Origin of the sequence: Streptomyces yangpuensis (genome assembly GCF_024666385.1) — a bacterium.
Taxonomy (GTDB): Bacteria; Actinomycetota; Actinomycetes; order Streptomycetales; family Streptomycetaceae; genus Streptomyces; species Streptomyces yangpuensis.
The window spans coordinates 2,213,212-2,325,289 of record NZ_CP102514.1 but is presented as its reverse complement, the minus strand read 5'-3'; the positions used below and the strand labels follow the sequence as shown (position 1 = coordinate 2,325,289).

Annotated in this window: 104 protein-coding genes, 1 other RNA gene, 1 pseudogene and 1 riboswitch (1 of these 107 cut by a window edge); of the genes and pseudogenes, 52 read left to right on the top strand and 54 right to left on the bottom strand. The window is 73.1% G+C overall.

The annotated features are described in order from the left end of the window. Positions 1-38 precede the first annotated feature (38 nt). The 6 genes from NRK68_RS10680 to NRK68_RS10655 form a co-directional block, all read right to left on the bottom strand. Entirely contained in the window at positions 39-971 is a 933-nt protein-coding gene (locus NRK68_RS10680; protein WP_257855668.1) for an ECF transporter S component, read from the bottom strand. Continuing rightward, positions 968-2,737 carry an ABC transporter ATP-binding protein gene (locus NRK68_RS10675; RefSeq protein WP_257855667.1) on the bottom strand — a complete coding sequence of 590 codons (1,770 nt, stop codon included), beginning with the start codon at positions 2,735-2,737 and terminating at the stop codon, positions 968-970. The genes NRK68_RS10680 and NRK68_RS10675 overlap by 4 nt, the downstream gene beginning before the upstream one ends. Continuing rightward, positions 2,734-4,020: an energy-coupling factor transporter transmembrane component T gene (locus NRK68_RS10670; RefSeq protein WP_257855666.1), complete on the bottom strand. Its 1,287-nt coding sequence runs from the start codon at positions 4,018-4,020 to the stop codon at positions 2,734-2,736. Before NRK68_RS10670 ends, NRK68_RS10675 begins: the two co-directional genes overlap by 4 nt. Beyond that, the gene (locus NRK68_RS10665) at positions 4,017-4,673 is read right to left on the bottom strand and encodes an SCO2322 family protein (RefSeq protein ID WP_183065190.1); all 657 of its coding nucleotides are present in this window, start codon (positions 4,671-4,673) and stop codon (positions 4,017-4,019) included. The genes NRK68_RS10670 and NRK68_RS10665 overlap by 4 nt, the downstream gene beginning before the upstream one ends. Further along, positions 4,673-5,947, bottom strand: a complete 1,275-nt coding sequence (locus NRK68_RS10660) for an SCO2321 family membrane protein (RefSeq protein WP_257855665.1) — start codon at positions 5,945-5,947, stop codon at positions 4,673-4,675. The genes NRK68_RS10665 and NRK68_RS10660 overlap by 1 nt, the downstream gene beginning before the upstream one ends. A gap of 134 nt (positions 5,948-6,081) precedes the next feature. Continuing rightward, positions 6,082-6,149, bottom strand: a riboswitch (cobalamin riboswitch). A 184-nt stretch (positions 6,150-6,333) separates the two neighbouring features. Beyond that, positions 6,334-7,383, bottom strand: a complete 1,050-nt coding sequence (locus NRK68_RS10655; protein ID WP_257855664.1) for a Strvi_7410 family MBL fold metallo-hydrolase — start codon at positions 7,381-7,383, stop codon at positions 6,334-6,336. 189 nt (positions 7,384-7,572) lie between these two features. On the opposite strand from NRK68_RS10655, the gene NRK68_RS10650 reads away from it, so the two are divergent. Then, positions 7,573-9,036, top strand: a complete 1,464-nt coding sequence (locus NRK68_RS10650) for an aldehyde dehydrogenase (RefSeq protein WP_257855663.1) — start codon at positions 7,573-7,575, stop codon at positions 9,034-9,036. Next, a complete protein-coding gene (locus NRK68_RS10645) occupies positions 9,036-9,269 on the top strand; it encodes a ferredoxin (RefSeq protein WP_183065186.1) in 234 nt (77 codons plus the stop codon). Before NRK68_RS10650 ends, NRK68_RS10645 begins: the two co-directional genes overlap by 1 nt. A gap of 51 nt (positions 9,270-9,320) precedes the next feature. Here the strand turns inward: NRK68_RS10645 and NRK68_RS10640 are convergent, their stop codons facing one another. Further along, complete coding sequence (locus tag NRK68_RS10640; RefSeq protein WP_183065185.1) at positions 9,321-9,692, bottom strand: VOC family protein; 372 nt, start codon at positions 9,690-9,692, stop codon at positions 9,321-9,323. Positions 9,693-9,791: 99 nt separating this feature from the next. Then, positions 9,792-10,415 carry a TetR family transcriptional regulator gene (locus NRK68_RS10635; protein ID WP_030852348.1) on the bottom strand — a complete coding sequence of 208 codons (624 nt, stop codon included), beginning with the start codon at positions 10,413-10,415 and terminating at the stop codon, positions 9,792-9,794. Between the two features lie 216 nt (positions 10,416-10,631). On the opposite strand from NRK68_RS10635, the gene NRK68_RS10630 reads away from it, so the two are divergent. The 3 genes from NRK68_RS10630 to NRK68_RS10620 all read left to right on the top strand — a co-directional run bounded on the left by NRK68_RS10630 (position 10,632) and on the right by NRK68_RS10620 (position 13,829). Beyond that, positions 10,632-11,951: a glycosyltransferase family 4 protein gene (locus NRK68_RS10630; protein WP_183065184.1), complete on the top strand. Its 1,320-nt coding sequence runs from the start codon at positions 10,632-10,634 to the stop codon at positions 11,949-11,951. 64 nt (positions 11,952-12,015) lie between these two features. Continuing rightward, positions 12,016-12,750, top strand: coding sequence for a class I SAM-dependent methyltransferase (locus NRK68_RS10625; protein ID WP_030852354.1), 735 nt, complete (start codon positions 12,016-12,018; stop codon positions 12,748-12,750). Continuing rightward, a complete protein-coding gene (locus tag NRK68_RS10620; RefSeq protein ID WP_183065183.1) occupies positions 12,747-13,829 on the top strand; it encodes a prenyltransferase/squalene oxidase repeat-containing protein in 1,083 nt (360 codons plus the stop codon). Before NRK68_RS10625 ends, NRK68_RS10620 begins: the two co-directional genes overlap by 4 nt. A 123-nt stretch (positions 13,830-13,952) precedes the next feature. On the opposite strand, the gene NRK68_RS10615 is transcribed toward NRK68_RS10620, so the two are convergent. Continuing rightward, positions 13,953-14,255 (bottom strand): hypothetical protein, encoded by a 303-nt coding sequence (locus NRK68_RS10615; RefSeq protein WP_183065182.1) that lies wholly within the window; start codon positions 14,253-14,255, stop codon positions 13,953-13,955. A 118-nt stretch (positions 14,256-14,373) separates the two neighbouring features. Between NRK68_RS10615 and NRK68_RS10610 the strand changes: the two genes are divergently transcribed. Together NRK68_RS10610 and NRK68_RS10605 are read left to right on the top strand one after the other, a co-directional pair. Beyond that, on the top strand, positions 14,374-15,012 hold the full coding sequence (locus tag NRK68_RS10610) for a hypothetical protein (protein WP_257855662.1): 639 nt from the start codon (positions 14,374-14,376) through the stop codon (positions 15,010-15,012). A 42-nt stretch (positions 15,013-15,054) separates the two neighbouring features. Next, positions 15,055-15,438, top strand: a complete 384-nt coding sequence (locus tag NRK68_RS10605) for a hypothetical protein (RefSeq protein ID WP_183065181.1) — start codon at positions 15,055-15,057, stop codon at positions 15,436-15,438. 38 nt (positions 15,439-15,476) lie between these two features. On the opposite strand, the gene NRK68_RS10600 is transcribed toward NRK68_RS10605, so the two are convergent. The 5 genes from NRK68_RS10600 to NRK68_RS10580 all read right to left on the bottom strand — a co-directional run bounded on the left by NRK68_RS10600 (position 15,477) and on the right by NRK68_RS10580 (position 22,102). Next, positions 15,477-16,487, bottom strand: a complete 1,011-nt coding sequence (locus NRK68_RS10600) for an LLM class F420-dependent oxidoreductase (RefSeq protein WP_257855661.1) — start codon at positions 16,485-16,487, stop codon at positions 15,477-15,479. Between the two features lie 110 nt (positions 16,488-16,597). Next, complete coding sequence (locus NRK68_RS10595) at positions 16,598-19,186, bottom strand: N-acetylmuramoyl-L-alanine amidase (RefSeq protein ID WP_257855660.1); 2,589 nt, start codon at positions 19,184-19,186, stop codon at positions 16,598-16,600. 170 nt (positions 19,187-19,356) lie between these two features. Continuing rightward, entirely contained in the window at positions 19,357-20,184 is an 828-nt protein-coding gene (locus NRK68_RS10590) for a hypothetical protein (RefSeq protein ID WP_183065178.1), read from the bottom strand. Positions 20,185-20,339: 155 nt separating this feature from the next. Then, positions 20,340-21,335 carry an N-acetylmuramoyl-L-alanine amidase gene (locus NRK68_RS10585; RefSeq protein WP_183065177.1) on the bottom strand — a complete coding sequence of 332 codons (996 nt, stop codon included), beginning with the start codon at positions 21,333-21,335 and terminating at the stop codon, positions 20,340-20,342. Positions 21,336-21,460: 125 nt separating this feature from the next. Further along, positions 21,461-22,102 (bottom strand): class I SAM-dependent methyltransferase, encoded by a 642-nt coding sequence (locus NRK68_RS10580; RefSeq protein WP_046775074.1) that lies wholly within the window; start codon positions 22,100-22,102, stop codon positions 21,461-21,463. Between the two features lie 171 nt (positions 22,103-22,273). Here NRK68_RS10580 and NRK68_RS10575 point away from each other — a divergent pair, with 171 nt between their 5' ends. The 6 genes from NRK68_RS10575 to NRK68_RS10550 all read left to right on the top strand — a co-directional run bounded on the left by NRK68_RS10575 (position 22,274) and on the right by NRK68_RS10550 (position 29,707). Then, on the top strand, positions 22,274-23,350 hold the full coding sequence (locus NRK68_RS10575; protein ID WP_257855659.1) for a hypothetical protein: 1,077 nt from the start codon (positions 22,274-22,276) through the stop codon (positions 23,348-23,350). An 82-nt stretch (positions 23,351-23,432) separates the two neighbouring features. Beyond that, complete coding sequence (locus tag NRK68_RS10570; protein WP_183065175.1) at positions 23,433-24,281, top strand: helix-turn-helix domain-containing protein; 849 nt, start codon at positions 23,433-23,435, stop codon at positions 24,279-24,281. Next, positions 24,241-24,579 (top strand): DUF397 domain-containing protein, encoded by a 339-nt coding sequence (locus NRK68_RS10565; RefSeq protein WP_183065174.1) that lies wholly within the window; start codon positions 24,241-24,243, stop codon positions 24,577-24,579. Before NRK68_RS10570 ends, NRK68_RS10565 begins: the two co-directional genes overlap by 41 nt. 34 nt (positions 24,580-24,613) lie before the next feature. After that, complete coding sequence (locus tag NRK68_RS10560; protein ID WP_257855658.1) at positions 24,614-26,272, top strand: serine/threonine-protein kinase; 1,659 nt, start codon at positions 24,614-24,616, stop codon at positions 26,270-26,272. Between the two features lie 96 nt (positions 26,273-26,368). Beyond that, positions 26,369-28,501, top strand: coding sequence for an acyl-CoA dehydrogenase family protein (locus NRK68_RS10555; RefSeq protein WP_257855657.1), 2,133 nt, complete (start codon positions 26,369-26,371; stop codon positions 28,499-28,501). A gap of 15 nt (positions 28,502-28,516) precedes the next feature. After that, positions 28,517-29,707, top strand: coding sequence for a lipid-transfer protein (locus NRK68_RS10550; protein WP_183065171.1), 1,191 nt, complete (start codon positions 28,517-28,519; stop codon positions 29,705-29,707). A gap of 50 nt (positions 29,708-29,757) precedes the next feature. Here the strand turns inward: NRK68_RS10550 and NRK68_RS10545 are convergent, their stop codons facing one another. From NRK68_RS10545 to NRK68_RS10530, 4 genes are all read right to left on the bottom strand, one after another. Continuing rightward, complete coding sequence (locus tag NRK68_RS10545) at positions 29,758-30,186, bottom strand: hypothetical protein (RefSeq protein ID WP_183065170.1); 429 nt, start codon at positions 30,184-30,186, stop codon at positions 29,758-29,760. Positions 30,187-30,309: 123 nt separating this feature from the next. After that, positions 30,310-30,603 carry a hypothetical protein gene (locus NRK68_RS10540; RefSeq protein ID WP_183065169.1) on the bottom strand — a complete coding sequence of 98 codons (294 nt, stop codon included), beginning with the start codon at positions 30,601-30,603 and terminating at the stop codon, positions 30,310-30,312. Continuing rightward, positions 30,590-31,132, bottom strand: coding sequence for an RNA polymerase sigma factor (locus tag NRK68_RS10535; RefSeq protein ID WP_257855656.1), 543 nt, complete (start codon positions 31,130-31,132; stop codon positions 30,590-30,592). Before NRK68_RS10535 ends, NRK68_RS10540 begins: the two co-directional genes overlap by 14 nt. 159 nt (positions 31,133-31,291) lie before the next feature. Next, positions 31,292-31,645, bottom strand: coding sequence for a response regulator (locus tag NRK68_RS10530; RefSeq protein WP_257857815.1), 354 nt, complete (start codon positions 31,643-31,645; stop codon positions 31,292-31,294). Positions 31,646-31,862: 217 nt separating this feature from the next. Between NRK68_RS10530 and chsH3 the strand changes: the two genes are divergently transcribed. The 3 genes from chsH3 to NRK68_RS10515 all read left to right on the top strand — a co-directional run bounded on the left by chsH3 (position 31,863) and on the right by NRK68_RS10515 (position 34,833). Continuing rightward, positions 31,863-32,717: an enoyl-CoA hydratase ChsH3 gene (gene chsH3, locus NRK68_RS10525; RefSeq protein ID WP_183065167.1), complete on the top strand. Its 855-nt coding sequence runs from the start codon at positions 31,863-31,865 to the stop codon at positions 32,715-32,717. Positions 32,718-32,738: 21 nt separating this feature from the next. After that, entirely contained in the window at positions 32,739-33,815 is a 1,077-nt protein-coding gene (locus tag NRK68_RS10520) for an alcohol dehydrogenase catalytic domain-containing protein (protein WP_257855655.1), read from the top strand. A 76-nt stretch (positions 33,816-33,891) separates the two neighbouring features. Further along, positions 33,892-34,833: a 3-oxoacyl-ACP reductase gene (locus NRK68_RS10515; RefSeq protein ID WP_183065165.1), complete on the top strand. Its 942-nt coding sequence runs from the start codon at positions 33,892-33,894 to the stop codon at positions 34,831-34,833. 55 nt (positions 34,834-34,888) lie between these two features. Here NRK68_RS10515 and NRK68_RS10510 read toward each other — a convergent pair whose 3' ends face one another. Beyond that, positions 34,889-35,980 carry a hypothetical protein gene (locus NRK68_RS10510; RefSeq protein ID WP_257855654.1) on the bottom strand — a complete coding sequence of 364 codons (1,092 nt, stop codon included), beginning with the start codon at positions 35,978-35,980 and terminating at the stop codon, positions 34,889-34,891. A 224-nt stretch (positions 35,981-36,204) separates the two neighbouring features. Between NRK68_RS10510 and NRK68_RS10505 the strand changes: the two genes are divergently transcribed. Genes NRK68_RS10505 through NRK68_RS10495 form a run of 3 tightly spaced genes read left to right on the top strand, consistent with a single transcriptional unit; the run spans position 36,205 to position 39,136 of the window. Then, positions 36,205-37,062, top strand: coding sequence for a Nif3-like dinuclear metal center hexameric protein (locus tag NRK68_RS10505; RefSeq protein ID WP_030964334.1), 858 nt, complete (start codon positions 36,205-36,207; stop codon positions 37,060-37,062). Continuing rightward, a complete protein-coding gene (locus tag NRK68_RS10500; RefSeq protein ID WP_183065593.1) occupies positions 37,059-37,802 on the top strand; it encodes a zinc ribbon domain-containing protein in 744 nt (247 codons plus the stop codon). Before NRK68_RS10505 ends, NRK68_RS10500 begins: the two co-directional genes overlap by 4 nt. Further along, entirely contained in the window at positions 37,802-39,136 is a 1,335-nt protein-coding gene (locus tag NRK68_RS10495; protein ID WP_257855653.1) for a bifunctional RNase H/acid phosphatase, read from the top strand. Before NRK68_RS10500 ends, NRK68_RS10495 begins: the two co-directional genes overlap by 1 nt. Positions 39,137-39,739: 603 nt before the next feature. Here the strand turns inward: NRK68_RS10495 and rnpB are convergent. Further along, positions 39,740-40,141, bottom strand: an RNA gene (gene rnpB, locus NRK68_RS10490) — RNase P RNA component class A. Positions 40,142-40,219: 78 nt separating this feature from the next. Between rnpB and NRK68_RS10485 the strand changes: the two genes are divergently transcribed. From NRK68_RS10485 to yaaA, 3 genes are all read left to right on the top strand, one after another. Next, on the top strand, positions 40,220-40,954 hold the full coding sequence (locus NRK68_RS10485) for a MerR family transcriptional regulator (RefSeq protein WP_257855652.1): 735 nt from the start codon (positions 40,220-40,222) through the stop codon (positions 40,952-40,954). Next, on the top strand, positions 40,951-41,781 hold the full coding sequence (locus tag NRK68_RS10480; RefSeq protein ID WP_183065161.1) for a hypothetical protein: 831 nt from the start codon (positions 40,951-40,953) through the stop codon (positions 41,779-41,781). Before NRK68_RS10485 ends, NRK68_RS10480 begins: the two co-directional genes overlap by 4 nt. Positions 41,782-41,872: 91 nt before the next feature. Further along, positions 41,873-42,676 (top strand): peroxide stress protein YaaA, encoded by an 804-nt coding sequence (gene yaaA / locus NRK68_RS10475; protein ID WP_183065160.1) that lies wholly within the window; start codon positions 41,873-41,875, stop codon positions 42,674-42,676. A gap of 78 nt (positions 42,677-42,754) precedes the next feature. On the opposite strand, the gene NRK68_RS10470 is transcribed toward yaaA, so the two are convergent. Continuing rightward, the gene (locus NRK68_RS10470; RefSeq protein WP_257855651.1) at positions 42,755-43,504 is read right to left on the bottom strand and encodes a bifunctional DNA primase/polymerase; all 750 of its coding nucleotides are present in this window, start codon (positions 43,502-43,504) and stop codon (positions 42,755-42,757) included. 170 nt (positions 43,505-43,674) lie between these two features. Further along, a complete protein-coding gene (locus tag NRK68_RS10465; RefSeq protein WP_183065158.1) occupies positions 43,675-44,286 on the bottom strand; it encodes a TetR/AcrR family transcriptional regulator in 612 nt (203 codons plus the stop codon). A 141-nt stretch (positions 44,287-44,427) separates the two neighbouring features. Between NRK68_RS10465 and ddaH the strand changes: the two are divergent. Then, positions 44,428-45,246: pseudogene (ddaH, locus tag NRK68_RS10460) on the top strand (dimethylargininase); the annotation flags it as partial. Positions 45,247-45,256: 10 nt separating this feature from the next. Here the strand turns inward: ddaH and NRK68_RS10455 are convergent. Both NRK68_RS10455 and NRK68_RS10450 read right to left on the bottom strand, forming a co-directional pair. Beyond that, positions 45,257-46,288 (bottom strand): small ribosomal subunit Rsm22 family protein, encoded by a 1,032-nt coding sequence (locus NRK68_RS10455; RefSeq protein WP_257855650.1) that lies wholly within the window; start codon positions 46,286-46,288, stop codon positions 45,257-45,259. A gap of 30 nt (positions 46,289-46,318) precedes the next feature. Beyond that, positions 46,319-47,638 carry a Bcr/CflA family multidrug efflux MFS transporter gene (locus NRK68_RS10450; protein ID WP_257855649.1) on the bottom strand — a complete coding sequence of 440 codons (1,320 nt, stop codon included), beginning with the start codon at positions 47,636-47,638 and terminating at the stop codon, positions 46,319-46,321. Between the two features lie 109 nt (positions 47,639-47,747). Between NRK68_RS10450 and NRK68_RS10445 the strand changes: the two genes are divergently transcribed. From NRK68_RS10445 to NRK68_RS10435, 3 genes are read left to right on the top strand one after another with little or no spacing between them, the layout of a single operon-like run. Beyond that, positions 47,748-48,509: an SDR family oxidoreductase gene (locus NRK68_RS10445; RefSeq protein ID WP_257855648.1), complete on the top strand. Its 762-nt coding sequence runs from the start codon at positions 47,748-47,750 to the stop codon at positions 48,507-48,509. Between the two features lie 54 nt (positions 48,510-48,563). Continuing rightward, positions 48,564-49,427, top strand: a complete 864-nt coding sequence (locus tag NRK68_RS10440) for a PhzF family phenazine biosynthesis protein (protein WP_257855647.1) — start codon at positions 48,564-48,566, stop codon at positions 49,425-49,427. Continuing rightward, complete coding sequence (locus NRK68_RS10435; protein ID WP_257855646.1) at positions 49,424-49,999, top strand: GNAT family N-acetyltransferase; 576 nt, start codon at positions 49,424-49,426, stop codon at positions 49,997-49,999. Before NRK68_RS10440 ends, NRK68_RS10435 begins: the two co-directional genes overlap by 4 nt. Before the next feature lie 4 nt (positions 50,000-50,003). Here the strand turns inward: NRK68_RS10435 and efeU are convergent, their stop codons facing one another. The 6 genes from efeU to NRK68_RS10405 all read right to left on the bottom strand — a co-directional run bounded on the left by efeU (position 50,004) and on the right by NRK68_RS10405 (position 57,015). Then, on the bottom strand, positions 50,004-50,864 hold the full coding sequence (efeU, locus tag NRK68_RS10430) for an iron uptake transporter permease EfeU (protein ID WP_183065152.1): 861 nt from the start codon (positions 50,862-50,864) through the stop codon (positions 50,004-50,006). 26 nt (positions 50,865-50,890) lie between these two features. After that, positions 50,891-52,186: an iron uptake transporter deferrochelatase/peroxidase subunit gene (gene efeB / locus NRK68_RS10425; RefSeq protein ID WP_183065151.1), complete on the bottom strand. Its 1,296-nt coding sequence runs from the start codon at positions 52,184-52,186 to the stop codon at positions 50,891-50,893. 16 nt (positions 52,187-52,202) lie between these two features. Beyond that, on the bottom strand, positions 52,203-53,354 hold the full coding sequence (gene efeO / locus NRK68_RS10420; protein ID WP_183065150.1) for an iron uptake system protein EfeO: 1,152 nt from the start codon (positions 53,352-53,354) through the stop codon (positions 52,203-52,205). 187 nt (positions 53,355-53,541) lie between these two features. Next, positions 53,542-54,477 carry a heme ABC transporter ATP-binding protein gene (locus tag NRK68_RS10415; protein WP_183065590.1) on the bottom strand — a complete coding sequence of 312 codons (936 nt, stop codon included), beginning with the start codon at positions 54,475-54,477 and terminating at the stop codon, positions 53,542-53,544. A gap of 164 nt (positions 54,478-54,641) precedes the next feature. Then, positions 54,642-55,997 (bottom strand): FecCD family ABC transporter permease, encoded by a 1,356-nt coding sequence (locus NRK68_RS10410; protein ID WP_257855645.1) that lies wholly within the window; start codon positions 55,995-55,997, stop codon positions 54,642-54,644. A gap of 1 nt (position 55,998) precedes the next feature. Continuing rightward, entirely contained in the window at positions 55,999-57,015 is a 1,017-nt protein-coding gene (locus tag NRK68_RS10405) for a heme/hemin ABC transporter substrate-binding protein (protein ID WP_257855644.1), read from the bottom strand. 115 nt (positions 57,016-57,130) lie between these two features. Between NRK68_RS10405 and NRK68_RS10400 the strand changes: the two genes are divergently transcribed. The 4 genes from NRK68_RS10400 (at position 57,131) to NRK68_RS10385 (ending at position 61,148) form a co-directional block, all read left to right on the top strand. Next, a complete protein-coding gene (locus NRK68_RS10400; protein ID WP_183065148.1) occupies positions 57,131-58,579 on the top strand; it encodes an HtaA domain-containing protein in 1,449 nt (482 codons plus the stop codon). 52 nt (positions 58,580-58,631) lie between these two features. After that, complete coding sequence (locus NRK68_RS10395) at positions 58,632-60,068, top strand: HtaA domain-containing protein (protein ID WP_183065147.1); 1,437 nt, start codon at positions 58,632-58,634, stop codon at positions 60,066-60,068. 19 nt (positions 60,069-60,087) lie between these two features. After that, positions 60,088-60,756, top strand: a complete 669-nt coding sequence (locus NRK68_RS10390; RefSeq protein ID WP_107081180.1) for a PhzF family phenazine biosynthesis protein — start codon at positions 60,088-60,090, stop codon at positions 60,754-60,756. A 74-nt stretch (positions 60,757-60,830) separates the two neighbouring features. Further along, positions 60,831-61,148, top strand: coding sequence for a hypothetical protein (locus tag NRK68_RS10385; RefSeq protein WP_183065146.1), 318 nt, complete (start codon positions 60,831-60,833; stop codon positions 61,146-61,148). Positions 61,149-61,209: 61 nt separating this feature from the next. Here the strand turns inward: NRK68_RS10385 and NRK68_RS10380 are convergent, their stop codons facing one another. Next, the gene (locus NRK68_RS10380; RefSeq protein ID WP_183065145.1) at positions 61,210-61,857 is read right to left on the bottom strand and encodes a biliverdin-producing heme oxygenase; all 648 of its coding nucleotides are present in this window, start codon (positions 61,855-61,857) and stop codon (positions 61,210-61,212) included. Between the two features lie 129 nt (positions 61,858-61,986). Further along, the gene (map, locus tag NRK68_RS10375; protein WP_183065144.1) at positions 61,987-62,844 is read right to left on the bottom strand and encodes a type I methionyl aminopeptidase; all 858 of its coding nucleotides are present in this window, start codon (positions 62,842-62,844) and stop codon (positions 61,987-61,989) included. A gap of 93 nt (positions 62,845-62,937) precedes the next feature. Here map and NRK68_RS10370 point away from each other — a divergent pair, with 93 nt between their 5' ends. Next, a complete protein-coding gene (locus NRK68_RS10370; RefSeq protein ID WP_183065143.1) occupies positions 62,938-63,174 on the top strand; it encodes a hypothetical protein in 237 nt (78 codons plus the stop codon). A gap of 54 nt (positions 63,175-63,228) precedes the next feature. Here the strand turns inward: NRK68_RS10370 and NRK68_RS10365 are convergent, their stop codons facing one another. Continuing rightward, positions 63,229-63,834, bottom strand: a complete 606-nt coding sequence (locus NRK68_RS10365) for a hypothetical protein (protein ID WP_183065142.1) — start codon at positions 63,832-63,834, stop codon at positions 63,229-63,231. A gap of 84 nt (positions 63,835-63,918) precedes the next feature. On the opposite strand from NRK68_RS10365, the gene npdG reads away from it, so the two are divergent. Continuing rightward, complete coding sequence (npdG, locus tag NRK68_RS10360) at positions 63,919-64,623, top strand: NADPH-dependent F420 reductase (RefSeq protein ID WP_183065141.1); 705 nt, start codon at positions 63,919-63,921, stop codon at positions 64,621-64,623. Positions 64,624-64,723: 100 nt separating this feature from the next. Next, the gene (locus tag NRK68_RS10355; RefSeq protein WP_030849047.1) at positions 64,724-64,912 is read left to right on the top strand and encodes a hypothetical protein; all 189 of its coding nucleotides are present in this window, start codon (positions 64,724-64,726) and stop codon (positions 64,910-64,912) included. A gap of 4 nt (positions 64,913-64,916) precedes the next feature. On the opposite strand, the gene NRK68_RS10350 is transcribed toward NRK68_RS10355, so the two are convergent. From NRK68_RS10350 to NRK68_RS10340, 3 genes are all read right to left on the bottom strand, one after another. Further along, positions 64,917-65,210 (bottom strand): S41 family peptidase, encoded by a 294-nt coding sequence (locus tag NRK68_RS10350; protein ID WP_257855643.1) that lies wholly within the window; start codon positions 65,208-65,210, stop codon positions 64,917-64,919. Next, complete coding sequence (locus tag NRK68_RS10345) at positions 65,198-65,545, bottom strand: S41 family peptidase (RefSeq protein ID WP_257855642.1); 348 nt, start codon at positions 65,543-65,545, stop codon at positions 65,198-65,200. The genes NRK68_RS10350 and NRK68_RS10345 overlap by 13 nt, the downstream gene beginning before the upstream one ends. 80 nt (positions 65,546-65,625) lie before the next feature. Beyond that, positions 65,626-66,426, bottom strand: coding sequence for a site-2 protease family protein (locus NRK68_RS10340; protein ID WP_183065140.1), 801 nt, complete (start codon positions 66,424-66,426; stop codon positions 65,626-65,628). 73 nt (positions 66,427-66,499) lie between these two features. On the opposite strand from NRK68_RS10340, the gene NRK68_RS10335 reads away from it, so the two are divergent. Continuing rightward, positions 66,500-70,585, top strand: a complete 4,086-nt coding sequence (locus NRK68_RS10335) for an AfsR/SARP family transcriptional regulator (protein ID WP_257855641.1) — start codon at positions 66,500-66,502, stop codon at positions 70,583-70,585. Between the two features lie 57 nt (positions 70,586-70,642). On the opposite strand, the gene NRK68_RS10330 is transcribed toward NRK68_RS10335, so the two are convergent. The 3 genes from NRK68_RS10330 to panB form a co-directional block, all read right to left on the bottom strand. Continuing rightward, a complete protein-coding gene (locus tag NRK68_RS10330) occupies positions 70,643-71,494 on the bottom strand; it encodes an ABC transporter permease (protein WP_183065138.1) in 852 nt (283 codons plus the stop codon). After that, entirely contained in the window at positions 71,491-72,513 is a 1,023-nt protein-coding gene (locus tag NRK68_RS10325; RefSeq protein WP_183065137.1) for an ATP-binding cassette domain-containing protein, read from the bottom strand. Before NRK68_RS10325 ends, NRK68_RS10330 begins: the two co-directional genes overlap by 4 nt. A gap of 102 nt (positions 72,514-72,615) precedes the next feature. Next, complete coding sequence (panB, locus tag NRK68_RS10320; RefSeq protein ID WP_030964292.1) at positions 72,616-73,485, bottom strand: 3-methyl-2-oxobutanoate hydroxymethyltransferase; 870 nt, start codon at positions 73,483-73,485, stop codon at positions 72,616-72,618. Positions 73,486-73,773: 288 nt separating this feature from the next. Here panB and NRK68_RS10315 point away from each other — a divergent pair, with 288 nt between their 5' ends. Then, the gene (locus NRK68_RS10315) at positions 73,774-74,802 is read left to right on the top strand and encodes an endonuclease/exonuclease/phosphatase family protein (protein WP_183065136.1); all 1,029 of its coding nucleotides are present in this window, start codon (positions 73,774-73,776) and stop codon (positions 74,800-74,802) included. 83 nt (positions 74,803-74,885) lie between these two features. Here NRK68_RS10315 and NRK68_RS10310 read toward each other — a convergent pair whose 3' ends face one another. Together NRK68_RS10310 and NRK68_RS10305 are read right to left on the bottom strand one after the other, a co-directional pair. Then, a complete protein-coding gene (locus NRK68_RS10310) occupies positions 74,886-76,640 on the bottom strand; it encodes an NAD+ synthase (RefSeq protein ID WP_183065135.1) in 1,755 nt (584 codons plus the stop codon). A 593-nt stretch (positions 76,641-77,233) separates the two neighbouring features. Beyond that, a complete protein-coding gene (locus tag NRK68_RS10305) occupies positions 77,234-78,274 on the bottom strand; it encodes a DUF4190 domain-containing protein (protein ID WP_257855640.1) in 1,041 nt (346 codons plus the stop codon). A 684-nt stretch (positions 78,275-78,958) separates the two neighbouring features. Here NRK68_RS10305 and NRK68_RS10300 point away from each other — a divergent pair. Beyond that, positions 78,959-79,660, top strand: coding sequence for a DUF998 domain-containing protein (locus tag NRK68_RS10300; RefSeq protein WP_257855639.1), 702 nt, complete (start codon positions 78,959-78,961; stop codon positions 79,658-79,660). After that, the gene (locus NRK68_RS10295; RefSeq protein WP_257855638.1) at positions 79,657-80,655 is read left to right on the top strand and encodes an alpha/beta fold hydrolase; all 999 of its coding nucleotides are present in this window, start codon (positions 79,657-79,659) and stop codon (positions 80,653-80,655) included. The genes NRK68_RS10300 and NRK68_RS10295 overlap by 4 nt, the downstream gene beginning before the upstream one ends. 24 nt (positions 80,656-80,679) lie before the next feature. Here the strand turns inward: NRK68_RS10295 and NRK68_RS10290 are convergent, their stop codons facing one another. From NRK68_RS10290 to NRK68_RS10275, 4 genes are all read right to left on the bottom strand, one after another. Further along, on the bottom strand, positions 80,680-81,099 hold the full coding sequence (locus NRK68_RS10290) for a CBS domain-containing protein (protein WP_257855637.1): 420 nt from the start codon (positions 81,097-81,099) through the stop codon (positions 80,680-80,682). 165 nt (positions 81,100-81,264) lie between these two features. Further along, a complete protein-coding gene (locus NRK68_RS10285; protein ID WP_183065131.1) occupies positions 81,265-81,978 on the bottom strand; it encodes a DUF305 domain-containing protein in 714 nt (237 codons plus the stop codon). After that, a complete protein-coding gene (locus NRK68_RS10280) occupies positions 81,975-82,676 on the bottom strand; it encodes a thioredoxin-like domain-containing protein (protein WP_373023506.1) in 702 nt (233 codons plus the stop codon). The genes NRK68_RS10285 and NRK68_RS10280 overlap by 4 nt, the downstream gene beginning before the upstream one ends. Positions 82,677-82,732: 56 nt before the next feature. Further along, positions 82,733-83,167 (bottom strand): hypothetical protein, encoded by a 435-nt coding sequence (locus NRK68_RS10275; protein WP_257855636.1) that lies wholly within the window; start codon positions 83,165-83,167, stop codon positions 82,733-82,735. A gap of 172 nt (positions 83,168-83,339) precedes the next feature. Here NRK68_RS10275 and glnA2 point away from each other — a divergent pair, with 172 nt between their 5' ends. The 5 genes from glnA2 to NRK68_RS10250 all read left to right on the top strand — a co-directional run bounded on the left by glnA2 (position 83,340) and on the right by NRK68_RS10250 (position 88,108). Next, on the top strand, positions 83,340-84,701 hold the full coding sequence (gene glnA2, locus NRK68_RS10270) for a gamma-glutamylpolyamine synthetase GlnA2 (protein ID WP_030774225.1): 1,362 nt from the start codon (positions 83,340-83,342) through the stop codon (positions 84,699-84,701). 409 nt (positions 84,702-85,110) lie between these two features. Then, positions 85,111-85,893 carry a hypothetical protein gene (locus tag NRK68_RS10265; protein WP_257855635.1) on the top strand — a complete coding sequence of 261 codons (783 nt, stop codon included), beginning with the start codon at positions 85,111-85,113 and terminating at the stop codon, positions 85,891-85,893. A gap of 103 nt (positions 85,894-85,996) precedes the next feature. After that, positions 85,997-86,803 (top strand): arylamine N-acetyltransferase family protein, encoded by an 807-nt coding sequence (locus NRK68_RS10260; RefSeq protein ID WP_257855634.1) that lies wholly within the window; start codon positions 85,997-85,999, stop codon positions 86,801-86,803. Between the two features lie 139 nt (positions 86,804-86,942). After that, a complete protein-coding gene (locus tag NRK68_RS10255) occupies positions 86,943-87,197 on the top strand; it encodes a hypothetical protein (protein WP_046775118.1) in 255 nt (84 codons plus the stop codon). 182 nt (positions 87,198-87,379) lie between these two features. Next, a complete protein-coding gene (locus tag NRK68_RS10250; RefSeq protein ID WP_308296116.1) occupies positions 87,380-88,108 on the top strand; it encodes a histone deacetylase in 729 nt (242 codons plus the stop codon). A 29-nt stretch (positions 88,109-88,137) separates the two neighbouring features. On the opposite strand, the gene NRK68_RS10245 is transcribed toward NRK68_RS10250, so the two are convergent. Together NRK68_RS10245 and NRK68_RS10240 are read right to left on the bottom strand one after the other, a co-directional pair. Beyond that, positions 88,138-90,198, bottom strand: a complete 2,061-nt coding sequence (locus tag NRK68_RS10245; protein ID WP_257855633.1) for a PIG-L family deacetylase — start codon at positions 90,196-90,198, stop codon at positions 88,138-88,140. A gap of 232 nt (positions 90,199-90,430) precedes the next feature. Further along, positions 90,431-93,514 carry a PIG-L family deacetylase gene (locus NRK68_RS10240; RefSeq protein ID WP_257855632.1) on the bottom strand — a complete coding sequence of 1,028 codons (3,084 nt, stop codon included), beginning with the start codon at positions 93,512-93,514 and terminating at the stop codon, positions 90,431-90,433. 194 nt (positions 93,515-93,708) lie between these two features. On the opposite strand from NRK68_RS10240, the gene NRK68_RS10235 reads away from it, so the two are divergent. From NRK68_RS10235 to NRK68_RS10215, 5 genes are all read left to right on the top strand, one after another. Further along, on the top strand, positions 93,709-96,699 hold the full coding sequence (locus tag NRK68_RS10235; protein ID WP_257855631.1) for a bifunctional [glutamine synthetase] adenylyltransferase/[glutamine synthetase]-adenylyl-L-tyrosine phosphorylase: 2,991 nt from the start codon (positions 93,709-93,711) through the stop codon (positions 96,697-96,699). Positions 96,700-96,799: 100 nt separating this feature from the next. Next, complete coding sequence (locus NRK68_RS10230; protein WP_220818591.1) at positions 96,800-97,279, top strand: hypothetical protein; 480 nt, start codon at positions 96,800-96,802, stop codon at positions 97,277-97,279. A gap of 9 nt (positions 97,280-97,288) precedes the next feature. Continuing rightward, positions 97,289-98,629 carry a hypothetical protein gene (locus NRK68_RS10225; protein ID WP_183065124.1) on the top strand — a complete coding sequence of 447 codons (1,341 nt, stop codon included), beginning with the start codon at positions 97,289-97,291 and terminating at the stop codon, positions 98,627-98,629. A 92-nt stretch (positions 98,630-98,721) separates the two neighbouring features. Beyond that, positions 98,722-99,141, top strand: a complete 420-nt coding sequence (locus NRK68_RS10220; RefSeq protein ID WP_308296115.1) for a hypothetical protein — start codon at positions 98,722-98,724, stop codon at positions 99,139-99,141. Positions 99,142-99,143: 2 nt separating this feature from the next. Next, positions 99,144-99,659 (top strand): hypothetical protein, encoded by a 516-nt coding sequence (locus NRK68_RS10215; protein WP_183065122.1) that lies wholly within the window; start codon positions 99,144-99,146, stop codon positions 99,657-99,659. Between the two features lie 64 nt (positions 99,660-99,723). On the opposite strand, the gene NRK68_RS10210 is transcribed toward NRK68_RS10215, so the two are convergent. The 3 genes from NRK68_RS10210 to NRK68_RS10200 form a co-directional block, all read right to left on the bottom strand. Next, the gene (locus tag NRK68_RS10210) at positions 99,724-100,503 is read right to left on the bottom strand and encodes a CAP domain-containing protein (protein ID WP_257855630.1); all 780 of its coding nucleotides are present in this window, start codon (positions 100,501-100,503) and stop codon (positions 99,724-99,726) included. Between the two features lie 693 nt (positions 100,504-101,196). Further along, complete coding sequence (locus NRK68_RS10205) at positions 101,197-102,183, bottom strand: helix-turn-helix domain-containing protein (RefSeq protein ID WP_257855629.1); 987 nt, start codon at positions 102,181-102,183, stop codon at positions 101,197-101,199. Positions 102,184-102,386: 203 nt separating this feature from the next. Next, positions 102,387-102,869, bottom strand: coding sequence for an ATP-binding protein (locus NRK68_RS10200; RefSeq protein WP_257855628.1), 483 nt, complete (start codon positions 102,867-102,869; stop codon positions 102,387-102,389). A 92-nt stretch (positions 102,870-102,961) separates the two neighbouring features. On the opposite strand from NRK68_RS10200, the gene NRK68_RS10195 reads away from it, so the two are divergent. From NRK68_RS10195 to NRK68_RS10185, 3 genes are read left to right on the top strand one after another with little or no spacing between them, the layout of a single operon-like run. Next, on the top strand, positions 102,962-103,810 hold the full coding sequence (locus NRK68_RS10195) for a helix-turn-helix domain-containing protein (RefSeq protein ID WP_257855627.1): 849 nt from the start codon (positions 102,962-102,964) through the stop codon (positions 103,808-103,810). Next, positions 103,807-104,013: a DUF397 domain-containing protein gene (locus NRK68_RS10190; RefSeq protein ID WP_257855626.1), complete on the top strand. Its 207-nt coding sequence runs from the start codon at positions 103,807-103,809 to the stop codon at positions 104,011-104,013. The genes NRK68_RS10195 and NRK68_RS10190 overlap by 4 nt, the downstream gene beginning before the upstream one ends. Further along, positions 104,010-105,125 (top strand): hypothetical protein, encoded by a 1,116-nt coding sequence (locus NRK68_RS10185; RefSeq protein ID WP_257855625.1) that lies wholly within the window; start codon positions 104,010-104,012, stop codon positions 105,123-105,125. The genes NRK68_RS10190 and NRK68_RS10185 overlap by 4 nt, the downstream gene beginning before the upstream one ends. Here the strand turns inward: NRK68_RS10185 and NRK68_RS10180 are convergent. From NRK68_RS10180 to NRK68_RS10165, 4 genes are all read right to left on the bottom strand, one after another. Beyond that, positions 105,076-105,540, bottom strand: coding sequence for a hypothetical protein (locus tag NRK68_RS10180; RefSeq protein ID WP_257855624.1), 465 nt, complete (start codon positions 105,538-105,540; stop codon positions 105,076-105,078). The two genes, NRK68_RS10185 and NRK68_RS10180, sit on opposite strands and share 50 nt — an antisense overlap. A gap of 72 nt (positions 105,541-105,612) precedes the next feature. Beyond that, positions 105,613-106,503 (bottom strand): phosphatase PAP2 family protein, encoded by an 891-nt coding sequence (locus tag NRK68_RS10175; RefSeq protein ID WP_183065116.1) that lies wholly within the window; start codon positions 106,501-106,503, stop codon positions 105,613-105,615. Positions 106,504-106,588: 85 nt separating this feature from the next. Then, positions 106,589-107,629, bottom strand: coding sequence for a LacI family DNA-binding transcriptional regulator (locus NRK68_RS10170; protein ID WP_183065115.1), 1,041 nt, complete (start codon positions 107,627-107,629; stop codon positions 106,589-106,591). A gap of 160 nt (positions 107,630-107,789) precedes the next feature. Next, positions 107,790-109,871, bottom strand: a complete 2,082-nt coding sequence (locus tag NRK68_RS10165) for an alpha-amylase family glycosyl hydrolase (protein ID WP_257855623.1) — start codon at positions 109,869-109,871, stop codon at positions 107,790-107,792. Positions 109,872-110,093: 222 nt separating this feature from the next. Here NRK68_RS10165 and NRK68_RS10160 point away from each other — a divergent pair, with 222 nt between their 5' ends. Then, positions 110,094-111,365, top strand: coding sequence for an extracellular solute-binding protein (locus NRK68_RS10160; protein ID WP_030964908.1), 1,272 nt, complete (start codon positions 110,094-110,096; stop codon positions 111,363-111,365). A 7-nt stretch (positions 111,366-111,372) separates the two neighbouring features. Next, positions 111,373-112,078, top strand: the 5' portion of a protein-coding gene (locus tag NRK68_RS10155; RefSeq protein WP_183065113.1) for a carbohydrate ABC transporter permease. 341 nt of this gene lie beyond the right edge of the window; the window shows 706 of its 1,047 coding nt (coding positions 1-706); the start codon lies at positions 111,373-111,375; its stop codon lies beyond the right edge, outside the window.

Sequence of the window (112,078 nt, the reverse complement as noted above, 5' to 3'; positions counted from 1 at the left end):
ATCCGCCCTCGTATGTGACCTGCGTCCTGTGGGCCGCCTCACCGGCGAGGGCCTCGGAACTCACCCTGGGTGCCCGGACGTGCACCCTGACGTGGCAGGTTCACGGCTGTCTCCGCCCCCGGATCGAAGGTGACGGGCGCATCGAAGGCGGCCTTCCGCGTGGCCCGCCGCAACGCCCGCAGCAGCGTGCCGCCGAGCGCGAGCGTCAGTACGACCGTCAGCGTCGCCCTGCCCAGGTCCCAGCCCAGCGAGGTCGCCAGGTAGTACGCGACGAACCGCGCCAGGTTCGCGGCCAGCGGCTCCCCAGGCTGGAAGGAGATGGCCTGCCCCTGGCCCGGAATGATCGTCCAGCCCTGCAGGTTCATGACCGCGCCGTACGCGAAGGCGCCCACGAAGCCGTACGCGGCCAGCATCAGCAGCTCCGCCCGGCCACGGATCCGCTCCGGGCCCGGCAGCAGTCCCGCCCCCAGCGCGAACCAGCCCATCGTCAGCATCTGGAACGGCATCCACGGCCCGACCCCGCCCGTCAGCAAGGCGGAGGCGAACATCGTCACCGAACCGAGGACGAACCCGAAGCCCGGGCCGAGCACCCGGCCGGCCAGCACCATCAGGAAGAACATCGGCTCCAGACCGGCCGTGCCCGCGCCCAGCGGTCTCAGCGCAGCCCCTACGGCGGCGAGCACGCCCAGCATCGCCACCGCCTTCGCGTCCATGCCGTCGTCGGCGATCGTCGCCACGACGACACCGACGAGGAGCGGAAGCAGCGCCGCGAACAGCCACGGGGCGTCCTGGGAGTGCGCGAGGAGCCCCGACTGCCGGTCGGCGAGGAGCGGCCAGCCGAAAGCCGCGATGCCGATGAGGGTGACCAGCACCAGGACGGCGGCGGCCCGGGGGCCGATCCGGACGGGGCGGTGCGGGCGGTGCGGGCGGTTCGTGCGGCTCGGGCGGTCCGCGGCGCGGGGGCGGCTCATTCGGCGGCCGTCGCGTCGAGGGCCTGCGCGACCTGGCTCACGGTGAGCCAGTGGCCCGGCGCCAGCACCTTCGCCACCTGCGGCGCGAACGCCGGCGAGGACACCACGACCTCCGCCGTCGGACCGTCCGCGACCACCTCCCCGCCCGCCAGGATCACCACGCGGTCGGCCAGCTCGGCGGCGAGCTCCACGTCGTGCGTGGCCAGGACGACGGCATGCCCGTCGGCGGCCAGGCCGCGCAGGACCTCGATCAGGCGGGCCTTGGCGGCGTAGTCCAGACCGCGCGTGGGCTCGTCGAGCAGCAGCAGGGCGGGCCGGCCCGTGAGGACCAGCGCCAGCGCCAGGGCGAGACGCTGGCCCTCGGACAGATCGCGGGGGTGGGTGTCGTCGGGGACACCTGGCAGCAGGCCGGAGACCAGAGCCCGGCAGGTGCCGGGGGCCGCTCCGGCGTCGGAGTCGGCGGCGGCGCACTCGGCGGCGACCGTGTCGGCGTACAGCAGGTCCCGGGGCTCCTGCGGAACGAGACCGACGCGGCGCACCATCTCGGGCGGCGGCGTACGGTGCGGGGTCCGGCCGCCGACGGTCACCTCGCCGGTGGTGGGGGCGAGCGTACCGACGAGGGTGGCCAGCAGGGTGGACTTGCCGGCGCCGTTGCGGCCCATCAGGGCGATGGTCTCGCCGGGCACCACCGTGAGGTCGATGCCGTGGAGGACTTGGCGGGAGTCGCGGCGAAGGCCGAGGTTGTGCGCCCGAGCGGGGTCGCCTGCGGCGGGCTCGGCGGTCTCGGCGGGTTGCGGCGCGGCGCGGCGCAGCAGGCGGGCGAGCAGTCCGGGTGCCGCGCCGTTGCCGGGGGCGCCGCCCCCGGACCCCCGCGCCTCAAACGCCGGCGGGGCTGAAATGCCCGGCGGGGCTGGAGTGGTCGGCGGGGCTGAAAGGGGGGAGCACGTCGCTTGCGAGAGGCGGGTGCGGAGGGGGGTGGCCCGGCGGCGGGCGTCGCGGACCGACAGGGGGAGGGGGGACCAGCCCGCGAGGCGGCCCAGGGCGACCACCGGCGGGTACACCGGGGAGACTGCCATCGCCTCCGCCGGGGTGGCGAGGACCGGCGCAGCGCCGCGGGACGGCAGCAGCAGGACGCGGTCGGCGTACTGCACCACCCGCTCCAGCCGGTGCTCCGCCATCAGCACGGTGGTGCCCAGGTCGTGGACCAGACGCTGGAGGACCGCCAGGACCTCCTCCGCCGCCGCCGGGTCCAGCGCGGACGTCGGCTCGTCCAGCACCAGCACCTTCGGGTGCGTGGTCAGCACCGAGCCGATCGCGACCCGCTGCTGCTGGCCGCCGGACAGCGTCGTGATCGGCCGGTCGCGCAGCTCGTTCAGGCCCAGCAGGTCGAGGGTCTCCTCCACCCGGCGGCGCATCACCGCGGGCGGCAGGCCCAGGGACTCCATCCCGTAGGCCAGCTCGTCCTCCACCACGTCCGTCACGAAGTGCGCCAGGGGATCCTGCCCCACCGTGCCCACCACGTCCGCGAGCTCCCGCGGCCGGTGCGTACGCGTGTCCCGGCCCGCGACCGTGACCCGGCCGCGCAAGGTGCCGCCCGTGAAGTGCGGAACCAGCCCGGAGACCGTCCCCAGCAGGGTGGACTTGCCGACCCCGGACGGGCCGACCAGCAGCGTCAGCTCGCCCTCCGGGACCTCCAGGTCGACGTCCCGGAGCGAGGGGGCGCCAGCACCGTCGTAGGTGACCGACACCTCATCGAAACGGATCACTGCGACGCCTCCTTCGGCGGTACGGGTGCCACGAAGGCGGGCAGCAGGCCGATCAGCACGGAGGCCGCCGGCCACAACGGCAGCGAAGGGGCCACCAGCGGGACCACCCCCGGGTGCATACCGGCCGGATCGACACCGCCGGCATGGATGAGCAGGCCCGCGACGGCCGCCCCGGAACCGGCGACCAGCCATGCGCGCACACCCCACCGGTCGGGCCGGTAGCGGGTGCGCACCGACCGGCGCCCGCCGAGCCGCAGCCCCGCCAGGGCCAGGACCACGCCGATGCCGAGCACGGGCAGCCCGTACGCGGCGCCCTGCGCGGCCAGCAGACCGTACGTCCCCGCGCACACGCCGAGCAGGCCGCCGAGGGTGAGCACGGTGGTGGTGTGCCGGACGGCGGGCGGGACCTGCGCGGTACGGCCGTAGCCGCGGGCGTCCATCGACGCGGCGACCGCGACCGAGCGTTCCAGGGCGCCCTCCAGCACCGGCAGGCCGATCTGGAGGACGGCCTTGATGCCGCCGGCTGCGCGGCCGCGCAGCCGGCGGGCCGTGCGCAGGCGCACGACGTCGGCGACCAGGTTCGGCGCGAAGGTCATGGCGACGACGACCGCGACCCCGGCCTCGTACAGGGCGGCCGGCAGGGACTTCAGCAGCCGCGCCGGATTGGCGAGGGCGTTCGCGGCGCCCACGCAGACCAGGAGCGCGGCCAGCTTCGCACCGTCATAGAACGCGAAGACAAGCTGCTCGGCGGTGACCCTCCCGCCGAACCGGATGCCCTGCGCCCACGCGGGCAGCGGCACCTCCGGCAGGACGAACAGGGTGTGCGTGCCGGGGATGGGCGAGCCCAGGAGCATCGAGAAGAGCAGGCGCAGGCCGATGACGAACAGACCGAGCTTGAGGAACGCCCCGTAGGAACGGGCCCAGGGCGCGTCCGTGCGGCGCGCCGCCACCACGAAACCGGCGACGCCGACGATCAGCCCGAGCACGAGCGGATTGGTCGTGCGGGACGCGGCGGTGGCCAGACCGAGGGCCCACAGCCACCAGGCCCCCGCGTGCAGGGCGGTGGCCCGCCCGTCCTGCGGGGCCCGGAACCTTTCGTACGACGGCCGGCGCGGGGCGGCCGCCGCCGCGGGCGCGCCCCGGCGGGCCGGGGGTATGCCCTCGGGTGCGGCTCCGGTGGACGCGCCACCTGCAGCGCCGCCCGCAGCTCCGCCTGCAGCGCCACCTGCAGCTCCGCCGAGAGCCGCGGAGGCTCCGCCGGGGCGCGGCGCGGGGTGCGTCATCGGCGCCGGCGGCGGGACTGCCAGACGCCCGCGGCGGCCAGGAAGGCGACCGCGGCGATGCCCACCAGCAGGCCCGCGGACGGGACGCGGCCCGGCGCGGACCCGGACGGCTCGGCGGACGCCTGCGCCGCGCCCGTCTCGGCCATCTGCTCCCCGCAGCCGTGCTGGGGGTAGCCCGAGATCGCGCACAGCAGCGCGGCGCTGTTGTAGCGCAGCGGCTTCGCGACCGCCGCCAGCGCCTCGGCCGTCGTGGCCTCCGGCGCCAGCTGAGCGCAGGCCGTGCGCGGGGCCTCCTGCGGCACCACCTCGCCCGTCGGGGCGTCCGCCTGCACACCGAAGTCGATGACCAGGGCCACCCGCTTTCGGCCCTCCACCGGGGCGGTGGCCCCGCACACGGCCTCGAAGTCGGCCGCGGCCCGCGGCTTCGCCGCCTCGGCCGCCGCGTCCTTGCTCACCGCGAAGCGGAAGCCCTGCACGGAGCCGTCCGCGGGGCGGGACAGGGACGGCCCCTGCGTGGCGTACGACCACTGGCCGCCGTCCGCACCGTCCCAGAACGACCAGTAGCGGTAGCCGGCCGCCAGCGCCGGAGCGGCGGCCAGCAGGGCCAGGACGATGCCGAGGGCGAGGCCCGCGGCGGGCAGGCGGCGGCGCATCAGAGCTGGTTCTTCTTCCGGCGGCCGCTCAGCAGGATGCCGATGCCCATACCGGCCGCGGCGCCCGCACCGATGATCCACCAGAGGTTCTGGCCGCCGGAAGGCTCCTTCTTCTCGCTGTCCACCTCGGTCGCGCCGGTGTCCGCGCCCTGCGGGGCCGGGCCCGTCGCGTTCAGCGCCGCCACGAGGTCGGTACCGCCGAAGGACTTCGGGTCGGTGCCGGTGGCGTGCGCGGCGAGGACCAGGGTGCCCAGGGCCGCCGGGGAGTCCTTGGCCCACGCGGCGGAGTTGGCCTTCAGCCACTCCAGCGCGCCCGCGGCCGACTGCTTGTGCCCGGCCGCGGCCAGCGCGATCACCGCGTCGGCGGTGTTGCCGGTGTCGGCGGTCGGCTGGTCCGCACCCGGGGTGAGGGCGGTGAGGTGACCGTCCTTCTTGAGAGCCTCGGCCAGGTAGCCCGCCGCACCCTGGGCGGCGGCCGCGGCACCGGCGGCCGGGTCGGTGGCGGCCGCCGCCGGGCAGGTCAGCGCGGTGGCGGGGGTGTCCGTTCCGGACGGGACGACGGCCGTGCCCTTGCCGAGGCCGGCGAGGGCCGCCGCGGCCGTGGCGTCGGCGTTGGCGACGAGCTTGCCGCCGGCCGGCTGGAACGCGAAGGCGCCCCGGTCGGTGGCCGGCTCGGCGGTGCAGCCCAGCTGGAAGGAGAGAAGCGCCTCGTACGGGGACCTGCCCGCCTTCGACTTCGTCTCCGCGGGCTTCTCGCCGGCCGCGGCCAGGGCGCTGATCACGATGGCGGTCGAGTTGGCGTCGGTGCCGCCGTCCATGGCGCCGCCGGGGTTGGAGCTCCAGCCACCGTCCTCGTTCTGTACGGACTTCAGCCAGCCGATCGCCTTCTTGACGCTGTCGTCGTGGCCGCCGAGCGCGGTCAGCGCCTGCACGGCCGCCGCCGTCGCGTTCGAGTCGATGTACGCCGTCGCGTCGCAGTCCTTGGAGGTGTCCGCGCGGAAGGCAGGGAAGGAACCGTTCGCGCACTGCTGGCCGACCAGCCAGTCCACGGCCTGCGCGGCGGGCTTGACGCCCACGGTGTCCTGGGCGAGCAGCGCGAAGGACTGCCGCCACACACCGTCGTAGGTGGGGTCCTTCTTGCCGTGGAGCCCGGAGGGGATGACCGGGGGCGCGGAGGGGGAGGGCGGCGCGGTGTCGGCGAGGGCTGCGGGGGCGACACCCACGCAGAGCACGGCGGAGGCGGCGAGCGCGGCGGCGCTGCGGCGGACGGTCATGGGGAGGGTGCCTCTCCTGCTGGGGAACCGGGGCAGGCACGCACGGGCACCGGGCTCCGGCTCCGTTTTCCTCGACGGTGCCGGCCGCCGGGGGACCGGCGGCACGAGCCGCGCACGCCGGTACGGGGCATTCCGGCTCCCCGCCGGGCTGCTGCCGGGCGGATCACGGTTGCGGGTCAGCGCCGGATTCGCACCGGCTTCCCCCCGTACGGGGTGTGGACGACCGCCTCACTCTACCGGCCCGTAGCCCCGGGGCCCGGGGGTGTGCGGTGGATCATGGCGGATCCCGGACGCACCCTCATGGCGCCCGGCAGGTGTCCGGGCCGGACTCCCGGATCCGCCCTCGCGGCGCCCGGCGGCGGACCGGGACGGAGCCGGGGGCCGCCTCACAGCGCCCGGTACGTGACCGGGTCGGTGCCGGGGACCGGCTCGGCGCGGCCCTGCTTCAACAGCCGCCGCAGATGCGCCTCCGCCTCGGAGACGGCGATGTTGCGGGAGCCGTACGGGATCTGCTCCCAGGGCCGGTTCCACTCCATCCGCTCCGCCAGCCCCCACGGGGTCAGCGGCTCGGCCAGCAGCTCCCACAGTCCCGACAGACGCTCCTCGTGGTGGTCGAGCAGTTCCCGTACGCGGGCGGGTGCGTCGGTGAAGGCGTGCTGGTGGGCGGGGAGCACCTCGGCGGGGGCGAGGCGGCCGACGCGTTCGAGGGAGTCGAGGTAGTCGCCGAGGGGGTCGGTGACGCGGGTGTCCTCGGGCGCCTCGTAGAGGCCGATGTGCGGGGAGATCCCGGGCAGCAGGTGGTCGCCGGAGAAGAGGCGGCCGTTGCCGGGGAGGTCTGCCGGATGCTTCTCCTCCAGGTGCAGGCAGACGTGGCCGGGGGTGTGGCCGGGCGTCCAGATCGCCCGCAGCCGGCGCCCGGCGAGGGGCAGCAGTTCGGCGGGGACGATCTCCCGGTCGGGGACGGCGGCCCGCAGCCCGGGCAGGGTCCGCATGCGGCCGCTCGCGCGGGCGGCGCGCAGCGGGGCGATGTGTTCCTCGGGGGCTCCGGCGGCGGCGAGCTTCGCGCTCATGTAGTCGAACCACACGCCCGGCTCGGCGGCGCGGGTGCGGACGACGACCTCGGTGTCGGCGGCGTGCATGGCGATCCACGCGCCGGACGCCTCGCGGACCCGGCCGGACAGCCCGTGGTGGTCGGGGTGATGGTGGGTGATGACCACGCCGTGGACGTCGGTGATCGCGATGCCGAGTGCGGCGAGGCCGGCGACGAGGGTGTCCCAGGACTCGGGGTCGTCCCAGCCGGTGTCGACGAGGACCGGGCCGCGGTCGGTGTCGAGGACGTGGACGAGGGTGTGTCCGAGGGGGTTGTCGGGGATGGGCACCTTGATCCCCCACACGCCTCCGCCGTGATCGGTGACCTGTGACGTGTCCTGCGGCATGAGCCCTCCGCCTGTCGACCGTTGGACCGTCCTCCGACGAGAACGCGTTCCAGTAGTAGCCCGAGTCGACCATCTTCGCAGCTTTCTGACCGGTCGTCGGGTCTTCTCCGCTCTTCCGTCCTGGCCGTGGACTCCTAGAACTAGAACTGGTATCAGTTCGGGAACGCCAAGCCGCAGGAGGCCTCAGCCATGACGGAGCTCGTGCAACACGGAAAGCTGTTCATCGGCGGTGAGTGGACGGATCCGCTGGGCACCGACACCATCCGGATCGTCTCCCCCCACACCGAGCAGGTCATCGGCTCCGTCCCGCACGCCTCCGAGGCGGACGTCGACCGTGCCGTCGCCGCCGCGCGCACGGCCTTCGACGAAGGGCCCTGGCCGCGGATGACGCTGGAGGAGCGCATCGCGGTCGTCTCCCGCATCAAGGACGCCATCGCCGTCCGCCACGAGGAGATAGCCCGCTCGATCAGCTCCCAGAACGGCTCCCCGTACTCATGGAGCGTCCTGGCCCAGGCCCTCGGCCCGATGATGGTCTACGACGCCGCGATCACCGTCGCGCGCGCCTACCCGTACGAGGAGCACCGCCAGGGCGTGCTCGGCCCGATCCTGGTGCGCCGCGAGCCCGTGGGCGTCGTCGCCGCCGTCATCCCGTGGAACGTCCCGCAGTTCGTGGCGGCCGCCAAGCTGGCGCCCGCGCTGCTGTCCGGCTGCGCCGTGATCCTCAAGCCCTCTCCGGAGGCGCCGCTGGACTCCTACATCCTCGCCGACATCGCGCGCGAGGCCGGGGTGCCCGAGGGTGTGCTGTCGATCCTGCCCGCCGACCGCGAGGTCAGCGAGTACCTGGTCGGCCACCCCGGTATCGACAAGGTCTCCTTCACCGGCTCGGTCGCCGCCGGCAAGCGCGTGATGGAGGTCGCCGCGCGCAACCTCACCCGGGTCACCCTCGAACTCGGCGGGAAGTCCGCCGCCGTCGTCCTCCCCGACGCCGACGTGGCGGCCGCGGTCGCCGGGATCGCGCCCGCCGCCTGGATGAACAACGGCCAGGCCTGCGTGGCCCAGACCCGGGTCCTCGCCCCCCGCAGCCGCTACGAGGAGGTGGCCGAGGCCCTCGCGGCGGCGGCCGGCGCACTGGTCGTCGGTGACCCGCTCGACCCCGCGACGCAGCTCGGCCCGCTCGTCGCGCAGCGCCAGCAGCAGCGCTCCCTCGACTACATCCGGATCGGTCAGGAGGAGGGCGCGAAGGTCCTCGCCGGCGGCGGCCGGCCGGCCGGCCTCGACCGGGGCTGGTACGTGGAGCCCACCCTCTTCGGCGACGTCGACAACACCATGCGGATCGCCCGCGAGGAGATCTTCGGCCCCGTCGTCTGCCTGATCCCGTACGGGGACGAGGAGGAGGCCGTACGGGTCGCCAACGACTCCGACTTCGGGCTCAGCGGCAGCGTCTGGACCGGCGACGTCGAGCACGGCATCGACTTCGCCCGCCGGATCCGCACCGGCACCTTCAACGTGAACACCTTCAGCCTGGACATGCTGGGGCCGTTCGGCGGCTACAAGAACAGCGGGCTGGGGCGGGAGTTCGGCCCGGAGGGCCTGAGCGAGTACCTGGAGCACAAGATGATCCACCTGCCCGCGGGTTACGAGGCGGGCGCCTGATGGGCGACCGCTGGCAGGTCGAGGTGGACCGGGGGGTGTGCATCGGCTCGGGCATGTGCGTCAACCACGCCCCGGACGGCTTCGTCCTGGACTCGGCGCGCCAGTCCCATCCCCGCAGCCCGCAGTCGGACGCGAACGAACCGGTCCTGACGGCGGCGGAGGGCTGCCCGGTCGAAGCCATCATGATCACCCTGGCCACCACCGGCGAACCGGTCTTCCCGCCGGAGGAGTAGGGGAGTGGTGCGGGGGCGGGGCCGCCGGTCCCGCCCCGGGACCGCGTGGGGTCACTCCCGCTCGGCGGCGCTGCGCTCGACGCAGAATTCGTTGCCCTCGGGGTCGGCCAGGGTCACCCAGCCGGTGCCGTCCGGGCGGCGGTGGTCGCCGACGACGGTGGCGCCCAGGGCGAGGATGCGCTCCACCTCCTCGTCGCGGGTACGGTCCTGCGGCTGGAGGTCCACGTGCACACGGTTCTTGACGCTCTTGGCGTCGGGAACGGTCACGAAGAGCAGCGCCGAACCGGGGGCGGTGACCAGCGCCTCGGGGTCTCCGGGGAGGTCGTCGTCGGCGAGCGAGCCGTCCAGGACGGCGGCCCAGAACTGCCCCAGCCGGTAGGCGTCGGAACAGTCAACGGTGATGTGTCGTACGAGAGATGCCATGGGCCGGACTATCGACCGGCCGCCCGCCCACTGTCCAACGACTTAAGGTGCCACCGCCCCGCCTTCCGCCCCGTCCCGGCGGAGGGGACGGCGGCTGCTTCAGGACTTTTCCGGGGACGTCAGGTCGATGAGGCGGCAGACCGTCTCGATGTCGATCTTCACCTGGGCGATCGAGGCCCGGCCCGACAGCCAGGTGATCAGCGCCGAGTGCCAGGTGTGCTCGATGACGCGGACCGCCGACAGCTGCTCCGCGGTCGGCGGGTGCTCCAGGCCCATCGCGTCCAGGATGATCGCCGTGGTCAGGCGGGACACGGTGTCGACCTCGGGGCTCACGCTGCGGTCCGCGAAGGTCAGCGCCCGCACCATCGCGTCGGCCAGCTGCGGCTCCCGCTGGAGCGCGCGGAACGCGCGCATCAGGGTCTCCGCGACCCGGGCCGCCGGTTCGTCCCCGGCGGGCGGCCGCTTGCGCAGCGTGGTGTGCATGTGCTGGAGCTGGTCCTGCATGGTGGCGACCAGCAGGTGCACCTTGGACGGGAAGTAGCGGTAGAGCGTCCCCAGGGCGACCCCGGCCGCCTCCGCGACCTCGCGCATCTGGACGGCGTCGAAACCGCCCCGGCTGGCCAGTTGGGCGCTCGCGTGCAGGATCCGGCGGCGGCGTGCCTCCTGGCGCTCCGTCAGGGGAGGCGACGCCGGTGTGGTGACGGCCTTCACTTCCGCACTCATGTGTCCCGTTCCGTGTCGTTGCGCGGGCTGTCTCCGGGCTGATCCGCAGCCAGCATGTCAGGCGCCGCGTCGTGGCGCGAATCACCTGCTCCACCTCTTACGGTGTGGTTTCCGGCCGGTAGATTCAATGCTCTTAGACGGATCAAGTCTGAAACTTGTTCTACATTATCCGAGCGGTTACGCTCCGGCGAAAGTGCAGTGAGAAGGGGGCCGAGAGTGACCGCTGAGGCCGTGGCGACGAGCCCTTTCGCGGGCCCCGCCGACGACGGCGAGCGTCCGCTGCGCATCGCCCTCCTCACCTATAAGGGGAACCCGTTCTGCGGCGGTCAGGGCGTCTACGTCCGGCACCTCTCGCGCGAGCTGGTCCGCCTCGGACACTCCGTCGAGGTCATCGGCGCACAGCCCTACCCGGTGCTCGACACGGGCGCCACGCTCACCGAGCTCCCGAGCCTCGACCTGTACCGCAGCCCCGATCCCTTCCGCACACCCAAGCGCGACGAGTACCGGGACTGGATCGACGCCCTCGAAGTCGCGACGATGTGGACCGGCGGCTTCCCCGAGCCGCTGACCTTCTCCCTGCGGGCCCGCCGCCACCTGCGGGCGCGCGCCGGTGAGTTCGACGTCGTCCACGACAACCAGACCCTCGGCTACGGCCTGCTCGGCGACGTCGGCGCGCCGCTGGTGACGACGATCCACCACCCCATCACCGTCGACCGCAAGCTCGACCTCGACGCCGCGCAGGGCCGCATGAAGCGGGCCTCCGTACGCCGCTGGTACGCCTTCACCCGCATGCAGGGCCGCGTGGCCCGCAAGCTGCCGTCCGTGCTGACCGTCTCCGGATCCTCCCGGCAGGAGATCGCCGACCACCTCGGCGTCCGCGACGAGCGCATCCACGTCGTGCACATCGGCGCCGACACCGACCTGTGGTCGCCCGACGCGTCGGTGGCCGAGGTCCCCGGCCGCATCGTGACCACCTCCAGCGCCGACGTCCCCCTCAAGGGCCTCGTCTTCCTCGTCGAGGCGCTCGCGAAGCTGCGCACCGAGCAGCCCGACGCCCACCTCGTCGTCGTCGGCAAGCGCGCCGAGCAGGGCCCCGTCGCCCGCGCCATCGAGACGTACGGCCTCCAGGACGCCGTCCGTTTCGTGAAGGGCATCACCGACGCCGAGCTCGTCGACCTGGTGCGCAGCGCCGAGGTGGCGTGCGTGCCGTCGCTGTACGAGGGCTTCTCGCTCCCCGCGGCCGAGGCCATGGCCACCGGCACCCCGCTCGTCGCCACCACCGGCGGTGCGATCCCCGAGGTCGCCGGCCCCGACGGCGAGACCTGCCTCGCCGTACCGCCCGGCGACGCCGGCGCCCTGGCGGCCGCGCTGGGCCGGATGCTCGGCGACCCGCAGCTGCGGGCCCGCCTCGGCGTGGCCGGACGTGAACGGGTCCTGACCCGTTTCACCTGGGCCGCTGCCGCCGAGGGGACCGCCGCGCACTACCGTGCCGCCATCGAGCAGTCCCGGGTCGCCCGCAGCCGCCGCGCGCGGTGACCTTGCGCCTCGTCCACACCGTCCCCACCCCCGTACACCCCCGCGACCGCGAAGGCAGGACCCCGTGCTGACCGTCGATTTCTCCCGGTTCCCGCTCGCCGCAGGCGATCGTGTGCTCGACCTGGGCTGTGGCGCGGGCCGCCACGCCTTCGAGTGCTACCGGAGAGGCGCCCAGGTGGTCGCCGTCGACCGCAACGGCGAGGAGATCCGCGAGGTCGCCAAGTGGTTCGCCGCGATGAAGGAGGCCGGTGAGGCCCCGGCGGGCGCCACCGCCACCGCGATGGAGGGCGACGCCCTCGCGCTGCCCTTCCCCGACGACTCCTTCGACGTCGTCATCATCTCCGAGGTGATGGAGCACATCCACGACGACAAGGGCGTGCTCGCGGAGATGGTCCGCGTGCTCAAGCCCGGCGGGCGGATCGCCATAACCGTCCCGCGCTACGGCCCGGAGAAGATCTGCTGGGCGCTCTCCGACGCCTACCACGAGGTCGAGGGCGGCCACATCCGCATCTACAAGGCGGACGAACTGCTCGGCAAGATGCGGGCCGCGGGCCTCAAGCCGTACGGCACGCACCACGCGCACGGGCTGCACTCCCCGTACTGGTGGCTCAAGTGCGCCTTCGGCGTCGACAACGACAAGGCGCTGCCGGTCAAGGCGTACCACAAGCTCCTGGTCTGGGACATCATGAAGAAGCCGCTCGCGACGCGGCTCGCGGAGCAGGCCCTCAACCCGCTCATCGGCAAGAGCTTCGTCGCGTACGCGACCAAGCCCCACCTTCCCGTCGGCGCGGCGCAGTGAGCTCGCCCGGACGTACCGAACACCTGGTCCTGGACGGCGTACTGACCGCCGAGCAGGCCGCCGAGACGGTGGCGGGCATCCTCGCGGTGCAGCGCGCCGACGGCGCCATCCCGTGGTTCCGCGGTCACCACCTCGACCCGTGGGACCACACCGAGGCGGCGATGGCGCTGGACGCGGCCGGCGAGCACGAGGCCGCCGAGCGGGCGTACGAGTGGCTTGCGCGGCACCAGAACCAGGACGGTTCCTGGTACGCGGCCTACGCCGACCGGCCGGGCGGCGTGGACACCACCGAGCCGCAGGACGCGAGCCGCGAGAGCAACTTCACCGCCTACATAGCCGTCGGTGTCTGGCACCACTACCTGTCGACCGGTGACGACACCTTCCTCGACCGTATGTGGCCGGCCGTCCACTCGGCCGTCGAGTGCGTCCTGTCGCTCCAGCAGCCGGGCGGCGAGATCGGCTGGAAGCGGGAGGCGGACGGGACACCGGTCACGGACGCGCTGCTGACCGGCTCGTCCTCCATCCACCAGGCGCTGCGCTGCGCGCTGGCCATCGCCGAGCACCGCGAGGAGCCGCAGCCGGACTGGGAGCTCGCGGCGGGCGCGCTGCGGCATGCGATACGCCGTCACCCCGAGCGGTTCCTGGACAAGGACCACTATTCGATGGACTGGTACTACCCGGTCCTCGGCGGTGCCCTGACCGGCGCGGAGGCCACGGCGCGGATCGAGGCCCGCTGGGACGAGTTCGTGGTCGCGGACCTGGGGGTGCGGTGCGTCCTGCCGAACCCGTGGGTGACGGGCGGCGAGTCCTGCGAGCTGGCGCTCGCGCTGTGGGCGACGGGGGAGTCGGACCGGGCGCTGGAGATCCTGCGGTCGATCGGGCACCTGCGCGCGGACAACGGCATGTACTGGACGGGGTACGTCTTCCAGGACGACGCGGTGTGGCCGGTGGAGCAGACGACGTGGACCGCCGGGTCGCTGCTGCTGGCCGTCGCGGCGCTGGGCGGGGACGAGGCCACCACCGAGGTGTTCGGCGGGGGTTCGCTCCCGGCCGGGCTGGAACCGGACTGCTGCGGCTGAGCCGGACCCGACGCGAGGAGGGGCCCTTCCCGCCCGACGGCGGGGAGGGCCCCTCTGCGTGCCGGCGCGGGGGCGGGCACAGGGCGCCGCGGGGCGGGCGCGGGCGCGCGCGAGGCGCGGGCGTCAGCGCCGGTAGAGCCAGCCGGCGACGGCGTGGCCGATCAGGACGTAGACGACGGCGGCCAGGCCGTAGCCGACGACGACCTGGATCCACTCACGGCTGAAGGTGAACAGGTCGTAGGACCAGCCGGCCAGCCAGCTCGCGGTGTCGTGGATGAAGTTGACGAGCTCGTTGCCCTGGTTGGCGTCCAGGAACCAGAGCAGGATCCACAGGACGATCACGAAGGCAAGCACGTCCGCCACCAGAGCGACGGCCCGGCCTGCCCGACTGCTTCCTCGGGTGCGTACTCGCGTGTGTGAGGTCATGCCGCGCGTGTTGCCGCCCGGGCGCCTCGCAAACCCGAACGGGTCCGCCCGGTGGCGGGCCCGCGGGGCCGGGGTGAGGCTGCGGGGGACGCCTGAGTCCCCGGAGGAAACCGTGTCCGTGTCCGTACCCACGACCGTCCGATTCCGTCGCACCCTCACGGCGGTGGTCCTGTCGACCGCGCTGCTGGCCGGTGCCACCGCCTGCGGCAGCGGTGGCGGCGGTACCCACCGCGAGGAACTGTCCGCCGCGTCGATGGGCGAGCTGGCCGCGCTCGCCGCGGCGGAGCCGGCGGCGGTGGAGGCCGACGAGCGGGCGGCCGTGACGCCGTCGCCGAGCACGTCGGCGGAGAAGCAGAAGTTCGCCAAGACGCGTTTCGTCGCCAACGCGTCGCTCGCGGCGGGCGCGACGTACCAGTGGATCGTCAAGCCGTACCGGGAGGGCAAGTTCAAGAAGGGTGCGAAGGGCCGGACCTTCGCGCTCATCAAGGCGGGCCTGGCGGGCGCGTTCGCGTACAACCGGCTCAAGGCGGCGGCCGACAACGCCAAGGGCGACCCGCTGCTGTCGAAGGCGGTCGCCCCGCTGACGGCGGGCATCGAGTCGCTGAAGGGGCTCGGCAGCAAGCTGCGCAAGGGCCAGGCGGGTGACGCCGACATCTCGTCCTTCGACGCCGTCATCAACGGCATCAAGGAGGCCGGCAAGAGCGCGGGCGCCGAGGTGACCAACAAGGTCCCGAGCGCCTCCCAGCTCGGCGGCTAGCTTCGGCCACTGCCCCGCCCCGCGGCTGTTTCAATGGGGCGTGTGATCGAGTACGTGTTGCTGGCCGGTGGGGTCGTCGGGGTCGGGTGGCTGGTGCGGCGCAAGCATCTGGCGCGGGCGGGCGCCGCGCCCGTCCCGGGGATCCCGGGCATGGCACGGCAGCCGGCCGGCCAGGGCCGCTGGCGGCCGGGCCGGGTGTACGCCGAGGGCGGCGCCGCCCGCTGGGTCCCCGAGCGCGGCGAGGCCGTGGCACTGCCCGGCGGCCGGGCCACCGGGCTGCGGGTCCCCTCGATGAAGGAGGGGATCTCCATCAACCCGGGCTCGCGGATCGTGGCCTGTACGTACGACGGCGGCGGGACCATCGAGATCGCCGTGATGCCGCTGGACGTGCGCGAGCTGCTGGAGGCCCTGCCGCGGGCGGAGTGAGCGCGCAGCGGTCCTCCGACCGCGGCGGCGGCCTTTCCTCAGCTGTTGAGTTCCGCCAGGACCCGCAGGGTGTGCGGGTCCGGGGCCGTCACCAGGAGGTCCGTGACCGGGCCCTTGCGCCACAGTTCCAGGCGCTCCGCGATCCGCTCGCGGGGGCCGGTCAGGGAGATCTCGTCGGCGAACGCGTCCGGGACGGCGAGTACCGCCTCCTCCTTGCGGCCGGCGAGGAAGAGCTGCTGGATACGGCGGGCCTCGCCCTCGTAGCCCATGCGGGCCATCAGGTCGGCGTGGAAGTTGCGGGCCGCGTGGCCCATGCCGCCGATGTAGAAGCCGAGCATGGCCTTGACCGGGAGCAGGCCCTCGGCGACGTCGTCGCAGACCCTGGCGCGGGCCATCGGGGCGATCATGAAGCCCTCGGGGAGATCGGTGAGGGAGGCCCGGTAGACGTCGGTGCGGGTCGGCGACCAGTACAGGGGCAGCCAGCCGTCCGCGATGCGGGTGGTCTGGGCGATGTTCTTCGGGCCCTCGGCGCCCAGCAGGACCGGGAGGTCCGCGCGCAGCGGATGGGTGATCGGTTTGAGGGGCTTGCCGATGCCGGTTCCGTCCTCGCCGCGGTACGGATGGCTGTGGAAGCGGCCGTCCAGGGCGACCGGGCCCTCGCGGCGCAGGACCTGGCGGATGACGTCGACGTACTCGCGGGTCGCGGTCAGCGGGCTCGCGGGGAAGGGGCGCCCGTACCAGCCCTCGACCACCTGGGGGCCGGACAGGCCCAGGCCCAGCATCATCCGGCCGCCGGAGAGGTGGTCCAGGGTGAGGGCGTGCATGGCGGTGGCGGTCGGGGTGCGGGCGGCCATCTGGGCGATTGCGGTGCCCAGGCGGATCCGTGAGGTGTGCGCGGCGATCCAGGTCAGGGGGGTGAAGGCGTCGGAGCCCCAGGCCTCGGCGGTCCATACGGAGTCGTAGCCGAGCCTTTCGGCTTCGGTGGCGAGGTCGAGGTGGGCGGGACCGGGGCCGCGGCCCCAGTAGCCGAGTGCGAGTCCGAGGCGCATGAGCGGTCCCTCCAGCCGTAACTGACGGTGCGTCAGGCGACTGTAGGGCAACGGCCCCCCGCCCGGAAGGGCGGGGGGCCGTCGGGCCGGGCCCTCGGGGCCGGGCCGCGCTACTTGCTGAAGTAGCCGGTGATGTCGGCGATCAGGTCGACGGTGCCGGCGTTGTTGTAGAAGCTGACCTTGCCGTCCACCACGGGGACGACGACCAGGTTGGGGATGGTCTGGCCGGCGGTGAAGTTGAGGTTCGAGGCGCTCGTGCGGGTCGTGCCGCTCGGGTAGACCGACACGTGGCTGGACGTGGTCGGGTTGGTCGCCGTCACGTTCAGGATCACCGCGGTGACACCGGTGGCCGGCACGCCCTCGACGCCCGCGACGGGCAGGGTGACGACACCGCCCGCGCCGACCGGGGCCTTGGCGACGCCGAGCCCGGAGCGGGTGTCCATCAGACGCTTCGGGCCGAGGTTGGAGTGCTTGGCGCCCTGGCCCGTCGTGGTGAAGTAGCCGGTGATGTCGGCGATCAGGTCGACGGTGCCGGCGTTGTTGTAGAAGCTGACCTTGCCGTCCACCACGGGGACGACGACCAGGTTGGGGATGGTCTGGCCGGCGGTGAAGTTGAGGTTCGAGGCGCTCGTGCGGGTCGTGCCGCTCGGGTAGACCGACACGTGGCTGGACGTGGTCGGGTTGGTCGCCGTCACGTTCAGGACCACCGCGGTGACGCCGTCCTGCACCGGGAGTCCGTCGACGGCCGCCAGGTCGAGGCCCAGGACGCCGCCCTGGCCGACCGGGGCGGTGGGCACGCCGCCCGTACCGTCGCGGGTGTCCAGGATCCGCTTCGGGCCGAGGTTCACATGGGTGCCGCCCTCGCCGCTCGCGAGGAAGTAGCCGGTGATGTCCGCGATCAGGTCGACGGAGCCCGCGCTGTTGTAGAACTGGATGATCCCGTCCTGGACGGGCACGACCACCAGGTTCGGGATGGTCTGGCCGGCGGTGAAGTTGAGGTTCGACGCGCTCGTGCGGACCGTGCCGTTCGGGTAGACCGACACGTGGCCGGCCTCCGTCGGGTTGGTCGCCGTCACGTTCAGCACCACGGAGGTCACCCCGTACGCGGGGATGCCCTGGACGCCCGCGACCTTCAGGGGCACCACGCCGCCCGGCCCGACCTTGGCCTTCGGCACGCCCAGGCCCTCGCGCGTGTCCATCAGGCGCTTGGGCAGGACCGGGACGTACTTGACGTCCGAGACGTCCGCGTCGACGGTGACCGGCAGGCTCGTGGACACCTTGCCGTTCTGGGCGGTCGCCCGGATCTGGATCCGGTGGCTGCCCAGGCTCAGCATGGTGGCGGCGCGCGTGGCGTCACCGCCGACCGTCGCGACCGACGCCCCGTCCACCAGCAGCTCGAACGAGCGCACCAGCGGGGCGGCCGTGCTGGTGGAGAAGTCGACCACCAGCGGTCCCGGGGTCTTCGCCGTCCCGCCCGCCGCGATGGGCTGCTCGTTCACGGCACCGATCTTCAGCCGGGCCGCGGGGCCCGACTTCCGGATCGTGTCCAGCTGCGGGTACAGCTGGTGGCCCGGGCACTCGGTGTTGAAGCCGTCGCGGTGCCCGGAGACCGTCCGGAACGGGTACTGCTGCCCGGCGGTGAAGCTGGTGCCCGCGTAGTTCTTCTGCGTGGCGCCCGCGGTCAGCGTCGTCGTACCGTCCATGTCGACGTCGTACTGGCCCAGCTTGTACGCGGCCATCTTCGAGATGCCCTCGAGCGCGGCGGGCGAGGCCCCGGCGCTCGTGTGGTCCCCGAGGACCGCGACGCTCGTCGACTCCGAGTTGAAGCCGTAGGTGTGGGCGCCCATCACCGGCTGGTCCACACCGCCCTGACGGCCCTCGAAGAGGGTGCCGCACTTGTCGACGAGGAAGTTGTAGCCGAGGTCGCGCCAGCCGTTGGTCTTCACGTGGTAGACGTGCAGACCGCGGACGATGGCCGCGGAATCGGTGCACTCGTACGGCGCGGTCGCCGCCGTGTGGTGCACGAACAGGGCCTTGATCTTCCCGCCGGCGAGGTAGATCGGGCCCTCGTTGTTCAGGGACTCGTCGGCACCCCACGCGGCGCGCGAGACGACGTCCGGCCGGGGCGCCGTCGACTCCGGACCCGGCGCCACCGCGGCAGCCCCCGCCGTCCGTGCGCCCGGGGCGGGCGCGGACTTCGCCGTGCCGGTGCGCCCGGCCCTGCCCGGGTCCACCAGGTCCAGCTCCAGGCCGGCGGGCAGCGCGGCCGAGCCGCCGCTCACCCGTACCTCGGCCCCGTCGGCGGCGCCGACCCACACCGGCTCGGTGGCGCCGCGCGCCCCCGGCCGGTCACCGTCGAGACCGGCCTTGAGCGGCTCCAGCGTGACCCACGGCGTCCACGCCCCGGTTGCGGCGTTCCGGCTGCGGGCCTCGATCTTCCCCTGCACCTCCGCGGCGGCGTCCTTCCAGGAGACGCCCATGAGCCCGAAGCGCTCGGTGCCGTGCGCGGAGACGGCCGCCTCCGTGGCCCCCTTCGGCTCCAGCGCGAGCCTGCGGACCGTACCCTCGCCCGGGCCGCTCGCCCCGGCGGAAGCGCTGCTGCCCGCCCGGTCCGGACCGGGCCCGGCGGCCGCGGCCACCCCCGGCAGACACAGCGTCGCGACGACGCCCAGCGCGGCGGCCAGAGCCGTACCGCGCATGCGACTTGCTATCACGTAGTTCCCCGCCCGTAGTCAACTCATCGAATATGAGTACTGGTTGGGGCCGATGCTACTGACCCGTACCGACAGGCCCGGACGCACGACGCCCCACCGGCGGGACCGGTGGGGCGTCGTGGTGGAACAGGGTGGAACGAGGCGGGGTACGGGAATCAGCCGCGCTGGATCCCCGAGGTGTCGCTCAGGATGCCGCGACGGCCGTCCTGCGTCTGCGCGACCAGGGCGCCGCCGCCGCGCTGCTCGACCGCCAGGTACCAGGTACCCGGCGCGAGTTCGGCGATCTGCGTGGGCGAGCCGTCCTCGGCGAAGAGGGGACGGGCCACCGGCACCGCGAACCAGAACGGGCTGAAGTCCGCCGCCGGGGCCGGCGTCACCGCCGCCTGGTGGCCGGCGCCGGAGTCCTGCGGGCCGGGCGCCGGAGCCGGCGTACCCGTGCCACCGTACGGCGGCACCGGCTGCGGGGTGGAACCGTACGGCTGCTGCCCGCCCGGGTAGCCGTACCCGGCACCCGGCTGCGGCTGGCCGCCGTACGGCTGCGGGGCGGCGGGCCGGGCCTCCGGCACCAGCGAACCGGCGAGCGCCGGGACCTTCGCCCCGAAGAGGGACACGCCCGCCAGGGCCAGCGTGGCGAGGAAGGCGATGACCGCGCCCGCGCCCAGGTCGAACGTGCTCGGGCAGGTGATCAGCGCCCACAGCGCGGACCAGGCGGCCGACACGGCGAGGACCGTCCCCCACGCCGCCAGCGGCAGGCCGACGACCTTGCGGCTCTCCGGCTGGAAGCGGCCCGCGATCAGCAGGCCGGCGGCGATGAAGCCGAGCAGGAAGACGCTGGGGAGCACCAGGCGGTAGGCATCGGTGTCCCAGGGGCTCGGGAGGTCGACGCCCGTGGTGGAGTAGAAATCGAGGAACGAGGCGATGAACAGCAGCGCCGCTGCTCCGATCACCACGCCGTCGCCTCGAGTGAGGGAGCGGATGTTCACGTCTTAGGTGTCCTTCTCGGTCTCGGTCGTCTCGTGGTGCCGCGGTCGCAGCGCAGATCGTGCCTGCAGCAGGGCGGGCGGCACCATGGTACGGATGTATTCCGCAACCGAGAGGATCGGGGCGGCGGGCGACCCGGCGGGACGCCCGGGAGGGACTACCCGCCGAGGAAGCCGACGATGCCGTCCGCGATGCCCTGGGCCGCCTTCTGTCGCCACTCCGGACTCGTCAGCTGCGCCGCGTCCTTGGCGTCACGCATGTTGCCGCATTCGATGAACACCTTGGGGCGAGTTGACAGGTTCAGTCCGCCCAGATCGTCGCGGACGACCAATCCGGTACCGCCGCCGAGGTAGTTGGCGGGCGCCGAACCGGTGGTGCGGGCGAAGTTCCCGGCGATCCGTTCGCCGAGCTCGCGCGAGGGACCCACGATCTTCGCGGTGTCGGCGGCCCCGCTCTTGACCTTGGCCGGGAGGATGATGTGGAAGCCGCGGTTGCCGGCCGAGACGCCGTCGGCGTGGACGGACACGACGGCGTCGGCGTTCGCCTCGTTGCCGATGCGGGCGCGCTCGGTGATGCAGGGCCCCCAGGCGCGGTCGCCCGCCTCGTGGGTGAGGACCACCTTCGCACCCTGCGCCTCCAGGGCCGTCCGCAGGCGCTTCGAGACGTCCATCGTGAACTCCGCCTCCATGTAGCCGGAGTTCGTGGTGGTCCCGGTGGTGTCGCACTCCTTGCGGTTGGTGCCGATGTCGACCTGCTGGTCGATCTCGTCGGTGTGCTTGAAGTTGCCGGTGTTGTGCCCGGGGTCGACGACCACGGTCTTCCCGGTCAGCGGACCCTTGGCGGGGACCGGCGCGGGAGCCGCCGCGGGGGTGCTCGCCTCCGTGCTCGGGCTCCCGCTCGGGGTGGAGCCCGGCTTGGCGTCCCGCTGGCCCGGCGACAGTGCCGAGTGCGAGGCCGGCTGCGGTGCCGGGCCGGGCAGGGTCTCGCCGGGCCCGGCACCGGACAGCGCCTGGGTCAGGACCCAGCCCGCCAGACAGGCCGGGGCGAGGGCGGCGACCCCGACCACGAGGGTGGAGCGTCGGGTGAACCAGTGCCGGTCCGGATTCGCCGAGGAGCCGGACTCGGGGGGCGGGGGGCTGTCGTCGTAGCGCACGTCCGCGATGCTAGACCGCCGCCCGGTGGCCCGGCCGGTACTGCGCCATCCGGGGGCGTGGTGCGCTTATATGAACGGTTGCGTGAGCGGCTGTACGCGCGGCTGCGCGAGTGGCGGGGCCTGCGTCAGATGCCCGGACCGGTGCGGCGCAGCACGCGCAGCGAGTCGGTCACGGAGACCTCCTCGAAGGCCCCGGAGGCGAGGGCGCGCAGGTAGATCCGGTACGGGGCCTGGCCGCCGTCCGCCGGGTCCGGGAACACGTCGTGGATGACGAGCGTGCCGCCCTCGGCCACGTGCGGGGCCCAGCCCTCGTAGTCGCCGGTCGCGTGCTCGTCGGTGTGGCCGCCGTCGATGAAGACGAAGCCGAGCCTGCCGCCCCAGGCCGCCGCGACCTGCGGGGAGCGGCCGACGACCGCGATCACGTGCTCCTCCAGCCCTGCCCTGTGCAGGGTGCGGCGGAAGGTGGGCAGGGTGTCCATCAGCCCGACCTCCGGGTCCACGACCGTCGGGTCGTGGTACTCCCAGCCGGGCTGCTGCTCCTCGCTGCCCCGGTGGTGGTCCACGGTGATCGCGGCCACGCCGGCCTCGCGGGCGGCGTCGGCCAGCAGGATCGTGGAGCGCCCGCAGTACGTGCCGACCTCCAGCAGCGGCAGCCCGAGCGCCCCGGCCGCGGCGGCGGCCTCGTACAGCGCGAGGCCCTCCCGTACGGGCATGAACCCCTTGGCGGCCTCGAAGGCGGCGAGGGTCTCCGGCTTGGGGGTGGCCATGTCGTTCCTCCTGCTGAGCTGCGTGTGGCGGCCCATGCTGCCCTACCGCCGGGTAGGGGTCCATGGCGGGGCCCGGGCAGCCGGGGACGTCTGGTCCCTGCGGGGGACAGCGCACGGTGTGCCCCGTTTCACTTCGCAGGACTATGTGCGTATTTGCGTACTTTTGCCGCCATGAAGAAGCTCGGAATTCTCGCGGGCACCGCGGCGGCCCTCGCGACCACGGTCGCGCTGCCCGCCACCGACGCCCACGCGCAGGCGGTCGTCCTGTGCAGTCAGACGGCCCTCAGGGCCGCCATCAGCCAGGCCAACGCCGCCCCCGGCCCCAACACCCTCTTCCTCGCCCCCGGCTGCACCTACAACCTGACCGCCCCCGACAACCCCGGCAACGGCCTGCCGGTCGTCACCAGCGACATCACCATCGTCGGCAGCCTCCTCGGCACCCAGAACGTCATCAGGCGCCAGTCCGCCAGCGCCTTCAGGATCTTCCAGGTCCAGGGGCCGAACGCACGCCTGAGCCTCAGCAACCTCACCGTTCGCGACGGGCGGTCGGACAGCGGCGGCGGCGGGGGGATCCTCAACCTGGGCGGCACGCTCACGCTCAACTCCGTCGAAGTGACCGGTAACCTATCGGCGGCCGCCGGGCGCGGCGGAGGTATCCACAGCAGCGGCAGCCTGACCGTCCGCAACAGCACCGTGAGTTTCAACCGGTCCACCAACAACGGCGGCGGCCTCGCCTCGGTCGGCACCGCGACCCTCTCGAACACCACCGTCACCGGCAACACCGCCAAGGACAGCGGCGGCGGCATGGACGTCAGGGGTGGCCTCACGCTCACCGGCAGCCGCCTGACGGACAACTCCTCCGACGACGGCGGCGGCATGCTGGCCTTCGCACTGACGGGCACGGTGACGGACACCCTCGTCCGAGGCAACACCATCGCCGGTGACGGACTCCACGGCGGCGGCATCCTGAACCAGAACGGCAGCACGCTCACCCTGGAACGGACCACCGTATTCGCCAATCGGACCCTCGGCAGCGGCAGTCAGGGCGGCGGGATCGCCAACACCGGCGGCGCCGGCAACACCGTCAACCTCAGGAACAGCTCGGTCACCTACAACTACGCCTCGGCCGCCCCCGGCGGCATCTTCAACGACGGCGGCATCGTCACCCTGACGGCGACCCCCGTCACGGAGAACTTCCCGAGCAACTGCACTCCGAGCGCCCCCGCGATCGCGGGCTGCGCGGGCTGATTGCGCCATTTCCGGCACCCATCCGCAGCCGAGTGGTTACGCTCGGCTACGGAACCGGCAACTGGCTTGGGGGTGACCGTCCATGGTCGGCGTGCGTGATCTCGATCCCAGCGCCTCACCGCTGGATTACTACGGATCCGAACTGCGCCGCCTGAGAGAGGAGGCCGGCCTCAACCAGGCACAGCTCGGCAGCATCGTCTTCTGTACGGGCTCGCTGATCGGCCAGATCGAGACCACGCGGCGGGTCCCGACGCGGGACTTCTCGGAGCGGGTGGACGCGGCGCTCGGCACCGGCGGGGTGTTCTCGCGCCTGGTGGGGCTGGTGCTGCGACACCAGCTGCCGACGTGGTTCCAGCCCTACGCGGAGATGGAGGCGCGGGCTGCGTACATCTCCTCGTTCCAGCCTCAGTTGGTGCACGGGCTCTTGCAGACCGAGGCGTACGCCCATGAGGTCCTCGGGGTGTGGACTGAGGAGGGGCTCGACGCCAAGGTGGCTGCTCGGTTGGAGCGTCAGCGCATCCTCGACCGCGAGTTTCCGCCACTGATGTGGGTGGTGATGAGCGAAGCCGTCCTGCATCAGGAGATCGGTGGCCCGGACGTCATGCGGAACCAGCTTGCCCACTTGCTGGACCTGAAGAGGCGGGTGTGGGTGAGGGTGCAGATCCTGCCCTTCAAGGCGGGTGCCCACCCCGGACAGATGGGTGAGTTCAACCTCCTGCGGTTCGATGACGACCCGGACATCGTCTACACCGAGGACTTTGTGCAGGGTCATATGACGGCCAATCCGCAGGCCGTCAGGGAGGGGTGGCTCCGATACGATCATTTGCAGGCTGCTGCGCTCTCCTTGGAGGACTCGGCGGCGCTGATCGCCCGAGTGATGGAGGAGCGCTATGGACACCAGCCAGCACCTGACGGGCGCGAAGTGGCGTAAGTCGAGCTACAGCGGTGACACGGGCGGGAACTGTGTCGAGTGCGCCCCGCTCGGCTCCCTGGCCTGGCGCAAGTCCTCGTACAGCGGTGACACCGGCGGTGATTGTATCGAGTGCGCCCCGCTCGGCTCCCTGGCTTGGCGGAAGGCCTCGTACAGCTCCGACACCGGCGGGGAGTGCGTCGAGGTGGCCGAGCAGCCCTGCCTCGTCGCCGTGCGGGACTCCAAGAACCCGGGCGGGCCCGTGCTCACCGTCGGCCCTGCGGCTTTCGCCGCGTTCGTGAGGGCAGCCTCTGTATGATCCGCTCCCGACCCGGGGGAGAGGGAGCAGGGGCATGGAGCAGGTAGGGCCGGGGGGCCCGACGCACGTGGGACCGTTCAGGGTCGTCGGTGTGCTCGGGCAGGGCGGGATGGGCCGGGTGCTGCTGGCGGCCGGTCCGGACGGGCGGCTCGTCGCCGTCAAGCAGGTCCTTGCGCAGTTCGCCGACGACGAGGGCTTCCGGGCGCGTTTCCGCCGCGAGGTCGCCGCCTCACGCAAGGTCTCGGCCGCCTACACGGCCGCCGTGATCGACGCCGACCCGGACGCGCCCACGCCCTGGCTGGCCTCGGTCTTCGTCCCCGGGCCCTCCCTCGGGGCCGTGGTCAAGGCGGTCGGGGTGCTGCCGGAGGACGTCGTACGCCGCCTCGCGGCGGGCCTGACGTCCGCGCTGGCCGAGATCCACCGGGCCGGACTCGTCCACCGGGACCTCAAGCCCGACAACGTGCTCCTCACCGAGGACGGCGTCCGCGTCATCGACCTCGGTATCGCGCGAGCCGCGGAGGGCGAGGTCGAAGGCGAGGCCGAGGCCGGGCTGACGCGTACGGGGTTCGTCGTCGGATCGCCCGCGTACATGTCGCCCGAGCAGGCGGAGGGGCATCCGCTCACGCCCGCCAGCGACGTCTTCTCCCTCGGGTCCGTGCTGGTCATGGCGCTGACGGGGCGCAGCCCCTTCGCCGGCACCTCCACGCTCAAGACGCTGTACGAGGTGGCGCACGGCGAGCCGGACCTCGGCGGGGTCCCGGCAGGGCTGCGTGACCTGGTGGCGCGCTGCCTGGCCAAGGACCCCGAGGCCAGGCCGTCCTCGGCGGAGCTGCGCGAGCTGATCGGTCCGGTGACCCCGTCGGGCCGCCAGTGGCCGTCGGCCGTGTACGAGATGCTCGGCGCGCAGCGGACCCGGATCGACGGGCTGCTGGAGGGCCGCCCGGCGGCCGCCGCCCCGCAACCGGAACAGGAGCCGGAACAGGAGCTGGAACGGGAGCCGGAACCGCAGTCCGTATCGGCCTCGCGGCCCGGGCCCCTGCCGGCGACGTCGCCGGGGGGTATCCCGAGCACGAGCATGCCGACGCCCGTCCCGCAGGCGCGCCCGCTGCCGGCCGCGCCGCCCGCTGCCGACCGCCCCGACGGTCCGCGGCGGCGCCGGCGCCGGGTCGTAGCGCTGGTGGCGGCCGGTGCGCTCCTCGTGGCCGGTACCGGTACCGCGCTGTACGTACGGGACCGCATGAACACGCCCATCGCCTACACGGCCGTGCCCCGCTGCCAGGAGGCGCGCGAGAAACTGCCGCTGGACCTGCGGCCGTCGACGGCGGACACCCGGTCCGAGACGGCCGACGGCGTGCAGGCGGGCTGCAACGGCGGCGGCGACACCGCCGCGTCGCCGACCGCCCTGGTCCGGTGGAACGCGAGGCTCGGCGGTGACGCGGACGCCAACGCGGCCGCGCAGAAGCGGCTGTTCCAGTCGGAGGCGGCCGGTCAGCGCACGGCGTCCCGCCTGGGGTTCGGCACCGAGGCCTACTGGGGTTCGGCCGGCGGCGGCTGGACCTGCGTCCTCGGCGTGCGGGAGGGCAACCTCTCCGTCCGGGTGAGCCTGCGGGCGAAGCCGTACACCAAGGCCGCCTGCGAGTCCAAGGCGAAGGACGCCGCCCGCGCGGCCCTGAAGGCCGCCCCGCGAAGCTGAGAAGCCCGCCGCCCGGCCCACGACCCGGATCGGCGGGTGAACAAACACCTCCATCTGACCTTCCGTCAGATTGGAACGTGTTCTAGTCTGCCGCGCATGGGCATCGGAATCACGCGGGAGCAGCGGGAGTTGGCCGAGGCGGTGCGCGGCTGGGTGGCGCGCGTCGTGCCACCCGAAGAGGTGCGCAAGCTGCTCGTCTCCCCGCCGCGCACCGGGGTGCGGCCCGGGTACTGGGATGCGCTGGCGGAGTCCGGACTGCTGGAGCCGCACCTGGAGGGCGGCACCCTGCTCGACCTGGCCGTCGTCGTCGAGGAGGCGGCCCGGGCCATGCTGCCCGGCGCCTACCTGCCGAGCGCGCTGGCCTCCGTACTGCTGGACCGGGCCGGCGCCGAGCCGCTCGCCGGCCGGGTCGGGGCGGTCGCGCTGGGGCCGGGGACGCTGACCGCCGTGGCCACCGAGGGCGGCGGGCACCTGCTCGACGGGCTCGCGCCGCCGGTGCTCGGCGCGGGTGAGGCCGACCTCGTGCTGCTCGCGGCGGAGGCCGCGCACGGCACCCGCTGGTTCGCCGTGGACGCCGCCGCGCTGGACATCCGTACGCACGAGAGCGCCGACCCGACCCGTCCCACCGCCGAGGTGCGGGCCCGCGGCGCGGTCGTCCCCGCGGGCCGGCTGCTGGAGCTGGACGCCGCCCTCGTCCGCGACCTCGCCTGCGTGCTCTTCGCCGCCGACGCCTGCGGCACCGCCGCCCGCGCCCTGCACACTGCGGCCGAATACGCGAAGGTGCGCGAGCAGTTCGGCCGGCCCATCGGGCGGTTCCAGGGCGTCAAGCACCTGTGCGCCGACATGCTCGTACGGCTGGAGCAGGCCCGGGCGCTGGCCTGGGACGCGGCTGGGGCCATGGACGAGCCCGCCGACGTGCGCTCGCTCGTGGCGGCCCTCGCCGCCGGGACCGCCCTGGACGCCGCGTACTCCTGCGCCAAGGACTGCATCCAGATCCTCGGCGGGATCGGCTTCACCTGGGAGCACGACGCCCACATCCACCTGCGGCGGGCGGTCGTCGCCCGCCAGCTGCTCGGTCCCGGCGACGGGCACCGCGTACGGGCCGTGCGGTACGCGGCGGGCGGGGCGCGGCGCGAGCTGCGCCTGGAGCTGCCGGCGCAGGCCGAGGAGTACCGTGCGAAGGCCCGCGCCGCCATCGGGGACGCGCGCGGGCTCGACCCGGCCGCCGCCCGGCGGATCCTGGCCCCCACCGGCTACGCGGCCCCCTACCTGCCGCCGCCCTACGGGCTCGGGGCCGGGCCCGTCGAGCAGCTCGTCGTCCAGCAGGAGCTCGCGGCGGCCGGGGTCAGGATCTCCGACCTCGGCATCGCCACCTGGATCGTGCCCTCCCTGCTGGCCTACGGGATGCAGGCACAGCGCGACGCCTACGTACTCCCCACCCTGCGCGGGGAGATCACCTGGTGCCAGCTCTTCTCCGAGCCGGGCGCGGGCTCCGACCTGGCCTCGCTGCGGACCCGGGCCGAGCGGCGGGAGGACGGCTCCTGGCTGGTCAACGGGCAGAAGGTGTGGACGAGTTCCGCGCACACCGCCGACTTCGGGATCCTGCTGGCCCGGACCGATCCGGCGGCGCCCAAGCACAAGGGGCTCGGCTACTTCGTCGTCGACATGAAGAACACCCCCGGGATCGACGTCCGGCCGCTGAAGGAGATCACCGGCGAGGCCCTCTTCAACGAGGTGTACCTCGACGACGTCGAGCTCCCGGCGGACGCGCTGGTCGGCGCCGCCGACGGCGGCTGGCAGGTGGCCCGCAACACCCTCGGCAACGAGCGGGTGCACATGGCCGACCGGATGACCTTCGACACCGGACTGGAGGCCCTGCTCGCGCGTGCCGCCGACCTCGACGGCGCCCATCGGGCCCGGATCGGCGCACTGGCCGCCGAGGCGCACGCCCTGGCCTGCATCGGGCTGCGCACCACGCTCCAGCAGGTGTCGGGGCTGGAGCCGGGCGCGGGCGCCTCCATACGCAAACTCGTCCAGACCCCGCACCAGCAGCGGACCGCCGAGCTCGCGCTCGAACTGCTGGGGCCGGCCGGCGCGGTGCGGGAGGGGGCGGGGGAGCGGGCGGTGCACGGGATGCTCATGTCCCGCTGCCTGACCATCGCCGGGGGCACCACGCAGGTCCAGCTCAACGTCGTCGCCGAGCGGATTCTCGGCCTCCCGAGGGACTGAAGGGACACCAGGGGCATGAAGTCGTACATCGTGGGCGTGGGTATGACGAAGTTCGAGAAGCCCGAGTCGCGGGACTGGCAGTACTGGGACATGGCGAAGGAGGCCGGGTCCGCGGCCCTCGCGGACGCGGGCGTGGACTACGCACTGGTGCAGCAGGTGCCGGTCGGCTACTGCTTCCAGGCCTCCACCGCCGGCCAGCGCGCGGCGTACGAGCTGGGGCTGAGCGGGGTGCCGGTCTACAACGTCAACAACAACTGCGCGACGGGGTCGACGGCGCTGATGATGGCGCGGCAGTTCGTGGAGGGCGGGCTGAGCGACTGCGTGCTGGCGCTGGGCTTCGAGAAGATGAAGCGCGGCGCGCTGGGCGGTGGCGCGGACGGGGGCGACTTCAAGACCTCGCCGGTGGCCCGGCACTACGGGATCATGGCGGCGGGGCACGGCTTCGAGATGTCCCCGCCCACGGCGCAGATCTTCGGCAACGCGGCGCGGGAGCACATGGAGCGCTACGGGACCACGCCCGCGCAGCTGGCGGCGGTCGGCGCGAAGAACCACCGGCACTCGGCGGACAACCCGAACGCGCAGTTCCAGGACGTGTACTCGGTGGAGGAGATCCTGGCGGCGAAGGAGATCCACGCGCCGCTGACCAAGCTCCAGTGCTCGCCGACCTCCGACGGCGCGGCGGCGGCCCTGGTGGTGTCCGAGCGGTTCCTGGTCGCGCACGGGCTGCACGACAAGGCGGTGGAGATCGTCGGGCAGGCGATGACGACGGACACGGAGGAGTCCTTCGCGTCCGGCTCCTGCATCGACGTGGTCGGCAAGCCGATGACGGCGGCCGCGGCGCGGCAGGTGTACGAGGAGTCCGGGCTCGGCATCGAGGACGTGGACGTGGTGGAGCTGCACGACTGCTTCTCGGTCAACGAGCTGCTGACGTACGAGGCGCTGGGCATGTGCGAGGACGGGGCCGCGGGCAAGCTGGTGGAGAGCGGGGCCACGACGTACGGCGGGCGGTGGGTGGTGAACCCCTCGGGCGGGCTCATCTCCAAGGGCCACCCGCTGGGCGCGACCGGCCTCGCCCAGGCCGCGGAACTGGTCTGGCAGCTGCGGGGCGAGGCGGGACCGCGGCAGGTGCCGGGGGCCCGCGTGGGCCTGGCCCACAACATCGGCCTCGGCGGCGCGGCGGTGGTGACGATGGTGCGCCGGGGGTGAGCTTCCGGGGGGCGCGTCCCGCTCCTGAGAGCGGGACGCGCGAGGCCGGGTCAGAGCTTCTGGATGTCCTTGTGCACGACGTCCGAGCCGAGGTGGTCGGCCACCAGGCGCACCTTGAGGGGGTGTCCGGCCGGCGCCTGGATGATGATGTCGGGGTACTCGCCCAGGCCGGTGCCGTTGCAGGAGGGCTCGGTGGTCAGGCTGGACCAGCCGTCCGGGTTGTGCGGGTTGTTCCACTGCACCCAGGCGCAGTCGAGCTCGCCGCTGTAGATCGTCACGGACTTGACCCTGACCGCGTTCACCGCGCCGTCGACGCGCTCGTACAGCACCGTCCCGGTGTTGTGGTGGCGGCCCTTGCCGGCCTCCAGGTCGACCTGGAGGACCGGGCCGGCCGGGGTGTCGGCGGCGGCCGGAGCCGCACCTGCGGCAAGGGTCGCGAGGACGAGCGCGGCGGCGGCGGGCAGGGCGGACAAGCGCATGACGGACCTCTCCACGAACCGGATCGAGGAGCCTCATCCTGGTCCAGTACGGGCGCGGGCGCTGCACCGGAATCCGTCAATCGGTGGCCCGGATCGAACGGTCGGTTCCGTGCCGGGCCGGGGTCAACGGGCCACCGGCTTCAGTTCGCAGCGGCCTTCCGTGCACTCCCTCCGGAGCCGGCCGCGCGAGACGGTCTCGGCCAGGCCGATCGCCCAGCACATCGGGCAGCCGCGCAGGGCGACGACACCGACCGGGGCGAGGAGCAGGGTGACCGGGCCGAAGGCCGGGACCAGGGCGAAGGCCGCGATCAGTGAGCCGAAGCCCAGCGCGCCGCGCGCCAGGTGCCGCGGTACGGACGCGCTCGCGAAACCGGAGCCGCGGGAGCCGGCGGAACCAGGGGTGTCAGTGGTGGGCACGGGTGTCTCCCAGGGTGAGCTGGAGGGCCGCGCGGGCCCGGTGGAGCCGCGACTTCATCGCGGCGGTGCTGAGGCCGAGGGCCTCGGCGGTCGTCCGCCCGCTGTGCCCCTGGACGTCCCGCATGATCAGTACGCTCCGCTGGTCGGCGGGCAGCGCGGCGATGGCCTCCGCGACCTGCCCCGCCTCCAGGTGCCGCAGCACCTCGTCCTCCGCCGACATGACCGCCGTGTCCGGCAGCGGCGGCCGCACCCGCGGCATCAGCCGGGCGCGGCGCAGGCATTCGTTGCGGACGATGCGGAACATCCAGGACGCCAGTGCCCCGGAGGCCCTCAGCATCCCGATCCTGCGGTACAGGATGATCAGCGCCTCCTGGGCCGCGTCCTCGGCGTCCTCGCGCGAGGCGCACAGCGAGTGTGCGAAGCGCCGTACGTTCGGGTGCGATCCGGCGACCAGCGCGGTGAGCGAGTCCAGGTCGCCGCCCTGCGCGGCGACGACCAGGTCCTCGCCCGGCCAGGTGCGGTCAGCCACGGGCCCGGCCCCGCCTGCGCAGGACGGCGACGGTGCACGCGCAGAGCAGGACGGCCGCGCCGGCCACGACGAGAACTGTGATCATGTCAAAACCTCCAGGTCAGGTGCCGACCTTGGCGTCGGCACCATACACAGGAGGCGGGGGAGCCCCGAAAGGATTCACCCCAGGGCCGGATCGACCACCGTCTCGCCCGTCGAGGCCCGGCGGATCGACTCCGCCAGGTCCTCCACCCGGTCGTCCCGCAGGACCAGGCCGGCCGCGCCGGCGGCGAGCGCGGCCTCCCGCAGGCCGGGGTGCGCCGAGCCCGTCAGGACGAGGATCCGGCACTCCGGATCGTCCTCCAGCAGGGCGGTCACCGTCGCGAGCTCCTCCACGAGGGCCACTTCCGGGCGGGCCATCGGGTCGCGTACGACCTCGATGTCCGGCTGGAGGCCGAGCCGGAGCGCCAGGGCCGGATCGGGCGGGTCCAGCAGTACCCGCAGGGCGCGGCCTGGGCGGTGTTCCACGGGCATTTCGTCCACCGGGGAAGCCTATCTGACGGGCAGTCAAGAGTCTTCCCAAGTGCGGGGGCGTGCGTTATACATTCCCTCACCGGCCGACCCTAGAACGCGTTCTAGAACCGGCCGCCCCGCATACGACCTCGGTGCGGCCGACGGTGCGGACGGCCGCGCCGAGGTCTTCCAGGGCAGCGATTTTCCCGACCCACCGACGACAGGGAGCCGCATCCTCATGCCGATCGATGCCGCCAGGGCCCTCGCCGCAGACCCCCGCCAGGGGGACATCGACTGGGACCACAAGGACATCCAGCTCTACCACCTCGGCCTCGGCGCGGGCCTGCCGGCCACCGACCCCGACGAACTGCGCTACACCCTCGAATCCAAGCTCCACGTCCTCCCCAGCTTCGCGACCGTCGCCGGAGCGGGCATGGCCATGCTCGGCGGCCTCGCCGCCCCCGGCATCGAGGTCAACCTCGCCCACGTGCTGCACGGCGGCCACTCCATCGAGCTGCACCGGCCCATCCCCGTCAAGGGCCGGGCCACCTCCAGCTCCAGGGTCGCCGCCGTCTACGACAAGGGCAAGGCGGCCGTGATCGTGCTGCGCTCCGAGGTCGCCGACGCCGACGGGCCGCTGTGGACCAGCGACGCGCAGATCTTCGTACGGGGAGAGGGCGGCTTCGGCGGCGAGCGCGGCCCCTCCGCCAAGGAGGAGCTGCCCGGGCGCGCCCCCGACCGGGTCGAGGAGCGGCGCATCCGCGAGGACCAGGGCCTCCTCTACCGCCTCTCCGGCGACTGGAACCCGCTGCACGCCGACCCCGAGTTCGCCAAGCTGGCCGGCTTCGACAAGCCGATCCTGCACGGCCTGTGCTCGTACGGGATGACCCTCAAGGCCGTCGTCGACACGGCCCTCGGCGGGGACGTCTCCCGGGTCCGCGCCTACCGCACGCGCTTCGCCGGGATCGTCTTCCCGGGCGAGACGCTGCGCATCCGGATGTGGCAGGAGCCCGGCCGCGTCCTGGTCTCGGTGACCGCCGTCGAACGGGACGACGCGCCGGTCCTCGCCGACACCGTCGTCGAACACTCGTAGCACCGACTAAGGAGCCGCACCGTGCGCGCAGCACTCCAGAGCGAGATCGGCCAGGACAAGCTGGAAGTCGTGGACGACATGGAAGCCGTGGGCTTCGGCCCCGGCAAGGTCAGGATCCGCGTCAGGGCCACCGGCCTGTGCCACTCGGACCTGTCCGCGATGAGCGGCGTCCTGCCGCAGCCCGCGCCCTTCATCCCCGGCCACGAGGGCTCCGGCGTGATCACCGACGTCGGCGACGGGGTCACGAGCCACCGGATCGGCGACCGGGTGCTCGTCTGCTGGCTGCCGCCGTGCGGCCACTGTCCGTCCTGCACGCGCGGTCAGGGCCACCTGTGCCTGGAGGCCTTCGGGAATGTCGCCACCCCCAACTTCAAGCGGGCGTCGAGCGACATCTTCGGCTTCGCCGGCACCGGCACCTTCTCCGAGGAGATGGTCGTCCCCGCCGCCTGCGCCGTCCCGATCCCCGACGACGTCCCCTTCGACATCGCCGCACTGATCGGCTGCGGCGTCACCACCGGCCTCGGCGCGGCCATCAACACCGCGAAGGTGGAGGCCGGTTCCTCCGTCGCCGTCGTCGGCTGCGGCGGCGTCGGCATATCCGTCATCCAGGGCGCCAAGGTGCAGGGCGCGGCCCAGATCGTCGCCGTCGACCCGGTGGAGTCCCGCCGCGAGGCGGCCCTGCGGTTCGGGGCCACCGAGGCGGTCTCCCCGGAGGAGTTCGCCGACGCCAAGAACCGGATCACCGCCGGCGAGGGCTTCGACTACGTCTTCGAGGTCGTCGGCAAGTCCGCGACCGCGCAGAAGGCCTACGAGATGACACGGCGCGGCGGCTCGGTCGTCGTGGTCGGCGCGGGCGCCCTGGACGACAACTTCCAGATCAACATGTTCTCGCTGTTCTTCGACGAGAAGAAGATCCTCCCGTCGATGTACGGCGGAGGCGACGTGCTCCGCTCCTACGAGCGGACCATCGCCCTGTGGCGGGCCGGCCGGATCGACCTGGCGAACCTGATCACCCACCGGGTGAGCCTCGCCGAGGTCAACGAGGCCCTCGACCAGATGCGCACCGGCGTCGCGCTGCGCACCTGCATCGAACTCTGACCCGACCACCGTCCAGATCACCGACCCGTTCCGCAGACCCGTTCCGCAGATCCGATCTCCGAGGGGAACCGTACGGATGTCACTGCCACTTGAGGGACTCTCCGCCATCGTCACGGGCGCGGGCCGCGGGCTCGGCCGGGCCGAGGCGATCGAGCTCGCGCGGCTGGGCGCGAGCGTGGTCGTCAACGACTTCGGCCAGCCCGGCCGGGACGGCTCCGGAGAGGCCTCGGCCGCCCCGGCGCAGGAGGTCGCCGAGGAGATCCGTGCCGCGGGCGGACAGGCCGTCGCCCACCTCGGCGACGTGGCCGACTTCGAGCAGGCGCGCGAGCTGGTCGGGCTGGCGGTGTCCACGTACGGCAAGCTCGACATCCTGGTCAACAACGCGGGCATCCTGCGCGACCGGATGATCTTCTCGATGTCGGAGGAGGAATGGGACTCGGTGATCCGGGTCCATCTCAAGGGTCACTTCAACACCACCCACTTCGCGTCCGCGCACTGGCGGGAGCGGTCCAAGGCGGCGGGCGGCCCGGTCTACGGCCGGATCGTCAACACCTCCTCCGAGGCCTTCCTCGGCGGCTCGGCCGGCCAGCCGAACTACGCCGCGGCCAAGGGCGGCATCGTGGGCCTGACGACCTCGACCGCCCTGGCCCTGGCCAAGTACGGGGTGACGGCCAACGCGATCTGCCCGCGCGCCCGCACCCGTATGACGGAGGACGTCTTCGCCGGCTTCGAGGTCCCCGAGGACGGCAGGCTGGACGCCCTCGCCCCCGAGCACGTCGCCCCGCTCGTCGGCTACCTGGCCTCACCCGCCTCCGCCAAGGCCAACGGGCAGCTCTTCGTCGTGCACGGAGGCATCGTGGTCGTCATGGAACGCCCGAAGGTGGCCGCCAAGTTCGACACGGGCAAGGAGTCCTTCTCCTACGAGGAACTCGACGGGGTCCTCACCCCGCACTACGACTCCCGCCCGGCGAACGAGACCTTTGCCGCGCCGGAGGTCCTCGGCCTCAGGCACGGCTGACCCGCCAGGGGGTGTCCGGCGGCCCGGGCCCGGCCCTGATCCGCCGGACGCCTCCCTAGTGCCGCCCGGCCAGCGGAGCCTGCTGGAGGGGGACCGGGCGCGGCGAGGACGGGGGCGGGGGCGGGGGCGGCGCGTCCAGGTGCACCGGCGGGGGAGGGGCAGCAGGAAGGTTCATCCCGACGATCCCGCAGGGCACCTCCGCCGTCGAGCACGGCAGGTGCAGCCGGCCCTGAGGGCTCCACATGCCCGCACCGCCGAGCCACCCCGCCGGGGCGGCCAGCCGGAAGACGCGCCGGTCGGCGGGGCGCCACAGACCGATGTCCCCCTCGGGCAGCCACAGCGCCACCCCGCAGGACTCCGGCATCAGCGCCTGGCCCGGCTGGACCGCGAAGGGCAGGGCGTCCCCCAGCCGCAGGCACTCCGGGAAGCGGACCGGACGCGAACTGCCCAGCACCCCCCAGCCCAGGCGCGGCTCGCCGGGGGCGTCGGAGCGGATCAGCAGCAGCCCGCTGTCCGCCTCGGCCAGCAGCAGCCGGTCGTCGCTGTCCTCGGTGATCTGCAGCAGGGGGGAGACCTCGCCGTCGCGCCCCAGGTCCACCGCGACGGCCTTGACGGTGCCGTCCAGTTCGCGGTCCAGGGCCAGCAGCCGGCCCGTCCGGTCCAGCCACACGCCGCCGGAACAGCGCCCCGGGATCCGCGCCACCCGCTGCGGCCCGAACGCGCACCCGGCCACCTGCCACAGCGTGCTCACGGTGTCCGACGCGGCCACGGCGAAGGCACCGGACCCGTCCGGCGCCGGCGGGAGCAGGAAGACCCGTACGCCCTCCTGCGCGTCCACCCCGCCCAGCTGGAGCTCCCCGGTGCGCGGCCCGGCCGCGGCACCCGTCGGGTAGAGCAGCGCGAAAGCGTGGCGGTCCGCGACCCGCCGGTGGATCAGCACACGCCCGTCGGCCAGCGGGAGGAGCTCGCTGTCCGCCTCCTCGGGCTGTGCGAGGGGCAGCGGCACCACGTACGGCTCGGGACCGGCGAGGGTCCAGCGTTCCGCGTAGCGCGCCTCGCCGTCCCCGGCGAGCCGGGCGGCGTACGACCCGTCCGCGGAGATCGTGAACGGGGCCGTGGTCGTCATCTCGATGGCACAGACAGTCATCCGGGCCGTCACCTCCGGTGAGGAAGCTAGTTTTCGGGCTTCCCGCCGAACAACACGACCAAGGCGGCTTCACACGTAAGGGTGTCCGCGCGGCGATTCGTCTGTGATGGGCAGTGTGCTTGTGCTGTGCGGCATCGAAAGGCAGGCGTGACGGGCGGGAGCCCGGCCGCTTCGCAGGGACCGGCGCTGACCGGGCCGGCCGCCACGGACGGTAGCCTTGGCCCGTGCCCCGTCTCTCTGAAGTCATCGCCGCGCTGGACGCTCTCTGGCCCCCCTCGCGGGCCGAGCAGTGGGACGCGGTCGGAACCGTATGCGGCGACCCCGACGCCGAGGTCACCCGGGTCCTCTTCGCGGTGGACCCCGTCCAGGAGATCGCCGACGAAGCCGTGGACCTGGGCGCCGACCTGATCGTCACCCACCACCCCCTCTACCTGCGGGGGACCACCACGGTCGAGGCCGGCACCTTCAAGGGCCGCGTCGTGCACACGCTGATCAAGAACGACATCGCGCTGCACGTCGCCCACACCAACGCCGACACCGCCGACCCCGGCGTCTCCGACGCCCTCGCCGGCGCCCTGGACCTGCGGATCACCGGTCCGCTGGTGCCGGACCCGACCGACCCGGAGGGCCGCCGCGGCCTCGGCCGGATCTGCGAGCTGGACCGTCCCGAGACCCTGCGCGAGTTCGCCGCACGCTGCGCGGCCTGGCTGCCGCCGACCGCCCAGGGCATCCGGGTCGCCGGCGACCCCGACGCGATGATCCGGCGCGTCGCCGTCAGCGGCGGCTCCGGCGACAGCCTCTTCGCCGAGGTCCGCGCCGCCGGCGTGGACGCCTTCGTGACCGCCGACCTGCGCCACCACCCGGTGTCGGAGGCCCGCGAGCAGAGCCCGCTGGCCCTCGTCGACGCCGCCCACTGGGCCACCGAATGGCCCTGGTGCGAGCAGGCCGCCGCGCAGCTCGACGCGATCTCCGAGCGCCACGGCTGGGGTCTGCGCACCCACGTCTCGCGCACGGTCACCGACCCGTGGACGGTGCACGCGCCGTCCGTACCCTCCCCTTCTATCTCTGGAGCCCCCAACTGAACGCCGAGCCCGCCGACCAGATCCGACTTCTCGACGTCCAGGCGCTGGACGTCCGGCTGTCTCAGCTCGCCCACAAGCGCAAGTCGCTGCCCGAGCACGCCGAGCTCGACACGCTCACCAAGGACCTGGCGCAGCAGCGCGACCTGCTGGTCGCCGCCCAGACGCAGGCGAGCGACACGGCGCGCGAGCAGACCAAGGCGGAGCAGGACGTCGACCAGGTGCGCCAGCGGGCGGTCCGCGACCAGCAGCGGCTGGACTCCGGCGTGGGCATCTCGGCCCGGGACCTGGCGAACCTGCAGAGCGAGGTCGTCTCCCTCGCCAAGCGCCAGGGCGACCTGGAGGACGTGGTCCTGGAGGTCATGGAGCGACTGGAGGCCGCGCAGGAGCGCGTCACCGAGCTCACCGAGCGGGTCTCCGCCCTGGAGGCCAAGGTCGCCGACGCCACCACCCGCCGTGACGCGGCCACCGCCGAGATCGACGCCGAGGCCGCCAAGGTCACCAAGGACCGCGAGGTGATCGTCACCTCGATGCCGGGCGACCTGATGGCCCTGTACGAGAAGATCCGCGTCAAGCAGGGCGGGGTCGGCGCCGCGCGCCTCTACCAGCGCCGCTGCGAGGGCTGCCGGCTGGAGCTCGACATGGCCGAGGTCAACGAGATCAAGGCCGCCGCCCGCGACCAGGTCGTCCGGCACGAGAACTGCGGCCGCATCCTCGTCCGTACGGCCGACTCGGGCATCTGATGCCGCGTTTCGTCGTGGAGGCCGACGGCGGGTCCCGGGGCAACCCGGGGCCGGCCGGCTACGGCGCCGTCGTCCTCGACCCGGCCTCGGGCGAGACGCTGGCCGAGCGCGCCGAGTACATCGGCGTCGCGACGAACAACGTGGCCGAGTACAAGGGCCTGATCGCCGGGCTCACGGCGGTCCGTGACCTCGCGTCCGACGCGGAGGTCCTGGTCCGGATGGACTCCAAGCTCGTCGTCGAGCAGATGTCCGGCCGCTGGAAGATCAAGCACCCGGACATGAAGCCGCTCGCCGCCGAGGCCGCGCGGATCCTGCCGCGCGCGCAGGTCACGTACGAGTGGATCCCGCGCGAGCGCAACAAGCACGCGGACCGGCTCGCCAACGAGGCGATGGACGCGGGCAAGCGCGGCGAGCAGTGGGAGCCGTCGGCCTCCGCGGCCGTCTTCGCGGCCCCGTCGGCCCCGTCGGGTCCGCCCGGCGACGCCGTCGCCGGTGCCGCGGCGGCCCGGGCGGCCCTGGCCGCGGCCCGCGGCATCGCCGCCGGCCCCGCCGAGGCGGACACGCTCTTCGGACCGCCGGCGGCCGGGGCCGAAGAGGCCCGCGCGGCCGCCGTGCCCGTGCCGTCCCGTACGCCGGCCACCGCACCGGCGCCCGGCCGGGCCCCCACGGCCACCGCCCCCGCGGGCGGGCAGGGCTGGGGCCCCGACATGGGGGCCCCGGCCACCTTCGTGCTGCTGCGCCACGGCGAGACCGCGCTCACCCCGCAGAAGCGGTTCTCCGGGAGCGGGGGGAGCGATCCCGAGCTGTCCCCGGCCGGCCGTCGTCAGGCGGCGGCCGTCGCCGAGGCGCTCGCCGCCCGCGGCACCGTCCAGACGGTCATCAGCTCGCCGCTGCTGCGCTGCCGCGAGACCGCACGGGCCGTCGCCGACCGGCTCGGCCTCGACGTGACCGTCGAACAGGGCCTGCGCGAGGTGGACTTCGGCGCCTGGGAGGGCCTGACCTTCGCCGAGGTGCAGGAGCGCTTCCCGGACGACCTCCAGGCCTGGCTGGACTCGCCGAAGGCCGCCCCCACGGGCGGCGGGGAGAGCTTCGCGGCCGCCACCCGCCGGATCTCGGCCACCCGTGACCGGCTGCTGGCCGCGCACGCGGGCCGTACGGTCCTGCTGGTCACCCACGTGACCCCGGTCAAGATCCTGGTCCGGCTGGCCCTCGGCGCCCCGCCGGAGTCCCTCTTCCGGATGGAACTGTCCGCGGCCTCCCTGTCGGCGGTGGCCTACTACGCCGACGGCAACGCCTCGGTCCGCCTCCTGAACGACACCGCGCACCTGCGGTAGGCCCGGCGGTTTCCGGCTCGGTGTCGTACCCCTTGGCCGCAGGCCGGGCGGAGCTTACGGGCACGGTCCGGCTCGGTCGGGGTGCCGGGCAGGGGTATCTCCTCGGCTAGGCGCGTGCGGCCCTGGCCGCGCCTGGTGTGGTCCGGGCGGTGCCGTGCCGCGGGGCGGGGTACGGGCGTGGTGCGGGTGGGTCGGGGTGCCGGGCAGGGGTGTCTCCTCGGCTCGGCGCGTGCGGCCCTGGCCCGGCCAGACGGCTCTGGTCGCGCCTCGTCCTGCGGGGACACCCCTCCCCGTCCCCCCTCCAGCAGTACGGGCCGGTGGGGCGGGGACACGGCGGAGTGTCCCCGCAGGACGAGGCGGGACCTGGGCCGACTCGGCACGACAAGGCCGCACGCGCCGAGCCGAGGAGACATTCCGGCGGGGCACCGCCCCACCCTGTGCACTCCTGGCCGGCGAAATCCAGCCCCGCCGGCGATTGAGGCGCGGGGTCTGGGGCGGAGCCCCAGCACCCCCGGCGGCCACCGCCCAGCAGGAAGACTGGCCACCCCGGCGGGAGCCCAGCGGCGGGAGCCCAGCGGCTGCCCCGAACGGGAGTGGTGGCGGCAGACGAGCCGGCCTGTACGCCGGGTTCTGTCACCCGGTGACCTCGCGGTCGCCGGGGAGACGGCCATCCATCTAGGACCGGCGTTGCCGCCGGCCTCGTGCGGTCTACCCGCGAACTCGGGCGGGCAGCCCTCAAGCGTTCGCGCAGACCCGTCCGGGGACGGATCCTCTTGACCTTGCTCCAGGTGGGGTTTACCTAGCCGCCTGGGTCACCCCAGGCGCTGGTGGTCTCTTACACCACCGTTTCACCCTTACCGAGGGCCGAAGCCCCCGGCGGTCTGTTTTCTGTGGCACTGTCCCGCGGGTCACCCCGGGTGGGCGTTACCCACCACCCTGCCCTGTGGAGCCCGGACGTTCCTCGGCGGGATCCGGAGATCCCGACGCGGCCGCCCGGCCGACTCGTCTGCCGTGGCGACCATGTTACCGGCTGTGCCGTCGCCGCTTGACCTTGCCGCAACGGCAGGGTTTCTACTGGGGGGTATGCGAATCGGAGAGATCGCCGCGGTCGTCGGGGTCACCACCCGGGCGATCCGGCACTACCACCACGTCGGGCTGCTCCCGGAGCCGGAGCGGCGCCCCAACGGTTACCGGGCCTACAGCGTCCGCGACGCCGTCCTCCTGGCCCGCGTACGACGGCTCACCGAGCTCGGGCTCAGCCTCGACGAGGTGCGCGACGTCCTCGCCGACGACGCCGGGCGGGACCTGGCGGACGTACTGGACGAGCTCGACGCCGATCTCGCCCGGCAGGAGGCCGAGATCAAGGAGCGGCGGCGACGGCTCGCGGTGCTCCTCGCCGCCGGTCCGGGGGAGGGCGAGCCCCTCTCGCCCGCCCTCGCCGAGCTGCTGGCGAGGGCGCCGCGGACGACCTCCCCGACCGCCGCCAAGGACCGCGAACACCTCACGCTCCTCGACGTGCCGGGCGCGGACGGCCAGGAGATCTACACCGCCCTCGGGGCGGTGGCCGCCGACCCCGCGGTGCTGGCCCTGTACGAGCGGCTGGACGAACTCGCCGACGCGCCCGTGGACGACCCGCGGATCCCGGGCCTGGCGGCGGAGCTGGTGGCGGCCGTCCCCGACGAGGTGTTCGCCGCGATCCCCCGCGACGGGACGGTCGTGCCCGGGTTCAAGGAGGCGCTGCTCGCCGAGTACGCGCCCGCCCAGGCGGAGGTCGTCCGCCGGGTGATGGAGGCCTTCATCGAGCGGGGGCGGGGATGACGCGGCGAGTACGGGCGGCGCGGACGGCCGTCGCCGCGGTCCTGCCCGCGGAGGTGGCGCTCGTGGTGTGCGTGGCGGCCGGGGTACGGCTGCCCGCGCCGGTCCTGGCCGCCGCCGAGGCCGTGGTGGTCGGGGCGCTCCTGCTGGAGGCGTGGGTGCTGCGCGGGCTGTACACCGCCGCCCGGGCGGCCGGCGAAGAACCGGGGGCGGCCCTGCGGACGGCGGCCCGGGCCGTGGTCCCGGTGCAGGTCCGGCGGCTGCTGCGGCACGAGCTGCTGGCCGGCGCCTCGCTCGGCCGGTGGGTCCTGCGCAGGAAGCACGGGGTGCGCCCCGGCGACCTCGCCGCCGCGTACACCGGACCGCAGACGGCCATGATGTACGGGCTGGTCTTCGTGTCGGTCGTCGAGACCGTCGCGCTCGCCCTCCTCATCCCCTGGCCGGCGGTCCACCGGGTGGTGCTCGTGCTGGACGTGTACGGGATCGTGCTGATGCTCGCCCTGCACGCCGCCTGCGTCACCCGGCCGCACGTGGTCGGCGCGGACGGGTCGCTGCGGATCCGCTACGGAGCCCTCTTCGACCTGGCCGTCCCGCCGGACGCGGTGGCCTCGGTACGGGTGGAGCGCCGCTATCCCGAGGGACGGCTGGTCACGCTCTGCGAGGAGGGCGTGCTCGACCTCATCGTCGGCAGCCAGACCACGGTGACCCTGGAGCTGAACCGCCCGCTCGCCTTCACCCGCCCCCTCGGTGCCCGCGCGACGGCCCGCACGATCCGTTTCCACGCCGACGACCCCCGCACCCTGGTCGCAGCGCTGCGCCAGCCGGCCTAGCGGTGGTGGTGGGCCGGGGGGCCCGGGCGGGCGTCTACCCTGGCCGGGGGGCCGCATCCCCTGCGACGTGTCGTCCTGAAGGAGAACCACCGTGCTCGTGCTGCTGCCGCCCTCCGAGGGAAAGGCCGCCGGCGGCTCCGGCGCACCGCTGGAGCCGCAGGAGCTGTCGCTGCCCGGCCTGGCGCAGGCCCGCGCGGCGGTGCTGGAGGAGCTGGTCGACCTGTGCACGGGCGACGAGCTGAAGGCCCGTGAGGTGCTGGGCCTGAGCGAGGGCCTGCGCGGCGAGGTCGCGAAGAACGCGGAGCTGCGCTCGGCGGCGGCCCGTCCGGCCGGGGAGATCTACACCGGCGTGCTCTACGACGCGCTGGGCCTGGCCGGCCTGCCCGAGACGGCACGCAGGACCGCCGAGGACGCGCTGCTCGTCTTCTCGGGGCTGTGGGGCGCGGTGCGTGTCACCGACCGCATCCCCTCGTACCGCTGCTCGATGGGCGTCAAGCTCCCGGGGCTCGGAGCGCTCGGCGCCTACTGGCGCGCCCCGATGGCCGAGGTGCTGCCCGCGGCCGCCGGGGACGGGCTCGTACTGGACCTTCGTTCGGCGGCGTACGCGACGGCGTGGAAGCCGAAGGGAGAGGTCGCCGGCCGGACCGCGACCGTGCGGGTGCTGCACTCGCAGATGGTCGACGGCGTGGAGAAGCGGTCCGTGGTGAGCCACTTCAACAAGGCGACGAAGGGCCGGCTCGTCCGGGACCTGCTGGTGGCCGGGGCCGCGCCCGGTTCGCCGGCGGAGCTGGTGACGGCCCTGCGGGACCTCGGTTACGTCGTCGAGGCGGAAGCCCCCGCGAAGGCGGGCCGGGCCTGGTCCCTCGACGTGGTCGTGACGCAGATCCACCACTGACGCGTCGTCACCGGCGCGCGCCACGGGCCCGCGCCACCGACGGGCCGCGGCCGGGGGCGCCGCCCCCGGCACGCCGTCTCAACGGCCGAGCGGCCAGGCCACGGTCGCCGGGGCGCGGTCGGCGTCGTCCGCGTACGCGGCGCAGGCGTCCGTCAGGGTCTCCAGCAGGGTGAGCGGGTCCGGGAGGGGGTGCTCCATGCCGCGGATCCAGGTCACCGCCTGGTCGCCGGGGAGGGCCGCCGGCGGGACCAGGACGTAGCTGCCGCGGCAGTGCCAGCGCAGGCCCGGGTGCTCGTCCATGGTCTCGGGATGGCAGTCCAGCGCGCACGGCCACCACTCGTCCTCGTCCTCGGGGGTGCCGCGGGTGGCGGTGAAGAAGAGCATCCGGGCCTGGTCGCCGGTGCCGCCCGATTCGGCGACGGGGCCGACCTTGACGCCGGCCTCCAGGAGCCGCGCGAGGGCGGCGGCGCCGGCTTCCAGCGGGACGTCGAGCACGTCGTGGACCATGCCGGTCGCGGTGATGAAGTTGGCCTGGGGCTGATTGCGCGCCCACCGCTCGATCTGCGCGCGGTCGGTGGTCGACTGGGTCTGCCAGGCGAAGGAGACGGGATGTCGTGCGGGGGTCGGACAGCCGATGCGGTCGCACGAACATCGATAGCCGACGGGATGGGCGGCGGGGGCGAGCGGCAGACCGGCGGAGGCGACGGCCAGGAGGAGCACCTCGCGCTCTCGTGCGGGGTCCTCGGCGGTGGGTTTCTGCCGCCGGCGCAGCCACTGGGAAATCCTGCTCTGCTCGCCGCGTTTGACGCGGCCGGACTCAGACCCCATCTATCCCCTCACCTCACCGTTGCCCCGGCAGACCTTCACATGGTCCCACCATCCTGCGCCCCGGGTGACCGCTCCGGATGACCGGGGGGCCGGGGAGGGGTGAGCGCCAATCACTGCATACCCACAGAATCGGGGCAAACATTCCCGGGTGAACGCGGGTTGTCCGGCGGCTAGCGTGCGGTGACGTTTGCCACCCCGCCGAGTACCCGGTCCACCAGCGCGTCGGTGAAGGCGTGCGTCAGGGGCGCGGTGCGCAGCAGCCAGCGGTAGGTCAGCGGGCCGAGCAGCATCTCGACGGTCAGCCGCAGGTCCGTGTCGGGCGCGAGCTGCCCGGCCTCGCGGGCGGTGCGCAACCGGGCCTCGTACAGGGCGAGCTGCGGCTCCAGCAGCTGCTCGGTGAACCGGGCGCCGAGCTCGGGGTCGGTGGCGCCGGCCGCGGTCAGGGCGCGGGTGGGGGCCTCGTACTTCTCGTCGTTGAACTCGTCGACCGTCGCCCGCAGTACGTGCTTCAGGTCGGCGGCGAGGTCTCCGGTGTCGGGGAAGCCGGTCCACTCGGCGTCCGTCTCGGCGTCCCCGGCCAGGGCGAGGGAGGCTTCGAGGAGGACGGCGGCCTTCGAGGGCCACCAGCGGTAGATGGTCTGCTTGCCGACGCCGGCGCGGGCCGCGATGGCCTCGATGGTCAGCTTGTTGTAGCCGACCTCGCCGACCAGGGCGAGCGCGGCGTCGAGGATGGCGCGCCGGGAACGGTCGCTGCGGCGCGCGGCGTCAGGGGTCTTCGTCATGCCCCGAAAATACCAAAGCGAGACGTCTCGTCTTCTCTTCTTCCATCGTTTTGGTAAACCACCCCATCGGTCCACTGCGTCGGCCACGTCCAGGGGAGACGATTCACTCCAGGACTCGTCCCGAGTCGTGAAAGTCGTGAGGAGCCTTCTTTGCGCAGAGACGCCACACCCCGGCGCTACCTGATGTGCCCACCCGCACACTTCAAGGTCACGTACTCCATCAATCCGTGGATGGATCCCACGAAACCGGTGGACCTGCCCCTGGCCCAGGCACAGTGGGAAGACCTCAGGGACCGGTACCTGTCCCTGGGCCACACGGTCGAGACGCTCGTACCGGACCCCGAGCTGCCCGACATGGTGTTCGCGGCGAACGGGGCCCTGGTGGTCGACGGCCGGGTCCTCGGAGCCCGCTTCGCCCACCCCGAACGCGCCGCCGAGGCCGCACGGCACCTGGAATGGTTCCGCGGCCACGGCTACCGGGAGATCCACGAGCCCTCCCACGTCAACGAGGGCGAGGGCGACTTCGCCGTCACGGCGAGCTTCATCCTCGCCGGCCACGGGTTCCGCTCCAGCCCGCTCTCGCACGACGAGGCCCAGGAGTTCTTCGGCCGCCCCGTCATCGGGCTCGACCTGGTGGACCCGCGTTACTACCACCTGGACACCGCGCTCAGCGTCCTGGACGGCGACGAGGTCATGTACTACCCCGACGCCTTCTCGCCCGGCAGCCGGGGCGTGCTCAGGCGGCTCTTCCCCGACGCGCTGATCGCCGACGGCCGGGACGCGGCCGCCCTCGGCCTGAACGCGGTGTCCGACGGCCGGCACGTGCTGCTGCCGCAGGCGGCCACCGGACTGTTCGGCCCGCTGCGCGACCGGGGGTTCGAACCGGTCCCGATGGACCTCGGGGAGCTGCTCAAGGGCGGCGGCAGCGTGAAGTGCTGCACCCAGGAGCTGCGCCCGTAGGCCTCGGCGACTAGCCCTCGGAGTCCTCGGAGTCCTCGGAGGGCGGCGGCCAGGCCTGGCCCCAGTCGACGTCCCGCGCGGCCTTGTAGAGGTCGCCGTGGCGCTTGGTCACGTTGACCCGGGTCAGGCCTGCCCCGTCACCCTCCTCGGGGCCGCACAGCTCCAGCAGGACGAGCCCCTTGCGGATCTGCGGCTTGCGCGTGATCCGGGAGGCGGCCGGCTCCACCGGGAAGCGCGTCGCGGCGACGTAGCTGAACTTCTCGTCCTCGTAGGGCAGCGAGCCGCCCTTGACCTGCCGGTGCAGGGAGGAGCGGCTCACCCGCGCCGAGAAGTGGCACCAGTCCTTGCCGACCTCGATGGGACAGGTCCCGTCGTGCGGGCACGGGGCGGCGACCCGCAGCCCGGCCGCGATCAGCTGGTCACGGGCCTCGCGGATGCGCAGGTACCCCTCCGGCGTGCCCGGCTCGATCAGTACCACCGCCTGCCCGGCCCGCGCCGCCTCGGTGACGACGGCCGTGCGCGCCTGCTCGGTCAGTTCGCCCAGGACGTACGACACCGTCACCAGGTCGGCGTCCGGGACGGTCGTCCCCGAGCCGATGACGGCCCGCCGCCACTCGGCGCCGCGCAGTGACTCGGAGCCGGAGGCCGCCGCGAGTTCCCGGCCGAGGGCCAGCGCGGGCTCGGCCCAGTCCAGCACCGTGGTCCGCCGCGGGCCGTCCCAGGTGGCGTCCACCGCCCAGGTCGCCGCGCCGGTGCCGCCGCCCACGTCCACGTGCGAGGCGGGCGCCCAGCCGGGCGCCGCCTCGGCCAGGGCGTCCAGGGCGGACCGTACGGCCTCGAAGGTGGCGGGCATGCGGTAGGCCGCGTACGCCGCGACGTCCGAGCGGTCGCGCAGGACGGGCGCGTCGGTGGGGGTCCGCCCCCGGTAGTTGGCGATGAGCCGCTCGACGGCGGCCGAGGCCTGCCGGGGCGGGAGTCCGTCGAGCAGAGCGCCGAGCGTGCTGCGGAGGGTCTCGGCGGTGGTGGGGGCGGAGGCGTTCACCTGCCGAGTTTACGGTGAGCCGGGCCCGGCTCAGTTCCCGGCCGTCGCGGGGACCGCCGGAGCGCCCCGCTTCTGCCAGGGCCGGCACAGGACCAGGAAACAGCTCGCCGCGAGCACCGCGCACACCAGCTGCACCAGGGCCATCGGCACCGCCGTGTCCTCGCCCGCGATGCCGACCAGGGGCGACGCGATCGCACCGACCAGGAACGAGGAGGTGCCGAGCAGCGCCGAGGCCGATCCGGCCGCGTGCGGGGTCCGCATCAGCGCCTGCGCGTTGGTGTTCGGCAGCACGATGCCCATCGCCGACATCAGGACGAACAGCGCGGTGGCGACGGGGACCAGGCCGACCTCGCCGAAGACCCCCGTCGTCATCAGCAGCAGCGACACCGTCGAGGCGGTGACGACGGCGAGCCCGACGGCCAGCACCTTGTCCAGGCTGACCCGGCCGACCAGCAGCTTGCCGTTGATCTGGCCGACGAGGATCAGGCCGACCGAGTTCAGGCCGAAGAGCAGGGAGAAGGTCTGGGGCGAGGCCCCGTAGATCTCCTGCACCACGAAGGGCGAGGCGGAGATGTAGGAGAAGAGCGCGGCGAAGGCGAAGCCGCCGGTGAGCGTGTAGCCGGTGAAGACCCGGTCGCCGAGCAGGCCGCGCATGGTCCGCAGCGCGGAGCCGACGCCGCCGGTGTGCCGCCGCTCGGGCGGCAGGGTCTCGCCGAGGCCGCGCCAGACCATCAGGGTGAGGACCGCGCCGACGCCGGTGAGGACGACGAAGACGCCCCGCCAGTCGGCGAAGCGCAGCACCTGGCCGCCGATGAGCGGCGCGACGATCGGGGCGGCCCCGGATATGAGCATCAGGGTCGAGAAGAAGCGGGCCATCTCGTCGCCGTCGTACAGGTCGCGCACGACGGCGCGCGCGATGACGACTCCGGCGGCCCCGGCCAGTCCCTGGAGCAGCCGGAAGGAGATCAGCAGCTCGGCGGTCGGGGCGAGGGCGCAGATCGCGGTGGCCAGGACGTAGACGGCCATGCCGACGAGCAGCGGCCGGCGGCGGCCCCACCTGTCACTCATCGGGCCGATGACGAGCTGGCCGAGGGCCATGCCGGCGAGGCAGGCGGTGAGGGTCAGCTGGATCGTCGCGGCGGAGCTGTTCAGGGCGCCGGTGACCTGCGGCAGGGCCGGCAGGTACATGTCCATGGAGAGCGGGGGGAGGGCGGTCAGCCCGCCGAGTACGAAGGTGACGAGCAGGCTCGTGCGGCGTGCGCGCGTCAGGGACGCGGTGGCGGCGGGGGCGGAGGGCGGTTCGGGCGACGAGTCGTGCGAGGGGGTCGTCGCGGGGCCTCTCTCCGGCATGCGGGACTCCAGTCTTCTCATCTGCTCTTATGCACCCCTGACCGACCCATGTTCTCAGCAATCGGAACGTCCGGGGACCTGAGCCTGCCGTGACGTAGCCTGCGGCCCCATGGACGAACGTACGAAGAAGATCGCCGTGGTGACCGGCGCCGGCTCCGGAATCGGCCGCTCCGTGGCCCTGACCCTGGCCGCCGCGGGCTGGTCCGTGGCCCTGGCGGGCCGCCGGGCGGAACCGCTGGAGGACACCGCCGCCGCGGCCGGGCCCGGCGCCGACGTGCTGTGCGTGCCCGCCGACGTCAGCGACCCGGCCGACGTGACTCGGCTGTTCGAGTCGGTGCGCGCCCGCTACGGACGCCTCGACCTGCTCTTCAACAACGCGGGCACCTTCGGGCCCGGCGGCGTCCCGCTGGAGGACATCACCTACGAGGCCTGGCGCTCGGTCGTCGACGTCAACCTCACCGGCGCCTTCCTGTGCGCGCAGGCCGCCTTCCGGCAGATGAAGGAGCAGGACCCGCAGGGCGGCCGCATCATCAACAACGGCTCCATCTCCGCCCACGTACCCCGCCCGAACTCGATCGCCTACACCGCGACCAAGCACGCCATGACCGGCCTGACGAAGTCCCTGTCGCTGGACGGACGGCCCCACAAGATCGCCTGCGGCCAGATCGACATCGGCAACGCGGCGACCGAGATGACCGAGCGGATGCAGACCGGCATCCTCCAGGCCAACGGGCAGCTGGCCGTCGAACCGGTCATGGACGCCGCCGACGTGGCCCGCACGGTCCTGCACATGGCCGAGCTCCCGCTGGAGGCGAACGTGCAGTTCGCGACGGTGATGGCCACCTCCATGCCGTACATCGGCCGGGGCTGAGCCGTCCCCCGGCCCCCATTGCCACGACACGGCGGCGGCAACGATCATGACCGCATGACCGATACCGAGGTACTGCGCTACACCGCGTTCTCCGGCGACCCGGACGGCGGCAACCCCGCCGGGGTCGTGCTCGACGCCTCCGGGCTGGACGAGGACGCGATGCTGGAGATCGCCGCCGCACTGGGCTACAGCGAGACGGCCTTCCTCACCGCCCCGCCCGAGGGGCTCGGCGGCCGGGAGGGCCGCTCCTTCACCGTGCGCTACTTCAGCCCGAAGGCGGAGGTCCCCTTCTGCGGGCACGCCACCGTCGCCACCGCCGTCGCACTGGGGGAGCGCATCGGACCCGGCGAGCTCCTCCTCGCCACCCGCGCGGGAACCGTGCCGGTGTCCGTCACCGCCGAGGACGGCCGCCTGCGGGCCACGCTGACCAGCGTCGAGCCGCACACCGAGGAGATCGCCGCCGACGACCTCGCCGAGGCGCTCGCCGCGCTCGACTGGCCGTCGGCCGACCTCGACCCGGAGTTCCCGCCGAGGATCGCCTACGCCGGCGCCCGCCACCTGGTGCTCGGCGCCGCCACCCGGGCCCGGCTCGCCGACCTCGACTACGACTTCGCCCGGCTGGAGGCCCTGATGCGCCGCCTGGACCTCACCACGGTCCAGCTGGTGCACCGGGCCGGGCCGCGCGAGTTCCACGTACGGGACCCGTTCCCGGTCGGCGGCGTCGTCGAGGACCCGGCGACCGGGGCCGCGGCGGCCGCCTTCGGCGCGTACGCCCGGGAGCTCGGCCTGGTCCCGGAGGAGGCCGTGCTCACCCTCCACCAGGGGGCGGACATGGGCCGCCCCGGCGTGCTCACGGTGGAACTGCACGCGGGCGACCCCCGCGTGCGCGTGGGCGGCACGGCGGTCAGCATCACGTGAGCGCGGATCTGCGGGTGGTCGGCTTCACCGAGGCACATGTGCCGCTTCGGCTGGCCGTCCAGGTCGCAGACCTGGAGGCACAGGCCTGGCCCGGCTCCACCCCGGGACACGACCCGGCGCTCGCGCCGCGCACCCTCCTCCTCGTCGACGGGGAGGGGACGGTCGCCGCCGCCCTGTCCCTGCTCCGCAAGGAGATCCGGCTCGGCGGGCGCACGTACCGCGCCGCCGGCCTGAGCTCCGTCGTCACGCGGACCGCGGTGCGCGGTCAGGGGCTCGGCGGGCGGCTGGTGGCCGCCGCCCGGGCGGAACTGGCGGCGGACCCGGCCGTGGACCTGGCGCTGTTCAGCTGCGACCGGCCCCTCGCCGCGTTCTACGAGGCGGCCGGCTTCGTACCGCTGCCCGGCACGGTCCTCGTGGGCGGCACCCCCGAGGACCCGCTGGCCACCGACGCCCCCGGATTCGACAAGGCCGTGATGGCGGCCTTCTTCACCGGTGCCCCGGCCCGGGACCGCGCGGCGTTCACCGGCGTGCGCGTCCCGCTGCACCCCGGGAGCATCGACCGGCTCTGGTGAACCGTCAGGCGGTGGGGGCGGGCTGCGGGGCGTCCGACGCCTCCGGCCCCGCCCCCGCCGGACGGCCGCCGCGCTCGGCGAAGAACAGCACCAGCACGGGGACCAGGTACAGCGCCCACACCGTGAGCTGGAGGACGGTCGGGTCCGGCTGGAAGTTGAAGACGCCCTTGAGGAGCGTCCCGTACCAGCTGTCCGGCGGAACGGCCGTGCTCACGTCGAACGCCCTGTCGTTCAGACCGCCCAGGAAGCGGGCCTCCTGAAGGTCGTGGACGCCGTACGCGAGCACGCCCGCCGCCACGACCACCAGCATCGCGCCGGTCCACCGGAAGAACTTCGCCAGGTCGATGCGGAGGGCACCCCGGTAGAAGAGGTACCCGAGCACGATGGCCGTCGTGATGCCCAGCAGCGCACCGATCAGCGGCGCCGAGGACCCCTCGCCGCCGGCCCGCACCGACGCCCACACGAACAGCGCGGTCTCCAGGCCCTCCCGGCCGACCGCCAGGAAGGCCGTCGCGACCAGCGCGCCGGTGCCCATGGCGAGCGCCGTGTCGAGCTTGCCGTGCAGCTCGGCCCGCAGATGCCGCGCGGTGCGCTTCATCCAGAAGACCATCCACGTCACCAGCCCCACCGAGATGATCGACAGGCTGCCGCCGAGCAGTTCCTGCGCCTCGAACGTCAGCTCCTGCGAGCCGAATTCGAGCAGCGCGCCGAAGCCGAGCGAGAGCGCGCAGGCGATCCCGATACCGAGCCACACCGGACGCAGCGCGTCCCGGCGGTCCGTCTTCACCAGGTACGCGACGAGGATGCAGACGACCAGGCTCGCCTCCAGCCCCTCGCGCAGGCCGATCAGATAGTTGCCGAACACGGTGGTTCTTCCTCTCCGGCGGGGACTTACGCGAACAGCGCCCGGCCCCACCAGTCGTCCTTGTCGCGGACGCCCGGCGGGACGGCGAAGACGGCCGAACCCACGTGCTGGATGTATTCGTTGAGGACGTCGGACTTCGCCAGGTTGCGCTGGACCGGGACGAAGCCCGTGCGGACGTCACGCTGGTAGGCGAGGAAGAACAGGCCCGCGTCGAGGCGGCCGAGGCCGTCCGTGCCGTCGGTGAAGGAGTAGCCGCGCCGCAGGATCGTCGCCCCGTTGTTGCTGTCCGGGTGCGCGAGACGGACGTGCGCCTGCGGCTTCATCGCCTTCAGGAAGGGCTCGTCGCGTTCCTTGGACTTGCCCACGGCGGCGCCCTCGCCCTTGTCGCGGCCGAAGATGTCCTCCTGCTCCCGGAGCGAGGTCCGGTCCCAGGTCTCGATGTTCATCCGGATCCGGCGCGCCACCAGGTACGAGCCGCCCGTCAGCCAGTCGCTGCCGTCGCCCGCGCCGACCCACACATGCTTGTCCAGGGCCGCCTTGTCGGTGCCCGAGATGTTCCGGGTGCCGTCCTTGAAGCCCATCATGTTGCGCGGGGTCTGCTCGTCGGGCGTCGTCGAGGAGGTCTTGCCGAAGCCGAGCTGCGACCAGCGCACCGCGACCCGGCCGAAGCCGATCCGGGCCAGCTGACGGATCGCGTGCACGGCGACCTGCGGATCGTCGGCGCACGCCTGGACGCAGAGGTCGCCGCCGGAGCGGGCCGGGTCCAGGTTGTCGCCGGGGAAGAGCTCCAGGTCCACCAGGGCGGCCGGGCGCCTGTCCTCCAGCCCGAACCGGTCCTTGGCGAACAGCCCGGGCCCGAAACCGACGGTCAGGGTGAGCCGGGAGGCCTTCAGGCCGAGGGCCTCGCCGGTGTCGGTCGGCGGGGCCTCCGGCAGGCCCTCGTGCACGTCGCCGACCGGCAGGCCGGCCGTCATCAGCCGGGCCGCCGCGGTCCACTCCTTCAGCAGCTCGACCAGCTCGGCACGGTCCTTCGTCCGCACGTCGAAGGCCGCGAAGTGCAGACGGTCCTGCACGGCGCTCGCGATACCCGCCTGGTGCTCGCCGTGGAAGGGCACGGCCGCGCCGGCCGCCGACGCCGAGACCAGGTCCGAGCCGCCGCCGAGGGCCGCGGCCGCACCGCCGGCCGCGGCGGCACCGAGCGCGAGCCCGGCCCCGCCCCAGCCGAGCACGGCACGACGGGAGGGAGCGGCGGTGCCGGGGGCCGCCGCGGAGGCGCCGTCGTCCTGCTGCGGCTGTCCGGACGCCGCGTTCGACTCGGTCATCGTCTGTTCCCGTCCGCTACTTGGCGACCGCGGCGGCGAGCTTGGAGAGCGGCTCGGCGAGGGCGTTCACGCCGTCCGAGAGCTCCTTGCGCTCCGCCTCACCGACCTTGTCGTACGAGGTGAACTCGTAGGAGGCCTTGTCGGTCCGGTACTTGTCCAGAAGGGTGTTCAGTGCCGCGAACTGGGTGTCGAGCTGCTTGGACAGCTCCGGGTCGTTCTTCTCGGCGATCGGCTTGAGCAGCTCGTACGCCTTCTGCGCGCCCTCGACGTTGGCCTTGAAGTCGACCAGGTCGGTGTGCGAGTACCGCTCCTCCTCACCGGTGACCTTGCCGGTGGCGACCTCGTCGAGGAGCTCCTTGGCGCCGTTGGCGATCGAGGTGGGCGTGATCTCCGCCTGGCCGACCTTCTTCTGCCAGTCGGTCAGGTCCGCGATCAGGGTGTCGGCGAGCTTCTTGTCGTTGTCGTCGATCTTGTTGTCGGCCCACAGGGACTTCTCCAGGCGGTGCCAGCCCGTCCAGTCCTTCGCCGGGTCCTGGCCGGCCTCCAGGCCGTCCTCGCGGACGTCGACCTTCGGGTCGATGTCGCCGAAGGACTCGGCGACCGGCTCGGTGCGCTCCCAGCCGATGCGGGAGGGTGCGTACGCCTTCTTGGCGGCCTCGACGTCGCCGGCCTTGACCGCGTCCGCGAAGGCCTGCGCCTTGGGCATGGTCTCCTCGGCCTGCGTGACCACGTACGCGCGGTACGCGGCGACGGCGGCGTCCGCCTCCGGGCTGCGCTTCTCCCCGCCGCCCTGGGCGCCGGTCGCCTTGACCTTCTTGGCGATGCCGTCGCCCTTCATGCCGGGCTTGCAGACGATCTCGTAGTCGCCCGCCTTGATCTCGGCGGTGATGGAGGCCTTGGTGCCCGGGCCGATGTTCTCGCGCTCGGTGACGATGCGGGCGTCGGGGAAGAGGACGTAGACCTCGGTGACCTTGGATCCCTTGTTCTCGACGTCGATCTGCACCTTGCCGGCCGGGAACTCCGTCTTCGACACCTCACAGGCGCTGTCGGAGGCCGCCACCCGTATCGCGTCGTCCCCGCCCGCGTCGCTCTTCTGGGAGCAGCCGGTGGCTACGGTCAGAGCGGCCACCGCGGAAGCGGCCATGACGGTGAGGCGGGCGGGGCGCATGGGGGGCTCCTGGGCGTCGGACGGGGGCCGTCCCAAGGGGGAGAGGCCGGTGAGGCGGACCTAACTTAACCGAGCCTTACTTCGCGCATACCCCCTCGTGCAGTGATTCGGATCTCACGTTCCGGCCCTGGGGCAAGAGGCCGTCATGGACCCTCCACGGCCGGCCCATGGACCGGTCAAGCCGGGGTCAAATGGGCGTGGCGCCGGGGATTCCGGGGCCGTCCGGGGTGTGGGCCGGAGGGTGGCTCGGAGGGTGGGCCGGGGTGTGGTTCGGAGTGTGGTTCGGGGTGTGGGCCGCGGTGCGTACGGGGATGACCAGCGGGGCCCCTGTGCGGGGGTGCGGGAGCACCTCGACGGGCTGCCGGTACACGCGGCTGAGGAGGGTGTCCTCGAACACCTCGGCGGGCGGGCCGTCGGCGGCGATCCGTCCGCCGTGCAGGACGGCGGCCCGGTCCGCGTAGGCGGCGGCCAGCCCCAGGTCGTGCAGGACGACGACCACCGCGTCCCCGGCCGCGGCCCGCTCCCGGCAGATGCGCAGGACGAGTTCCTGGTGGCGCAGGTCGAGGGCGGCGGTGGGCTCGTCGAGCAGCAACAGCGGGGCCCGCTGGGCCAGTACGCGGGCCAGCGCGACCCGGGCCCGTTCGCCGCCGGAGAGTGCGGAGAACGGGCGGGCGGCGAATGCGGTGACCTCGGCGGTGGCCATCGCGGTGGCGACGGCCTCCTCGTCCGCATCGGCGAAGGGGGTGCCGGCCCAGGGTGCGCGGCCCATCCGGACGACGTCCGCCACCGGGAAGGGGAAGGACAGTGCGGCCGACTGGGGGAGGACGGAGCGGCGGAGGGCGAGGTCCGGGGCGCTCCAGTCGCCCACCGGCCGGCCGTCTACGCGGACTTCGCCGGAGGTGGCGGGCAGGTCGGCCGCGAGGGCACCGAGGAGGGTGGACTTGCCCGCGCCGTTGGGGCCGACCAGGGCCAGCACCTCGCCGGCCCGGGCGGTCAGCCGGATGCCGGCGAGGACCTCGCGCTGCCCGAGCCGGACGTGCAGGTCCACTGCCTCGGCGAGGGCCGCGCCGGGGGCGGGGCGGGGCGGGACGGTGCGGCGGCCGCGGGTGAAGAGGCGGGTCAGGGGGCCGGGGGGTGTTCTGCTGGGCGTGGAGGGGCCGGTGGGGGTGGTGGCCGTGTCTGGGGTGGAGGCGGTGTTCGGGGCGGTGGCCGTGTCTGGGGTGGTGGTGTTTGGGGTGGTGGTGGTGTCTGGGGTGGTGGTGGGGTCCGGGGTGGCGGTCGTGCGGGTCACGCCCAGCCTCCTTGCTTGCGGCGGGTGCGACGTAGCAGCCAGAAGAAGAACGGGCTGCCGATCAGGGCGGTCAGCACGCCGAGAGGGAGTTCGGCGGGCTGGGCGAGGGTCCGGGCGGCGAGGTCGCCCGCGACCAGGACCACGGCGCCGGCCAGGGCGCTGCCCGGGACCAGGAAGCGGTGCCCGGGGCCGTTGGCCATGCGCAGCAGGTGCGGGACGAGCAGGCCGATGAAGGTGATGACGCCGGCGACGGCCACGGCGGCCGCGGTCAGCAGCGCGACGACCAGGATGAGGGCGAGGCGCAGCCGTTCGACGTCGACGCCGAGGTGGCGGGCGGGCCGCTCGCCGAGCGAGAGCAGGTCGAGCCGGCGGGCGTAGAAGGGGGCGACGAGCAGCCCGGCGACGGCGCAGGGGAGGACCGCGAGCACCTTGGGCCAGGTGGCCTGGGCGAGGGAGCCCAGCTGCCAGAAGGTGATCTGGTTGACCTGGCCGCTGTCCGCGAAGAAGACGAACAGGCCGATGAGGGCGCCGGCGAAGGCGTTGACCGCGATGCCGGTGAGGATGAGTGTGACGACCTCGGTCTTCCCGCCGTTGCGGGAGAGGAGGTAGACGGCGCTGACGGTGACGAGGCCCGCGACGAACGCGCAGGCGGTGACGGTCCAGTTGCCGAGGAAGCTGAGGCCGAGGCCGATGGCGGCGACCGCGCCGACGGCGGCGCCCGCCGAGATGCCGATGACGCCGGGCTCGGCGAGGGGGTTGCCGAAGACGCCCTGCATGAGCGCGCCCGCGCAGCCGAGGCCGGCGCCGACGAGCAGCGCGAGCACGACGCGGGGGAGGCGTACGTTCCACAGCACGCTCTCGCCGACCCGGTCGAGCGGCGCCCCGCCGAGGCCCAGGCGGTGCTGGGCGGAGGCGAGGACGTCCGCGGTGGGGATGCGGTAGGCGCCGGTGCCGGCGGAGAGCAGGGCAAGGAGGAGCAGGGCGGCGAGGAGGGCGAGGGTGAGGAGGAGGGCGCGGTGGCCTGTGCGGCGTTCGCCTGCGGCGGGCTTGGCGGGTTTGGCCTGTTCCGCGGCGGCGGGCGTGGCTGCGGCCGGGGCTTCGGCCGGGGCGGGGGTGGCTTCGGTGGGGCCGGGTGCGCGCCGGGGCGTCTCCTCGGGCGCCGAACGGTTCTCGGGGCCGGAATGTGGGGCAGTGGTGCGTTCGGCGCCCTGCGGGGATCGCCCCGGCACACCCCCGGCCCCGGCGGAGGCGGACGGTGCGGCCGTGGTGTGTTCGGCGTTCTGGGGGGACCGCCCCGGTACGCGGTCGGCCTCGGCGGAGGCGGAAGGTGCGGGGTTGTGGGAGAAGGGCACCTCAGGCTCCCTTGCCGTAGAGCTGGGTGATCAGGGAGGCGAGCACCTGGTCCGTGCGGGGGCCGTAGTTGAGCAGGACGCCGTCGTCGATCGTGAGCACGCGGCGGTCCATGCCGGCCGGGGTCTGCGCGACGCCCGGGATCTTCACCAGGCCGTCGACGCCGCCGACCGATTCGAGCCCCTTGGACATGACCAGGATCGCGTCCGGGGCGGCGGCCGCCAGGGCTTCGCTGGTGATCGGGGTGAAATCCTTGCCGAGGCCGGACTCCTTTCCGGTGTCGACCGCTCCTGCCGCTTCGAGGAGCGAGGCCGCTCCCGAGTCCGAGCCGCCCAGCAGGTAGACGGAGGCCGTGCCGCGCAGGTAGAGGAAGGCCACCCGGGGCTTCTTGTCGCCGGCTGCGGGAACGTTCTTGCGTACGGCGGCGATGCGGTCGGCGGTGCGCTGGTTCAGCTGTGCGCCGGCCTCCCTGACGCCGAGCGCGGCGGAGACGGCGTCGATCCGCTTCGGCACGTCGTCCAGCCCCTTGGCGGGGGCGACGACGAGGACCGGGATGCCGGCGTCGCGGATCTGCTGGATCGCCTCGGCGGGCCCGGTGGTGGTCTCCGCCAGGACGAGCGTCGGGCGGAGGGAGAGCACGCTCTCGGCGGAGACGTCGTGGCCACGTGTCACCACCGGGAGGGCGGCGGCCTGTTCGAACGTGGCGGTGATGTCGCGGGCGACGACCCGTCCGCCGAGGCCGAGCGTGTGGACGATCTCGTTGAGGCTGCCGGTCAGCGGGATCACCCGGTCGCCCGAGGTGACGGTGACCTGCGCGCCGTCGGCCGAGGGGACGGTCACCGGCAGGGCGGGCTGCGGCGTCGCGGCGAGCGGCTCCACCCGGTCCGGAGCGGCCGCGGGGGCGGGGGCGGATGAGCCCGGAGAGGTGGCCGTACCTCCGCAGCCCGTCAGCGCGAGTGCCAGTGCGGTCACGGCAACTGCGAGACGGGGGAAGCGGTGTGACGCGGCGGGCGTAGGCACGAAGGCACCGTCCTGATCGTCCGACTGAGGTTCTGAGGACCGGGGGGTTTTCATCCGGCCGGGACTTAGCTTAGGTTAGCCTAACCTTGCTTGCTAGACCCTGGAGGGGGCATTCATGCCCACGAGACCCGTCCGTGCGCTCACCATCGCCCTGCTGGCGGGCCTGTTGGGGGCCTTGCTCCCGGCTGCCGCCGCTCACGCGGGCACCGTACAGGGGGGTCGGCTCGACTGGGGCATCAAATCCTCTTTCCAGAGTTATGTCACCGGGCCGGTGGCGAAAGGCGGTTTCAAGCTGAAGAGCGGAGCCGCCACGGTCGGCGGAAGTCTGTTCCGCTTCCACTCGGCGACCGGCTCCTACGACCCCGCAACCGGCGCGTTCGAAGCCTCGTACTCCGGTGGAGTCACCTTCCAGGGCCACCAGAAGCCGGACGGTGTGTACGAGCTGGACATGACCGTCAGCCGGCCGACCGTCAAGATCAGTGGTGGTGGCGGGACGTTGTACGTGGACGTGTCCAGCAAGGCCAAGGACACCGGCACGGTCAGCAACCAGAGCCAGGTGCCGTTCGCGACGCTCGGCGTCGGCGGGATCAACATGAAGGGCGGCGCCAGTCCGCTGACCCTCACGAACATCCCGGTCACCCTCACCGCCCAGGGCGCCCAGGCGTTCGCCGGCTACTACCCGGCCGGCGCGCAGCTCGACCCGCTCTCGCTCTCGGCCGACGTGCGGACCGCCCCGGCCGCGGAGCCCTCGCAGCCGGCCGCCACCCGGCCCGGCGTCCCGGCCCAGGCCTCGCAGGCGCCGGGGGGCTTCGCCGACGCCGCCGTCGACTGGGGGGTGCGGCGTACCTTCCGCGAGTACGTCACCGGTTCGATCGGCCAGGGCGGGTGGACCCTCGCCGAGGGGGCCCAGGACGGCGGCGCGCTGTTCCGTTTCCCGCAGGGCAAAGGTACGTACGACGGCCGGAACGGCACCCTTGAGGCCGCCTTCGCCGGCACGGTCAAGTTCACCGGTGCCCACCTGGATCTGACGCTGGGCAAGGTGGGCGTGAAGGTGGAGAACGGCAGGGGTGTGCTGTCCGCGGACGTCACCACGGCGGGTGCGACGAAGAACGCCGTCCCGCTGGTCGAGTTCGACGCCAAGGGTCTGAAGACCGAGGGTGCGCTGGTCATCCTGGCCGAGGCCCCGGCCACCCTCACCGAGGGCGGCTCGCAGGCCTTCAACTCCATGTACAAGGCCGGCACCGAGATGGACCCCGTCTCGCTGGCCGTCGCCCTCGACGCCACGGCGGCGCTGCCGGCCCTGCCCGACCTGGGCTCCACGGCCGCCCCCTCGGCGCCCCCGGCCGCGCCCCCGGCCGCGGCCGCGGAGCCCGATAAGTCCTCGAACACCGCCCTCTACGCCGCCCTGGCCGCAGCCGCCCTCCTCCTGGCCGCCACCGTCACCACCCTGACCATCCGCCACCGCCGCAGAACGCCCGCCGCCGTCGCCACCGCCACGTCGTCCCCTCCCTCGCCGACTGCCGCTGCCGGTACCGCGGGACCGGGCGGTGATGGGGCCTCGTAGCGATCCGCGTGTCCCGCTCCCCTTTCCTTCCGTCCTTCAGGAGTTTCCCGTCATGTCGTCCATCCGCCGCCGCGTCTGCCTCGCGGCCGCCGTTCTGACCGCCGCCGCCCTCGGCGCCACCGCCCTCGCCCTGCCGGCCACCGCCGCCGGCGGTCCTCCCACCGGGCCCGTGCAGATCGTCGGCGGCTCCCTCGACTGGGGCGTCCTCGCCAGCTACCGCGCCTACGTGACCGGCATGGCCAAGGGCACCATCGCCGTCGCCGACGGCGCCGTGCAGAACGCCGACGGCACCCTGAAGTTCATCGACGCCACGGGCCAGTACGACCCGGCCGGCGGCCACGTGGTGAAGGCCGCCTTCAAGGGCAGCGTCACCTTCTCCTCGCCCGCCCCGCCGACCGGCCACGGCTTCGAGGTCAAGCTCTCCGACATCCGTATCGACACCGGTACCAAGAAGCTGACCGCCGACGTCACCAAGTCCGGTGCCACGGCCCAGGACGTGCCGCTGGCCACCGTGGCCTTCGCCGGCCGGTCGATGACCGCCCTCGCGACGACCCTCACCAAGGAGGCCGCGGAAGCGCTCGGCTCCCCGGGGTACGAGAACAAGGCCGGCGACCCGCTCAACGCTGCCCTGAAGTTCGAGGAGCCCGCCCCCGAACCGACCCCGACGAAGCCGACCCCCACCAAGGACCCCGCCCCCACCAAGGACCCCAGCCCCACCACCCCGGCCGACGGCCCGCAGAAGGTCCTGAACGGCAAGCTGACATGGGGCGTGAAGGAGTCCTTCCGCCGCTACGTGCTGGGCGCGGGCTCGATCACCCCGGCCGGCGGCGCCGCGAAGAACGGCGACCTCTTCGACTTCGCCTTCGGCAAGGGCGAGCTGGATGTGAAGAAGCAGAAGCTGAACGCCTCCTTCGAGGGCAACCTCCGCTTCCAGTACGCGGCCCACGGCATCGACATGACCTTCGCCAACCCCCGCGTCGACGCCACCGGCAGGACCGGCACGCTCTACCTCGACGTCAAGAACGCCGCCGGCAGCAGGACGGGCGTCGCCTTCGCCACGCTCGACCTGTCGAAGACCGATTACAAGACGAAGAACGGCGTACTGGCGCTCAACGCCGTACCGGCCGCCTTCACCGCCGACGGCGCGGCCGCCTTCGCCAACGAAACCACCGGCTCCCTGTACAAGGCGGGCGACCCGATCGACCCGCTCACCTTCTCCGTGGCCGTGGACAAGGACGCCGCCCTGCCGTCCACGGGCGCCACCACGACCACCGGCGGAACGGCCGGCGCAGGCACCGGCGGAACCACCGGCGGTACGGGCGGCACCGCGGGCGGCGGCTCGGTCGGCGGCGGCTCCGTCGGCGGCAACCTCGCCGACACCGGCGCCGAGATCCCGGCCGGAGCCCTGCTCACCACCTCCGGTGTCGTGATCGCGGCCGGCGCGGGCGCGATCTTCCTCGCGCGCAGGCGCCGTCCGGCCCAGCTCTGAACCGTGCTTGAATTCCCGCGTGAACGATCTCGATGTCCTGAGGGTCTTCTGCGCGGGTGACGGCCGGTACGGCAACCTGCTCGGTGTCGTGCGCGACGGCCGGACCTGCCCCGACGACGCGTCCCGGCAGGCGCTGGCCGCCGAACTCGGCTACAGCGAGACGGTGTTCGTCGACGACCCCGAGCGCGGGGTCGTCGACATCCGCACCCCCGGCACCCGGATGTCCTTCGCCGGACACCCGCTGGTCGGGCTCGCGTGGCTGCTGGACATCGAGGAGCTCCAGCCGCCCGTCGGATCCGTATGGGCGCGTGACGACGGGGAGTTCACCTGGATCACCGCCCGGCCCGAGTGGGTCGAGGGCAAGCGCACGCAGCAGTTCGGGAGCGTCGCCGAGGTCGAGGCGCTCCCGGCGCCGCCGCCGGGCGAGGGCTGGCTGTACGCCTGGGCGTGGGAGGACGAGGCCGCGGGCCGCGTCCGGGCCCGCGGCTTCCCGCGCCGCCCCGACGGCGTCATCGCCGAGGACGAGGCCACCGGCTCGGCGGCGATCCTGCTGACGGCCGAGCTGGACCGCGCCCTGAACATCACCCAGGGCGCCGGCTCACAGATCCTCACCGCCCCCGGCGCCGACGGCACGATCGAGGTGGGCGGCCGCGTCCGCTTCGCCCAGCCCCCGGCCGCCCTCGCGTAGCTGGGTATCCCGCACCGGTGAAGTGAGTACCTGAGCGCTGGCGCGGCCACCGGGCGCCGCGGTGCCATGGGGGGATGACGACGAACTCGATGCCCGGGCCGCCCTACGCGCGGCGGCAGTGGCCGGCCGTGGCGGCGCTCTTCACCGTGCTGGGGCCGGCCGCGGCGTGGCTCGGCCGGGCGATCTCGTACCTGCCCGAGGTCCCGGGCCCGTACGCCCTGTTCTACGTCGTCCCGTTCGCACTGGTGGCCGCCACCTGGATTCCGCCGCGGACGGACGCGCAGCGCCGCAGGCGCCTCGCGATGGGAAGCGCCGGCTGCCTCCTGGCCTTGTTCTACCCGAACGTGCTGGTCGTCACCTGGCTCGTCCTGTGGGCGGTGGCGGGCTCATGAAACCGCCGCGAGGCCGGGCCCGGGCCCGGCCTCGCGGCGGCGCGAGGTCGCGGTGAGGCGGTCACGCGGTGAGGCGGAACTCCTCGCCCAGCTCGCGGAAGACCGCTCCGTTGAAGTCGAAGGCGCGCTTGCACTCGTCGATGATGCGCTGCTTCTCCAGGTCGTCGGCGGCGATCGCGTCCAGCAGCTCGCGGTAGGTCCGCTTGAAGGCCGCCGGGTTGGAGATGTCCGCGAAGACGTAGAAGCGGACGCCGTCGCCCTTGCGCTCGAAGCCCCAGGTGCGCTCCGCCTTGTCGCGGATGATCTGCCCGCCGGAGAGGTCGCCCAGGTAGCGGGTGTAGTGGTGGGCGACGTAGCCGCCCGGCCACTCGGCCGCGCACTGGGCCACCCGGGCGGCGTAGGCCTCGGTCGAGGGCAGCGCCACCACCTGCTCGCGCCACGCGGGACCCAGCAGGTGCGCCAGGTCGCGCTCGATCTCCGCGACGCGCATCAGCTCGGGCCGGATGAAGGGGCCCGCCACCGGGTCGTCCTTCAGGGACTCGGCGGCCTCCTCCAGGGCCCGGTACACGAACCACAGCTGCTCGGTGTAGCGCGTGTACGCGTCCACGCCGAGCCGTCCGCCCAGCATGTCGCTCATGAAGGTCGACGTCTCGGCCTCGGTGTGCTGCTCGTGCGAGGCGACGCGGATGACCGTGGAGAAGGCGTCCAAGGCGGACCTCCCAGAAGAGGAAACGGGCGTGGCGACAGTGCCGCCACGCCCGATACTCCTACTTAGGCTTGCCTAAGTCAATGGGTTCCCGACGCCTTGTCGGTAAAGAGGCCTCCGGCCGGAAACCGCTCAGGGAAGGGTCAGGATCTCCGCCCCGGAGTCCGTGACCACCAGCGTGTGCTCGAACTGCGCGGTCCGCTTGCGGTCCTTCGTGACGACCGTCCAGCCGTCGTCCCACATGTCGTAGTCGTGGGTGCCCAGGGTCAGCATCGGCTCGATCGTGAAGGTCATTCCCGGCTCGATGACCGTGGTCGCGTGCGGGCTGTCGTAGTGCGGGATGATCAGGCCGGAGTGGAAGGACGAGTTGATGCCGTGGCCGGTGAAGTCCCGGACCACGCCGTAGCCGAAGCGCTTCGCGTACGACTCGATGACGCGGCCGATGACGTTGATCTGACGGCCCGGCTTGACGGCCTTGATCGCCCGGTTCAGTGCCTCACGGGTGCGCTCCACCAGCAGCCGCGACTCCTCGTCCACGTCGCCGCACAGGTAGGTGGCGTTGTTGTCGCCGTGCACCCCGCCGATGTACGCCGTCACGTCGAGGTTCACGATGTCGCCGTCGCGCAGGACGGTGGAATCGGGGATGCCGTGGCAGATGACCTCGTTGACCGAGGAGCAGAGCGACTTCGGGTAGCCGCGGTAGCCGAGCGTCGAGGGGTAGGCGCCGTGGTCGCACATGTACGCGTGGGCGACCTCGTCGAGCTCGTCGGTGGTCACCCCCGGCGCGATCAGCTTGGCGGCCTCCGCCATCGCCTGGGCGGCGATCCGGCCGGCGATGCGCATGGCCTCGATGGTCTCGGCCGTCTGCACCTCCGGTCCGGTGTACGGAGTGGGCGCGGGCTTGCCGACGTACTCGGGCCGGCGGATGTTTCCGGGAACGGAACGGGCGGGAGAGAGCTCGCCTGGTACGAGCAGCGACTGACCGGACATGCAAGCGAGTGTATCCAGCGTGGATGGGGCAGCATGGCGGGATAGAGCGGCACACAGCGGCTTGCGGAGGCATCGAGAGGAGCCGGGACGACGATGGCCCTGTTCAAGAAGCGCCAGGTGGGCAAAGCCGGCGAGTGGTACTACTGCCTGGTCCACCAGAAGGTCGAGGAAGGCCCCGAGTGCCCGGCGAAGGACCGCTTCGGCCCGTACGGAACGCCCGAGGAGGCCGCCCACGCCATGGAGACCGCGCAGGAGCGCAACCTCGAGTGGCAGAACGACCCCAAGTGGAATGACAAGACCCGCGAGGACGAAGAGGGCACGGCCACCTGACCCGCCCTCGGCGACGACGGGGACCACCGGGACCGCCCTCGGCGACGACCGGGACTACCAGCGGCTGGGCGGGGGCGCGGTCAGCCGGTCGGCCAGCCCCGCCAGCCGGTCCCGCAGCCGGCGGGAGCCGCGCTGCGCCGGCGGGCCGTTCTCCCCGGCCGCCGCGCTGACCAGGTGCTGCACGGTGTCCAGGTCCAGTTCGGCGCCGCCGTCCGGCACCGACAGCGCCTCGTGCGCCAGCGCCCCCAGGTCCCGGTCCCCGCCGTCCAGGGACAGTACGGTCGCCCCCGCCCGGCGGGCGTCGTGCACCCGCTCCAGCAGCCCCGCGCCGGGCTCCCGGGGCGCCACCACCAGTACGGTGTGCCCGCGCCCGGCCGCCGCCAGCCGGCCCAGCCCCACCGACAGGTGCGGCGGCTCCCCGGACCTCACCCGGTGGCGCACGAGCGTCGGCGCCAGCTCCGGCCGGCCCGACCAGGCGGCCTCGTCGACGAGGTGCGCCGCCAGGTGCCAGGGCTCGTAGCCCTCGGTCCCCACCAGCAGCAGCTTCCCGCCGGCCGGCACGACGGACCGGCGCAGCGAGCCGGCGAAGCGGCGCGCGTCGCCCGGCCACTGCGTACCGGCGAGCACCTCGCGCAGCAGGGCGACCCTGACGGCATCCATGGCCGCATCCTGCCGCATCGGGCCGACACGGGGGGCGCTTCCCGGCTCTTCGACTGTGAGCTACCCGGCAGTACCCTCGCCTCCATGACTTCCTCAGACAGCACGCAGAAGCCGCCGGCCAAGGACCCGTGGGACCTGCCGGACGTGTCAGGCCTCGTCGTCGGCGTCCTCGGCGGCACCGGTGACCAGGGCCGCGGCCTCGCCTACCGGCTCGCCCGCGCCGGCCAGAAGGTGATCATCGGCTCCCGTGCCGCCGACCGCGCGCACACCGCCGCCGAGGAACTGGGGCTCGGCGTGGAGGGCGCGGACAACGCCGAGTGCGCGCGCCGCAGCGACATCGTCATCATCGCGGTGCCGTGGGAGGGTCACGCCAAGACCCTCGAAGCGCTCCGCGAGGACCTCGCGGGCAAGCTCGTGGTCGACTGCGTCAACCCGCTCGGCTTCGACAAGCAGGGCGCCTACGCCCTCCAGGTCGAAGAGGGCAGCGCCGCCCAGCAGGCCGCGGCCCTCCTCCCGGACTCCCGCGTCACGGCCGCCTTCCACCACCTCTCGGCGGTCCTCCTCCAGGACGAGTCGATCGACGAGATCGACACCGACGTCATGGTCCTCGGCGAATCCCGCGCCGACACCGACATCGTCCAGGCCCTGGCCGCCCGCATCCCCGGCATGCGCGGCATCTTCGCGGGCCGCCTGCGCAACGCCCACCAGGTCGAGGCCCTCGTGGCGAACCTGATCTCCACCAACCGCCGCTACAAGGCCCACGCCGGCCTCCGCACGACGGACGTCTGACCACCCCACCGGCTGCGCGGCGCCTTTACGGCAGCACTGCGGGGCATGGGGGACACTGGAGGGGCTCGACCCCCTTTCGTGTCCCCGAGGAGCTCTTCCCATGCCCCGCCTTGCCGTCTTCGCCGTTGTCGTCTGCGTCCTCGCTGTGGCCGCAGCCGTCGTCGCCTTCGTGGAGGGCAGCTTCCTCGGGATCGTGTGGGTGCTGCTGGCGGGCCTCACGTCGAACATGGCCTGGTACTACATGCGCAAGGCCAAGGCCGAGAAGGCCGCCACCGCGCGCAACGCCTGAGCCGTCAGCTCCCGGCGGCGGCCCGTGCGGCCTTGAGTGCCGCGTCGAGCGCCTGATCGGCCGGGACCGCGATGTCGGGGACGACCCCGACGCCCTCCCAGTTGCCGCCCGTCACCGTGCTGATCGTCCGGGCGGCCGGCACCGCCACCAGGACGTGCTCGCTCACCGCGTGCCGGTCCGTGGGGTGCGCACCGCCCCGCGTGGTCTCCCCGACGAGGACGGCACGGCCGTGCGCCTGGAGGGTGTGGGCGACGTCCTCGCCCCCGGAGAAGGTGAGCGCGCCGGTCAGCACGTACACGGGGCGGTCGAGGCCTCCAGCCGCTCGACGCGCCGCACCCCGTGGTTCTCGGCCTCCAGCAGCGCGAGGAACGCGGCCCGTCCGGCGTCCTGGTCCTCCGGTTCCAGCGACTGCGGTTCCTCGGACCACAGCAGCCGCAGGTGCTTGTCCGGGCACACCTCCTGGATGTGTGCCGTGACCGCTTCGCACAGCACCCGCTCGTCCAGGCCGTCGTACTCGCCGGCCGCGAGCCGGCGCCGGACCGCGGCGTCGATGGCCTCGGTCTTCTCGGGGAAGACGTACCCTGCGCCGATCCGCTCCAGGGCCCGCTCGATGATCTCTTCGTGTGTAGGCACGGCGGGCCATGGTAGGTGCCGGACGGGCCTGGGGCGACGGGGTTTCCTGCGCCGGCTCGGCACGATCCGGAAGAGACGGTCTAGTCCTGCGGGACCTCGCAGACGCCCGTGCCCTCCTGCCAGAAGCGGTAGAGGTCGCGGCCGCAGTACGTTTCCAGGTCCGACACGCCCAGCGCCGACAGCACGCCGTCCACGACGTCGAAGAAGACGGCGTTGACCGCCGGGATCCACAGCAGCGCGAAGACCGCGATCAGGCCGAACGGCGCCAGCGGCTCCATCTCGCGCCGTACCCGGTACGACAGCCACGGCTCGATCACCCCGTACCCGTCGAGGCCCGGCACCGGCAGGAAGTTCAGTATCGCCGCCGTCACCTGGAGCATCGCGAGGAAGCCGAGCGCGTAGCGGAAGGCGAGCGGCACCCCGTCCAGCGCGTCCAGCCAGAACGGGGCCGTGCAGACGACCGCGAAGGCCACGTTCGTCAGCGGGCCCGCCGCCGAGATCAGGCTGTGCTTCCAGCGCCCCCGGATCCGGTCGCGCTCGATGAAGACCGCGCCGCCCGGCAGGCCGATCCCGCCCAGGATCACGAAGATCACCGGCAGGACGATGCTGAGCAGTGCGTGCGTGTACTTCAGCGGGTTCAGCGTCAGGTAGCCCTTGGCCCCGACGGTGAGGTCACCGCCGTGCAGGGCGGTACGGGCGTGCGCGTACTCATGCAGGCAGAGGGAGACGATCCACGCCGACGTCACGAAGAGGAACACGGCGAGGCCGGCGCTCGCCGAGTACCCCGTCCACACCGCCCAGCCCGTGACGGCCATGACGGCGAAGATCCCGATGAATACCGAACTGATCCGCCGCTCGTGGCGGGTGCCCTGATGAACCATGCGGGGAAACCTATCCCGGGGCGCGTGCGGAAAACGGTTCGGGGCCGGGCCGGGGTCCGGGGACAATGGGCCGGTGCGTTACGCGATTCTCGGCTCCGCCCAGGTCTTCCGCGACGACGGGACCCCCGTGGCCGTCGGCGGGGCGCGCCTGCGTGCGCTCCTGACCGCGCTCGCGCTGCGCCCGGGGCGGGTGGTGCCGGCCCGGCTGCTGGTCGACGAGGTGTGGAACGGCGACCCGCCGGCCGACGCCGTGGCCGCCCTGCAGGCGCTGGTGGCCCGGCTGCGCCGGGCGCTGGGGCACACGGCCGTGCTGTCCGCCGACGGCGGCTACCGGCTCGCCGCCGACCGCGAGGACGTCGACCTGTACCGCTTCGAGCGGCTGGCCCGGGCCGGCGCCGAGGCCCCGGACCCGGCCGAGGCCACCGCCCTGTACGAGCAGGCCCTCGCCCTGTGGCGCGGACCCGCCCTCGCGGACCTGCCCGATCCGGCCGCGGAGGCCGCGCGCTGGGAGGCCGTACGGATGGAGGCGCGCCGGGGCCGGCTCGCCGCGGCCCTGGCCCTGGGCCGGGCGGAGCACGCCCTGCCGGAGCTGACCGCGCTGTGCGCGCGGCAGCCGCTGGACGAGCCGCTCCAGGCGCTGCGGATCCGGGCCCTGCGCGACGCGGGCCGCGCCGCGGAGGCGCTGTCCGCCTACGACGACGTACGCCGGGACCTGGCCGACCGCCTCGGCACGGACCCCGGCCCGGCCCTCCGCACCCTGCACGCCGAACTCCTGGCCCCGGAGGGCTCCGGTCCGCCGACCCGGCCGCCCAGGTTCACACCCCCCGGCGGCCCGGCGGCGGGTCACAGCCCGCCCCCGGTGTCGGGCCCCGCCCAAGCCCCGGCGGCGGGTCCCGGCCCTGCCCCGGCCTCCGGCCACACCCCCACACCGGCCGTAGGCCCGGGCTCGGCCGCGGGGCACGCTCCGGCGTACGGCTCCGCCCCTGGCCCGGTCCAAGGCCCGGTCCCGGCTGCGGGGCACGCTCCGGCGTACGGCTCCGCCCCTGGCCCGGTCCAAGGCCCGGTCCCGGCCGCGGGGCACGCACCGGGCTCGGGCCACGCCCCGGCCTCCGGCTCCGCCCATGGCCAGGCTCAAGGCCCGGCCCCGGCTGCGGGGCATGGCCCGGTCCCGGCCGCGGGGCACGCTCCGGGCTCGGGCCACGCCCCGGCCTCCGGCTCCGCCCATGGCCAGGCTCAAGGCCCGGCCCCGGCTGCGGGGCACGCGCCGGCTTACGGCTCCGCCCCGGGCCCGGCCCCGGCTGCGGGCTACGCTCCGGCCCCGGGCGCGGGGCACGTACATGCTCCCGGCCACCCGGCCCACGGCCATGGCCCGGCCCACGGTCACGGCCCGGCACAGGGTCACGGCCCGGCCCACGGTCACGGTCCGGCACAGGGCTACGGCCCGGCCGCAGGCCATGGTCCGGCACAGGGTGAGGCCCCGGTCGCGGGTCATGGCACGGCCGCCGGCGGCAGCCCGGGCTCTCGGGCCGCCGGGCCGCAGGGCGGATCCGGTGCGGGCGGGAGCACCGCAGCCGCAGCCGCAGCCGCCGCGCCCGCCCCGCCCGGCCGGGGGAGCGGGAATCTGCGGGCTCGGCTGACCACCTTTGTCGGGCGCGAGGACGACATCCGCGTCATCGGTGACGACCTCGCGCGGGCACGCCTCGTCACGCTCCTCGGGCCCGGCGGCGCCGGCAAGACCCGCCTGTCCCAGGAGGCCGCCGAGGCCCACGAGCCGCACGGCCGCTGGCCCGACGGTGTGTGGCTGGTGGAACTGGCCCCCGTCGACGACCCCGAGGACGTCGCCGAGGCCACCCTCGCCGCCGTCGGGGCGCGGGAGACCAAGCTGCGCGGCGCCGCCGCCGAGGAGCTGCGGGCGCTGACCGAGCGCAACGGCGACGACCCCCTCGACCGGCTCGCCGAGCACTGCGCGCACCGCAGGCTGCTGCTCGTGCTCGACAACTGCGAGCACGTCGTCGAGGCCGCCGCCGAACTCGCCGAACGCCTCCTCACCCACTGCCCGGGCGTCCAGATCCTCGCCACCAGCCGCGAACCCCTCGGCGTGCCCGGGGAGTCGCTGCGCCCCGTCGAACCGCTGCCCGACCCGATCGCGCTGCGGCTGCTCGGCGACCGCGGGGCCGCGGCCCGTGCCGGTTTCACCGTGGACGAGGACCCGGCCGCCGCGGCCGAGATCTGCCGCCGCCTCGACGGGCTGCCCCTCGCGATCGAGCTGGCCGCGGCCCGGCTGCGGCTGCTGACGCCGCGGCAGATCGCGGACCGGCTCGACGACAGGTTCCGGCTGCTGACCAGCGGCGCCCGCACGGTGCTGCCGCGCCAGCAGACCCTGCGGGCCGTCGTGGACTGGTCCTGGGACCTCCTCGACGAGGCCGAGCGGACCGTGCTGCGCCGGCTGTCCGTCTTCGCGGGCGGCTGCGACCTCGCCGCCGCCGAAGCCGTCTGCGCCGACCCGTCCGGGGACGACGCCGCCCTGGACGTCGCCGACACCCTCGGTTCCCTCGTCGACAAGTCCCTGGTCATCGCAGCCCCCGGCCCCGGCGGCTCCGGCATGCGGTACCGCCTCCTGGAGACGGTCGCCGAGTACGCCGCCGAGCGCCTCGGCGAAGCCGAAGCCGGCGGCGACCGCGACGACACCGCCCGCCGCCACCTCGTCCACTACCGCGAACTCGCCCGGACCAGCGACCCCCTGCTGCGCGGCCACCGCCAGCGGGAGGCGGCGGATCGGCTCGCCACCGAGTACGAGAACCTCCGTACGGCCCTGCGCCGGGCCGTCACCACCCGCGACGTGGACGAGGCCCTCTGCCTCGTCCACGCCCTGGGCTGGTACTGGCACCTGCACGACCAGCGGACCGAGTCCCGGCACTGGGCGGAAGCGGTCGCGGCCCTCGGCCCCGACCCCTTCGCGGCCGTCCCCGTCGTACCCGCCGAGCCGGTGTACGGGCAGCTCGTGGACTCGCCGCCGCCCTACTGCGGCGAGGTGCTCGACGAGGCCTGGCGCGCCCTGCACCTGGTCCGGCTGGCGTCCCGGGACCAGACCAACAAGGACTGGGACGACCCCGAGGTCCGGGCCCTGGTCGACGGGGTGATCGCCACCTACCGGCCCGGGCTGCCGCAGACCTGCCGCACACCGGCCTCCCTATGGATCTACGCCGTCATGATCGCGGGCGATGCCGGGCTGCTCAAACGCGTCGTCGACGAGACCGTCGCCACCGCCCGCACGCTCGGCTACCGCTGGGAGCTCGCCTCCGCCCTCCAACTACGCGCCAACATCCTCGCCAACCGCGCCGACTGGGCCGGCGACGCCTCCCGCGACGCCGACGAGAGCCTGGAGCTCTTCCGGGAACTCGGCGACGACTGGGGCTGCGCGGAGGCGCTCTCCGCCCGCGCCGAGTCGCGGGAGCGGCGCGGCGAGTACGCCCTGGCCGCCCGCGACTACCGCGAGGCGATCGCGTACGCCGAACGCCTCGGCGCGAAGGCGCAGGTGACGGTGTTGCGCGTCCGGATGGCTGGCACGCTCACCGAGAACGGCGAGATCGCGGAGGCCGAGCGGATCCTCACCGAGATCACCGCCACGGTGCAGCGCTTCGGCAACGAGGCGATGCCCGCCGCCCGGATGTTCCTCGCGGGCATCCTCGGCCGTACCGGACGGATCGACGAGGCCCGCGTCCAGATCCGGGTGCTGCGCGAGGAGTTCGCCTTCGGCGCGTACGCGATCTTCGACGTGTTCCTGCTGGCCACGACGGCCTGGCTGGACAACCAGGACGGCCGCTACGAGGACGCCCTGCAGGGCATCCGCGACGCCACGGCCGCCTTCCGGCACCCGCTGGCGCTGATGGTCGCCCCGCACCTGCCCGCCACCTTCCTGCTGACGGCGGCCGTCTCCCTGGTGTCGCCCGGCGGTCCGCGGCGGGAGTACGACGGCGCCCGGCTGCTCGGTGCCTACCGCGCGCTGATGCCGCCCGCCCACTTCCCCGTGACGACGGAACGCGAGGACTTCGCCTTCGCCGAGAAGCAGGCGCGCTCAGCGCTCGGCGACACCGCCTACGAGGCGGCGTACGCCGAAGGCGGCGGCCTCACCCTGGAGGAGGCCACCGCCCTCGTCTGACCCGGCCCCCGGCCGGTGCCCGTCCGGGACGCGATCCGGAGTGGACCGGTCCGCGGGTCAGGTCTTCTGGCGGAACTTGCGGACCGCGAGCGGCATGGTGACCGCGGTGATGGCCAGCGACCAGAGCAGCGTCATCCACACCGAGTCGCCGACGGGGGTGCCGTTGATCAGGGCGCGGGCGGCGTCCGCCAGGTTCGACAGCGGGTTGTAGTCCGTGAAGGACTGGAGCCAGCCCGGCATCGTCGACGGCGGGGCGAAGATCGAGCTGCCGAACTGCAGCGGCATCAGGACCAGCATCGCCATGCCCTGGACGGCCTGGGCGGTCTTCATGGTGAGACCGAGCAGGATGAAGATCCACATCAGCGCGCTGCCGAAGACGGCCGACAGTCCGATGGCGAGGAACAGGTCCAGCACCGAGGACTTGATCGACAGGCCGAGCATGAAGCCCACGCCCAGCAGGATCGCGATGGCCACCATCATCCGGCCGAGCTCGACGACGATCTTGGCCAGGAGTACGGACGACCGGGCGATCGGCATGGACCGGAACCGGTCCATCACGCCCTTCTTGAAGTCGTCGTTGACGCCGGTGCCCACCGCCATCGCGATGTTCATGCCCATCATGGCCATGAGGCCCGGGACCACGTAGTTCACGTAGTCCGCCTGGTTGCCCTTGCCGGAGATCGCGCCGCCGAAGACGAACACGAACAGCAGCGTGAAGATGATCGGCATGAACAGGACGTCGAACATCGACTCCGGGTCCTGCTTGATCTGCAGGGCGTTGCGGCGCACCAGGGCGCCGATGTGCCGCAGGTTCGCCCGCAGGCCGATCCGTCCCTCACCGTGCGCGGCGGCCGGCCGGGCCGGGCCGGGCGCGGAGGGCGCGGGCTTCGTCGTGGTTACGGTGCTCATGCCGCGACCTCCTCGGTCTTCTCGGTGGGAACGGAGTCCTCGACGAGCGTGGGCTTCTGGCCGGTGATGGCCAGGAAAACCTCGTCGAGGCTGGGCAGGTAGGTGCCGAGGTCGGCGATCGCGTACCCGCGGGCGGCCAGCAGCCCGACCACGGCGGTCAGCTGCTCGTCGCTCAGGATCGGCACGAGGAGCACACCCTCGTCCGGTACGGCCTGGGAGCCGGCCACGCCGTCCAGTCCGGCCTCGGCCAGCGAGCGGGCCATGCCCGGCAGGTCCGCGGCGGACACGGGACGGATCTTCAGGGTGCGGCCGCCGACGCGGGCCTTCAGCTCGTCGACCTTGCCCTTGGCGATGACCTTGCCGCGGTCGATGACCGTCAGCTCGCTCGCCAGCTGCTCGGCCTCCTCCATGTACTGCGTGGTCAGCAGCACGGTGGCGCCCTCCGCGACCAGGCGCTGGACCTCGTCCCACACCTCGTTGCGGGTACGGGGGTCGAGACCGGTGGTCGGCTCGTCCAGGTAGATCACGGCCGGCCGGCCGATCAGCGAGGCGGCCAGGTCGAGCCGGCGCCGCATACCGCCGGAGTAGTGCATGGCGGCCTTCTTCGCCGCCTCGGTCAGGGAGAAGCGCTCCAGCATCTCGTCCGCCCGGCTGCGGGCGTCCTTGCGGGAGAGGTCGAGCAGCCGCCCGATCATGTAGAGGTTCTCCCAGCCGGAGAGCTTCTCGTCGACCGAGGCGTACTGGCCGGTCAGGCCGATGGTGCGGCGCAGCTGCCGCGGCTGGCGGACCACGTCGAATCCGGCGACGGTGGCCGTCCCCGCGTCCGGGGTGATCAGGGTGGAGAGGCACCGCACCAGCGTGGTCTTGCCGGCGCCGTTGGGCCCGAGGACCCCGAGGACCGTGCCCTCCCGGACATCCAGGTCGACACCGTCGAGGGCCTTGGTCTCGCCGTAGTGCTTGACCAGCCCCCGCACCTCCACGGCGTTGGGGTTCTTGTCGTTTCGCGTCATGTCCACCATGGGACCAGGCGCCACTGACAAAGCTCCGACAGGCGACCGACAAACGTACGACAGACATACGACAGCCCGCCGACGCGCGGTCGGCGGGCTGTCGGAGCGGTCTCAGTGGAACGCGTGCTGCTCCTGCGGGAACGTGCCGCCGACGACGTCCTCGGCGAAGGCCTTCGCCGCGTCCGTCATCGTCTCGCGGAGCTTCGCGTACTGCTTGACGAACTTGGGCATCTTCCCGCCGGTCAGGCCCATCATGTCGGTCCACACCAGGACCTGCGCGTCGCACTCCGCGCCCGCGCCGATGCCGACCGTCGGGATCTGCAGGGACCGGGTGACCTCGGCGGCCAGTTCGGCCGGGACGAGCTCCAGCACGACCGCGAACGCGCCCGCGTCCTGCGCGGCCTTCGCGTCGCGCAGCAGCCGGTGGGCGGCCTCGTCGCCGCGGCCCTGCACCCGGTAGCCCATGGCGTTGACCGACTGCGGGGTCAGACCCAGGTGGGACATGACGGGGATACCCGCCTGCACGATCAGCTCGGTCTGGGCCAGCGAACGCTCGCCGCCCTCCAGCTTCACGGCGCCCACCCCGGCCTCCTTGACCAGGCGGGTCGCGCTGCGCAGCGCCTGCACGGGGCCTTCCTGGTACGAGCCGAACGGCATGTCGCCGATGACCAGCGCACGGCTGGTGCCGCGTACGACGGCCGCCGACAGCATGGTCATGTGGTCCATCGTCACCGGGACGGTGGAGTCGAAACCGAGGTGGCAATTGCCCATCGAGTCGCCGACGAGGATGACCGGGATGCCGGACTCGTCGAAGACGGACGCGGTCATCGCGTCGTAGGCGGTGAGCATGGGCCACTTCTCGCCGCGCTCCTTGGCGAGGGTCAGGTCGCGGACGGTGATGCGCCGGGTGCCCGTGCCTCCGTACAGGGTGGGGGAGGCCGCGGCTGCGGGTTCGCGGGCAGGCGAAACGGCATGCGTCATTGCAACTGCTCCTTGTGTCATCTCGAGGCACCCTCACGGTGTCCCCGGACTCACCCACCATGGTGGCATCCCCGGGGGCGTGGGCGGAAGTGGTGCGCGGCCTCCGCCGGTCCGGGTAGGCCAATGTGCGCGTTTCGTGACAACCGGAACCCCCTGCGTACGGCCGTTCGTCCTCCCGGACGTACGACCGTGACGGACGGTCGTGATGTACGGCACGGAAGGCTCCGCTTCATCGCCTAGGGTCAAGGGGCGGGGACGGAGCGCGAGCGCGGCAGTGAGGGCAGTGGCATGGCACAGGCGTACAGGACGGAACCGGGGAACGGCGGCTCGGAGCCCGAGCCCTCCGAGTCCCGCGTCCGGCGCCGGCTGGCCGAACTGCGCAGGGATCCGGGGATCTGGCGGCGGGGGCTGGCCCTGGCGGCGGTCGCCGTACTGCTGTCGCTGGTGATGATCTTCCACGCGGAGCTGCCCAACGACGTGGGCAACCTCGGCAGCCTCACCGAGACCTTCCTGCCCTGGCTGGGCCTGGCCGTTCCGCTTCTGGTGGCCGGCGCGGTCCTGCGCCGGTCCGCGACCGCGCTGATCGCGGTGCTGCTGCCCGCGGTGGTCTGGCTGAACCTCTTCGGCGGCCTGGTCTTCGACAAGTCCGGCACCGGCGGCGACCTGGTCGTCGCCACCCACAACGTCGACGCCGACAACCCCGACCCGCGCGGCACCGCCGCGTCGGTCGCCCGCTCCGGTGCCGACGTGCTGGCCCTCACCGAACTCAAGGGCGGTGTCGTCCCCGTCTACGAGAAGGCCCTGGCGGCCACGTACAAGTACCACTCGGTCGAGGGCACCGTCGGCCTGTGGAGCAAGTACCCGCTGAGCGCCAGCGCGCCCGTCGACATCCGGATGGGCTGGACCCGGGCCATGCGGGCCACCGTCGCCACACCCCAGGGCGACGTCGCCGCCTTCGTCGCGCACCTGCCCTCGGTCCGCGTGAAGCTGAACGCCGGCTTCACCGCCAACCAGCGCGACGACAGCGCCGACGCGCTGGGCGCCGCGCTCGCCGCCGAACCCCTGAAGAAGGTCGTCCTGCTCGGCGACCTGAACGGCACCATGAACGACCGCGCCCTCTCCGAGGTCACCTCGCAGATGCGCTCCACGCAGGGCGCGGCGGGTGACGGCTTCGGCTTCAGCTGGCCGGCGCAGTTCCCGATGGCCCGCATCGACCAGATCATGGTCCGCGGGATCCGGCCCGAGGCCTCCTGGACCCTGCCCCGCACGGGCAGCGACCACCTGCCGGTCGCCGCGCGGCTGACCGTGAACAAGTAGCGGCCGTGAACGAGTAGCGCCCGCCCGCGGCGGCACGCGGGGCCCCATCGCATCAGCGGTGGGGCCCCGCGCGTGCGTGCCGCTCAGGCCCGCTCGCGCCAGCCGTTCGTGATCGGCAGCCGGCGGTCCTTGCCGAAGCCCTTCGCGGAGATCTTCGTGCCCGGCGGGTACTGGCGGCGCTTGTACTCGGCCGTGTCGACCATCCGCAGGGTCTTCGCGACCAGCTCGGCGTCGAAGCCGGCGGCCACGATCTCGTCCAGCCCCTGGTCCCGGTCCACGTACAGGGCGAGGATCGCGTCGAGGACCGGGTAGTCCGGCAGCGAGTCCGTGTCCACCTGCCCCGGGCGCAGCTCGGCGCTCGGCGGCTTCACGATCGAGTTCTCCGGGATCGGCGGGGTCTCCCCGCGCTCGGCCGCGGCCCGGTTTCGGTACCGGGCGAGCCGGAAGACGTCGCTCTTGTAGACGTCCTTGATCGGGCCGTACGCGCCCACCGAGTCGCCGTACAGGGTGGAGTAGCCGACGGCCAGCTCCGACTTGTTGCCGGGGGCCAGCACGATGTGGCCCTCCTGGTTGGAGAGGGCCATCAGCAGCGTGCCGCGCAGCCGGGACTGGAGGTTCTCCTCGGCGAGGCCGGTCAGGCCCAGCGCACCCATGTAGGCGTCGAACATCGGCTCGATCGGTACGGTCCGGAAGTTCAGGCCGGTGCGCTCGGCCAGGTCGGCCGCGTCGCCCTTGGAGTGCTCCGAGGAGTACTTCGAGGGCATCGAGACGCCGTACACGTTCTGCGCGCCGATCGCGTCGCAGGCGATGGCGGCGACGAGCGCGGAGTCGATGCCTCCGGAGAGCCCGATCAGGACGGAGCTGAATCCGTTCTTCTTCACGTACGCGCGCAGGCCCACGACCAGCGCGTCGTAGACCTCCTCGTCGTCGTCCAGCCGGTCGGCGTAACCGCCGGTCACGACCGGCTCGTACGGCTCCACCGGCTCCTCGGACAGGACGACGCGGTCGATGCGCAGCCCGTCGTCGACCACGCCCTCGGGGGCGTCGGCGCGTGCGGCGGGCAGGTCGAGGTCGATCAGGACGCAGCCCTCGGAGAACTGCGGGGCGCGGGCGATGACCTCGCCGTCGGCGCCGACGACGATCGAGTCGCCGTCGAAGACCAGCTCGTCCTGTCCGCCGATCATCGCCAGGTAGGCGAGGGTGCAGCCGGCCTCCTGGGCCCGCTTGCGCACGAGTTCGAGGCGTACGTCGTCCTTGTTGCGCTCGTACGGGGAGGCGTTGATCGAGACCAGCAGCCCGGCTCCGGCGGAGCGGGTGGCGGGGACCCGGCCGCCCTCCTGCCAGAGGTCCTCGCAGATGGCCAGGGCCACGTCGACGCCGTGCACCCGGATCACCGGCTGCGTGCCGCCGGGCACGAAGTACCGGAACTCGTCGAACACGCCGTAGTTGGGCAGGTGGTGCTTGGCGAAGCGGAGCACCACCCGGCCGCGGTGCAGGACGGCCGCCGCGTTCTCCGGGGAGCCGGCCGGGCGCCCGAGGCGGGGCGTCGCCTGCTCCGTCCGGTCGAGGTAGCCGACGACGACCGGCAGCTCGCCGAAGCCCTCGGCGGCCAGCCGCTCCGCGAGTGCGCGCAGGGCGCTGCGGGAGGCCTCGACGAAGGATGCGCGCAGCGCGAGGTCCTCGACGGGGTACCCGGTCAGCACCATCTCCGGGAACGCCACCAGGTGGGCGCCCTGCTCGGCGGAGTGCCGGGTCCAGTGGACGACCGAGTCGGCGTTCGCGGCGATGTTGCCGACGTGCGAGTCGATCTGATTCAGAGCGAGGCGTAGTTGAGGCACGGGGCCCAGTCTAATCGTCTTTCTGACGCGATGTCCTGGGTCCCGCCCCGTTTCCGGTGATCCACGGCGTGCCGGGGGCTCCCGCGAGGGCTGCGGGGGAAGTCTGGCGGGCGCTGCCGGGGCTGCCCGCGGGGCCTTGCGGGGGCCGCGGCGGACCCCTGTCGGGGAGCGCCTGCGGCCCGGCCGGGGGGCTGCTGCGGGGCCCCTGTCGGGCTTGCGGCGGGGCGCCTCGGGGAGCGCCTGCGGGTCCCCGCGAGGGCTGCCGCGAGGCCGGTCGAGCGGCCTGCCGCAGGGACGCGCGCGGGTCCCCGGCGGGTCCCCGCGGGGACGCGCGCGGGGACCCGCCGGGTGGCCGCTGTGGGGTCGTGCGCGGGCCCGGCGGGCGGCGGTTGGCTGGTACGCAGGGCCCCGCCGGGCGGCCTGCCGCGGGACGTACGCGGGCCCGCCGGGGCGGCCTGCTCCGGGTTCTACGCGGGGACCCGCCGAGCAGCCTGCTGCGGGCGTAGGCGGTCCGGTCGGGCGGCCTGCCGCGGCACGTACCCGGGCCGCCGGGCGGCGGTTGCGGGTCGTACGCGGCCCGGCGGGTGGGCGTGTCAGCCGATGGGGCCGGCGTACTTCACGTCGTCGAGCACGGTTCCGGCGGAGATGTCCGCGGTGATGCTCTTGGTGCCCTCGGGGATCTCGAACGCCACGACGCCGCTGGCGGATTCGCCCGGCAGGATCGATCCCTGCACCATCTTCGGGACGCTGCTGCCGCCGCCGCTGTCGAAGACCATCTCGGCGGTCATGCCCTTGTCGTCACGGACGTTGGGCACGGCGTAGATCACCTCGTGCGGTGCGGTCGAACCGTTGGTGATGGTGACCGTGATCTGGACCGCGTTCTTGACCTGCTCGCGCGCGATGATGCCCTTCGGCTCGTACTTCGTCGGCTTCGAGAGGCTCACCTTGACGCCGTTGGGGTAGGTGAAGGTCTCGCCGAACGGGAGCGCGCTGGTCAGTCCCGGCACCTGCGAGGGCGACGCGGACTTGGACGGCCACGGCTCGCTGCTGGGGTACGGGCCGCCCAGGTCCAGATCGTCCCCGTCGATGCCCGCCTCGATGCGGTCGGGGCCCCGGTCGAACACGGCGACGGTCAGGAAGAAGCCGCCGACGGAGGCGAGCATGCCCACCCCGCCGAGAACGGTGCCGAGGATGGCCATCGACCGGTTCGGGGCGCCCTTGTTGGCGCGCACGACGGCGCCGATGCCCAGGCCCAGGCCGGTGACGGCGAGGATGCCGCCGAGCCAGAAGAGGAGCGGGACGAGGCCCAGCACGATGCCGAAGCAGCCGACGATCAGGGCGGCGACGGCCAGGCCGTTGGTGGCCGGGGCGGTCTGCGCGTAGCCGCCGTACGGGGCGGAGCCGTAGCCGTAGCCGGGAGCGGGCGCGCCCCACGGTCCGCCGGGAGCGCCGGGAGCGCCGGGAGCGCCGGGAGCGCCGAAGGGCGCGGCCGGGGCGGTGGGGGCCGGGGGTGCGAACGCCGAGGCAGCCGGGGCGGGTTCGGCGGCGGAGGGTGCGGGGGCGGAGGCAGGCGCGTCGGCCGCCGCCGGAGCGGCGGGGGCGACGGCGGCCTCTTCGGCCTGCGCCGGTTCCACGGCCGGTTCCGGGGCCGCTTCGGGTTCCGGTTCAGGGGCCGGCTCGGGGGCAGCTTCAGGGGCCGGCTCGGCGGCGGGTGCGGCGGGGGTCTTCTGGAGCGAGAGCGGCTGGGCGGGCGCCGGTATCGGGGCCGTTTCGGGAGCGGGCGTGTCCGCCGGTTCCGTCGGCGGGCCGGCAGGGGTGCTGGGCGGGTTCGGCGGGGTGGTCATACCGGCGGAAGCGTCCTTTGTCGCGGCTGTCGTGATCACAGCAAGGGTGCCATGCCGACGGCGAACACCCTTCCGAATTCCCGTCCGCCCGGGCCGCCGCCGCTGCGGCAGGTAGCCGGTCACCGGTTCCGGAACACCGCCAGGGCGGTCCGCGGCGGCTCCGGAGCCGCTTCCCGGACCGGCCCCCGTACCGGCGGCGGGGCGGCCGGAGTGTGGTGAGCGCCACCGTGCGCGGCCGTACCGGGAGCCCGGGCCGAGGCAACGCACCGGCCCGGGGACACGTCCTCCATGGCGTGGGGCTCGGCAGGACGGCCCGGGGACAGCATGGTGACGGCACCGAGCAGCAGCGCGGCGAGCAGCAGGAGCCGGGCCCCGGGCGGCTCGCCGAGCGCTGCGCGTCATGGCCGGAACCCTACCCGGGGTGGGTATCCGATCGGAGGACCGACCCCGAGCTTGATTAGGATTAGTCACACTATGTCCCCACATGGGCTCTCTCCGCGCACCGCCTGGCCGGTCGCCCTCCTGATCGGCCTCGCCGGCACGGCCTACACCGCGTGGGTGCTCGAAGTCGTCCTCTCCACGGGCCTCAACCCCATCGAGACGTACGTCAGCGAGCTCGCCGCCCAGGACCAGCCGCTCGGCGGCCTCTTCCGGGCCACCGACTTCACCGCCGGGATGCTCGCCTTCGCCGGCGGCCTGCTGGCCCTGATACGGCTGCTGAAGTACGCGGAGTCGCGCCGCCTCTGGGCGGTCGTCGGCTGGGCGGGGGTCACCCTCTTCGGTGCGGCCACCGCCGCCGACGCCTGGCTCCCGCTGAGCTGCACGCCCACCGCGGACCCCGAATGCGCCGCCCGCGAGACCGCCGGGCTCGTCCCCGCCACCCACCAGGCACACGCCGTCAGCAGCACCCTCGCCATGACCGGGGCCCTCGTGGGCCTGGTGGCCCTGACCGTCGCGGCCCGCCGCTACGGCTGGTTCGCCCCGCTCGCCCGCTACGGCCCCGTGCTGGTCGCGCTGGAGCTGCTCGCCACCGCCTGGACCCTGTCCGCCATCGCCATGTTCACCGCCGGACGCGGCACATGGGCGCTCGGCGCCGGCCAGCGGCTCCAGGTGCTGCTGGTGGCGATCTGGCTGGGCCTCCTCGCCTACTCCGTCCACAAGGAACGCCGCACATGACCACCCCCGCCCCGCCACCCCCGGAACACCCCGGGACCGGCACCGAGGCCCAGCACGGGACCGAGTCCGGGACCGATGCCACGACCGAGGCCGGGACCGGCACGGGCACCGGGACCGGGACCGGCCGGTTCGTGCGGGTCGGCGGGGACGTGCTGCATGTCGTCGTCGAGGGCCAGGGCGCGGTGTGCGTGCTCAGTGCCGGGCTCGCCATGGCCTGGTTCGACTGGGACGCGGTCGCCGCGCTCCTGGCCGCCCGGGGCCGTACCGTCGTCCGCTTCGACCGCCCCGGCCACGGCCTCAGCGGCCCCGCCGGCGCACCGCCCACCACCGCCGGGGAGGCCCACCGGATCGCCGGGCTGCTCGACGCCCTGGGGTACGGCGGGCCCGCGGCCGCCCCCGTCACCGTCGTCGGGCACTCGATCGCCGCTTTCCACGCAGAGGGTTTCGCCCGCCTGTACCCGGAGCGCACCGCCGCCCTGGTCCTCCTCGACGGCAGCGTCGAGGAGGATCCCCGTACGGTGCTGCCCGCCGCGCTGCGCACCGGCGCGGCCCGCGCCCTCGGCCGGGCCGTCACCGCCGCCGGGCTGCCGGCCGCGCTCGGCCCGGCAGCCCGGCGCGCCACCGTACGGGCCTCCCGTACCGGCGGCGCGGACCCGGCCCCGGAGGACCTCGTACGCCGCTGCTACCGCACCGGCCGCGTCTGGCGCGGAGCCCTGCTGGAGAACTCCCGCTACCTGGACATGGCCGCGGAACTCGCCGCGCTGCGCCGGACCCGCCCGCTGACCGCCCCCGCCACCGTCCTCGCCGGCCACGACGGATCGTCCGGCCGGGGCGCGCTGCGCTGGCTGGGCCGCCAGGCGGACCTCGCCGACCTGCTGGGCGCGCGTTTCGAGGTTGCCGAGCCCGCCGGTCACCTGGTCATGCTCGACCGCCCGGACCAGGTGGCCCGGGCGGTCGTGGAAACGGGTGAGCGGGAGCGGCGGGACGCCTGCTGACAGGGCCTTGTCCCTGCGGCCCGGTCAGTGCCTGGCGTAGACCTTCTCGACGAAGCCCGCCAGCTGGTCCTCGGACAGGTGCTGGGCCAGGTCGGCCTCGCTGATCATGCCGACCAGCTTCTTGTCCTTGATCACGGGAAGCCGCTTGATCTGGTGGCTCTCCATCTCGTCCAGCACGGCGGACACGTCCGCGCCGGCGTCGATCCAGCGCGGGGTGCCCTTGGCCATGTCCCCGCACGTCATCTTCGCCGGGTCCAGGCCCTTGGCCACGCAGTTCACGACGATGTCGCGGTCGGTGATGATCCCGCACAACCGCTCTTCGGAGTCGCTGATGGGCAGGGCGCCCACATTGAGCCGGGCCATCAGCTCGGCGGCCCGGTCAAGGGTCTCGTGCGCCGGGATCCACTGGGCCCCGGGGTGCATGATGTCTGCGGCGGTGGTCATGACTGAACCTCCTGAGCGCGCCGGTCACGGCCGGACGCGGGTGCGCCCGGCCCGGCGTCCCCACCGGGATGCGGCCGGGTCGGCCCACCCGACGGCCCCCGGACGGCGGAGCACACGCCCGTACGGGTGAGAGGGCGCCTCCCCCCACCGTACGAGCGTGTCCCGTCACCCGCGCGGTGTGGCTCCGCGCTGCTTCAGCATGTCCGCCATCAGGGTGAGCTCCGAGCGCTGCGCGTCGACCATGCCCTGCGCCAGATCCCGCTCGACGGGGGTCGCGCACAGCTGCGCGCACCCCTCGGCCATCGTCACGCCGCCCTTGTGGTGGTCGGTCATCAGCTGGAGGAAGAGCACCTCCGCGTCCCGCCCCGAAGCGGCGCCGAGCTGCTCCAGCTCCGCCTTGGTGGCCATGCCCGGCATCAGCGCACCGGGCTTGGCGGGGCCGTGCCCGGCCTGTCCGCCGTGGCCGGCCTGTCCGCCGTCGCCGCCGTGGCCGTCGTGCCCGCCGGAGGTCCCCATCCACGACATGGGCGGCTCGTCGGCCACCACCTTCGGCAGACCCCACAGGTCCAGCCAACCGAGCATCATGCCCCGCTGGTTGGCCTGGGTGTTGGCGATGTCGTAGGCGAGGGTGCGTACCGCCTCGTCCTGGGTGCGGTCCCGCACGATGAAGGACATCTCCACCGCCTGCTGGTGATGGACCGCCATGTCCCGGGCGAAACCGGCGTCGGCGGAGTGGAGCCCCGGTGTGCGGGGCGCGGGCGCCGGTGCGGCGGCGGAACCGCCGTTCGCGGCGGCGACCGTGGCCGCCGCCGCGAACAGCAGCGCCAGCAGGACGGCCGCGCCCGCGACCCAGTACGTACGGGGGATCGCGCGGCTCACTTGCCGGCCAGCCCGTTCGTGCAGGCCGCGCCCGGCTCCGGCGTCTGCTCGCCCTGCACGTACTTGGTGAAGAACTGCTTGACCCGGGGGTCGTCCGCATTGTCCACCGTGAGCTGCTTGCCCCACGCGCTGAGCATGATCGAGCCGGTCTGCTCCTTGACCGGGCTCATCAGCGTGTACGGGGTCTTGCCCACGGTCGCGGCGAGCTTGTCCACCTCGGCCGGGGCGGCCTTGTCGTTGTAGGTCACCCAGACGGCGCCGTGTTCGAGCGAGTGGACGGCGTTCACCTCGGGCACCGGGCTCTTGTAGACGTCGCCGTTGCAGTTCATCCAGCGGGGGTGGTGGTCACCGCCGACCGGGGGGTTCATCTCGTACTTCACGGGCGTCTCGACGTGGTTGCGGCCGAGCGTCTTCGCCTCCCAGAGCTTCTCGCCCTCGACGGGCTTCTTGCGGATCTCCTCCGCCTCCTTGCGGAGCTGCTCCGCGGCCTCCTGCTTGCGCTGCTCGGCCTGCTTCTGGTCGATCAGCACCCAGGCGCCGAAACCGACGAGACCGACGACGACGGCCGACGAGACGGTGATCGCGATCGCCTTGTTGCGCCGCTCCCGGGCCTTCTCGACGCGGCGCATCTCGGCTATGCGTGCCTGCCGGGAGTTCGGGTCGGTGTGCTGGGGGGTCCTGCCGGACTTGCTGGCCATGTGCCCTGGTTCCTTCTTCTGATGAGGGGGGTGGACGGAACGCAAAACCGGACCCGTCAGGTCCGCAGCACCTGGAGAACATGCAGGTCGGCGGCGCGCGCCAGCGCCTCGGGCGGCCGGATCCGCCCCGCCGCCGTCGTATGCGCGGACGGCAGCGGCCCGCCGCCGGTCACGGTCACGGCGGGCGGCGGCACCGGCAGCACGGCCGGGGGCACGTGCGCGAGGGGGGAGCAGCCGGGCGGCTCGTACGGGGACACGCAGACGGCGGGCGCCGTCCCGTGAGCCGTTCCGTGCGTGGTGGCGCGGTTCGTGCCGTCGGCCGTGTGGTGGGTCGTGCCGTGTGCCCGGACCTCGGAGGAGGCGGGCGAGTCACCGGATCGCGCACACAGGAACAGTGCGCCGACCAGCATCCCGAGCACCGTCAGCAGCACGGCACGCCGAAGCGCGGAACGTCCGCGACGCCCCCGCTGCGTGTGCTGCCGGCCCCCCATGGGCGCAGATGGTAATGCTCATGACCGGGCCGAGGTCAGTGCGGGGGTGCCGCGACCTTTCCCAGGTGCGTAATCTGGCGGAAACCACCACTGGCGATACTGAGCCGGCCCGAGTGCGCCGCGACCGGTCATGCGGTGGTGCACAGGCCGTCTGAACTGCGAGGATGAAGGCATGGACAAGCAGCAGGAATTCGTCCTCCGGACGCTTGAGGAGCGCGACATCCGCTTCGTGCGCCTGTGGTTCACCGACGTACTGGGCTTCCTGAAGTCCGTCGCGGTCGCCCCCGCGGAGCTGGAGCAGGCCTTCGACGAGGGCATCGGCTTCGACGGCTCCGCCATCGAGGGCTTCGCTCGGGTCTACGAGTCCGACATGATCGCCAAGCCGGATCCGGGCACGTTCCAGATACTGCCGTGGCGCGCCGAGGCCCCCGGCACCGCCCGCATGTTCTGCGACATCCTCATGCCGGACGGCTCCCCGTCCTTCGCGGACCCGCGCTACGTCCTCAAGCGCATCCTCGCCAAGACCTCCGACCTGGGCTTCACCTTCTACACCCACCCGGAGATCGAGTTCTTCCTGCTGAAGGACAAGCCGCTGGACGGCTCCCGGCCGGTCCCGGCCGACAACTCGGGCTACTTCGACCACACCCCGCAGAACGTGGGCATGGACTTCCGCCGCCAGGCGATCACCATGCTCGAATCGATGGGCATCTCGGTCGAGTTCAGCCACCACGAGGGCGCCCCGGGCCAGCAGGAGATCGACCTCCGCTACGCCGACGCCCTCTCCACGGCCGACAACATCATGACCTTCCGCCTCGTCATGAAGCAGGTCGCCCTCGAACAGGGTGTCCAGGCCACCTTCATGCCCAAGCCCTTCTCGGAGTACCCGGGCTCTGGCATGCACACCCACCTCTCCCTCTTCGAGGGCGACCGCAACGCCTTCTACGAGTCGGGCGCCGAATACCAGCTCTCGAAGGTCGGCCGCTCCTTCATCGCGGGCCTGCTGCGCCACGCGGCGGAGACGGCGGCGGTCACGAACCAGTGGGTCAACTCCTACAAGCGCATCTGGGGCGGCTCCTCCCGCAGCGCGGGTGCGGGCGGCGAGGCCCCCTCGTACATCTGCTGGGGCCACAACAACCGCTCGGCGCTGATCCGCGTCCCGATGTACAAGCCGGGCAAGATGGGCTCCTCCCGCATCGAGGTCCGCTCGATCGACTCGGGCGCCAACCCGTACCTCACGTACGCCGTCCTCCTGGCGGCCGGCCTCAAGGGCATCGAGGAGGGTTACGAACTCCCGGCGGGCGCCGACGACGACGTCTGGGCCCTCTCCGACGCCGAACGCCGCGCGATGGGCATCGAACCCCTCCCGCAGAACCTCGGCGAGGCCATCTCCCTGATGGAACGCAGTGAACTGGTCGCCGAAACCCTCGGCGAGCACGTCTTCGACTTCTTCCTGCGCAACAAGAAGCAGGAGTGGGAGGAATACCGCTCGGAGGTCACGGCCTTCGAACTCCGCAAGAACCTCCCGGTCCTCTAAGGGCAGGCCAGAGCCCCATCGGGGTGTGTGTGAGGCTCCGGGCCGGTGGTCGATGACCACCGGCCCGAAGCCGTCTCACTGGCCCTGGGCCGTCCGTGGGCCGTCCGACGCGGAACCTCGCCGCCCGGCACGCGGACCGTCTGCTGATCAGCCGTCAGTTCCGTTCCAATCCTGCGATCGCAGTTGAAGGTTCTCCTGTTGAAAGGGGAACGTCCGGCCTTCCGAAAGGTTCCAGGAGGCCTTCGCAGGGAACGGCGAAGGGGAGTAGCGTCGTAGGTGGGACAGCGGTGCCGAACCGCCGTGTGCGGATGGCAGCGGGCGTCTCCTTCTCCCGTGACGGCAGCTGGTGCGGCGCGATTTCCGGGGGTGCGGGAGAGCGACATCTTCCCGACGACCACTAGGAGTCATCGTGTCCGGGGAACTGCTCTTCTACAGAAATGACGACGGCGTCATCGCCACCGGTCGCCTGGGGAGCGACGGCATCTTCACCCAGCTCGCGGACGGACGGCTCAGCGAGGACTGGACCCGAATCGTGGCGGTGGGACGGGAACTTCTCTTCTACCGCTCGGACAACGGCGTCATCGCCACCGGTCGGCTCGGGAGTGACGGCATCTTCACCCAGCTCGCGGACGGGAAGCTCAGCAACGGCTGGACCCACATCGTCCCCCTCGGTCGCGAGCTCCTGTTCTACCGGGCCGACAACGGTGTCATCGCCACCGGCCGCATCGACAGCAACGGCATCTTCACCGGTCTCGCCGACGGACGGCTGGGCGAGGACTGGACCCGTATCAACGCCCTCGGTCGCGAGCTCCTGTTCTACCGGGCCGACAACGGTGTCATCGCCACCGGCCGGATCGACACCAACGGCATTTTCACGGGCCTCGCCGACGGCAGACTCAGTCCGGGCTGGACCCACATCGACACCCTCGGCCGCGAGCTGCAGTTCTATCGGGCCGACAACGGCGTCATCGCCACCGGCCGGATCGACACCAACGGCATCTTCAGGGGCCTCGCCGACGGCAGGCTCAGTCCGGGCTGGACCCACATCGTCGCCCTCGGCCGCGAGCTCTTGTACTACCGCTTGGGCGACGGCGTCATCGCCACCGGTCGCATCGACACCAACGGCGTCTTCACGGGCCTCGCCGACGGACGCCTGGCGGCCAAGTGGACCATCATCACCGGCGTCGCCTGACATGTGAGGTGCCGGCGACCTGCGTCACCGGACCCGGGGCGGTCTCCTGGACCATCACGACCGGCGCATGGCGTCCCGGGCGGCGGGTGGGGAGAGTGGGGGGATGGAACTTCTCGACGACGCCCGTACCGATGCCTACCTGCGCCGCCTCGGGGCGGTGCGGCCGGGAGGGGCCGGTGCGGCCTCGCTGCGCGAGCTGCACCTGCTCCATCTGCGGACCGTGCCGTTCGAAAACCTGGCGATCCACCTCGGCGAGGAGATCGCACTCACCCGCGACGCCCTCTTCGACAAGATCGTGATCGCCGGACGCGGCGGCATCTGCTACGAACTGAACGGCGCCTTCGCCGAGTTGCTGGGCGCACTCGGTCACCGGGTGGAGCTCCTCCAGGCAAGGGTGTACGGCAAGCACGGCGAGGTGGGGATCCCGTACGACCACCTCGCGCTGCGCGTCGACGGGCGCTGGCTCGCGGACGTGGGGTTCGGCGAGCACAGCGCGTACCCGCTCGACCTGGACGAGCCCGGCGAGCAGAAGGATCCCGGCGGGGTGTTCCTCGTCAGGGCGGCCGCGGACGGAGCGGAGGGCGACCTCGACGTACTGCGCGACGGCGTGCCGGTGTACCGGCTGGAGACCCGGCCCCGGGTGCTCGCCGACTTCCGGACCGGCGCCTGGTGGCACCGCACCAGCCCCGAGTCCGGTTTCACCAGGGGCCCGGTCTGCTCCCGCATCACCGAGGACGGCGGCCGGATCACCCTGCGCGACCACACCCTCATCGCCACCTCGGCGGACGGCGACCGGACGGAGGAGGAGCTGGCGACCGACGAGGAAGTGCGGGCGGCCTACCGCGCGGAGTTCGGCATGGTGCTCGACCGGCTGCCCGTGGCCCTCCACCCCCGGCCCCAGGGGGCGTGAAGGGGGGCGCGTGTTGTCGAAACGATACGGCCGCGGGCATTGGAGTGAACTGCCGTTCCCGGCGGTGCCCTCGCGCTGTTGGACCGGCCGACGCGCACATCGATCGCGCGTCGTCGTTCCACAGATCCTTAGGGGAGTCATGCGTATTCGTTCTGCTGTCACCGCGTCCGTCCTGGCCGCCGGCATCCTGCTGGGCGGGGCCGGTGCCGCCCTGGCCAACGACGGGGTCGACATCGACTACTTCTCCGGCGGTCGCGCGGGCTACTCGTCGAACTGCTCCTCGCTCGCCGCGGTGCCCGCCAGCCGCCCGGCGTTCACGGGCCCGATCTACACCTCGAACTGCATCGCGGACGGCGAGCACGAGTGGGCGAAGGGTCACCACCTGGGCGCCTGACCCGGACGGCTCGCGCCGCGGGGGCGACCGACACCGACGTCGGCCGCCCCCGCGGCGTTCCCGGCCCCCGGTCGTCCTCAGGCTCCCTCCGCGCCCTCCAGGGAGGGTGCGGTGGCGGTCTTGGGCAGAACTTTGCCCGGCGACCCGCATACGGCCGGCCGATCTCGCGCAGGCGCGGACCGATGGATGCCCTCACACGCAGCCCCGAAGACGATCCGTACACGGCCGTTCCCGCCGTGCCCGCCGTGCAGGTCGTTCGTCCGCTCACCCGGACGATCCCGGCCCCTGCCCCCGAGCGCGTCTGGTACGCCTCCTACGGCTCCAACATGCACATGGACCGCCTCACCGCCTACATCGCCGGCGGCATCCCGCCGGGGGCGACGCACGCCCACCCGGGCTGCCGTGACCGGCGGGCGCCCGAGCGCTCGGTCCCGGTCGAGCTCGACGGCAGCCTGTACTTCGCCACCGAGTCCCTGGTGTGGACCGGCGGACGCGGCTACTACGACCCCACCGCCCCCGGCCGGATCCGCGGGCGGGCACACCTGGTGACCACCGGCCAGCTGTCCGACATCGCCGCGCAGGAGATGGCCCGCGAGCCCGGTGCGGACCTCGACCTCAGCCACGTCCTCCGGGACGGCCGGTACGCCCTCGGCCCCGGCCGGTACGAGACCCTCGTCTGCCCCGGCACGATCGACTCCATCCCGGTGGTGACCTTCACCGCGCCGTGGACCCTCCGCGAGGTCGAACTGCGCACCCCGTCCGCCGCCTACCTGCGCCACCTGGCGGCCGGCCTCCTGGACTCCGGCCCGTGGACGCGACAGGACACCGCCGAATACCTCTCCACCTGCCCCGGCGCCGCCGGCACCTGGACCCCCGACCGCATCCACGCCCTCCTGGCCGCCGCCCCCTGATAGGCCGACAGGGCCTGGCCGGGCGGAGGTCAGGGGACCGCGCGGTGCCAGGTGGGGCGGGTGGGGGTGGCCGGGGTGGTGAAGGTGTGGAGTTCGGCGTCCAGGCCGAGGACCGTCGTGGTCGTCGTGCCGCCCGGCTCCAGGACGACCGCGGGGGCGCCCGCGAAGAGCATGCGGGACTCCGCCCAGGCCGGCGGGCCGCCGAGGCCCGAGGTGCTGACCGTACCGCTGTCCGCGCGGCCCGCCACGTGGCGGCCCGCGGCGCCGACCGCGCCGTAGCCGGCCCGGCCGCCCGCCTCCGTGACGCTGGAGACCTGGGGCCTGTTCGCGGGCCCCGCCGTGACCACGGCCGTGCGCACCACGCCCGAGTCGGGCCGCCGGAAGTACAGGCGCACGCCCGCGCCGTCCGGGGAGGCCGTCAGCGGGACCGTCGTCGCCGGCAGGCCCGTCGGCGAGGGGCCGCGCAGCGGGCCGTCCGTGCCCGCCTGGGTCCAGGCCAGCACCGAGGTCGTGGTCGTCGCGTACACGTGCCGCCGCCCGGCGGCGTCGACCGCCGTGACCGGGTCGCCCTGCAGGTCCTCGCCGCCGAGGCGCTGCCAGGGGGAGAAGCCGCCGTCCGGCTGCTGCGTGACGGCGCGCAGGGTACGGCGGGAGTCGCGGAGGTAGACCGTGAGAAGGCCCCGCGCGTCCACCGCGGCCGCGGGTGCGCTGATCGCCGAGGTGCCGTCGTCGTCGCCCTTCTCGGGTGTGCCGAGCGACTGCCACGCGCCGAACGCCGCGTCCGGCGCGCTCTGGACGGCGTACACGACCTCGCGCCGGTAGTCCGAGGGGCCGGGACCGAGGACGGTACGGGTGGCGAGGACGGCGACGCGGCCGTCGGGCAGCCGGGCGGTGGTCGCCCCCGGGTCGATGCCCGTGCCCGCGAGGAGGACCGGCTTCTCCCAGACGCCGCCGGAGCCGCGCCGCCAGTACGCCATGCGGCCGTCGAGCACGGTGAAGGCCCAGAGGCGGCCCGGCGTCCCCTCCGTCAGCCAGGACGCGTTGTCGGCGCGGGTGTAGCGCAGCGACTGGGCCCAGTTGCGCCCGGTCGGGTTGCCCGCGACCTTGCGGTCGCCGCAGCCCGACGGGCTTCCGCAGTGGTCCTGACGGTCCTGCCAGGCGTAGGTCCGCAGGTAGTCGGTCTTCGTCTCGGCCGTCTGCGGGTCCAGGGAGTGCGGGAGCGTGCTGTTGTGGTAGCCGAGGTAGCTCTGGACCGAGAAGTGCGGGCGCCGCTGGATCTGTTCGGCGTAGGCGGCGGTGGCGGCCTGCACGAAGCGGGCGCCGTACATGTGGTCCTGGTGGTCGGTGTAGCGGCCGTTCTCCCCGTACCGGCCGGGGGTCGGGTCCTGCATCCGTATCGTCGTGGGCCGGTACTGCTCCAGGACCCCGGCCATCGTCCGTATCAGCTGGTCCTTCGTGTACGTGAAGCCCTGCTTGACCGGGGTCCCGGAGGTCAGGTGCGACTCCAGCACGGGTATTCGGCCGTTCCACAGGCCGCGCAGGCTCTCGGGGGTGTCCCCGCCGGTGCTGCGGGCCTCGCGCAGCATCAGCCAGACCAGGTTGATCTGGGGTTTGGCCATGAGTATGTCGACCTCGGCGTGGCCGCCGCCGGCGGTGGGCACGACGGTGCGCTTCCATGCGCTGGTGCGGTCGCCGGTGGCCATCTGGGCGTAGGCGGAGCGGATGCCGTTCTGCCGGGCCTCGGCGTAGTGGGCGCGGTCGGCCGGCTGTTCCGGGTCCTGGGCGGCGTCGCCGTGCGCCTGGTTGCGGCCGTCGGACTCGCCTGAGGTGAGGTAGGCGGTGGTGACCTGGGTGCCGGAGCGGAGGGAGCGGCTGAGGTCGGGGTTCATGAAGAACAGGTCGTCGTCGGGGTGCGCGACCACCTGCACGACGGAACCGGCGGTGACGCTCGCCGGGACGACGACCGTCGGGGTCTTCGCCTGGGCGGCCCCGGCGGAGGTCTGCTGGCCGGAGGCCACGCAGAGCACGCCGGTGGTGCCGGCTGTCAGCACGGTGAGCAGGGCCGCGAAGCGGCGACGGGTCACGGGCATCGGGCACGCCTTGGGTTCGTTCCGGGCAGGGCAGGGCAGGGCAGGGCAGGGCAGGACACGGGAAACGCAACGCTGAGCAGTGAGAGAGAGGCGGAATCGGCGAACTTGGTTCACCGGGGCGGCCGATGAGTGTTTCCTGCTGGCGCCGGCTGCCAAGTACCGGTGAACCGGAACCGGTTGCTCCACTGTGGGGGCGGGGGCGGGGGCGGGGGCGGGTCCGCGGTGCTGCGCGTCAGGGGCGGCTGTTGCGGGGGCCTATGGGTTGCCAGGGGGCCAGGTAGGCGTTCGGGGCGTCCGCCGACGAGGTGACGTACAGCCGTGCGTCGAGCCCCACCACCGCCAGGCTGACCATGTTCTTGCCGGTCATCGTCGAGGAGGGCGCCCCGACGAACATCAGCGGCGACCGCCCCCACGGCCGTCCCGGGCCGACCTCCGCGCCCAGCTGCCCGCCCGCCGCGCGGCCCGCGAGCACGTGCCCGCTCGCCGTCACCGAGCCGAAGCCGTTCAGCCCGCCGAGGTCGGTCATGTTGTTGACCTTCAGCCCGTCGTCGGCCGTCATCAGGGCCGTACGGACGTTGCCCGAGCCCGGCTTGCGGAACCACAGCCGTACCCCGCCCTCGCGCCCCTCCACGGTCAGCGGCAGCGTGGTGTCCGGCAGCCCGGTCGCGGTGACCCGGCCCAGCGGCGCGCCCGCCTTCGGCTGCGCCCAGCCGACGACCGTCCTGGACGTGGCGGCGAGGACCATGCGCCGCCCCGCGCCGTCGGTCGCGGTGACCGGGGAGCCGTGCAGGTCCTCACCGCCGTGCTTCTCCCAGGGCCCCCAGCCGCCGTCCGGCCGCTGCAGCCGGCCGCGCAGGCTGTACGAGCCGTCGCGGACGTACGCCGCCAACTGCCCGGTCCCGTCGACCGAGACGGCCGGTGCGCTGATGTCGGAGGTCGACGTCTCGTCGGCGGTCTCGGGGGTGCCGAGCGACTGCCACTCCCCGAACCCGTCCGCGCCGGGCGCCTGCTGCACCGTGTGGACGACCTCGCGCCTGTAGTCGGTGGGCCGCGCCCCGAAGGAGGTCCGGGTGCCGAAGACCGCGATCCGGCCGTCCTTCAGCGTCACGGCGGTGACGCCCGGGTCCATGCCGGTGCCGGGCAGCAGGTCCGGGCCCCGCCAGGGGCCGACGGGGCCGGTCCGGTGCCAGACGGCGACCTGTCCGTCGAGCACCTTGAAGGCCCACAGGCCGTGGTCCTTGTCGGAGGTCAGCCAGTTGGTGCCGGTGCCGCGGGCGTAGTTGACGGTGTCCGTCCAGCGGTTGCCGGCCGGCTGGTCGGAGACCTTGAGGTCGCCGCAGCCGGCGTCGCTGCCGCAGTGGTTCTGCCGGTCCAGCCAGGCGTATGTGTCGAGGCTGTCCAGCTTTTCCTTCGCCTCCTGCGGGTCCAGCGCGCTGGGGAGGGAGCCGTTGACGTAGCCGACGTAGTTCTGCACCGCGAAGTGCGGCCGGTCCTTGACGTCCTTCGCGTAGGCGGCCGTGGCCAGCTGCACGAAGCGGGCGCCGTAGAAGTGGTCCTGGTGGTCGGTGTACTGCTTGCTGTCCGGGTACCGGCCGGGTGTCGGGTCCTGGAAGCGGACGGTGGTCGGCCGGTACTGCTCCAGGACCCCGACGAGGGTCTGGACGACCTGGTCCTTCGAGTACGCGAACCGCTGCTTGACCGGGGTGCCGGAGGAGAGCATCGAATCCAGGCGGGCGACCTTGCCGTTCCAGAGGCCGTGCAGGCTGTCGGGCACGTCGGCGTAGCCGTGGCCGGCCTCGCGCAGCTGCAGCCAGACCAGGTTGACCTGGGGTTTGGCGACGAGGACGTCGACCTCGGCGTGACCGCCGCCCTTGGTCGGGACGACGGTGCGCTGCCAGGCGCTGGCGCGGTCGCCGGTGGCCATCTTGGCGTAGGCGGCGCGGATGCCGTTCTGGCGCGCCTCGGCGTAGGCGGGCTTGTCGGGGACGGTGGTCGCCCCCTTGGCGGGGGCGGCGTTGACACCGTCGGCCTCGCCGGCCGTGAGGTAGACGGAGGTGACCGGGTGGCCGGCGGATATGGAGTACCGCAGGTCCGGGTTCATGAAGTACAGGTCGTCGTCGGGGTGCGCGACGATCTGGACGACGCGGCCGGGGTCGGGTACGGAGCCGGCGGCCAGGGGCGCGGCGGCTGCGGCTGCCGAGGTGTCGGGGGCCGCCGCGGGGGCACGGTCCAGGTCCAGGCCGTCGAGGGCGGCGGTGCCCCGGAGTACGAGCATGCCGGCGGCGGCGGTGGCCGCGCAGAGGGCGACGGCCTTGACGAGCCCGGCCCAGCGGTGGTGTCCCCGGCGGGTGTGCGGTGCGGACTCCGCCGGTTCGGGCTCGGCCGGGCGTGCCGGCCGTGCTGCCGCCTTGCGCCCGCGTCGGGTCTGCGGTACGGCGGTTGCGGAGTCGGCTGCCGCTCCTGCGGCCCGTCGGCCGCGGCGGGTTCGCGGCGCGGCCGGTTCGGGCCGCGCCGTGGCTTCCCCGGCTGATCCGGCGGTTACGTCGGGTGCGGACTCCGCCGGGCCGGGCGTGGCTTCGGCGGGCGGCTCCGCGGCCTGGTGGCCGTATGCGGTGGTGTGGTGGGCGTCGGACGGGATCCGTGGTTCCGGGATCTGGGCCTGGTGCTGCTGGAACTCATGGGGCTGCTGGCCCCCATGGGCGTACGCGGCCTGCTGCGGTACATGAGGTTGCTGGGCCTGCGGGTGCGGGAAGGCAGGAAGCTGCTGCGGGTACTGGAACTCGTAGGGCTGCTGGTTCCCTTGGGCGTACGCGGCCTGTTGCGGTACCTGGGGCTGTTGGACCTGCGGATAGGGAAGGGGCTGGAACTGCTGCGGCTGCTGGGGCCCATGGACGTGCGCGGGCTGCTGCGGTACCTGTGGCCCGCAGGCCTGCGAGTCCTGCTGGGGTTGTGGCACGGAGGGCCCGGATCCGGCGGACCAGTCGTTCCCGCCGGGGTGCGCGGCATGGGGAAACTCACCTGCGGGATCGGGGTGTTGGTGCTGGTGAGATAGGTGGGTCGGGTGGTACTGCTGGGGACCGGGATCCTGACGCCACCCGCCCGGAGAGTCCAGCCCGCCCAGCCCCTCCTGCCCGTAGGCCACGCCGTACTGCCCGTCCCACCCGTCCTGCCCGTAGGCCGCCCCGTACGGCACGGCGCCCAGCCCGTACGGCACGGCGCCCACTTCGTACGGGACGCCGCCCCACCCCTGTGCCGGGTCCGGAGCCCCGCCGGGCCCAGCCGCGGCGGGGCCGGGGTAGGGGTGTCCGTCGGACATGGGGCTCCTCGTGACCGGTCGGCGGGGAGCTGGCCCCATCACGTCATAAGTATTCAGATAATCCGATAATCCACGCCATGGTACGTCCCGGTGAGTCGAACGCCTGCTCCGGCTAGGCTCGACCCGGATACGCCAGGGCAGTAACAGCGGCAGTAACAGCGGCAGTGGCAGCGACAACCGCGGGAGGCGACGGGATGACGGTCCCGGGACGCAGGAGCAGCACCTTCATCCGGCTGCTCCGCAGCGGGTTCACCGACCCCTCCGCAGCCGCCCGGCTGCTCGACACCGACGCGCTCGCCGCCGTACGCCACGATCCGGTCCTCCTCGACGCCCTCGGTGCGACCGCCGACCCCGACCTGGCCCTGCGCGGGCTGGTCCGGCTCGCCGAGGCGCAGCCGGACGGCGAGCTGCCCGGGCTGCTCGACACCCTCGTCAGCGCCAAACCCCTGCGCGACCGCCTCCTCGGCGTGCTCGGCGCCTCCGAGGCCCTCGGCGACCACCTCGCCCGCCACCCCCGCGACTGGCTCGGCCTCGTCACGTACGAGGCCGCCGACCTGCACCCCGGACTCCCCGAGTTCGAACGCGGTCTCGCGGACGCCCACGACCCCGTCGCCCTGCGCGTCGCCTACCGCCGCTGCCTGCTCTCCATCGCGGCCCGCGACGTCTGCGGCACCATCGACGTCGCCCAGACGGCCGCCGAGCTCGCCGACCTCGCCACCGCCACCCTCCGCGCGGCCCTGCGGATCGCCTCCGCCGCCGCCCCCGAGGACGCGGCCCAGTGCCGCCTCGCCGTCATCGCGATGGGCAAGTGCGGCGGCAACGAGCTCAACTACGTCTCCGACGTCGACGTGATCTTCGTCGGGGAGGCGGCCAACGGCGGTACCGACGAGGGCAAGGGGATCCAGGCCGCCACCCGCCTCGCCTCCCACCTCATGCGGATCTGCTCCGAGACCACCGTCGAGGGCACCATCTGGCCCGTCGACGCCAACCTCCGCCCCGAGGGCCGCAACGGACCCCTCGTCCGCACCCTCGCCTCCCACCTGGCCTACTACCAGCGCTGGGCCAAGACCTGGGAGTTCCAGGCCCTCCTCAAGGCCCGCGCCGTGGCCGGCGACGCGGCCCTGGGCGCCGAGTACGTCGACGCCATAACGCCCCTGGTCTGGCAGGCGGCCGAACGGGAGAACTTCGTCGCCGACGTCCAGAAGATGCGCCGCCGCGTCGTCGACAACATCCCCGCCGCGCAGGTCGACCGCGAACTCAAGCTCGGCCCCGGCGGCCTGCGCGACGTCGAGTTCGCCGTCCAGCTGCTCCAGCTCGTCCACGGCCGCAGCGACGCCACCCTGCACTCCGGCACCACCCTCGACGCCCTCCACGCCCTCGCCGCCGGCGGCTACGTCGGCCGCGCCGACGCCGCCCAGCTGCACGACGCGTACCGCTTCCTGCGCGCCATGGAGCACCGCATCCAGCTCTACCGGCTGCGCCGCACCCACCTCGTCCCCGAGGACGAGCACGACCTGCGGCGCCTCGGCCGCTCCATGGGCCTGCGCACCGAACCCGTCGCCGAGCTCAACAAGGCCTGGCGCCGGCACGCCTCCGTCGTGCGGCGCCTGCACGAGAAGCTCTTCTACCGGCCGCTGCTCGACGCCGTCGCCCAGCTCACCCCCGGCGAGACCAGGCTCTCCCCGCGCGCCGCCGGCCAGCGCCTCGAAGCCCTCGGCTACGCCGACCCGGCCTCGGCCCTGCGCCACCTCGAAGCCCTCACCTCCGGCGTCACCCGCAAAGCCGCCATCCAGCGCACCCTGCTGCCGGTGATGCTCGGCTGGTTCGCCGACTCCGCCGACCCGGACGCCGGCCTGCTGAACTTCCGCAAGGTCTCCGACGCCCTCGGCAAGACCCCCTGGTACCTGCGCCTGCTGCGCGACGAGGGCGCCGCCGCCGAGAACCTCGCCCGCGTGCTGTCCGCCGGACGCCTCGCCCCCGACCTGCTGATGCGGGCCCCCGAGGCGGTGGCCCTGCTCGGCGACCCCGAGGGCCTGGCGCCCCGTACGTACGAGGCCCTCCGCCAGGAGGTCCTCGCCGCCGTCGGCCGCGCCGAGAACCCGGAGACGGCCGTCGCAGCCGCCCGCGGGGTCCGCCGCCGCGAGCTGTTCCGCACCGCCGCGGCCGACATCATCGGCTCCTACGGTACGGAGGACAGCCCGGCCGAGGAGGACCACGGAGCCCTGGTCGACCGGGTCGGCGGGGCCGTCTCCGACCTCACCGCCGCGACCATCGCGGGCGCCCTGCGCGCCGCCGTGCAGTCGCACTACGGCGACACCCTGCCCACCCGCTTCGCCGTCATCGGCGTCGGCCGGTTCGGCGGCCACGAACTCGGCTACGGATCCGACGCCGACGTCCTCTTCGTCCACGAACCCCGCGAGGGCGTCGACGAGCAGGAGGCCGCCAAGGCCGCCCAGACCGTCATCGCCGAGATGCGCCGGCTGCTCCAGCTGCCCACCGCGGACCCGCCGCTGCTCATCGACGCCGACCTGCGGCCCGAAGGCCGCTCCGGCCCGCTGGTGCGCACCCTGGCCTCCTACGCCGCCTACTACCGGCGCTGGTCGCTGACCTGGGAGAGCCAGGCGCTGCTGAGGGCCGAGCCGGTGGCGGGCGAGGAGGAGCTGGGCCGCCGCTTCATCGAGCTGATCGACCCGCTGCGCTACCCGGCCGAGGGCCTCGGCGACGACGCCGTCCGGGAGATCCGTCGCCTCAAGGCGCGGATGGAGTCGGAGCGGCTGCCGCGCGGCGCCGACCCGACCCTGCACACCAAGCTGGGCCGCGGCGGCCTCAGCGACGTCGAGTGGACCGTCCAGCTGATCCAGATGCGGCACGCCTGGGCGGAGCCGGGCCTGCGTACCACCCGTACCCGCGAGGCCCTCGCGGCCGCCCACGCCGCCGGGCTGATCCCGGCCGACGAGGCGCAGATCCTGGACGAGGCCTGGGTCCTGGCGACCCGGGTCCGCAACGCGGTGATGCTGGTACGGGGCCGCGCCGGGGACACCTTCCCCTCCGAGGCCCGCGAACTGGCGGCCGTGGGCCGCTACCTCGGCTACGCCGAAGGCACGGTCGGCGAGCTGCTGGACGACTACCGCCGCATCACCCGCCGCGCCCGCGCGGTGGTCGAGGAGCTGTTCTACGGGGGGTAGCCGATTCCGGAGGCCAGGCCGCCCAACGAACCTGATGTGCCTGGCAAGTGCCTTCGCAGTTTGCATAGGATCAGCCTCCGATCATGGGGGAGGCGCAGAAATGACAGACGCGGCAGGTCCGATACCGGACCAGCAGGTCGACATGCGTGTGAACAGCGGTCCGCGGTCGGGCCCGTACGCTCCGGGTGCCACCGCGCCGTCGGTGGTGCCGTACGCCCCGGGCGTGACCCCGCCGCCGTCCGGGCCGTTCGTTCGGGGCGGGGCCTCGGACTTCGCCTCGTCGCCCGCCGAGAAGAACGCGGCGGCGGGCACGATACAGACCTATCTGGAGCCCGAGACCAAGAAGCACGCCGGGGACGCGGACGAGGCCACCGAGGCCGCCCGGAAAGGCTTCGAGGGCTGGCAGACCGCGGCCGCCCTGAAGAAGGTGGCGGACACCTGGGACCAGCAGGTCGCGACCCTGCTGGGTCGCCTCGCCGGGGAAAAGGACGACCTGCGCCAAGCCTCGGGTTCTTTCGCGAGCAACGACATCGGCCTGGGCAACCAGTTCGCGTCGCAGTCGCAACTGAGCCGGATGTAGGGGGTTCCGATGCTGACCTACTACGAAATCCTGACCACGGATCTGAGCCTGCTGACGACGGCCGCTGCCAAGTGGGAGGCGATGGCGGGCGAGCTGCAGAAGATCGAGACCCACTACGGCGACACCGTCCAGAAGATCACCATGGGTGACACCTGGTCCGGTCTCAGCGTCCAGACCGCGCGGGTGAAGTTCACGGCGACCCGGTACGAGTACGCCGCCGCGCAGCGCCAGGCCAAGGCCGTCGCGAGCCTGCTACGGGGTGCGCACGAGCTGATCACGGATCTCAGGAAGAAGCTGGAGAGTGCCCGCGACGACGCGATCGCCGCCGGCATGACCGTCTCGGAGCAGGGACGTGTTGCATTCGACTACTCCAAGCTGACACCCGCCGAACGCAGTGCCTATCACCACGACCCCGACGGCCAGGAGGCCGTTCGGACGGCGGTCGGCAAGTGGCAGAAGCACATCGACGACCGGGTGAAGGCCGCCGACGACGCAGACCAACACGTCCACGACGCCCTCACGACGGCCGTGGTCGACACGAACAGGGACGCCCTCGGCAAGGGCAGCGGCGCGGACCGGACCCTCACCGGGTTCAACAACTATGCGGAGGGCGACCTCAAGAGGTTCGAGAAGCCCGAGGCCGCGCCTGCGAAGACCGGCGGACCCGAGGGAAGGGTGACGGTGACCGGGCCCGATGTGGGCTTCACCGTCAGCGGTGTCAAGTACGGCAAGGAGGGCTCGGTCAAGGCGTACGCCGATCTCTTCCATGTGACCGCGGAAGGATCGATGCCCAAGGGCGACTGGGCGCTGTCCGGGATAGCCGATGTCTATGGGGGTGCCAGAGGCACCGCGAACTACGGCGTCACCGGCGAGGGCGTCGTCGCCAAAGCCGAGGGATCCGTGGGACTACGGGCACTGGCCGAGGGGCGTGCCGAGACCGGGCGTTTCGGTACATACGGGCGTTTCGAGGGCTTCGCGGGCGGCGAGGTGAGCGGCACTGCCCAGGCGACCAAGGAAGAGGTCACGCTGGGGGTGAAGGCGTTCGCCGGGGCGAAGGCCGGTGTCGCCGGGGGCCTGGAGTATGCGGGGATCGGCATCGGCGGAACTGCCGAGGGGTGGAACGGGCCCGGCGCCAAGGCATGGGCGGGTCTGAAGCACGACGAGGCGACGGGCGTGTGGAAGTTCGACGCCGACGCGGGTGCTTCCCTCCCGAGGGGTGGCGCACTGGGGTTCGAGATCACCGTCGATCCTGCCAAGGTGAAGGAGGCCGCCGGCGCCGCGGCCGACGCGGTCGGCGACGCGGTCGGCGACTTCAGAGACTGGTTGATCGACCTACGTATGTCTCAGTGAAGGGAAGGTTGGAGATGCCCACAGTACTGCCGGTGCCGATCGAGTTCCGGCTGCCAGAGGGGTGGCTCCCGGCCCGACCGGAGGGGGCCGGGGTGTCAGATGTGGCTTTCGCCGCGGTGCATTCCCGGCCGGGCGCCGGGTTCACCGCAAACATCACCATCGACGGCGGGTTCCCGAAGGACGGGGTGACTCTGACCGAGATCGCCGATGCGTCGGTGGAGCGACTGCGTGAGCTCGCCGAGTCGGTGGAGATGGTCCACCGCAGCGAGGTCGGTTCCGAGGACGCGCCCGCCCTGACCCAGCGGCTGAGTTTCTCGGCCGTGGCCGACGGCGCCCGCCACGAGCTCCTCCAGTCCCAGGTGTACCTGTTCCTCGTGGACACGGAGAACCCGCACAAGCGGGCGATGATCCGTCTGGCCCTGACTGCCACCACGGCCCAACACGGCGAAGTCCTGCACCAATTCCAAGACTTCGTACGTTCGGTGCGCCCGGACAACGGTGCGGTGAGCTGACGATGGGACGCCTCTGGGACAAGTACACCGGCACCCGTTACCCCGACAGTGGTGTCGCGCCGCGGCCGACCATGGAGCTCCGGGAAGCACTTCTTGCGCTCAACGGCCAGGATGTGCCGTTCCGTATCCGGTATGCCTTCCCGAAGGAGAAGGCCGACCTGGTGGCGGAATGGCGGGTGCTGAAGCCGGCCTCGGGCTCCGGCCTCTCCCGCAAGCAAGTGGAGCTGAGACTCAAGATCCGGATGCGCTTCGTCCCCCTGCAGCGCGAAGTGCGCACTCTCGACGAGCAAGTGCAGGTGACGTGGGTCGGGGATCCGCCCAAGTTGGCCGTGTCGCGTGAGTCCGGAAGCGGGCCGGCGCCCAGGGTTGCCCGGGAGTGGACGTACGAGAAGGGGCCCGACGGCCGACGGCGCAAGGTCGAGACGTTCCGTTTTGACTCGCGGGACATGAAGAACCCCCTGCGCGACATGGTTCTCGGCGCGGGTTGGACCTGGCGCGGAGTGGTGTACCGGTTCTGACGACCGGCCGACCCGGAACGGCGGACGGCGGACCCCACGTGGGGTCCGCCGTTCCGCGTCGTCGTCAGCGGGCCGTGCCGAAGTTCTGCGTCCAGTAGTGGTTGGGCTGGGCGAGGCCGATGCCGATCTCCTTGAAGGAGCAGTTCAGGATGTTCTCGCGGTGGCCGGGGCTGTTCATCCAGCCCTGCATGACCTTCTCGGGCGTGCTGTAGCCGTAGGCGACGTTCTCGCCGTACGTGCGCCACGCGTAGCCGGCGCGGGTGATGCGCGTGCCCGCGTCCGAGCCGTCGGAGCCCGTGTGGGACATGTTGCTGTGGGCGGCCATGTCCGCGCTGTGGTCCTGCGCGGCCTTCGTGAGCTTCGCGTTCAGGGTGACGGCCGGGCATCCGGCGGCGGCGCGCTCCTGGTTGACCAGGGCGAGGACGGCGGCGACGGATCCGGAGGCGGCCGGCGCGGGCGAGGTCTGCGGCGGCTGGGGCGCCTGCGGCTTCTTGGTGACCGGCGGCTTCGCGGGCTGCGGCTTCGCGGGCTGCGGCTGCGCCTGCGAGGGCTGCGCCTGCGGGGGCTGGGCGGCGGGCTGCGAGGCTTCCGCGGCCGGCTGCTCGGGCGCCGGGGTGCTGCTCGGCGTCGTCGGGACGTCCACCGGGACCGCGGTGTTCGGGTCGGCCGTGGGGACGTACTGCCACGGGCGCTGCGCCTGGTGGCTCACGGTACGGGTACGGCCGGTGTCGTCGCCGTCCGAGTCGAAGCAGGCCATGGCGGCCGTGGGAACACCCACGATTCCCAGAGCGCTGACCCCGATGATTATTTTCCGGTACTGCTTCTTCTTCCGATGCTTCTGCATGCGTAACCTCATTCGGTGATCGCGAAGCCTCCGGCGCCGGAACTGCGGGACGCCGGAATGGTCGACATTCTTAGAAGCCCGCCATTGGCCTGGCAAGTTTCCGTTTCGCGCTCGCCCGGGGGATTCGGCACGCGGCTTGAAACGGGCCGTTGATCGTGCATGGTCACGATCAGGTCACCGGCACAACCATGTGATGCGTTTTCAGGAGCGCCCGTGACCAGGGAAGTAGGGGACGGGTAAGGCGGTAGCGCCGATTCCGTTCCCGTAGGAGAGGGGAATGTCGAATCCAAAACGGACAAATGTCGAAATGTCGATGGGGTGGCACGCCCGGGAAGTCGTCCGGCGTCGAGGTTCCCGTCGTGACGCATGTCACGCAACCGGGAGCCGGAGCGCGGCGTCCGGCGAGGGCCGCGGGCCCCGCGTCGACCGCTCGCATCGACCGCTCGCATCGGCCGCCGCATTGCCCGCCGCCCTTTCGGAGGAATTGCCGAGTAATTCCTTCGAGTGGTCCCGCGGTGGACCCGGCGTGTTCGTGCCTCCAGGTGGTTGCAGGTGCCGGGCCGGTTCGGCCGCGGTAGGGGTACTGCATGACGCAGAGGAAAGAAAAAGCCGGCGAGGGGGCGAGTGAGCGCCCGAGGCGGCGGAGCGCCGCGACCGCCTACGTCGACCTCGCGGCGGCCACGCGTACGGCTCTCATGCGGCTTCGGCGTCGGCGGCGGTCGTCGTCCCGGCCGCCGGTGGGGCGCAGCTCCGGCAGCGGCCGGGGGTGGGGGAGCGGAAGGCGCGTTCGCACTCGTCGCACGTACGGAGCGGGTGGATGGTGCGGTCCGGTCCCAGCGGCTGCGGTGCCCAGGGGTCCGGCAGGCGGGGCGGCCGCAGTTCCCGCAAGCGGTGGGCGAGCAGGGCGGCGGGGGAGTGGATCGCCTGCGTCGGCAGCGAGTGCGTGAGAGCCGCCGTGACGGCGCCGGGGGTCACCCCGCGCTCCAGCCACTCGGCCGCGGCGGGCGCCAGCCGTACCGTGTCGCGCTCGGACAGCAGCAGCCGCGGATCACGCAGGCGCAGCCGGGCGAGGAGTTCCCGCGCCTCCAACTCGACGCCGGACACGACGGGTCCGGCCTCGGGCTCGGCGCCGGACCCCGGTCCGGCCCCTGCCCTGGCCTGTGCCCCGGGCGCGGCCCCGGCCCCGGCCCCGGCCTCCAGGGATGGATCAGGCTCAGGTTCAGGCTCCGGATGCGGTTCAGGCTCCGGATGCGGCTCAGGCTCCGGTTCGGGTTCCGGGGCCCAGTCCGGGGCGGGCCGGGGGTCGGGTGCGAGCAGCCGCTCGCGGGCCGCCTCGGCCATCGCGGGCGGGTTGTTGTACGAGATCGTGCAGGTCACGACGTGCCCCGACGGGAGGCGCTCCCGGACGCGGGCCAGGTAGCCATGCCGCTCCAGCTCGCGCAGGGCGGTGGCGATGCGGACCTCGCCCTCCGGGAAGCGCTTGGCGAGGGCCTTGATGGTCACCTTGGCGCCGGTCGGGAGTGACTGGATGTGCGTGGCCAGGCCGATCGCCGCCATGCTCAGCTCGCGGTGCTGGGCGAGGTGGTTGCCGATTTTGACGTAGCCGCGGCGATGGTCGTGGTTGACGTGTCGGATTCCCGACGGGACGCGCGGAGGCGCGCTAAGCTGCTGATCAGCCATGGGGAAGGTGCTTCTTCCGCTGTGGTCAGGCCCTCGCCCGGGATGCCAGTCCCGGCCGGGGGCCGAATGCGTTTATGGGGTTGTCGGGAGTCAGAATGCCGGGTGAATTGACGTGCGCGCCAGCCCGGTTGGGGTGATTCACCCTCCCGGGTGAGAGGGGAGGGGGGAGGTATGGAAGGTCATATCCCCCCGTCCTCTCATGTCTATACGCCGTGCTTCACCGAATACTGATCCACCGGGTCGTGGAAACCTCGATCCGGTGAAATCGGACCCGCCACATCAATTTCCGCCCACACCGTCTTCCATGGCGCCGGCCCGTGGTCCGTTCCCCACCGCGCGGCGAGCGCGGACACCAGGGCCAGCCCCCGCCCCGACTCCGCCCCGGCGTCCGGCAGGCCACAGGTCGGCGGCGGCCCGAACTCCCGCCGAGTGTCGGACACTTCGATACGGAGCGTAGGCCCGGCCGCGAGCCGCAGCACGAGGCGGAAGTCCCGCCCGCGCACCCGGCCGTGGGTCACGGCGTTCGCCGCGAGCTCGGCGACGACCTGTGCCGCGTCCTCGAACGGAAGCTTTCGCTCCGCGAGTTGGGCCACCGTGAGCGCACGTGCGGCGCGGGCGCCGCGCGGGGTGGAGGGGAGTGTGGCGACGAGGGAGATTTCCTGATTCACGTGACTCAGCGTGGCCATCCGTGCGTACGCTGAACAGAGTTGAGGGTGCTGTGTACGACGGCTGTCCAGAGCGGTCCCGTGGTGTCCTCGCGGTCCATGGGGAGGCGGATGTGAACACGGACGGCGCCGACGAGTCGAGCTGGGAACTCGACCCGGAGGACGAATCCGGGGCGGTCATCGCCACGGTGGGACGCCAGTTGAAGATGTGGCGCGAGGCGTCGGGGCTCGACCGCGCCAAGTTCGGTGAGCGGATGGGATACGGGGCGAACCTGATCTACAAGATCGAACGCGGAGCCCGTATTCCGCGCCCGGAGTTCCTGGACAAGGCGGACGAGGTCCTCGGGGCGGGCGGGAAAATCGCCGCGATGAAGACCGATGTCGAAAGTGCCCGCTACCCCAAGAAGGTCCGGGATCTCGCCAAGTTGGAGTCCCAGGCCGTTGAGATCGGGGCGTACGACACCTTCGTGGTGTCTGGCCTGCTCCAGATCGAGGAGTATGCGCGTGCCCTCTACGGCGTGAGGCGGCCGGCCTTCTCCGAGAACGAAGTCGAGCGCCTGGTCGCGGCACGGCTGGCTCGGCAGGGTGTCATCCACCGGGATCCCGCACCGCTGCTGACTGTTGTCCAGGAAGAGGCCGTGCTTCGAAGGCCCCTCGGAGGCAAGATGGTGCTGCGTCGCCAACTCGAACACCTGCTTGAGGTGGGTAGTCTGCGGCATGTTGAGCTCCAGGTGATGCCCACCTGCGTCGAGGAGCATGCAGGTCTCGCCGGATCGTTCAAGGTCATGCGTCTCAATGACGGAACGACAGTCGGGCACAACGAAGTGCAGCTGGTCAGTCGCTTGATCACGGAACCGAAAGAGGTCCAGGTCCTGGACATGCGCTATGGGATGATCCGAGCACAGGCTCTGACGCCTCGCGAATCGCTGTCGTTCATCGAAAAAGTTCTGGGGGAGACATGAGCATCAAGCCGTCCGGCGAGGGCCTCTCCGCGCTGACGTGGGTGAAGAGCAGCTACAGCACCAACGACGGGCCTGACTGCGTCGAGGTCGCCCACACCCCCGGCACGGTCCTCGTCCGGGACTCCAAGCGGCCCGAGGGTGCGCGCCTCGCCGTCGCGCCGGGCGTCTGGGCCGGATTCGTGGCGCACGCCGTCACCGCGTGACCGGCCGGGATCCCGCCGTCCAGGCCGTACTCCGGCAGCGGCGGCCGGATCCGGCGTGCTGGGACGCCGTGGTCGACGCGGTGTGTAGCGAGGGGCCGAGCTACGGCGCCGAGCGGGTGCTGGTCCAGGCCGGCCCGGCCGTCGCCCGGCACGCCGACCGGATCGCCCGGGACCTCCGCCGACAGCAGGGGCTCTTCGGGACCGCCGTCGGCCACGGCGTGGGCGTGCGCGCCCTCGCCCTCGCGGGGGCGGGCGACCTGAGGGCGCTCCCGGCCCTGCACCGCCTCGCCGAGCACGGCGGGCTTCCGTTCAACCGCCCGGAAGCCCGTGTCATGGCCGGCCTGCCCCCGGCCGAGCTGACCGCGGTCATGCTGACCAAGCTGCGGCGCGACGGCAACGGCTACCACGGGAACACCACCGCCCTCGACCTCCTCGCGCTCTGCGGCGCCGCCGCCGCGCCCGCCGCGGGCGACGTGGCCCGGCGCCTCGACACCCCATTCGCCTACGACGCGATGCGCGTCCTCGGCCGGATCGGCCCGCCCGCGGCCGCCACGGCCGACCGACTGGCCGCGTACGCCACCGCTCGCGACCACCGGTCCGGCGGCCCCTACCCGCGCCGCGCCGCCTGGGCGCACTGGAAGGTCACCGGCGACCCCACCCTCGCCCTCGACGTGTGCGGGGCGGCCGTCCGGTCCGGGACGGCGAGCCACGGCCTGCCCTTCCTCGCCGACCTCGGCCCCCAGGCTGCCGTACACGCAGCCCCCGTGCGCCGCCTGATGGAGTCGCCCGGAGCGTGGACCAGGACGTACGCCGCGCACGCGTACTGGCGGATCACGCGCGACCCGGAGCCGGCCGTCCCGGTGCTGCTCGCCGAGGTGGACCCGGCCTGGACGGGCCGGCCCGACGTGCCGGTGCAGGAGGCGGTGCGCCGCCTCGGGGAGATCGGTGCCCCCGCCGCCGCGGCCGTCCCCCTCCTGCGCCGGATCCTGGCCCGGGAGGAACGGCTCACCCAGCCCTGGGAGAACGTACGGATCCTCGCCGACCGGGCCTACGTCCGCACGCTCACCGAGGCCCTGGCACGGATCGCGGCGGGCCGGGCTCAGCAGTCGTAGCGGTGGGCGTACGGGGTGTCCGGGCAGGTGCGGCAGACGAAGAAGTACATCCCGCCGAGGCCGCGAGGCCGGGGACGTCCCGTGCGTAGAGCTGGGCCACGGGGACCATGGCGACCGGCTCGGGGCCGACGGGCGCGCCGAGCGGCTTGTAGTGGTCCGGTTCGGCGCACATCGGCCAGGGCTCGTCGGCCGGCCACAGCAGCGGCCCGCCGATGGAGCTGTCGCCGGGGCCCGGTTCCCCTGCCCGGGGGTAGACGAGGGTCACCTCGCGGGCCGTACCGGTCAGCTCGGGAAAGACCGCCTCGACGTCGAAGGGGATCGGCGCCAGTGGCCTCGGCCCGGTCGGTCCCGTCGGCCGGGTCCGGGCGGTCTCCTGCTGCATGTGCTGCATGTGCTGCGCGTGCCCTGACGGCATGGTGGGGGTCTCCTGCTGCTGGTCGTCGTCGCCGAGACCCTGGCCCCCGCCCCCGACAGCAGGGAGCGCCCCCTAGCGGCGGGTGCGGACCCGGTTGAGGAGTTCCGACGCCGGGTGCGGGCCCGTGTGCTGGGGGTGGCGCGGCAGGCGGTGCGGCATCGAGCCGTACCAGCTGCGCGAGACGGCGTAGCCGAAGGCCAGGCAGATCATGCCGCCCACGGCGTCGAGCCAGAAGTGGTTGGCGGTGGCGACGATGACGACGAGGGTCGCCGTCGGGTAGAGCAGGCCGAGGATCCGTGCCCAGGGGGCCGAGGCGACCGCGAAGATCGTCAGGCCGCACCACAGCGACCACCCTATGTGCATGGACGGCATCGCAGCGTACTGGTTCGACATCTGCTTGAGGTTTCCGGAGGCCATGGAGCCCCAGGTGTGGTGAACCAGCACGGTGTCGATGAAGTTCTGCCCGTTCATCAGCCGGGGCGGCGCGAGCGGGTAGAAGTAGTAGCCGACCAGGGCCACGCCGGTGGTGGCGAAGAGGACCAGGCGCGTGGCCGCGTACCGCCCGGGGTGGAGGCGGTAGATCCACACCAGCACACCGATGGTCACGACGAAGTGGAGCGTGGCGTAGTAGTAGTTCATGCCCACGATCAGCCACGTCACGGAGTTGACGGCGTGGTTGACCGACTGCTCGACGGCGATGCCGAGGGTCTTCTCGGCCTCCCAGATCCAGTCGGCGTTCGCGAGGGCGATCGACTTCTGCTCGGGCACGGCGTTGCGGATCAGCGAGTAGGTCCAGTAGCTGACGGCGATCAGCAGGATCTCGAACCAGATCCGCGGCCGGCGCGGGGCGCGCAGCCGGGGGAGCAGGGCGCGGTCGGACTCCGGGCGGGTCTCGGTCTCGACCACTACGGGTGAGGAGACGTCCGTCCGGGTTTCCAGTGTCTTCACGCTCGATTCACCCATGGGGAGAGAGTCTGCCAGATGAGCTCTCGCCTTCGATCATCCCTCGGTACGGTCTTCGGCGCAGCCGGTCCGACTCAGGTACGACTCAGGTACGACTCGGGGTGCGGCGCTGCCCGGGGCCCGAGGCGGTGGAGCCGCGCACCACCAGTTCCGGCAGGAACACGAACTCGCTGTGCGGGGCCGGCGTACCGCCGATCTCCTCCAGCAGCGTCCGGACCGCCGCCTGTCCCATCGCCTGCACGGGCTGGCGGATGGTGGTCAGCGGAGGGTCGGTGAACGCTATGAGCGGGGAGTCGTCGAAACCGACGACCGAGACGTCCTGCGGGACCCGCAGCCCCTGCTGGCGGGCCGCCCGGATCGCGCCGAGCGCCATCATGTCGCTCGCGCACACCACCGCCGTGCAGCCGCGTGAGATCAGCGCGGAGGCGGCGGCCTGGCCGCCTTCGAGCGAGTAGAGGGAGTGCTGGATCAGTTCCTCGATCTCGGCCTCGTCGAGTCCGAGCCGTTCCTTCATGCCGGCCCGGAAGCCCTCGATCTTGCGCAGGACCGGAACGAACCGCTTCGGTCCGACGGCGAGACCGATGCGGGTGTGGCCGAGCGCGGTGAGGTGGGTGACCGCGAGGTGCATCGCGGCGCGGTCGTCGGGGGAGACGAAGGGGGCCTGCACCTTGTCGGAGAAGCCGTTGATCAGGACGTAGGGGACGCCCTGCCCGCGGAGTTGGTCGTAGCGGCCCATGTCGGCCGTGGTGTCGGCGTGCAGACCCGAGACGAAGATGATCCCGGAGACCCCGCGGTCGACGAGCATCTCGGTCAGCTCGTCCTCGGTGGACCCGCCGGGTGTCTGCGTGGCGAGGACCGGCGTGTACCCCTGGCGGGTCAGGGCCTGGCCGATGACCTGGGCGAGCGCCGGGAAGATGGGGTTGTCGAGCTCGGGGGTGATGAGGCCGACGAGGCCGGCGCTGCGCTGGCGCAGCCGTACGGGGCGCTCGTAGCCGAGGACGTCGAGGGCGGCCAGCACGGATTCGCGGGTGCCCGCGGCCACACCGGGCTTGCCGTTGAGCACGCGGCTGACTGTGGCTTCGCTGACCCCCGCCTGGGCTGCGATGTCGGCTAGCCGTGCGGTCACGGGATGGGACTCTACCGGTCGCCGTGTCACCTAGGAACCTGGGTGCGCGGAGTGAGACGTCCGGGTTTGCGTACGGGTTTCGCGTGCGCGTGCGGATGCGGTGGAGCGGGTCCGGGCCCGGGCCCGAACCCGGGCTCGGGCTCGGCCCGGGGCGGGGGCGTCACGGGGTCCACCAGGTGCAGGAGTCCGCGGGCAGGCGGACGGTGCGGCCGTCCGTCTCCACGGGGGCGCTGGAGAGTACGGGGCGGCCGGGCGCGGGCAGTTCGACGGGGTCGGGGCGGGTGTTGAGGGTGCAGGCGAAGCCGGGGCGGGTGAAGAGGAGGACCCCGTCGGGTGCGGACTGCCAGCGCATCCCGCGGGGGTCGGCGGGCCCGCCGGCCTCGGGGGCGCCCAGGCCGGGGAGGGCGCGGCGGAGTTCGAGGGCGGCGCGGTAGAGCTCCAGCGTGGAGTGGGGGTCGCCGGTCTGGGCGGCGACGCTGAGCCCGGCCCAGGCGTCGGGCTGCGGCAGCCAGCTGCCGGCGGGCCCGAAGCCGTAGGGGGGCTCCGCCCCGGCCCAGGGGATGGGCACGCGACAGCCGTCGCGCAGCCCGTCCTGCCCTTCCGCCTCCGGCGCGGTCGGCAGACCGGGGTCGCCCCCGCCCCCGGATTCGGCCTCCGGCCCGTCCCCGCTCCCGGCCTCCGGCCGGACCCCGCCTCCGGCCTCCGGCCGGGTGGATACCTGCGCCTGCGGCGCGGTTTGCGGGGCGGCCTCCGGGACGGGCCTGGTTTCGGCCGCGGGCCGGGTGTGCGTCCCGGCCTCCGGCCCGGTGGTCTCGGGCGCCTGCGGCGCGGTTTGCGGGGCGGCCTCCGGGACGGGCCTGGTTCCGGCCGCGGGCCGGGTGTGCGTCCGGGCCTCCGGCCCTGTGGTCTCGGGCGCCTGCGGCGCGGTCTGCGGGGCGGCCTCCGGGACGGGCCCGGTTTCGGCCGCGGGCCGGGTACCTGGCGCGGGCTGCGGATCGGGCTCCGGGCGGGGGGTGGGGATGGGCTGACGGCGGCCGCGGCGGAAGGCCGGGTCCTGGCGGGCTGTGGCGGGGAGGTCCGTGACCTCGGGGAGGCCCAGTTCCTCGCCCTGGTAGAGGTAGGCCGAGCCGGGGAGGGCCAGCATCAGGAGGGCCGCCGCGCGGGCCCGGGCCAGGCCCCGGGGGCCGCCGCCGTAGCGGGTGACGTGACGGACCACGTCGTGGTTCGACAGGACCCAGGTGGTGGGGGCGCCCACCGCCGTGGTGGCGGCCAGGGACTCGTCGATGACGGTGCGCATCGCCTCCGGATCCCACGGGCACGTCAGGAAGCGGAAGTTGAACGCCTGGTGCAGCTCGTCCGGGCGGACGTACAGGGCGAGCCGCTCCGAGGACGGGGCCCAGGCCTCGGCGACCCCGATGCGCCGCCGTGGCCCCTCGTAGGAGTCGAGGAGGCGCCGCCACGCGCGGTGGATCGCGTGGACCCCGTCCTGGTCGAAGAAGGGCAGCGGCTCGCTGCCGATGAGCGTGGCCTGGGCGCCGCGCCCGATGTCCGGCAGGCCGTCCGCCTTGACCATGCCGTGTGCGACGTCGATGCGGAACCCGTCCACGCCCAGGTCGAGCCAGAAGCGCAGGACCGAGTCGAACTCCGCCATGACCTCCGGGTGGGTCCAGTCGAGGTCCGGCTGCTCGGGCGCGAACAGGTGCAGGTACCACTCGCCGTCCGCGACCCGCGTCCAGGCGGGGCCGCCGAAGATCGACTCCCAGTCGTTCGGCGGGAGCTCCCCCTCCGCGCCCCGCCCGCGGCGGAAGAGGTAGCGCTCCCGCGCCCCCGGCTCGCCGGCGAGGGCCGCCCGGAACCACGGGTGCTGCTCCGAGGTGTGGTTCGGGACCACGTCCACGATGACCCGCAGTCCGAGCGCGTGCGCGGCCCGGACGAGCTCGTCGGCGTCGGCCAGGTCCCCGAAGAGCGGGTCGACGGCCCGGTAGTCGGCGACGTCGTAGCCGCCGTCCGCCTGCGGGGAGACGTAGAACGGGGTGAGCCACACCGCGTCGACCCCGAGGCGGGCGAGGTGGGGGAGGCGGGAGCGGACGCCGCGCAGGTCGCCGATCCCGTCGCCGTCGCTGTCGGCGAAGGAGCGCACGTACACCTGGTAGATGACGGCATCACGCCACCAGTCACCGCTCGCAGTCGTCGCGTTGCTGTAAGCGCTTGCAAGGCCGACGGCCGTCGACTCATGGGTCATATCGGGGTCAACGCGACTGCATGCCCCCTGGTTGCGGGCCCGGGCAGTCGAAGGTGACTCGAACTAACAGCAAGCTGCGGCAACCGTCCGGACACACGGATGTAACGATCGCCTCCGCTTGCAGAAAGTTTGCGCAAGGCCTTTCGGTCCTCTTTCAGTCTTGTTACGTTCCTGGCAACTCGGGACCGCGAGGGCGCGGCCGGGATCATCGAAGGAGTTCATATGCGGCGTGGCATAGCGGCCACCGCGCTGGTCGCGGCCCTGGCGCTCGCGGCGACGGCTTGCGGCGGTGACGACAAGGGCGACGGCGGGACCGACGCAGGCGGCGAGCTTTCCGGCACGGTCACGTGGTGGGACACCGCCAATGACGCCGAGAAGGCGAGCTTCCAGAAGATCGCCGAGGGCTTCACCGCGAAGCACCCGAAGGTGACCGTCAAGTACGTCAACGTTCCGTACGGTGACGCGCAGAACAAGGTCAAGAACGCCTTCAGCAGCGGTTCCGACGCGCCTGACGTGATCCGCGCCGACGTCGGCTGGGTCGCGGACTTCGCCTCCCTCGGCTACCTCGACGAGGTCCCGGCGGACATGGCGAAGAAGGTCGACGCCGAGTTCCTCCCGCAGGCCGCGGCCAGCGGCAAGTACGAGGGCAAGACCTACGCCGTGCCGCAGGTCATCGACACCCTCGGCCTCTTCTACAACAAGAAGATGCTCGCCGACGCCGGCGTCCAGCCCCCCAAGACGCTGGCCGAGCTGAAGACCGCCGCCGAGGCGATCAAGGCGAAGACCGGCAAGGCCGCCCTCTACCTGCGCGGCGACGACTCGTACTGGTTCCTCCCGCTGATCTACGGCGAGGGCGGCGACCTCGTCGACGCGAAGAACAAGACGGTCACCGTCGACAACGAGGCGGGCGTCAAGGCCTTCAAGACCGCCCGTGACCTGGTCGCCTCCGGCGCCGCGGTCACCAACGCCACCGACGGCTACGCCAACATGCAGACGGCCTTCAAGACCGGCGAGGCCGCCATGATGATCAACGGTCCGTGGGCCGTCGCCGACACCTACGCCGGCGACCAGTTCAAGGACAAGGCCAACCTCGGCATCGCCGCCGTCCCGGCCGGCTCGGCCAAGGCCGGCGCCCCGCAGGGCGGCCACGACCTCGGCGTCTACGCCGGCTCGAAGAACCGCGCCGCCGCGCACGCCTTCGTCGAGTACATGACCTCGCAGGAGGTCCAGGTCCAGTCCGCCAAGGAGCTGAGCCTGCTGCCGACCCGTACCGCCGCCTACGAGCAGCCGGACGTCAAGAGCAGCGAGATGGTCGCGTTCTTCAAGCCGGCCGTGGACAAGGCCGTCGAGCGCGCCTGGATCCCCGAGAACGGCTCCCTCTTCGAGCCGCTGAAGGTCGAATACACCAAGGCGATCACCGGGGCTTCGAGCCCGGAGGACGCGGCCAAGGCGGCCGGTATCGAGTTCCGCAAGATCCTCAAGGGCTGGAAGTAACGAAACGATGGCTGCTGACACCAGCCAGTCTGTGGTGAAGGCCGCGGACGACGGAGTCGGGAACGACTCCGCCGTCCGCGGCCGGAGCCGCTGGACTGACAGCGGGAACACAGGGAACGCACGGAGAAAGGGCGGCCTGAGGCACGCCCTCGCCACCCACTGGTACGCCTGGGCCATGGTCGCCCCGGTGGTGCTCGTCCTCGGCGTGATCATCGGCTGGCCGCTCGTCCGCGGCGTCTACCTGTCGCTGACCGACGCCAACGAGCGCAACGTCGCCCGTGACATCGGCGCCCGCCACATCGACGCCACGTACGAGTTCATCGGACTCGAGAACTACACGGCGGTGCTCGGCGACCCGGTGTTCCTGCAGCGGCTGGTGTGGACGGTGATCTGGACCGTCGCGTGCGTGTCCATCACGTTCGTGCTCGGACTGACCCTCGCCAACATGCTGAACCGGCAGTTCCGGGGCCGCGCCGCCTACCGGATGGCCCTCATCCTGCCCTGGGCCGTGCCCGGCTTCGTCTCCGTCTTCGCCTGGCGGTTCCTCTTCAACCGCGACAACGGCATCCTCAACAAGGTCCTCGACGGCGGCGGCATCGCAGCCGTGCCGTGGCTCGACGACCCGACCTGGGCCAAGTTCTCGGTCATCGCCGTCAACGTCTGGCTGGGCATCCCCTTCATGATGGTCGCCCTCCTCGGCGGCCTGCAGTCCA

Bases quoted from the DNA above. Each gene is read 5' to 3' on its own strand.
- NRK68_RS10680 (WP_257855668.1), bottom strand. From the start codon at position 971: ATGAGCCGCCCCCGCGCCGCGGACCGCCCGAGCCGCACGAACCGCCCG.
- NRK68_RS10670 (WP_257855666.1), bottom strand. From the start codon at position 4,020: ATGACGCACCCCGCGCCGCGCCCCGGCGGAGCCTCCGCGGCTCTCGGC.
- NRK68_RS10665 (WP_183065190.1), bottom strand. From the start codon at position 4,673: ATGCGCCGCCGCCTGCCCGCCGCGGGCCTCGCCCTCGGCATCGTCCTG.
- NRK68_RS10660 (WP_257855665.1), bottom strand. From the start codon at position 5,947: ATGACCGTCCGCCGCAGCGCCGCCGCGCTCGCCGCCTCCGCCGTGCTC.
- NRK68_RS10655 (WP_257855664.1), bottom strand. From the start codon at position 7,383: ATGCCGCAGGACACGTCACAGGTCACCGATCACGGCGGAGGCGTGTGG.
- NRK68_RS10650 (WP_257855663.1), top strand. From the start codon at position 7,573: ATGACGGAGCTCGTGCAACACGGAAAGCTGTTCATCGGCGGTGAGTGG.
- NRK68_RS10645 (WP_183065186.1), top strand. From the start codon at position 9,036: ATGGGCGACCGCTGGCAGGTCGAGGTGGACCGGGGGGTGTGCATCGGC.
- NRK68_RS10640 (WP_183065185.1), bottom strand. From the start codon at position 9,692: ATGGCATCTCTCGTACGACACATCACCGTTGACTGTTCCGACGCCTAC.
- NRK68_RS10635 (WP_030852348.1), bottom strand. From the start codon at position 10,415: ATGAGTGCGGAAGTGAAGGCCGTCACCACACCGGCGTCGCCTCCCCTG.
- NRK68_RS10615 (WP_183065182.1), bottom strand. From the start codon at position 14,255: ATGACCTCACACACGCGAGTACGCACCCGAGGAAGCAGTCGGGCAGGC.
- NRK68_RS10600 (WP_257855661.1), bottom strand. From the start codon at position 16,487: ATGCGCCTCGGACTCGCACTCGGCTACTGGGGCCGCGGCCCCGGTCCC.
- NRK68_RS10595 (WP_257855660.1), bottom strand. From the start codon at position 19,186: ATGCGCGGTACGGCTCTGGCCGCCGCGCTGGGCGTCGTCGCGACGCTG.
- NRK68_RS10580 (WP_046775074.1), bottom strand. From the start codon at position 22,102: ATGGCCACCCCCAAGCCGGAGACCCTCGCCGCCTTCGAGGCCGCCAAG.
- NRK68_RS10575 (WP_257855659.1), top strand. From the start codon at position 22,274: ATGAAGAAGCTCGGAATTCTCGCGGGCACCGCGGCGGCCCTCGCGACC.
- NRK68_RS10570 (WP_183065175.1), top strand. From the start codon at position 23,433: ATGGTCGGCGTGCGTGATCTCGATCCCAGCGCCTCACCGCTGGATTAC.
- NRK68_RS10565 (WP_183065174.1), top strand. From the start codon at position 24,241: ATGGACACCAGCCAGCACCTGACGGGCGCGAAGTGGCGTAAGTCGAGC.
- NRK68_RS10560 (WP_257855658.1), top strand. From the start codon at position 24,614: ATGGAGCAGGTAGGGCCGGGGGGCCCGACGCACGTGGGACCGTTCAGG.
- NRK68_RS10555 (WP_257855657.1), top strand. From the start codon at position 26,369: ATGGGCATCGGAATCACGCGGGAGCAGCGGGAGTTGGCCGAGGCGGTG.
- NRK68_RS10550 (WP_183065171.1), top strand. From the start codon at position 28,517: ATGAAGTCGTACATCGTGGGCGTGGGTATGACGAAGTTCGAGAAGCCC.
- NRK68_RS10545 (WP_183065170.1), bottom strand. From the start codon at position 30,186: ATGCGCTTGTCCGCCCTGCCCGCCGCCGCCGCGCTCGTCCTCGCGACC.
- NRK68_RS10530 (WP_257857815.1), bottom strand. From the start codon at position 31,645: ATGCCCGTGGAACACCGCCCAGGCCGCGCCCTGCGGGTACTGCTGGAC.
- chsH3 (WP_183065167.1), top strand. From the start codon at position 31,863: ATGCCGATCGATGCCGCCAGGGCCCTCGCCGCAGACCCCCGCCAGGGG.
- NRK68_RS10515 (WP_183065165.1), top strand. From the start codon at position 33,892: ATGTCACTGCCACTTGAGGGACTCTCCGCCATCGTCACGGGCGCGGGC.
- NRK68_RS10510 (WP_257855654.1), bottom strand. From the start codon at position 35,980: ATGACTGTCTGTGCCATCGAGATGACGACCACGGCCCCGTTCACGATC.
- NRK68_RS10495 (WP_257855653.1), top strand. From the start codon at position 37,802: ATGCCGCGTTTCGTCGTGGAGGCCGACGGCGGGTCCCGGGGCAACCCG.
- NRK68_RS10485 (WP_257855652.1), top strand. From the start codon at position 40,220: ATGCGAATCGGAGAGATCGCCGCGGTCGTCGGGGTCACCACCCGGGCG.
- NRK68_RS10480 (WP_183065161.1), top strand. From the start codon at position 40,951: ATGACGCGGCGAGTACGGGCGGCGCGGACGGCCGTCGCCGCGGTCCTG.
- NRK68_RS10470 (WP_257855651.1), bottom strand. From the start codon at position 43,504: ATGGGGTCTGAGTCCGGCCGCGTCAAACGCGGCGAGCAGAGCAGGATT.
- NRK68_RS10465 (WP_183065158.1), bottom strand. From the start codon at position 44,286: ATGACGAAGACCCCTGACGCCGCGCGCCGCAGCGACCGTTCCCGGCGC.
- NRK68_RS10450 (WP_257855649.1), bottom strand. From the start codon at position 47,638: ATGCCGGAGAGAGGCCCCGCGACGACCCCCTCGCACGACTCGTCGCCC.
- NRK68_RS10445 (WP_257855648.1), top strand. From the start codon at position 47,748: ATGGACGAACGTACGAAGAAGATCGCCGTGGTGACCGGCGCCGGCTCC.
- NRK68_RS10440 (WP_257855647.1), top strand. From the start codon at position 48,564: ATGACCGATACCGAGGTACTGCGCTACACCGCGTTCTCCGGCGACCCG.
- efeB (WP_183065151.1), bottom strand. From the start codon at position 52,186: ATGACCGAGTCGAACGCGGCGTCCGGACAGCCGCAGCAGGACGACGGC.
- efeO (WP_183065150.1), bottom strand. From the start codon at position 53,354: ATGCGCCCCGCCCGCCTCACCGTCATGGCCGCTTCCGCGGTGGCCGCT.
- NRK68_RS10400 (WP_183065148.1), top strand. From the start codon at position 57,131: ATGCCCACGAGACCCGTCCGTGCGCTCACCATCGCCCTGCTGGCGGGC.
- NRK68_RS10395 (WP_183065147.1), top strand. From the start codon at position 58,632: ATGTCGTCCATCCGCCGCCGCGTCTGCCTCGCGGCCGCCGTTCTGACC.
- NRK68_RS10385 (WP_183065146.1), top strand. From the start codon at position 60,831: ATGACGACGAACTCGATGCCCGGGCCGCCCTACGCGCGGCGGCAGTGG.
- map (WP_183065144.1), bottom strand. From the start codon at position 62,844: ATGTCCGGTCAGTCGCTGCTCGTACCAGGCGAGCTCTCTCCCGCCCGT.
- NRK68_RS10370 (WP_183065143.1), top strand. From the start codon at position 62,938: ATGGCCCTGTTCAAGAAGCGCCAGGTGGGCAAAGCCGGCGAGTGGTAC.
- NRK68_RS10365 (WP_183065142.1), bottom strand. From the start codon at position 63,834: ATGGATGCCGTCAGGGTCGCCCTGCTGCGCGAGGTGCTCGCCGGTACG.
- npdG (WP_183065141.1), top strand. From the start codon at position 63,919: ATGACTTCCTCAGACAGCACGCAGAAGCCGCCGGCCAAGGACCCGTGG.
- NRK68_RS10355 (WP_030849047.1), top strand. From the start codon at position 64,724: ATGCCCCGCCTTGCCGTCTTCGCCGTTGTCGTCTGCGTCCTCGCTGTG.
- NRK68_RS10340 (WP_183065140.1), bottom strand. From the start codon at position 66,426: ATGGTTCATCAGGGCACCCGCCACGAGCGGCGGATCAGTTCGGTATTC.
- NRK68_RS10330 (WP_183065138.1), bottom strand. From the start codon at position 71,494: ATGAGCACCGTAACCACGACGAAGCCCGCGCCCTCCGCGCCCGGCCCG.
- NRK68_RS10325 (WP_183065137.1), bottom strand. From the start codon at position 72,513: ATGGTGGACATGACGCGAAACGACAAGAACCCCAACGCCGTGGAGGTG.
- panB (WP_030964292.1), bottom strand. From the start codon at position 73,485: ATGACGCATGCCGTTTCGCCTGCCCGCGAACCCGCAGCCGCGGCCTCC.
- NRK68_RS10315 (WP_183065136.1), top strand. From the start codon at position 73,774: ATGGCACAGGCGTACAGGACGGAACCGGGGAACGGCGGCTCGGAGCCC.
- NRK68_RS10300 (WP_257855639.1), top strand. From the start codon at position 78,959: ATGTCCCCACATGGGCTCTCTCCGCGCACCGCCTGGCCGGTCGCCCTC.
- NRK68_RS10295 (WP_257855638.1), top strand. From the start codon at position 79,657: ATGACCACCCCCGCCCCGCCACCCCCGGAACACCCCGGGACCGGCACC.
- NRK68_RS10290 (WP_257855637.1), bottom strand. From the start codon at position 81,099: ATGACCACCGCCGCAGACATCATGCACCCCGGGGCCCAGTGGATCCCG.
- NRK68_RS10280 (WP_373023506.1), bottom strand. From the start codon at position 82,676: ATGGCCAGCAAGTCCGGCAGGACCCCCCAGCACACCGACCCGAACTCC.
- NRK68_RS10275 (WP_257855636.1), bottom strand. From the start codon at position 83,167: ATGGGGGGCCGGCAGCACACGCAGCGGGGGCGTCGCGGACGTTCCGCG.
- glnA2 (WP_030774225.1), top strand. From the start codon at position 83,340: ATGGACAAGCAGCAGGAATTCGTCCTCCGGACGCTTGAGGAGCGCGAC.
- NRK68_RS10260 (WP_257855634.1), top strand. From the start codon at position 85,997: ATGGAACTTCTCGACGACGCCCGTACCGATGCCTACCTGCGCCGCCTC.
- NRK68_RS10255 (WP_046775118.1), top strand. From the start codon at position 86,943: ATGCGTATTCGTTCTGCTGTCACCGCGTCCGTCCTGGCCGCCGGCATC.
- NRK68_RS10250 (WP_308296116.1), top strand. From the start codon at position 87,380: ATGGATGCCCTCACACGCAGCCCCGAAGACGATCCGTACACGGCCGTT.
- NRK68_RS10245 (WP_257855633.1), bottom strand. From the start codon at position 90,198: ATGCCCGTGACCCGTCGCCGCTTCGCGGCCCTGCTCACCGTGCTGACA.
- NRK68_RS10240 (WP_257855632.1), bottom strand. From the start codon at position 93,514: ATGTCCGACGGACACCCCTACCCCGGCCCCGCCGCGGCTGGGCCCGGC.
- NRK68_RS10235 (WP_257855631.1), top strand. From the start codon at position 93,709: ATGACGGTCCCGGGACGCAGGAGCAGCACCTTCATCCGGCTGCTCCGC.
- NRK68_RS10230 (WP_220818591.1), top strand. From the start codon at position 96,800: ATGACAGACGCGGCAGGTCCGATACCGGACCAGCAGGTCGACATGCGT.
- NRK68_RS10225 (WP_183065124.1), top strand. From the start codon at position 97,289: ATGCTGACCTACTACGAAATCCTGACCACGGATCTGAGCCTGCTGACG.
- NRK68_RS10215 (WP_183065122.1), top strand. From the start codon at position 99,144: ATGGGACGCCTCTGGGACAAGTACACCGGCACCCGTTACCCCGACAGT.
- NRK68_RS10210 (WP_257855630.1), bottom strand. From the start codon at position 100,503: ATGCAGAAGCATCGGAAGAAGAAGCAGTACCGGAAAATAATCATCGGG.
- NRK68_RS10205 (WP_257855629.1), bottom strand. From the start codon at position 102,183: ATGGCTGATCAGCAGCTTAGCGCGCCTCCGCGCGTCCCGTCGGGAATC.
- NRK68_RS10200 (WP_257855628.1), bottom strand. From the start codon at position 102,869: ATGGCCACGCTGAGTCACGTGAATCAGGAAATCTCCCTCGTCGCCACA.
- NRK68_RS10190 (WP_257855626.1), top strand. From the start codon at position 103,807: ATGAGCATCAAGCCGTCCGGCGAGGGCCTCTCCGCGCTGACGTGGGTG.
- NRK68_RS10180 (WP_257855624.1), bottom strand. From the start codon at position 105,540: ATGCCGTCAGGGCACGCGCAGCACATGCAGCACATGCAGCAGGAGACC.
- NRK68_RS10175 (WP_183065116.1), bottom strand. From the start codon at position 106,503: ATGGGTGAATCGAGCGTGAAGACACTGGAAACCCGGACGGACGTCTCC.
- NRK68_RS10165 (WP_257855623.1), bottom strand. From the start codon at position 109,871: ATGACCCATGAGTCGACGGCCGTCGGCCTTGCAAGCGCTTACAGCAAC.
- NRK68_RS10160 (WP_030964908.1), top strand. From the start codon at position 110,094: ATGCGGCGTGGCATAGCGGCCACCGCGCTGGTCGCGGCCCTGGCGCTC.